This is a genomic window from uncultured Desulfovibrio sp., assembly GCF_910584445.1.
GTDB lineage: Bacteria > Desulfobacterota > Desulfovibrionia > Desulfovibrionales > Desulfovibrionaceae > Desulfovibrio.
Genome location: NZ_CAJUBO010000002.1, coordinates 83296 through 198638, shown reverse-complemented (window position 1 = coordinate 198638; position 115343 = coordinate 83296). Strand labels below are relative to the sequence as shown.

At 63.1% G+C, this 115343-nt stretch carries 97 protein-coding genes, 3 tRNA genes, 1 other RNA gene and 3 pseudogenes; 62 read left to right on the top strand and 42 right to left on the bottom strand.

Translation table 11 applies throughout. The features are described 5' to 3' along the window. The first annotated feature begins 26 nt into the window (after positions 1-26). Positions 27-647, top strand: coding sequence for a hypothetical protein (locus QZ294_RS01910; protein WP_297045897.1), 621 nt, complete (start codon positions 27-29; stop codon positions 645-647). Positions 648-676: 29 nt separating this feature from the next. Here the strand turns inward: QZ294_RS01910 and QZ294_RS01905 are convergent, their stop codons facing one another. Beyond that, complete coding sequence (locus QZ294_RS01905) at positions 677-1414, bottom strand: pseudouridine synthase (protein ID WP_297045894.1); 738 nt, start codon at positions 1412-1414, stop codon at positions 677-679. A 461-nt stretch (positions 1415-1875) separates the two neighbouring features. Here QZ294_RS01905 and rdgC point away from each other — a divergent pair, with 461 nt between their 5' ends. The 9 genes from rdgC (at position 1876) to QZ294_RS01860 (ending at position 10910) form a co-directional block, all read left to right on the top strand. Then, positions 1876-2502, top strand: a complete 627-nt coding sequence (gene rdgC / locus QZ294_RS01900; RefSeq protein ID WP_297045891.1) for a recombination-associated protein RdgC — start codon at positions 1876-1878, stop codon at positions 2500-2502. A 9-nt stretch (positions 2503-2511) separates the two neighbouring features. After that, positions 2512-3036 (top strand): hypothetical protein, encoded by a 525-nt coding sequence (locus QZ294_RS01895; protein WP_297045888.1) that lies wholly within the window; start codon positions 2512-2514, stop codon positions 3034-3036. A 9-nt stretch (positions 3037-3045) separates the two neighbouring features. Further along, positions 3046-4092, top strand: a complete 1047-nt coding sequence (locus QZ294_RS01890; protein WP_297045884.1) for an ABC transporter permease — start codon at positions 3046-3048, stop codon at positions 4090-4092. Then, positions 4089-4925, top strand: a complete 837-nt coding sequence (locus QZ294_RS01885; RefSeq protein WP_297045882.1) for an ABC transporter permease — start codon at positions 4089-4091, stop codon at positions 4923-4925. Before QZ294_RS01890 ends, QZ294_RS01885 begins: the two co-directional genes overlap by 4 nt. 67 nt (positions 4926-4992) lie before the next feature. Next, on the top strand, positions 4993-6591 hold the full coding sequence (locus QZ294_RS01880; protein WP_297045879.1) for an AAA family ATPase: 1599 nt from the start codon (positions 4993-4995) through the stop codon (positions 6589-6591). A 357-nt stretch (positions 6592-6948) separates the two neighbouring features. Continuing rightward, positions 6949-7485, top strand: a complete 537-nt coding sequence (locus QZ294_RS01875) for a hypothetical protein (RefSeq protein ID WP_297045877.1) — start codon at positions 6949-6951, stop codon at positions 7483-7485. A 40-nt stretch (positions 7486-7525) separates the two neighbouring features. Next, positions 7526-7904: a transfer-messenger RNA gene (gene ssrA / locus QZ294_RS01870) on the top strand. Between the two features lie 445 nt (positions 7905-8349). Beyond that, positions 8350-9993 (top strand): CTP synthase, encoded by a 1644-nt coding sequence (locus tag QZ294_RS01865; RefSeq protein ID WP_297045874.1) that lies wholly within the window; start codon positions 8350-8352, stop codon positions 9991-9993. Positions 9994-10010: 17 nt separating this feature from the next. Next, positions 10011-10910, top strand: coding sequence for a LysR family transcriptional regulator (locus QZ294_RS01860; protein WP_297045871.1), 900 nt, complete (start codon positions 10011-10013; stop codon positions 10908-10910). A gap of 159 nt (positions 10911-11069) precedes the next feature. Here the strand turns inward: QZ294_RS01860 and QZ294_RS01855 are convergent, their stop codons facing one another. Further along, positions 11070-12146 carry an alpha/beta hydrolase gene (locus QZ294_RS01855; RefSeq protein WP_297045867.1) on the bottom strand — a complete coding sequence of 359 codons (1077 nt, stop codon included), beginning with the start codon at positions 12144-12146 and terminating at the stop codon, positions 11070-11072. A gap of 274 nt (positions 12147-12420) precedes the next feature. Continuing rightward, complete coding sequence (locus QZ294_RS01850; protein WP_297045962.1) at positions 12421-13947, bottom strand: peptide-binding protein; 1527 nt, start codon at positions 13945-13947, stop codon at positions 12421-12423. 287 nt (positions 13948-14234) lie between these two features. Here QZ294_RS01850 and QZ294_RS01845 point away from each other — a divergent pair, with 287 nt between their 5' ends. Next, positions 14235-17474: a DEAD/DEAH box helicase gene (locus tag QZ294_RS01845; RefSeq protein ID WP_297045864.1), complete on the top strand. Its 3240-nt coding sequence runs from the start codon at positions 14235-14237 to the stop codon at positions 17472-17474. A gap of 84 nt (positions 17475-17558) precedes the next feature. Here the strand turns inward: QZ294_RS01845 and tpx are convergent, their stop codons facing one another. Then, the gene (tpx, locus tag QZ294_RS01840) at positions 17559-18062 is read right to left on the bottom strand and encodes a thiol peroxidase (protein ID WP_297045861.1); all 504 of its coding nucleotides are present in this window, start codon (positions 18060-18062) and stop codon (positions 17559-17561) included. Positions 18063-18184: 122 nt separating this feature from the next. Next, positions 18185-19054 carry a 50S ribosomal protein L11 methyltransferase gene (locus tag QZ294_RS01835; protein WP_297045858.1) on the bottom strand — a complete coding sequence of 290 codons (870 nt, stop codon included), beginning with the start codon at positions 19052-19054 and terminating at the stop codon, positions 18185-18187. 142 nt (positions 19055-19196) lie between these two features. Here QZ294_RS01835 and QZ294_RS01830 point away from each other — a divergent pair, with 142 nt between their 5' ends. Genes QZ294_RS01830 through QZ294_RS01815 form a run of 4 tightly spaced genes read left to right on the top strand, consistent with a single transcriptional unit; the run spans position 19197 to position 24412 of the window. After that, positions 19197-19958, top strand: coding sequence for a methyltransferase domain-containing protein (locus QZ294_RS01830; RefSeq protein ID WP_297045854.1), 762 nt, complete (start codon positions 19197-19199; stop codon positions 19956-19958). Further along, on the top strand, positions 19955-21718 hold the full coding sequence (locus QZ294_RS01825; RefSeq protein ID WP_297045850.1) for a YcaO-like family protein: 1764 nt from the start codon (positions 19955-19957) through the stop codon (positions 21716-21718). Before QZ294_RS01830 ends, QZ294_RS01825 begins: the two co-directional genes overlap by 4 nt. Continuing rightward, on the top strand, positions 21705-23021 hold the full coding sequence (locus tag QZ294_RS01820) for a cyanophycin synthetase (protein WP_297045848.1): 1317 nt from the start codon (positions 21705-21707) through the stop codon (positions 23019-23021). The genes QZ294_RS01825 and QZ294_RS01820 overlap by 14 nt, the downstream gene beginning before the upstream one ends. After that, positions 23018-24412 carry an aminopeptidase gene (locus QZ294_RS01815; protein WP_297045845.1) on the top strand — a complete coding sequence of 465 codons (1395 nt, stop codon included), beginning with the start codon at positions 23018-23020 and terminating at the stop codon, positions 24410-24412. Before QZ294_RS01820 ends, QZ294_RS01815 begins: the two co-directional genes overlap by 4 nt. A gap of 120 nt (positions 24413-24532) precedes the next feature. Here QZ294_RS01815 and QZ294_RS01810 read toward each other — a convergent pair whose 3' ends face one another. From QZ294_RS01810 to QZ294_RS01790, 5 genes are all read right to left on the bottom strand, one after another. Further along, positions 24533-25093 carry a translation initiation factor IF-2 gene (locus tag QZ294_RS01810; RefSeq protein ID WP_297045841.1) on the bottom strand — a complete coding sequence of 187 codons (561 nt, stop codon included), beginning with the start codon at positions 25091-25093 and terminating at the stop codon, positions 24533-24535. Between the two features lie 376 nt (positions 25094-25469). Further along, entirely contained in the window at positions 25470-27803 is a 2334-nt protein-coding gene (locus QZ294_RS01805) for a hydratase (protein ID WP_297045838.1), read from the bottom strand. Between the two features lie 31 nt (positions 27804-27834). Beyond that, positions 27835-28488, bottom strand: a complete 654-nt coding sequence (locus tag QZ294_RS01800; RefSeq protein WP_297045835.1) for a LysE family transporter — start codon at positions 28486-28488, stop codon at positions 27835-27837. A gap of 31 nt (positions 28489-28519) precedes the next feature. Beyond that, positions 28520-29659 (bottom strand): NADP-dependent isocitrate dehydrogenase, encoded by a 1140-nt coding sequence (icd, locus tag QZ294_RS01795; protein WP_297045830.1) that lies wholly within the window; start codon positions 29657-29659, stop codon positions 28520-28522. Between the two features lie 167 nt (positions 29660-29826). Next, positions 29827-31674 carry a histone-lysine N-methyltransferase gene (locus tag QZ294_RS01790; RefSeq protein WP_297045827.1) on the bottom strand — a complete coding sequence of 616 codons (1848 nt, stop codon included), beginning with the start codon at positions 31672-31674 and terminating at the stop codon, positions 29827-29829. Positions 31675-31940: 266 nt separating this feature from the next. Between QZ294_RS01790 and QZ294_RS01785 the strand changes: the two genes are divergently transcribed. Genes QZ294_RS01785 through QZ294_RS01770 form a run of 4 tightly spaced genes read left to right on the top strand, consistent with a single transcriptional unit; the run spans position 31941 to position 37104 of the window. Next, positions 31941-33206 (top strand): O-acetylhomoserine aminocarboxypropyltransferase/cysteine synthase family protein, encoded by a 1266-nt coding sequence (locus QZ294_RS01785; protein WP_297045824.1) that lies wholly within the window; start codon positions 31941-31943, stop codon positions 33204-33206. Between the two features lie 2 nt (positions 33207-33208). Continuing rightward, a complete protein-coding gene (locus QZ294_RS01780) occupies positions 33209-35077 on the top strand; it encodes a TraB/GumN family protein (RefSeq protein ID WP_297045821.1) in 1869 nt (622 codons plus the stop codon). Beyond that, positions 35071-35946 carry a translation initiation factor IF-2 gene (locus tag QZ294_RS01775; protein WP_297045818.1) on the top strand — a complete coding sequence of 292 codons (876 nt, stop codon included), beginning with the start codon at positions 35071-35073 and terminating at the stop codon, positions 35944-35946. The genes QZ294_RS01780 and QZ294_RS01775 overlap by 7 nt, the downstream gene beginning before the upstream one ends. Positions 35947-35961: 15 nt before the next feature. Continuing rightward, positions 35962-37104, top strand: coding sequence for a radical SAM protein (locus QZ294_RS01770; RefSeq protein WP_297045816.1), 1143 nt, complete (start codon positions 35962-35964; stop codon positions 37102-37104). Between the two features lie 47 nt (positions 37105-37151). On the opposite strand, the gene QZ294_RS01765 is transcribed toward QZ294_RS01770, so the two are convergent. From QZ294_RS01765 to grpE, 5 genes are all read right to left on the bottom strand, one after another. Further along, positions 37152-37901, bottom strand: a complete 750-nt coding sequence (locus tag QZ294_RS01765) for a translation initiation factor 2 (protein ID WP_297045812.1) — start codon at positions 37899-37901, stop codon at positions 37152-37154. Beyond that, positions 37901-39151, bottom strand: a complete 1251-nt coding sequence (locus QZ294_RS01760) for an HD domain-containing protein (RefSeq protein WP_297045808.1) — start codon at positions 39149-39151, stop codon at positions 37901-37903. Before QZ294_RS01760 ends, QZ294_RS01765 begins: the two co-directional genes overlap by 1 nt. 60 nt (positions 39152-39211) lie before the next feature. Continuing rightward, positions 39212-40231, bottom strand: a complete 1020-nt coding sequence (gene argF, locus QZ294_RS01755; RefSeq protein ID WP_297045805.1) for an ornithine carbamoyltransferase — start codon at positions 40229-40231, stop codon at positions 39212-39214. A gap of 68 nt (positions 40232-40299) precedes the next feature. Next, positions 40300-40857, bottom strand: a complete 558-nt coding sequence (locus tag QZ294_RS01750; RefSeq protein ID WP_297045802.1) for an N-acetyltransferase — start codon at positions 40855-40857, stop codon at positions 40300-40302. Between the two features lie 180 nt (positions 40858-41037). Then, positions 41038-41712: a nucleotide exchange factor GrpE gene (gene grpE / locus QZ294_RS01745; protein ID WP_297045801.1), complete on the bottom strand. Its 675-nt coding sequence runs from the start codon at positions 41710-41712 to the stop codon at positions 41038-41040. 180 nt (positions 41713-41892) lie between these two features. Here grpE and hisD point away from each other — a divergent pair, with 180 nt between their 5' ends. The 6 genes from hisD (at position 41893) to QZ294_RS01715 (ending at position 45610) form a co-directional block, all read left to right on the top strand. Next, a complete protein-coding gene (gene hisD, locus QZ294_RS01740) occupies positions 41893-43215 on the top strand; it encodes a histidinol dehydrogenase (RefSeq protein ID WP_297045798.1) in 1323 nt (440 codons plus the stop codon). Between the two features lie 57 nt (positions 43216-43272). Next, positions 43273-44154, top strand: a complete 882-nt coding sequence (locus QZ294_RS01735) for a phosphoribosylaminoimidazolesuccinocarboxamide synthase (protein WP_297045796.1) — start codon at positions 43273-43275, stop codon at positions 44152-44154. A 48-nt stretch (positions 44155-44202) separates the two neighbouring features. Further along, complete coding sequence (locus QZ294_RS01730) at positions 44203-44970, top strand: enoyl-ACP reductase (RefSeq protein WP_297045793.1); 768 nt, start codon at positions 44203-44205, stop codon at positions 44968-44970. 26 nt (positions 44971-44996) lie between these two features. Beyond that, a complete protein-coding gene (locus QZ294_RS01725) occupies positions 44997-45143 on the top strand; it encodes a hypothetical protein (RefSeq protein ID WP_297045791.1) in 147 nt (48 codons plus the stop codon). A 61-nt stretch (positions 45144-45204) separates the two neighbouring features. Continuing rightward, positions 45205-45384: a hypothetical protein gene (locus QZ294_RS01720; protein WP_297045788.1), complete on the top strand. Its 180-nt coding sequence runs from the start codon at positions 45205-45207 to the stop codon at positions 45382-45384. 137 nt (positions 45385-45521) lie between these two features. Next, positions 45522-45610, top strand: a tRNA-Ser gene (locus tag QZ294_RS01715). Between the two features lie 15 nt (positions 45611-45625). On the opposite strand, the gene QZ294_RS01710 is transcribed toward QZ294_RS01715, so the two are convergent. Then, the gene (locus QZ294_RS01710) at positions 45626-45910 is read right to left on the bottom strand and encodes a hypothetical protein (RefSeq protein ID WP_297045785.1); all 285 of its coding nucleotides are present in this window, start codon (positions 45908-45910) and stop codon (positions 45626-45628) included. Positions 45911-46124: 214 nt separating this feature from the next. Continuing rightward, positions 46125-46364: pseudogene (locus QZ294_RS01705) on the bottom strand (site-specific DNA-methyltransferase); the annotation flags it as partial. A 49-nt stretch (positions 46365-46413) separates the two neighbouring features. On the opposite strand from QZ294_RS01705, the gene QZ294_RS01700 reads away from it, so the two are divergent. Next, positions 46414-46611, top strand: coding sequence for a hypothetical protein (locus QZ294_RS01700; RefSeq protein ID WP_297045783.1), 198 nt, complete (start codon positions 46414-46416; stop codon positions 46609-46611). Between the two features lie 303 nt (positions 46612-46914). Here the strand turns inward: QZ294_RS01700 and QZ294_RS01695 are convergent, their stop codons facing one another. After that, positions 46915-47955, bottom strand: a complete 1041-nt coding sequence (locus QZ294_RS01695; RefSeq protein ID WP_297045780.1) for a ParA family protein — start codon at positions 47953-47955, stop codon at positions 46915-46917. Positions 47956-48041: 86 nt separating this feature from the next. After that, positions 48042-48275, bottom strand: a complete 234-nt coding sequence (locus tag QZ294_RS01690; RefSeq protein WP_297045777.1) for a hypothetical protein — start codon at positions 48273-48275, stop codon at positions 48042-48044. On the opposite strand from QZ294_RS01690, the gene QZ294_RS01685 reads away from it, so the two are divergent. The 3 genes from QZ294_RS01685 (at position 48268) to QZ294_RS01675 (ending at position 49099) form a co-directional block, all read left to right on the top strand. Then, positions 48268-48489 carry a hypothetical protein gene (locus QZ294_RS01685; protein WP_297045774.1) on the top strand — a complete coding sequence of 74 codons (222 nt, stop codon included), beginning with the start codon at positions 48268-48270 and terminating at the stop codon, positions 48487-48489. The genes QZ294_RS01690 and QZ294_RS01685 overlap by 8 nt on opposite strands. A gap of 92 nt (positions 48490-48581) precedes the next feature. Beyond that, complete coding sequence (locus QZ294_RS01680) at positions 48582-48878, top strand: type II toxin-antitoxin system HicB family antitoxin (RefSeq protein WP_297045772.1); 297 nt, start codon at positions 48582-48584, stop codon at positions 48876-48878. After that, positions 48866-49099: a hypothetical protein gene (locus tag QZ294_RS01675; RefSeq protein ID WP_297045768.1), complete on the top strand. Its 234-nt coding sequence runs from the start codon at positions 48866-48868 to the stop codon at positions 49097-49099. The genes QZ294_RS01680 and QZ294_RS01675 overlap by 13 nt, the downstream gene beginning before the upstream one ends. Before the next feature lie 40 nt (positions 49100-49139). Here QZ294_RS01675 and QZ294_RS01670 read toward each other — a convergent pair whose 3' ends face one another. Continuing rightward, the gene (locus QZ294_RS01670; RefSeq protein WP_297045765.1) at positions 49140-49352 is read right to left on the bottom strand and encodes a hypothetical protein; all 213 of its coding nucleotides are present in this window, start codon (positions 49350-49352) and stop codon (positions 49140-49142) included. Positions 49353-49679: 327 nt separating this feature from the next. Here QZ294_RS01670 and tnpA point away from each other — a divergent pair. Continuing rightward, a pseudogene (gene tnpA, locus QZ294_RS01665) lies at positions 49680-49884 on the top strand (IS200/IS605 family transposase); the annotation flags it as partial. Positions 49885-49939: 55 nt separating this feature from the next. On the opposite strand, the pseudogene QZ294_RS01660 reads toward tnpA, so the two are convergent. The 3 genes and pseudogenes from QZ294_RS01660 to QZ294_RS01650 form a co-directional block, all read right to left on the bottom strand. Continuing rightward, positions 49940-50050: pseudogene (locus QZ294_RS01660) on the bottom strand (Arm DNA-binding domain-containing protein); the annotation flags it as partial. A 159-nt stretch (positions 50051-50209) separates the two neighbouring features. Next, a tRNA-Met gene (locus QZ294_RS01655) sits at positions 50210-50286 on the bottom strand. A 94-nt stretch (positions 50287-50380) separates the two neighbouring features. Further along, complete coding sequence (locus QZ294_RS01650; protein WP_297045760.1) at positions 50381-51178, bottom strand: undecaprenyl-diphosphate phosphatase; 798 nt, start codon at positions 51176-51178, stop codon at positions 50381-50383. Between the two features lie 89 nt (positions 51179-51267). Between QZ294_RS01650 and QZ294_RS01645 the strand changes: the two genes are divergently transcribed. Beyond that, positions 51268-51489, top strand: coding sequence for a hypothetical protein (locus QZ294_RS01645; RefSeq protein WP_297045756.1), 222 nt, complete (start codon positions 51268-51270; stop codon positions 51487-51489). Positions 51490-51621: 132 nt separating this feature from the next. Here QZ294_RS01645 and metG read toward each other — a convergent pair whose 3' ends face one another. Next, on the bottom strand, positions 51622-53598 hold the full coding sequence (gene metG, locus QZ294_RS01640; protein ID WP_297045753.1) for a methionine--tRNA ligase: 1977 nt from the start codon (positions 53596-53598) through the stop codon (positions 51622-51624). Then, on the bottom strand, positions 53595-54749 hold the full coding sequence (locus QZ294_RS01635) for a regulatory iron-sulfur-containing complex subunit RicT (protein ID WP_297045750.1): 1155 nt from the start codon (positions 54747-54749) through the stop codon (positions 53595-53597). The genes metG and QZ294_RS01635 overlap by 4 nt, the downstream gene beginning before the upstream one ends. Positions 54750-54930: 181 nt before the next feature. Between QZ294_RS01635 and QZ294_RS01630 the strand changes: the two genes are divergently transcribed. The 8 genes from QZ294_RS01630 to QZ294_RS01595 all read left to right on the top strand — a co-directional run bounded on the left by QZ294_RS01630 (position 54931) and on the right by QZ294_RS01595 (position 66341). After that, positions 54931-55485: an HDIG domain-containing metalloprotein gene (locus tag QZ294_RS01630; RefSeq protein WP_297045747.1), complete on the top strand. Its 555-nt coding sequence runs from the start codon at positions 54931-54933 to the stop codon at positions 55483-55485. Positions 55486-55641: 156 nt separating this feature from the next. Continuing rightward, complete coding sequence (locus QZ294_RS01625; protein WP_297045745.1) at positions 55642-56946, top strand: ATP-dependent 6-phosphofructokinase; 1305 nt, start codon at positions 55642-55644, stop codon at positions 56944-56946. Next, entirely contained in the window at positions 56943-60275 is a 3333-nt protein-coding gene (locus QZ294_RS01620; RefSeq protein WP_297045742.1) for an exodeoxyribonuclease V subunit beta, read from the top strand. The genes QZ294_RS01625 and QZ294_RS01620 overlap by 4 nt, the downstream gene beginning before the upstream one ends. Continuing rightward, positions 60272-63214, top strand: coding sequence for a PD-(D/E)XK nuclease family protein (locus QZ294_RS01615; protein ID WP_297045739.1), 2943 nt, complete (start codon positions 60272-60274; stop codon positions 63212-63214). The genes QZ294_RS01620 and QZ294_RS01615 overlap by 4 nt, the downstream gene beginning before the upstream one ends. A gap of 178 nt (positions 63215-63392) precedes the next feature. Further along, the gene (locus tag QZ294_RS01610; protein ID WP_297045735.1) at positions 63393-64499 is read left to right on the top strand and encodes an AI-2E family transporter; all 1107 of its coding nucleotides are present in this window, start codon (positions 63393-63395) and stop codon (positions 64497-64499) included. A 7-nt stretch (positions 64500-64506) separates the two neighbouring features. Then, on the top strand, positions 64507-65445 hold the full coding sequence (locus QZ294_RS01605) for a D-alanyl-D-alanine carboxypeptidase family protein (RefSeq protein ID WP_297045731.1): 939 nt from the start codon (positions 64507-64509) through the stop codon (positions 65443-65445). Positions 65446-65674: 229 nt separating this feature from the next. Continuing rightward, on the top strand, positions 65675-65881 hold the full coding sequence (locus tag QZ294_RS01600; protein WP_297045726.1) for a twin-arginine translocase TatA/TatE family subunit: 207 nt from the start codon (positions 65675-65677) through the stop codon (positions 65879-65881). Positions 65882-65909: 28 nt separating this feature from the next. Continuing rightward, complete coding sequence (locus QZ294_RS01595) at positions 65910-66341, top strand: ACT domain-containing protein (protein ID WP_297045723.1); 432 nt, start codon at positions 65910-65912, stop codon at positions 66339-66341. A 123-nt stretch (positions 66342-66464) separates the two neighbouring features. Here the strand turns inward: QZ294_RS01595 and clpB are convergent, their stop codons facing one another. The 7 genes from clpB to QZ294_RS01560 all read right to left on the bottom strand — a co-directional run bounded on the left by clpB (position 66465) and on the right by QZ294_RS01560 (position 76333). After that, on the bottom strand, positions 66465-69080 hold the full coding sequence (clpB, locus tag QZ294_RS01590; protein WP_297045720.1) for an ATP-dependent chaperone ClpB: 2616 nt from the start codon (positions 69078-69080) through the stop codon (positions 66465-66467). Positions 69081-69178: 98 nt separating this feature from the next. Then, positions 69179-69493 carry a chaperone modulator CbpM gene (locus tag QZ294_RS01585; RefSeq protein ID WP_297045718.1) on the bottom strand — a complete coding sequence of 105 codons (315 nt, stop codon included), beginning with the start codon at positions 69491-69493 and terminating at the stop codon, positions 69179-69181. A 62-nt stretch (positions 69494-69555) separates the two neighbouring features. Then, positions 69556-70491 (bottom strand): J domain-containing protein, encoded by a 936-nt coding sequence (locus QZ294_RS01580; protein WP_297045715.1) that lies wholly within the window; start codon positions 70489-70491, stop codon positions 69556-69558. A 269-nt stretch (positions 70492-70760) separates the two neighbouring features. Continuing rightward, positions 70761-71861, bottom strand: coding sequence for a protein translocase subunit SecF (gene secF, locus QZ294_RS01575; protein WP_297045713.1), 1101 nt, complete (start codon positions 71859-71861; stop codon positions 70761-70763). A gap of 75 nt (positions 71862-71936) precedes the next feature. Beyond that, positions 71937-73526 (bottom strand): protein translocase subunit SecD, encoded by a 1590-nt coding sequence (gene secD / locus QZ294_RS01570; RefSeq protein ID WP_297045710.1) that lies wholly within the window; start codon positions 73524-73526, stop codon positions 71937-71939. Positions 73527-73650: 124 nt separating this feature from the next. Further along, a complete protein-coding gene (gene yajC / locus QZ294_RS01565; RefSeq protein WP_297045959.1) occupies positions 73651-73977 on the bottom strand; it encodes a preprotein translocase subunit YajC in 327 nt (108 codons plus the stop codon). A gap of 193 nt (positions 73978-74170) precedes the next feature. Further along, positions 74171-76333 carry a bifunctional (p)ppGpp synthetase/guanosine-3',5'-bis(diphosphate) 3'-pyrophosphohydrolase gene (locus QZ294_RS01560; RefSeq protein ID WP_297045707.1) on the bottom strand — a complete coding sequence of 721 codons (2163 nt, stop codon included), beginning with the start codon at positions 76331-76333 and terminating at the stop codon, positions 74171-74173. A 261-nt stretch (positions 76334-76594) separates the two neighbouring features. Here QZ294_RS01560 and QZ294_RS01555 point away from each other — a divergent pair, with 261 nt between their 5' ends. Next, on the top strand, positions 76595-78079 hold the full coding sequence (locus QZ294_RS01555) for a DUF2079 domain-containing protein (RefSeq protein ID WP_297045705.1): 1485 nt from the start codon (positions 76595-76597) through the stop codon (positions 78077-78079). Positions 78080-78287: 208 nt separating this feature from the next. Then, positions 78288-78836 carry a hypothetical protein gene (locus QZ294_RS01550; RefSeq protein WP_297045702.1) on the top strand — a complete coding sequence of 183 codons (549 nt, stop codon included), beginning with the start codon at positions 78288-78290 and terminating at the stop codon, positions 78834-78836. Positions 78837-78911: 75 nt separating this feature from the next. Here QZ294_RS01550 and lysS read toward each other — a convergent pair whose 3' ends face one another. Continuing rightward, positions 78912-80426, bottom strand: coding sequence for a lysine--tRNA ligase (gene lysS / locus QZ294_RS01545; protein WP_297045956.1), 1515 nt, complete (start codon positions 80424-80426; stop codon positions 78912-78914). A 373-nt stretch (positions 80427-80799) separates the two neighbouring features. Here lysS and ftsH point away from each other — a divergent pair, with 373 nt between their 5' ends. From ftsH to glmM, 5 genes are all read left to right on the top strand, one after another. After that, positions 80800-82815, top strand: a complete 2016-nt coding sequence (gene ftsH / locus QZ294_RS01540) for an ATP-dependent zinc metalloprotease FtsH (RefSeq protein WP_297045699.1) — start codon at positions 80800-80802, stop codon at positions 82813-82815. Positions 82816-82906: 91 nt separating this feature from the next. Beyond that, positions 82907-83749, top strand: coding sequence for a dihydropteroate synthase (folP, locus tag QZ294_RS01535; protein WP_297045954.1), 843 nt, complete (start codon positions 82907-82909; stop codon positions 83747-83749). A 49-nt stretch (positions 83750-83798) separates the two neighbouring features. After that, the gene (cdaA, locus tag QZ294_RS01530; protein WP_297045697.1) at positions 83799-84536 is read left to right on the top strand and encodes a diadenylate cyclase CdaA; all 738 of its coding nucleotides are present in this window, start codon (positions 83799-83801) and stop codon (positions 84534-84536) included. Further along, a complete protein-coding gene (locus QZ294_RS01525; protein WP_297045695.1) occupies positions 84523-85482 on the top strand; it encodes a CdaR family protein in 960 nt (319 codons plus the stop codon). Before cdaA ends, QZ294_RS01525 begins: the two co-directional genes overlap by 14 nt. Before the next feature lie 23 nt (positions 85483-85505). Beyond that, the gene (gene glmM / locus QZ294_RS01520; protein ID WP_297045692.1) at positions 85506-86858 is read left to right on the top strand and encodes a phosphoglucosamine mutase; all 1353 of its coding nucleotides are present in this window, start codon (positions 85506-85508) and stop codon (positions 86856-86858) included. A gap of 138 nt (positions 86859-86996) precedes the next feature. Here the strand turns inward: glmM and QZ294_RS01515 are convergent, their stop codons facing one another. Further along, a complete protein-coding gene (locus QZ294_RS01515; RefSeq protein WP_297045690.1) occupies positions 86997-87296 on the bottom strand; it encodes a transcriptional regulator in 300 nt (99 codons plus the stop codon). Positions 87297-87661: 365 nt separating this feature from the next. After that, positions 87662-88303: a 2-amino-4-hydroxy-6-hydroxymethyldihydropteridine diphosphokinase gene (gene folK, locus QZ294_RS01510; protein ID WP_297045687.1), complete on the bottom strand. Its 642-nt coding sequence runs from the start codon at positions 88301-88303 to the stop codon at positions 87662-87664. On the opposite strand from folK, the gene xerD reads away from it, so the two are divergent. From xerD to QZ294_RS01475, 7 genes are all read left to right on the top strand, one after another. Continuing rightward, complete coding sequence (gene xerD / locus QZ294_RS01505) at positions 88302-89243, top strand: site-specific tyrosine recombinase XerD (protein WP_297045684.1); 942 nt, start codon at positions 88302-88304, stop codon at positions 89241-89243. The genes folK and xerD overlap by 2 nt on opposite strands. Positions 89244-89261: 18 nt before the next feature. Beyond that, positions 89262-91943 carry a CBS domain-containing protein gene (locus tag QZ294_RS01500; RefSeq protein WP_297045681.1) on the top strand — a complete coding sequence of 894 codons (2682 nt, stop codon included), beginning with the start codon at positions 89262-89264 and terminating at the stop codon, positions 91941-91943. 77 nt (positions 91944-92020) lie between these two features. Beyond that, positions 92021-92551 carry an HIT domain-containing protein gene (locus tag QZ294_RS01495; protein WP_297045950.1) on the top strand — a complete coding sequence of 177 codons (531 nt, stop codon included), beginning with the start codon at positions 92021-92023 and terminating at the stop codon, positions 92549-92551. 90 nt (positions 92552-92641) lie between these two features. After that, entirely contained in the window at positions 92642-93091 is a 450-nt protein-coding gene (locus QZ294_RS01490; protein WP_297045679.1) for a LapA family protein, read from the top strand. A 107-nt stretch (positions 93092-93198) separates the two neighbouring features. Further along, positions 93199-95937 (top strand): DNA mismatch repair protein MutS, encoded by a 2739-nt coding sequence (mutS, locus tag QZ294_RS01485; RefSeq protein WP_297045677.1) that lies wholly within the window; start codon positions 93199-93201, stop codon positions 95935-95937. Further along, positions 95934-96356: a DnaJ family domain-containing protein gene (locus QZ294_RS01480; RefSeq protein ID WP_297045675.1), complete on the top strand. Its 423-nt coding sequence runs from the start codon at positions 95934-95936 to the stop codon at positions 96354-96356. Before mutS ends, QZ294_RS01480 begins: the two co-directional genes overlap by 4 nt. Before the next feature lie 148 nt (positions 96357-96504). Beyond that, positions 96505-96581 (top strand) — tRNA-Arg (locus tag QZ294_RS01475). 312 nt (positions 96582-96893) lie between these two features. On the opposite strand, the gene gdhA is transcribed toward QZ294_RS01475, so the two are convergent. From gdhA to rfbD, 3 genes are all read right to left on the bottom strand, one after another. Continuing rightward, positions 96894-98243 carry an NADP-specific glutamate dehydrogenase gene (gene gdhA / locus QZ294_RS01470; RefSeq protein WP_297045672.1) on the bottom strand — a complete coding sequence of 450 codons (1350 nt, stop codon included), beginning with the start codon at positions 98241-98243 and terminating at the stop codon, positions 96894-96896. A gap of 140 nt (positions 98244-98383) precedes the next feature. Beyond that, positions 98384-99610, bottom strand: a complete 1227-nt coding sequence (locus QZ294_RS01465; protein WP_297045670.1) for a DUF3179 domain-containing protein — start codon at positions 99608-99610, stop codon at positions 98384-98386. Further along, entirely contained in the window at positions 99607-100488 is an 882-nt protein-coding gene (gene rfbD / locus QZ294_RS01460) for a dTDP-4-dehydrorhamnose reductase (RefSeq protein WP_297045668.1), read from the bottom strand. Before rfbD ends, QZ294_RS01465 begins: the two co-directional genes overlap by 4 nt. A gap of 186 nt (positions 100489-100674) precedes the next feature. On the opposite strand from rfbD, the gene QZ294_RS01455 reads away from it, so the two are divergent. Then, the gene (locus tag QZ294_RS01455) at positions 100675-101466 is read left to right on the top strand and encodes a sirohydrochlorin cobaltochelatase (protein ID WP_297045663.1); all 792 of its coding nucleotides are present in this window, start codon (positions 100675-100677) and stop codon (positions 101464-101466) included. A 38-nt stretch (positions 101467-101504) separates the two neighbouring features. Further along, entirely contained in the window at positions 101505-102332 is an 828-nt protein-coding gene (locus tag QZ294_RS01450) for a hypothetical protein (RefSeq protein WP_297045659.1), read from the top strand. Between the two features lie 162 nt (positions 102333-102494). On the opposite strand, the gene QZ294_RS01445 is transcribed toward QZ294_RS01450, so the two are convergent. Genes QZ294_RS01445 through mqnE form a run of 3 tightly spaced genes read right to left on the bottom strand, consistent with a single transcriptional unit; the run spans position 102495 to position 105663 of the window. Continuing rightward, positions 102495-103331 carry a menaquinone biosynthetic enzyme MqnA/MqnD family protein gene (locus QZ294_RS01445; protein ID WP_297045656.1) on the bottom strand — a complete coding sequence of 279 codons (837 nt, stop codon included), beginning with the start codon at positions 103329-103331 and terminating at the stop codon, positions 102495-102497. A 23-nt stretch (positions 103332-103354) separates the two neighbouring features. Beyond that, a complete protein-coding gene (gene mqnC / locus QZ294_RS01440; RefSeq protein ID WP_297045651.1) occupies positions 103355-104491 on the bottom strand; it encodes a cyclic dehypoxanthinyl futalosine synthase in 1137 nt (378 codons plus the stop codon). Next, on the bottom strand, positions 104491-105663 hold the full coding sequence (mqnE, locus tag QZ294_RS01435; RefSeq protein WP_297045648.1) for an aminofutalosine synthase MqnE: 1173 nt from the start codon (positions 105661-105663) through the stop codon (positions 104491-104493). The genes mqnC and mqnE overlap by 1 nt, the downstream gene beginning before the upstream one ends. Before the next feature lie 140 nt (positions 105664-105803). Between mqnE and QZ294_RS01430 the strand changes: the two genes are divergently transcribed. Further along, positions 105804-106682: a 1,4-dihydroxy-6-naphthoate synthase gene (locus QZ294_RS01430; RefSeq protein WP_297045645.1), complete on the top strand. Its 879-nt coding sequence runs from the start codon at positions 105804-105806 to the stop codon at positions 106680-106682. A gap of 40 nt (positions 106683-106722) precedes the next feature. After that, on the top strand, positions 106723-108186 hold the full coding sequence (locus QZ294_RS01425) for an MATE family efflux transporter (protein ID WP_297045642.1): 1464 nt from the start codon (positions 106723-106725) through the stop codon (positions 108184-108186). Between the two features lie 57 nt (positions 108187-108243). On the opposite strand, the gene yihA is transcribed toward QZ294_RS01425, so the two are convergent. Next, complete coding sequence (yihA, locus tag QZ294_RS01420) at positions 108244-108831, bottom strand: ribosome biogenesis GTP-binding protein YihA/YsxC (RefSeq protein WP_297045639.1); 588 nt, start codon at positions 108829-108831, stop codon at positions 108244-108246. 214 nt (positions 108832-109045) lie between these two features. Here yihA and efp point away from each other — a divergent pair, with 214 nt between their 5' ends. The 5 genes from efp (at position 109046) to QZ294_RS01395 (ending at position 115310) form a co-directional block, all read left to right on the top strand. Next, positions 109046-109603, top strand: a complete 558-nt coding sequence (gene efp, locus QZ294_RS01415; protein ID WP_297045637.1) for an elongation factor P — start codon at positions 109046-109048, stop codon at positions 109601-109603. Between the two features lie 102 nt (positions 109604-109705). Next, complete coding sequence (locus QZ294_RS01410) at positions 109706-112042, top strand: DNA translocase FtsK (RefSeq protein WP_297045947.1); 2337 nt, start codon at positions 109706-109708, stop codon at positions 112040-112042. A gap of 11 nt (positions 112043-112053) precedes the next feature. Beyond that, complete coding sequence (lolA, locus tag QZ294_RS01405) at positions 112054-112755, top strand: outer membrane lipoprotein chaperone LolA (RefSeq protein ID WP_297045634.1); 702 nt, start codon at positions 112054-112056, stop codon at positions 112753-112755. Between the two features lie 450 nt (positions 112756-113205). After that, positions 113206-114177, top strand: a complete 972-nt coding sequence (locus QZ294_RS01400; RefSeq protein WP_297045631.1) for a hypothetical protein — start codon at positions 113206-113208, stop codon at positions 114175-114177. Between the two features lie 47 nt (positions 114178-114224). After that, complete coding sequence (locus QZ294_RS01395) at positions 114225-115310, top strand: DctP family TRAP transporter solute-binding subunit (RefSeq protein ID WP_297045628.1); 1086 nt, start codon at positions 114225-114227, stop codon at positions 115308-115310. Positions 115311-115343 lie beyond the last annotated feature (33 nt).

Sequence of the window (115343 nt, the reverse complement as noted above, 5' to 3'; positions counted from 1 at the left end):
TTCTTCCTGCCGTTCCGGAGGATGCCATGCAGATCGAAAACGGATATGCCGCCATAGGCAACATTTTTGAAATTTCCCCGTCCCACGGCGCCTGCAGGCTATCGGCTCACGGTACCCGCACCTCCTGTGATACGGTATCCATTTCCGAAGAGGCCCGGGTCGCCTATACCGAACGCGGCGGTGATGCTGCCTCCCTGACGGAGCGATTCCCTTCGGCCGTTGCCTCCCGGAAAACACAGCCTCAGGCCGGCCATGCCGTGCGGGAAACCCTGCACGCCCTTGAGGAAGAGTCCATTGGATCGGCGACCGGGCAGGAATCCGGAGCCGCTGCCCGGTTCAGGAAACAGTTCGCCGCCTATCGCGGCAATGGCATCTTTGCGGAAAACAGGGACGCCCCGGAAAATGCTTCCCTTGCAGCGCCGGAAGAAGACACTCAGACCACCGAGGCGGAAAAGGTGAGCAAAAAGGCATCCGAACTCGAACGGAAAATCAGGGACCTCTCCGCCCAACTGGAGTCGGTCATGGCCTCCGGCATGCCGGAAACGGAAAAAAACGCCATGAGTACGCGCATTTCCAAGGAAATCGAGGAGCTGCAATCGCAACTGACAGCGTACAAGCAGGCGGAAAAGGCGTTGTCTGAAACATAAGGCGCCCGCGTGGAAAAGGGGGACTGCGGTTACGGCGCTTCAGTCAGCCCCGCGCCGCTTCTGAGGGCCTGCACTTCCTCCGGCGCCAGAAAGCGCGTCTCTCCGGCCCGGAGGGCGCCAAGCCGAAGGCCGCCCTGAGCCACGCGACGCAGGCGCAGGATGGTCAGGCCAAGGTCAGCGCACATGCGCCGGATCTGGCGATTGACGCCCTGCCGCAGGGTGAGGCGCAGGAGGGTGTCGCGCCCCGCTTTTTCTTCGATACGCCGCGCCTCGACCGGGAGGAGGGGAGTGCCGTCGGAAAGGCGCATGCCGCCGCGCATGACTTCCAGCTGATGGTCCGTCACCGGGCCGCGCACCAGCACTTCATACACCTTGTCCACATGATGGCGCGGATGGGTGAGCAGGTTCGCCAGTTCACCGTCATTGGTGAGCAGCAGCACTCCTTCGGAAAAGTAATCGAGCCGTCCCACGGGGAAAAGTCCCATGCCGCGCAGGGACTCCGGCAGGCAGTCCATGACGGTGGGGCGCCCTTGCGGGTCGCTGAGCGTACAGACCGTCCGCACGGGCTTGTGCAGGAGCAGATACGCAAATTTCTGTTTCCGGCACAAGGGTTTGCCGTCAACGCTGATGACCGCTCCGGCACTGACGCGGCGTGCGGGATTGGTTTCGCTTTTGCCATCCACGGCCACGCGTCCGGCAAAGATAAGCTCATCGGCCTTGCGCCGCGCGCAAAAGCCGGAAGCAGCCACCGCCTTGTTCAGGCGCATGTCCTCGGCCTCGGCTCCGTGCGAAGGGGCATCTCCCGCAGCTCCGCCACCAGCCTGTGGCTGCGGGGAGCCAGAGTGCCGCGTCGAAGCACGCGATGAGGTGGCGGATGCGGCCCGGTCAGCGGCATTCGTCGTTTTTTTGCGCTCGTTCATGAAGCGATCTCTCACATGATTCAATGTCCGTTTGTATGCTGCGCGAAGCGCGGCCGCGCGTCAAGGCGAGCCTGCGGTTCAATTTTGCGGGATCATTAGTTTACATAATTATCATTATGGGACAAATGGGACAATCGGGAGTCCAGATTTGAGAGAGAGAGTCCCCCCTCCGCACAACTTCTCTCACTCGAATGGCCGCCAGGCAATGATCGAAACAGGCATCGGCCCGCGCGCCGACGGCGCCCTTGCTGTTCGTGAGGCTCTGACGTACAACAGGTCCACGGTCGCACGCCGCAAAAGGAGCATCCATGGGTTTTGCCAACGCCAGCACCAGTTTCACCCGCTTCCGCATCCTGGACACGGTAACGGATGAAATCATCCGCGAAGTTCCCGAACGGCTGCGCAAGCATGCCTTTGTTGATATTGACGACCTGCCGGAAATGCATGCCCAGGGCTGGGTCTGTTTTGAGGATTTCCTTGATGCCGAATGGGCTGCCGCGCCGCCGCAAAAAGGCGATTATCTTGTTTTTTCCCTCCGGGTCGACAATCGCAAGATCCCCGCTGGCGTGGTCCGAAAGCATGTTGCCCTGGCGCTGCAGCGGGAAAAGGAAGAAATGCGCGCGAAAAACAAGACCTTCATTTCCCGCGAGCGGAAAAAGGAACTCAAGGAGCAGGTCCTGCTTCGTCTGCGGCAGCGTTTTCTTCCTGTTCCCGGTGAGTTCAACGTCATCTGGTCTCTGGAAAAAAACGAGGTCTGGCTCGCGTCCACACAGAGCGGCATGATCGACCTTTTCATGGAGGAATTCCTCAAGACCTTTGACCTGCGCCTCGAACAGCTGACGCCATATACCCTCGCCGTCAGCATGCTGGACGAGGACGCCCTGCTCCGTCTTGACCGGCTTGAAGCCACGCAATTCGCGTCCGCGGACGCGTAGGGGAAACCGATGAGTCTGCCGTCCTCCGATTCCACGGATGCCATTCTCGGACAGGAATTTCTCACCTGGCTCTGGTACCAGAGCGACACCGCGCCCGGCGCCTTTACCGATGCCAAGGGGCAGCCTTTTGCCGTTTCCATGGAACAGCGCATCGTGGTGGCCGGCGGCGAGGGGGAAGCCCGTGAGACGGCCTCCGTCTCCGGTTCCCTGTCCCCGCTGCGGGAAGCGCGTTTTGGCCTTGGCACCGGAAAAAAGGTCACGCGGGCGCTTGTCCGCCTTGAAAAGGACGATATGGCGTTCCAGTTCACGCTTCGGGCTGAAGACTTTTCCATCGGCAGCCTTCGGACGCCCAGGCTGGACAGGAATGACGCCGATGATGAGCCTGATGCCCTGCTCCTCGAGAAGATCTACCTCATGGAAACCTGCCTTGCCCTGCTGGATGCCCTCTATGCCCGATTCCTGGCCTTGCGGCTCTCGCCACGCTGGCAGGCGGAAGTGACCGACATGGGCCTCTGGATGACGCGCACGGAATGATCGCCCCCCATGAGCGTCCCCCTTTCCCCCGCTCTCTCGCCGGCCGCCCTTCCCGGAACGCCGCTTTTCTCCGCCCTGCTTCGCCTGGGGAAAAAGCTGCTCTGGATGCTGCTCGTGCTCTGGGGCATCACGCTCATTTCCTTTTGGGTCATCCACCTGGCGCCCGGTTCGCCCACGGATATGGAGACCACGCTCAATCCCCTGGCGGGCGCGGCCGCGCGGCAGCAGCTGGAAGCGCTCTACGGACTCGACAAGCCGTTGCACGTCCAGTATCTGGAGTGGCTGACACGGCTCCTCCATGGAGATTTCGGCAATTCCATGTCCGCGGACGCGCGCCCCGTGCTGGACAAGATCCTCGAACGGTTGCCGCTGACCGTGTCCATGAATGCCGTTTCCCTTGTCCTGACCCTGCTCATCGCCATTCCGGTGGGGATCCTTTCCGCATGCCGGCGCAATTCACTGCTTGACCGCTCCGTCACGGTGCTCGTTTTTCTTGGTTTCGCCATGCCCTCCTTCTGGCTGGCGCTCCTGCTCATGCTGTTTTTCGGCATCGACCTCCAGTGGCTCCCCATTTCCGGCCTTGTCTCCATGGAGTATGAGCGCCTCGGCCCATGGGGAAAATTCTGCGACCTCGCGCGTCATCTTGTCCTGCCCATCACGGTATATACCGTGGGTTCGCTGGCGGGCATGTCGCGGTACATGCGGGCCTGCATGCTTGAAGTCCTCCGGCAGGACTATATCCTCACCGCCAGAGCCAAGGGGCTTTCCCCGCGCCAGGTCATCCTGCGCCACGCCTTGCGAAATGCCCTGCTGCCGGTGATCACCCTCCTTGGCCTTTCCGTGCCGGGACTCATCGGCGGCAGCGTCATCATCGAATCCATCTTCGCCCTGCCCGGCCTGGGCCAGCTCTTCTACAGTGCCGTCATGGCGCGCGACTACACCATGATCATGGGCAATCTCGTTCTTGGCGCCGTGCTGACGCTGGCGGGCAACCTGCTGGCCGATTTCTGCTATGGCCTTGCCGACCCGCGCATCCGCGGCGGAGTCCGGAAATGATGCGCGCGTCCGTTCGCCGAGTCCTGGGGCGCAACGGCATGCTGGTCCTGGGCCTGGGCATTGTCCTCTTCATGTCGCTGGCCGCCCTCGGCGCGCCGTGGCTGGCCCCCTACCCTCCGGATGCCGAACATCTGGATCATGTGCTGGAGGCGCCGTCGGTCCACTTCTGGCTTGGCACGGACCGTCTGGGCCGCGACATCCTCTCGCGGCTGCTCTATGGGGGCCGTGTTTCGCTCTGGGTCGGTTTTGTCGCCGTGGGCATCTCCGTGAGCATCGGCACGACGCTCGGGCTTGTCAGCGGGTACTTCCGACGCTGGGTGGATGAAACGGTCATGCGGCTGGTGGACATCATGCTCTGCTTTCCTTCATTTTTTCTGATCCTCGCGGTCATTGCCTTTCTGGAACCCAGTCTTACCAATATCATGATCGTCATCGGCCTCACCTCCTGGATGGGCGTGTGCCGCCTTGTGCGTGCCGAGACCCTGAGCCTGCGCGAACGTGAATTTGTCGCCGCGGCGCGTCTTGCGGGCACTTCCACGCCGCAGATCTTGCTGCGCCATATCCTCCCCAATGCGCTCGCGCCGGTGCTGATCACCGCCACACTTGGCATTGCGGGCGCCATTCTTGTGGAGTCGGGCCTGAGTTTTCTCGGGCTTGGCGTGCAGCCGCCCATGCCAAGCTGGGGCAATATGCTCATGGAGGGAAAGGCCGCCATTGAAACGGCGCCCTGGCTTTCCGTGTATCCGGGTCTGGCTATCCTGCTCACGGTGCTTGGATACAATCTTGTGGGTGAAAGTCTGCGTGACCTGCTGGACCCGCGGCTTTCCGCGTAACTACCGGACGCGCCGGGGCCGGACATCCCCTGCACGCGCTGCCTGACAACGCATTTCGGGTGATCCTATGCTGGAATATCTCCGCATCCGCAATCTGGCTCTCATCGAGGACATGGAGCTGGAATTTTCCCGCGGCATCAATGTGCTCACAGGCGAGACCGGCGCTGGCAAAAGCTTCATCCTCAAGGCGCTGGGCTTTCTTCTGGGGGACCGGCTGGGCGCCGACATGGTGCGGCCCGGTGCCGACCGCGCACAGGTGGAGGCGGTTTTTGCCCTGCGCGACGAAGATCTGGTGCTCAGGCGCGAACTTCTTGCGGAAAGCGGCCGCAGCCGTCTCTATATCAACGATGTCCTGAGTTCGCAGGAAAGTCTGCGCGAGCTGCGGCCGCGCCTGGTGAGCCATACCAGCCAGCATGCCCAGCAACGGCTGCTCCAGCCCGCCTTTCAGGCCAGACTGTTCGAGAATGCCTTTCCGGAACCCGCACTGCTTGAGGAACGCGACCGGCTTTTGGAACAGCTGCACGCGCTCGCTGAACAACGGGACGCCCTGCTCGCCCGGCAGGCCGGCCTTGCCGAGCGGCGGGACCTGCTGGAAATGCAGCAGCTGGAAATCGACAAGGTCGCGCCGGAAGAGGGGGAAGAGGAACGCCTTGAAGCACTGCGCTCCCAGGCGCGCGATGCCGAAGCCCGGCGGGAGGAAAGTGAACGCGCCCTTCTGCTCCTGCACGGGGATGAAGGCCCCGGCCTGCTGGACCTGCTGGCGGAATTTGAACGCCTCGCGCAGCGCATGGGACGTGACGGCGACGAACAGGCACGGGCCGTGGCGGAGACAGCGGCGGCCTTGCGGCAGGAACTTTCGCGCATGGCAGGAGACCTGCGGCGCCGGCCGGCGGTGGAAAACGATGCGGATCTCGACCAGGTGGAGGAACGCCTTTTCGCCCTTGCACAACTCAAGCGGCGGCTCAGGCGCACACTTCCGGAGATCCTCGCCCTCCGGGAAGAGATTGTTGAAAATCTTTCCTTTCTTGATGTCTGCTCGCTGGATCTCTCGCGCCTGAACAAGGAAGAGGCCCGGCTTGCGGCGGAGCTTGGCGCCGTGGTGGCGCGCATCGTGCCCCTGCGCCGTGAGGCGGCGACGGCTCTGACGAAGCACCTTGAAGACCAACTGCGCGGACTCGGCTTTTCCGAGGGCGCGCGGGTCCTCCCGGAATTCTCGTCCCATGAGCTTTGGCCGGGCGTCAGCGATGAACGCGGCCGTCTGCTCTGGGCGCCCAATCCCGGGCAGCCGGCGCAGCCGCTGGACCGCATCGCCTCGGGCGGTGAACTTTCCCGCTTTCTCCTCGCCCTGGCCGGCCTGCGCGAGGATGAGGAAGACGCCACCTATATTTTTGATGAAGTGGATGCCGGGGTCGGCGGCATGACCCTCAACAAACTGGCGGACAGGCTGGAGGCCCTGGCAGGAAAACACCAGATGCTCCTCATCACCCACTGGCCCCAGCTTGCTGCCCGCGCGCAACGACACTTCCAGATCACCAAGGTCGTGCGGGAAGCCGCCACCTATACACTGTGCTCCCCTCTGGGAGAGGAAGGCCGCCGGGACGAGATCGCCAGGATGGCCGGGGGCGGCCCGCAGGGAAAGGCATTGGCGCACAATCTTCTCGGGTGACGTCATTCCTTTCCCGCATCTCCCGCCCCTGCATGGCGGGCGCATGTGGAAAATTTTTCCCAAGTCCGCTTCGCCGGCGCTCCCCGCGTCTCCCCTGCTCTGTCAAAAAGGCGCCGGAAACGGCCCGAAGCGCTGCCGCGCACGATTGACCGACGCCGTCGGGACGCGTTTCCGTGCCGTTTTTCACAATTTTTTCTAGAAATTTCGCGCAGCAGCAAAATCATCGCTTTTTTTGGCATCGCTTTTGCTTTCTTTCGGGCATCGCCGCCTCCTGGCAAATTTGGCCGTCCGCCATGTAGTGGATCCCGGTCAGCAACGCGGCCACATATCTGCGAACCTGCCCTTCCGGAGGACTTCGTGAATACCGAAAGTCGGAATCACCTTGCGGAGATGATCCATATGCGCAACGGCGCGACACCGCTTGCCGCGCCGGCGAGGCTCCCGGACATGGAGGCCCTCCCCCCCTCCCTTGATGACGCCACGGAGCATCGCCTGCAAGAGTTCATGGCTGAAAGCGCGGAGCTTGTCCCAGCGCTGGAGGCGCAGCTTGATTCACTCCAGGAAACTTTCGTCTCGCTGATGGAGCGGCACTTTGAAAAGGAACGATTCCGTCCCGGCAACCGGCTGCATCTCTTTCTTTCCGCAGAGGGCAAACTTGTGGTCGAGGGCGATGAGGAAGATACGGAACAGGCGTGCGCCATTTTCTCGCGCTCCCCGCGCCTGTTGCGCCGCTTCAGGGACCTGGCCCGCCTTGCCATGCTCGCCCATGGCATTGATGTGGCAAGGATGGCGCACACAGCCATTTGCACGGGCAGCGATGCCGATGGCGAACCGTTCCCGGGCCGGTACCATATGTGCCTCAAGGGAGCGCTCTCGCACTTTTATGTCCGTTGACCTTGCCATGCGGGCATTAAGTCCCTATTCTCTCGCCGACGGGGGCGCACTGGTTTCGACGTGGATATGGAAACCGGAGTTGCAGGCCGAGGCGCCGCTGGCCTCGTAAAAAGCGGCAAAACAGTAATTGCCAACAACGATTACGACTACGCCTACGCTGCCTAGGCAGTGCGGCAACCTGACCGCATAGCCGGTCACGCCTGGGGGGATCACGCCTGATAGTCCCACCGGGCGACACGCATCAGGCTGGCGGAAACCGATGTTCACCGGGGTTTTCCGCGAGATTGTCACCGGCGGACTCGCCGCGTTGCGCCTGGTCAGGGGCCACCAACGCGGTCAGATTCAATCCTGACCTACGCCTGTAGACGCTTCGCGCGGAGTGTTCGCGGACGGGGGTTCGACTCCCCCCGCCTCCACCATCGGATCACCCGGCAACAGCCATTTGCATCCCGAAAGTCACGCTGTTCAGCGGACTTTCGGGATCTTCTCATGTTCCCCCCTGCTCCGATACCAGAAACGCGTTGCTGAAAAAGAGCGACCGACCGGAAGCCTTTGCCCGCCGTCAGCTTCTGGAAATCGCCGGCACATTCCGCCTCAATATTTTCCTGTTCCGCTCAAAAAAACCAAATGCCCCGCCAATGCAGGACGCCCCAAAATCTCGTTCACAGGGGAGTTCTCCGGCGCGTCCGCGTTCCATATCCAGAGCGTCCCCGGTGGCGGGAAGATGTCCGGCGGCGCGCGTTCGGCGCCAAAGCCCCGCCATTCGCGGCATTGGCGAAATGACTAGCCAAGGCGCGCAACATCGTCTATGCTTCGCCGGTTGAGCGATCAGCCGCCACGAGCGGCAGAGCAAAGGTGGATGCCATGAAAACCAAGTTCATCTTCGTGACGGGCGGCGTGCTTTCCTCACTGGGCAAGGGATTGGCGGCGGCCTCGCTCGGGGCGCTCCTGCAGACGCGCGGGCTTGATGTCACCATCCAGAAGCTGGACCCGTACATCAATGTGGACCCCGGCACCATGAATCCCTTCCAGCATGGCGAGGTCTTCGTCACTGACGACGGCGCGGAGACGGATCTGGACCTCGGCCATTACGAACGGTACCTCAATGTGCCCATGTCGCGGAAGAACAACACCACTTCTGGCGCCATCTACAATCATGTCATCGCCAAGGAGCGGCGTGGCGATTATCTCGGCGCCACGGTGCAGGTCATTCCCCACATCACGGACGAGATCAAGCACACGGTGCTCTCCCTCGCCGAAGGCCCGGATGCGCCGGATGTGGCGATCATCGAAATCGGCGGCACCGTGGGCGACATTGAAGGCCTCCCCTTTCTGGAGGCCATCCGCCAGCTCCGTTCCGACCTCGGCCGGGACAACTGCCTGAACATCCACCTGACCCTTGTCCCCTACCTGCGGTGCGCCGGCGAGCACAAGACCAAGCCCACCCAGCACAGCGTCAAGGAATTGCTCTCCATCGGCATCCAGCCGGATATCATCCTCTGTCGGTGCGAGCAGAGCATCCCGCAGGAGATGCGGAAAAAGATCGCCCTGTTCTGCAATGTGGACGAGGATGCGGTCTTTTCCTCCGTGGATGTGAACAACATCTATGAAGTGCCTCTGAAATTCTATGAGGAAGGCTTTGACCAGAAAGTCGCCATCATGCTCCGGCTGCCGGCGCGCAACGCCCATCTTGAGGCGTGGGAACGGCTCATTCACGACAGCGCCAATCCCCAGGGCAAGGTGACGATTGCCATCGTGGGCAAATATGTGGACCTCAAAGAGGCTTACAAAAGCCTGCATGAAGCCTTGATGCATGGCGGCGTTGCCAACCGCGTGGCCGTGGAACTGCGCTATGTCAACTCCGAAACCGTTACTCCTGACAATGCGGCGACGGTATTTGCGGGGTGCGACGGCATCCTGGTGCCCGGCGGCTTCGGGTATCGCGGGGTGGAAGGCAAGATCGCGGCCATTCAGTATGCGCGTGAGCGGAAGGTGCCGTTTTTCGGCATCTGCCTTGGCATGCAGTGCGCCGTCATTGAGTTCGCGCGCAATGTGGCGGGCCTTGCGGAAGCCAATTCCGAAGAGTTCGATCCCCGCTCCCCCCAAAAGGTCATCTACCTGATGAAGGAGTGGTTCGACTTCCGCACCCACAACCTGGAACGCCGCGATGTGGAAAGCGACAAGGGGGGCACCATGCGGCTCGGCTCCTACCCCTGCAAGCTCCTCCCCGGCAGTCGCGCCCATGCCGCCTATGGCGCGGAAATGGTGGATGAACGCCACCGGCACCGCTACGAGTTCAACAATGACTTTAAGGATGTTCTGGGCGACAAGGGCATGATCTTCAGCGGAACCGCGCCCGATGATTCTCTGGTGGAGATCGTGGAACTGCCCGATCATCCATGGTTCCTCGGCTGCCAGTTCCATCCCGAATTCAAGTCCCGGCCCATGCAGGCGCATCCCCTGTTCCGTGACTTCATCAAGGCCGCCAAGGCGCGGGCCAAGGCATAGCCTGTCCCTGTCGTTGCATGGAAGTGCGGGTACTGCGCTATTTTCTGGCAATTGCCAGAGAAGGCAGCATGACCGGGGCGGCAAACGTCCTGCATGTGACGCAGCCCACACTTTCCCGCCAGATCGGGGAGCTTGAGGAAGAGCTGGGGACCAGGCTCTTTGTCCGACACAGCCACAGCGTGTCCCTGACGCCCGACGGAATGCGCCTGCGCAAGCGCGCGGAAGAAGTCGTGGACATGCTCGACAAGACGGAAGCGGAATTCGCCGCCGGCGAAGAGACCATAGCGGGCGACATCCACATCGGCGCGGGCGAAACGCGGATCATGCGGCATGTGGCCGGTATCCTCCGGGAGATCAGGGAAGAGCATCCCCACATCCATATCCATCTGCACAGTGGCAATCAGGAAGACGTGACGGAACGCCTGGACAAGGGGCTGCTGGATTTCGGTCTCCTGATCCAGCCCGCGGCTCTCGGCAAATATGATCACGTCGATCTTCCGGAGAACGACGTCTGGGGCGTCATCACGCGCAAAACCAGCGCTCTTGCCGCCCGGCGGACGCTTTGCAGGCAGGACCTGCTCGGCGAGCCGCTCCTGCTTTCCCGGCAGGCCATCCGCCGCACATCCGCGAGGAATGGATTTCTTGAGTGGTTCGGAGAGGATTTTGGAAAACTTGACGTGGCGGGGACCTTCAATCTGGTCTATAACGCGGCCATCCTTGCCGAGAGCGGCATCGGGCACGTCATCACCCTCGCAGGGCTGGTCGACATCTCTGAAGACAGCGCGCTCTGTTTCCGCCTGCTGGAGCCACGCCTGGAAACAGGATTGAATATCGTATGGAAAAAGCGGCAGATATTTTCTCCGGCCGCAGAGGTCTTTCTGCGGAAGATCCTGGCGGCTTTCGGCACGGCCGGCTAAGCCCCGGAGCGCGTCGGCACGCGGTCTGGATGCTCATTATCCGCCAGAGTATTTACGCAATTTGATTGCGAAAACGCTCTGACGCGAGATTTTCTTTCATACAAAAAGGCGACGTTCCCGGGAGCGTCGCCTGATTTCCGCCAGTAGCGGCGGATGCCGTCATTTCAGGCTGGATTTGAAAAATGCCTCGATCGTATCAAAGGGGATCACATCCATACGATCATACAGATCCGTGTGATTGGCTCCGGGAATGATCAGCAGTTCCTTGTTCCCGCCACGCAGCTTTTTGAAGGCGTCCTCGCTGAAATAGCGGGAATGGGCCTTTTCGCCGTGGATCATGAGTACGGGAGTGCGGATCTCCCCGGCATATGCCAGCAGCGGCATGTTCATGAACGAAAGCGGCATGGTGGCATTCCAGGCGCCATTGGAGTTGATGGAGCGTGGATGGAAGCCCCGCTTGGTCTTGTAGTAGTCGTAATAGTCTTTGACGAACTGCGGTTCATTGCCCGTCAGCTTTTCCGGCAGTCCGTCCGGTGAGGGGGCGCTGCTGCCGTTCCGGAAATCCGCCGTGCGCCGGGCATTGAGTTCCTGGCGGCGCTTGTGGCGCGCGTCCGCGTCCATGGCATCGAAGTAGCCGTTGGCATTGACCCGGCTCATGTCATACATGGTGGATGTGACGGTGCCCCTGATGCGCGTATCCATGGCCGCGGCGTTGAGGGCCATGCCGCCAAAGCCGCAGATGCCAATGACACCGATGGCCTTTGGATCAGCTTCGGGAAGCGTCGCCAGAAAGTCCACGGCGGCGCTCACGTCCTCGGTATTGATGTCCGGCGAGGCCACATTGCGCGGCTCGCCGCCGCTCTCGCCCGTAAAGGAGGGGTCAAAGGCCAGCGTCAGAAAACCACGTTCGGCCATGGTCTGGGCATACAGGCCCGATGCCTGCTCCTTGACCGCGCCAAACGGTCCGCACACAGCGATGGCCGCCTGTTTTTGCCCGCCTGACTCGGGAATGTAGAGATCTCCCGCGAGTTCGATGCCATAGCGATTTTTAAAGCGCACCTTTCTGTGCGCCACCTTGCCGCTTTTCGGGAAAATCCTGTCCCAATCCTTGTCCGTCCGCATACTCGTTCCTCCATAGGCGGAAATGGCCGCCGCTTCGGCCAGTCCCGTCTGCTGCCCCATGGCGCAGATGGCCGCGAGCGCCATCATGGCGGCGATGTACCGTGCCCTTCGCATGCTTCCTCGCTTTTCGGTTGAGGGAATTGCGTCCTGTGGAAGACCGGAATACCGATGGCGGGAATTTTAAGCAAATACTTATATCATATAGTATGAAATAATTAAAAATCATAACATAAACAGCTTGGGCATATGCCGTTGGCTGATATCTCGTCGCCGTACTGCGGCGGACGCGGACCCCCTGGATGCGCCGAGACCGCAGCCGCGGGGAAATGGCGACAGCGAAACCTGAGGAAAATATCTCTCCCAGAGATATTTTCCTCAGCGGAATGCTCTATGGCGTCAGCGCATGCCGCTGCATGACCCTGGGCACCCACCATTTTTCAAAATTGTACATGATGCCCGCAAGGGCGGGTTCAATGCCCATGAAGCGCCGCTGCACCACGGGCAGCGCATAGGGCACGAAGAGGAAGCAGTACGGCTGCTCGTCCGCGAGGATCTCCTGCACGCGGGCATACAGGGCGGCGCGTTTCTCCCGCTCCGGTGTGGCGCGCGCAGCTTCCAGCAGGGAGTCCACCTCCGGATTCTTGTAATGGATGAAATTCAGGCCGCCGTCGTGGGCCTGCGAGGAGTGCCAGATCTGAAAAATGTCCGGATCCTGCGGGATGGTCCAGCCAAGGATGACAGCGTCAAAGCGGCCCTTGTTGACAAATTCCCGGATAAAGGCGGCCCATTCGACTGTGCGGATGCGCGCGTCCACACCGATGGCGCGGAGCTGGCTCTGAATGAGCGTGGCCGTGAGGATGCGCTGCTCATTGCCCTGATTTGTAAGGATACTGAAGGCAAAGGGCCTGCCGTCGCGCCGGAGCATGCCGTCCGCATCGGGCCTGAAGCCCGCTTCGGCCAGCAGGCGCCGCGCTTCCGCCACATCCTGCGCGACGGGTTTGAGCGTGGGATGGATCGCCCAGGAACCGGGCTTGTACGGCCCGAAGGCGGCCACCCCCTGGCCGAGCAGGACCCCCTTGACGAGGTCATCCCGATTGATCGCCAGGGAAAGGGCACGGCGCACGCGGACATCCTTGAAAAACGGATGCTCAAGATTGAAGCCGAGGAAAATATAGACCGAGGCAAGATAGCGGTACTTGTGAAATTCCTGTTCCCAGACCGGCCCGGAGGTCTGGCGCAGGTACTGGAGCGGGCTGAGGTTCATGACGTCAAGGCGCCCCGCGCGCGTTTCCATGAACATGGTGGCGTCGTCCGGGATGATGCGGTAGATGGCCTCGTCGATATGCGGCCGTCCGCCAAAATAGGTGGGCGATGCCGCGAGCGTGATGCTGCTGCCGGCGTCCCAGGATTTCAGGCGGTATGGGCCGGCCCCTGTGGGCTTGCGCGAGAACGGCGTCCGGCGGATGTTCTGCCCCTCAAGGACATGCTTGGGAAGAATGGGACTCATCCACGAGGCCACGGCCCGCGCGAAAAATTCCTCATATACGGCTTCAAAGGTGTAGCGGTCCAGAACGCGCAGTTCCTTGATGCGGGAAAAGTCCTCGGCATAGGGACTGGCCGTGGCCGGGTCCGTCACCACGCGCACGGTGAAGGCCACATCTTCGGCGGTGAGTTCCGTGCCATCTTCCCACAGGATGCCCTTGCGAAGGGTAAAGCGCATGCGCTTGCCGCCATCCTCCATGCTCCAGCGTTCGGCAGCCCACGGTTCCGGTTCAAGATCCTTGTTGTAGCGCAGGGGCGCCACAAAGAGCAGGTCCGCCACTTCATGCGAGGCGGAATCCGTGGAGAGATAGGAAATGAGATTTGAGGCCTCGCCGATGCTCCCGAAAAAGATCCGGCCGCCATCCACAGGCATTTCATCCCTGTCCCGGGGTTCGGGGACGCCGGACTCCACGGGGAGTTCCGCCACAGGTCCCGCCGCCCCCGAAAAACCTGTGCCGAACAGGCCCAACGCCCCGGCCGCCAGGAGCACAGAAAGAAAAAGAGAATATTTTTTCATATTTCGCAAGGAGATAGTTGCATGTGTCGCGGAACGTGTGCTAAGGGTTCCCAATCCGTGAACATCAGACGCTTGCGCGTTCCTCATGGAACGGAACGGACCCCCGTTCCGCAGGGGGGACCCGCCGCGTCCGCGAGGGGAAAATGAGCCGTTCAGAACAGAATGTCGTCAGGGAAATGTGCCAGACCTTCCTGCATGACAGCGTGCCGGAATATATCCGTGACGCGGCGTACTATATCCTCTCTGAAGGCGGGGTGCAAAAAATTAATATCCAGGAAGGCGAAACCTGGGACGTGCAGGGCGTCATCCAGGGGGAGGACCTCCAGGTCTATACCCCTTCCCTGAGCTTCACCATTACGGACAGGAGCGCGCGCCAGCAGTGCAACTGCTCGGACGCGTTCTCCGGCGTCTGCCGCCATGTGGCGGCCCTGGGGCTGCGCCTGGTGGAAGAATTGTGCAAGGAACAGGGCGAGGCGGAGGACCTGCCGGCCCCCCTGGCCGACTGGAAGCAGAGCTTCCGCAATTTTTTCTCCACCGAGATGGAGCCTGAACCCGGCAGGCATTATCTCATCTTTCGGTTCGAGCCGGAGCCGGGGCGGCTCCTGGTCTCCTTCTTCCGGGGGCGTCAGAACAAGTCGGGGCTTTCCAGCGTCCATGCCGAAGTGACGCTCCAGCAGATCATCCAGAACCCGGACTGGAGCGAGTTTTCCCCGCAGCTTCCGCATGTGGCCCGGCAGATCGGCCAGCATCTCGACTACTACGGGCACCGGGTGGAGATCCCGGACGGGCTGACCTCGTGGTTTTTCTGGGCCGTACGCAAGGAATACTATCTGCTCTGGAAGGATACGGACAAGCCCTGCCGCATCGAGAGCACGCCGTTCGCGCTCAAGCTCAAGCCCCGGCTTGACGATACGGGCTTCCATTTTGAGGTCCTGCTCAAGCGCGAGGGCCGCGCCCCCCTCCCCATCCGGCCGGGCAAGGAAGAGAGCGGCAACGGAGAAGACAGCCCCATCACCTTCCACGGGCAGATGCCGCTGTGGGTCTGCTACCAGCACAATTTTTATCCTGTGCAGACGGGGCTGTATCCGTCCCTTGTGCACAATCTCATCCATGACCGGCCCGTGGTGCCGCATGAAGAGATCTCGGAATTTCTTGACCGCGTGTGGACGCGGCTCCCGGCTTCGGAACTGTATGAACCGCAGGAATTCCTCAAGCTCATGGAGCCGGTCTTTCAGCCGGCCACCTATAATCCCAAGCTGTTTCTTGATGAGGAGGGCAGCCTTCTCACCCTGGAGATCGACAATATTTACGAAACGCGCCATGGCGAGTTCACCCTCCCCGGTCCCAACCCTGATTTTCAGACGGGCAGCTACACCTATGAGGGCCAGACCTATCTTGTCCGCCGCCATCAGGATGAGGAAGCCCAGTTGATGAACGAGCTTGCGGGCATGGACTTTCAGGCGCGCTCCAACAAGCTCTGGTTCCTGGAGCCGGAGGAGGCCATCGCCTTTCTTCTCGACTGCTATCCAAAACTGGTGGAAAATTATCGGGTCTATGGGGAGCGGGCGCTCTCGCGCTACAAGATGCGCACGGCCAAATCCACCATCACCGCGCAGGTCACGAGCAACGAAAAGGAAAAATGGTTCTCGCTGGACATCACTGTGGACTACGAGGGCCAGTCCCTGCCGCTCGAAAAGATCTGGAAGGCCTGGGCGCGCGGCAAGCGCTATGTCCAGCTCAAGGACGGTTCCTATACGAGCCTGCCCGAAGCATGGCTGGAAAAGCTCTCCCACAAGCTCACGGCCCTGGGGCTGGACCCGAACAAGCCGCCGCAGCAGAAGTTCAAGCAGTTCGAGGCCCCGGTGCTGGACAGCCTGCTGGAAGATCTGCCCGGCGCCACTACGGATTCGTTCTGGAACAAGTTGCGCGAAAAGATCCGTTCCTTCCGCGAGGTGCGGCCCATTGCGCCCCCCAAGGGACTCAACGCCTCCCTGCGCGGCTATCAGGTCCAGGGGCTTTCCTATCTCAATTTTCTCTCCGAATATGGCTTCGGCGGCATCCTCGCCGACGAGATGGGCCTGGGCAAGACCGTCCAGACGCTGGCATTCATCCAGTATATGGTGGAAAGCCACCCCAAGGGTCCCAATCTCATCGTGGTGCCCACGTCGGTCCTGCCCAACTGGGAGCGCGAGGCGGAAAAGTTCGTGCCCAAACTGCGGCGGCTCATCATCTATGGCACGCGCCGCGAAGGCATGTTCAAGCATATCGGTGACTCTGACCTCATCATCACCACCTATGCCCTGCTCCGGCGCGATCTTGAGGAGATCGAGAAGCACGAGTTCAATACGGTCATCCTGGACGAAGCCCAGAACATCAAAAACCCCAATACCATCACGGCCCGCGCTGTCCGCAGGATCAACGCGCGCATGCGCCTTTGCCTCTCGGGCACGCCCATCGAGAACAATCTTTTCGAGCTTTGGTCACTCTTTGAATTTCTCATGCCCGGTTTTCTCGGTTCACAGCATGCGTTCCAGCGGGGCATCGTCAAACCCATCAAGGACGGCGACGCCGAAACCCTTGAGTATCTGCGTACGCGCGTGCGTCCCTTCATCCTCCGGCGCACCAAGGCCGAAGTAGCCAAGGATCTGCCCCCCAAGGTGGAGAGCGTCACCTGCTGCGCCCTGGAAGAGGCCCAGGCCGAACTGTATTCCGCCCTGGCGCGCAAGCTGCGCGCCCAGGTGCTGGCCGATGTGGATGAAAAGGGCCTTGCCAAAAGCCAGATGTCCATCCTCGATGCCCTGCTCAAGCTGCGCCAGATCTGCTGCCATCCGCGCCTGCTCAAGATGGATCTGCCCGGCTTCTCCAACAATCTGCCGTCCGGCAAGTTCGACGCCTTCAAGGACATGGTTTCGGAAATCGTGGAAGGGGGACACAAGGTGCTCGTCTTTTCGCAGTTCGTCCAGATGCTGCATATCATCCGGCAGTGGCTGGAATTTTCCCAGATGCCCTTCTGCTATCTTGACGGCGCGAGCAAGGACCGTTTCGAGCAGGTGGACAGGTTCAACAACAGTCCCGACATCCCCATCTTCCTTATCTCGCTCAAGGCGGGCGGCACCGGACTCAACCTCACTTCGGCGGACTATGTCATCCACTATGACCCATGGTGGAACCCGGCTGTGGAGAGCCAGGCGACGGACCGCACCCACCGCATCGGCCAGACACGGCAGGTCTTTTCCTACAAGCTCATCTGCCAGAACACTGTGGAGGAAAAGATCCTCAAACTCCAGGAGGCCAAGCGCGGCGTGGCCGAGGCCATCATTCCCGGCCAGGATACCTGGAAATCCCTTACGCGCGAAGATCTGGAGATGCTCTTTGATGTGTAGCCGCCCGCAGGCATCCCGGAGCAAAAGAAAGGGCGTGCCGGAAAGTTCCGGCACGCCTGAAAACGCGACAGAAAAAGCGCAGGGTCAGGCAAGCGCCTTCACGGCGGCGAGCACGGCGGCGTAGTCCGGCTCGCTGGTCATTTCCGGCACCAGCTGGCTGTAGGCCAGGGTCCCGTCAGGGGCCACCACAAAGACGGCGCGCGCGAGCAGCCGCAGTTCCTCAATGAGCACGCCATAGGCGCGGCCAAAGCCGGCGTCCCTGTAATCCGAAAGCGTCTCCACGGCGTCGGCGTTGGCGGCGCCGCACCAGCGGGCCTGTGCGAAGGGCAGGTCGCGGCTCACGGCGACAATACGCACCCTGTCGGACAGTTTGGCCGCCTCGGCGTTGAAGCGGCGCATTTCCAGATCGCAAACCGGGGTATCCAGAGACGGCACGCAGGCCAGGACCAGGATCTTGCCGGCAAAATCCTTGAGGCCGCGCGCACTCAAATCATTGGCAACGAGAGTGAAATCCGGGGCCGGAGCGCCGATTTTGGGCAGATCGCCAACCAGATGGAGAGGATTGCCCTGAAACGTTACTGTAGGCATATCTGTTCCTCGATTATACTTAAAGTTTTTCTTGAGGTTTGAAAAAACACGCCGCCACCGGCGTTTTTGCAGGCTGCCCAGGTGCCGGGGCATGTCAAGCGCGTCTCCGGCCACTCTGGAGATCACGCCCAGACGAGCGCGCACCATTCGCCATCGACCACACGCCGGGCACTGGGCAGGCCCTGCGCCCGATAGGCGGCTTCCACCGCGTCGGCCTGACGCTCCAGCAGACCGGAGAGCACAAGGCAGCCATCCGCCGCCCGCGCGGCGGCAAGCGGAGCGGCCATCTCCATGAGGGGACGGGCAAGGATGTTCGCCAGCACCAGGTCAAAACGGCGACCGGCCGCTTGCTCCACGCCACCTTCCGCAACTTCGAAGACAGCGGCATCCGTGCGGTTGAGTTCCCGGTTTTCCCGGGCATTGCTCACTGCCAGCGGATCGATATCCAGGCCCAGGCCGCTGAGTCCGCTCCTGGCGCAGGCGATCCCCAGAACACCGGAACCTGTGCCGAGATCGAGAAAATGCCCACCGGGCGCCACGCGCCCGCTGTCCAGCAACTCGCTCAGCACGCGCAGGCACAGGGCCGTGGTGGCGTGATGCCCGGTGCCGAAGGCGCTCTTGGGTTCGATGATGATCGGTGTACGGTCCGCGAAATCGCCGCCCTCCGCCAGCCATGGCGGCAGGACGACAAAACGCGAGCCGCACATGACCGGCGTGAAAAACTGCCGCCACGCAGCCAGCCAGTCCTGCCGTTCCACGCGTTCCAGAGTGGTGTCGGCCCGGGGGGCGGTGGCCCGGAGCCGATCCTGCAGGCGGAGCAGATGCTCTTCCGATTCGCAGTGGACGGTAAACCGGGTTTCCCCGCCGGGAAGACTCTCCTCCTCCCAGCCGAATGCTGCATGCAGGGCGAGGAGACCGCTCACGCGGTCGAAATCGTCATCCTCGGCCACAATGCCCAGCCGGAACAGCGCAGGCGTGTCCGCATCGTCCATTTTCCTTCCTCCCACTTCCGTTTTTTGTTTGCAGGATGCTTCCTGACGCCGCGAATGGCAAGGCATTGATTAACACCCCGAGCCGCTGTAGGCTCCTGCCCGATGTCACCCCTTGCGGGTGCCAAAACGCAAAGGAATCCCCATGCCCTGCGCCCCCGACACCAATGGTCCCGCAGCCGGTCCAGACTGCGGCGCATCGGAGCTTGACCGCCTGCTGGCGGAGATCCGCACCCGCTTCGCTGTGGAGTTTGAGCCGCTTCAGGTGGACGATGGCACGCTGGATGTGCTCAGCGTGCGTGACATGCCCCGCCATCTGGACGCCCTGCTGCGCCATGGCGCCATCCGCGATCCCCTGCGCGACCTGCCGCTCTGGGCCAAGGTCTGGCCCGGGTCCTTCGTTCTTGGCCGTTTTCTCCGCACGCAGGGACCGGAGGGCAAACGCCTGCTGGAGATCGGCGCGGGATGCGCCATTTGCAGCATGGTGGCGGCGCGCTATGGCTTTGCACACATTGTGGCGAGCGACAACATGCCCGAGGCGCTTTCCTTTGCCAGGGCAAATGTGTTGCGCAATCATCTTGAGGATCGCATCGAGGTGCGCCATCTGGATGTCACCACGCCGGGGAAGGATATGCGCTTTCCCGGGGGATTCGACATCATCGCCGCGTCAGAGCTGCTCTACCTCGACGATCTGCACCGGCCACTGCTGAAATTTCTCGACCGCCATCTGGCCCCCGGCGGGAAAGCCCTGTTCTGCACCGACCTTGCGCGCGCCAAGCCGCGTTTCGCCAAACTGGCGGCGAAGTCCTTTGCTGTGCGGGAAGGCAATATCGGCGTCAAAAGCCGCGATGCCGAGGGGGCGGAGCAGCGCCGGATCTACAGCATCTGCATTCTGGAGCGGCCATGACGGCGCCGGGCATCGTTCTCGCTTCCTGCCCCAAGGCCTACACGAAGGACCTGGACAAAGCCGTAAGCCCCGTCGTCACGGTGCAGCGCGTGCGCTCACGCCTTGCCGCGACAGGTCTTGATGTCGTCGCCGGCACGCGCCGCGTGGATGTGGGGAGGCTCGGCATACCGGTCTATCTCGGCCTGTGCGGCAAGGACGCCCGGGCGATCATGCCCGCGCGCAAGCAGATGGGCAAGGGATCCTCCGAAGAGCAGGCCCTGGCCTCGGCGCTCATGGAGGTGATGGAGCGTTTTGCCTTTTTCAGTTTCTGGGAACGGCAGGGAAACGCCTTCACCGGCACCTGGAGCGAGGCGGAAGACCGCTTCGGCGGAGGACTCCTGCCCCTGGAAGACATCCTGCGTTCCGTTGACGACGCCGTGCCTCTTGCCAGTGCCCGGAAACTCATGGATCTTGCACGCTGGCAGTTCCATCCGGCCACCCACCTGCGCAGCGGCCGCACCGTCTGGCTTCCGCTGGACTGGTTCCGTCTGCTGGGTGAATTCAATGGCTCCTCCGCCGGCAACAGCGTGGAGGAATCCCTGCTTCAGGGGCTGAGCGAACTTGTGGAGCGCCATGTCTGCTGCCGCGCCGACAGGGAGCGCCCCACCCTGCCCACCATTGCGGCCGACACCTGCCGGGACGATGTTCTGCGCGGCCTGCTCGACGCCTTTGCCCGCGAGGGCATCCGCCTCGTCCTCAAGGATCTGTCGTTCGGCATGCCGCTTCCCACCGTGGGCGCCCTGGCGTGGGACCCGGCCACCTTCCCCGCCAGTTCGGAGATCGTCTTTACGGCAGGGACGGCCTCTTCACCGGCCAAGGCCGCCATCCGCGCCGTCACCGAAGTCGCCCAGCTCGGCGGAGATTTTTGCACCGGGTCCTGCTATGAAGCTTCGGGCCTGCCCAAGTTCACGGAACCCGCGCAGGCTCGGTGGCTGCTGGACGGTCCGGCCATCCCGCTGCACAGTCTGCCCTCGGTGGAGGCGCACGACATCCGCGACGAACTCCTTGCCGCCATCGACGGGCTGGCGCCACTGGAGACCTACGCGGTGGAAATGACCCATCCGGACCTCGGCATCCCGGCGCATTATACCATTGTGCCCGGTCTTCAGTTCCGGGAGCGGGACAGGAACCAGAGCCTCGGCCTTTTCGTGGGGCGCAGGCTCGCGGAAACCTGTGACGAGGAGACGGCCGAACGGGGACTTGCCGCACTGGCGGAAGTCTGCCCCGGGGCGCACTTCCTGCCCTTCTTCCAGGGCATCCTGGCCTTGCGCCGCGATGCACCCGAGCGGGCGCTCGGACACTTCCTCGCCGCCCTTCCGCTGCAACCCGATGCGGACGCGGCCGGGTTGGCCGCCTTCTACGCGGGCTACGCGGAAACCGTGCGCGGCCGCTGGGCCGAGGCCGTGCCCCTGCTCGGGCAGGCCGTCCGCTCCTGCCCGGAGATGAAGGAATACGGCAACCTGCTCGGCGTTTCCCTGTACAGGACCGGGCGGTACGCCGAAGCTGCCGCCGCCTTTGAGGCGGTGCTCAGGCTGGACAAAGGCTCCGCCATGGATCGGGCCAATCTCGGCGTCTGCCACAAGTTCCTCGGCAATCTGGCGGAGGCGCGCCGGGAATTGCAGGCCGCGCTGGAACTTGATCCGTCCCTGGACTTCGCGCGCGCGCATCTGGCGGAACTGGAAGAAGGCGACGCCACCGGAGCGCAGGATGGCCTTCCGTAACTTTCAGGAAATCCGGAGCCATCTGGACGCGCTGGGCATGTTCCATATGGACCTGGGCCTTGACCGCATGCGGCGGACACTGGCGGCTCTTGGTCTGGAGCGCCCCCCCTTCGTGATCGCCCAGGTGCTCGGCACCAACGGCAAGGGTTCCACCTCCGCCTTTCTGGCCGGACTGTGCACAACGCATGGCTGCCGCGTTGGCCTCTATACTTCGCCGCATTTCGTTTCTCCCGAGGAGCGCATCCGCGTCAATGGACGTCCCGTTCCCGGAGAAACCTGGCCGGAGCCGGCCAACAGCATCATGACCAGGGCGTGCGGCGACAGCCTCACCTATTTTGAATTTCTCACGGTCCTTGCGCTCCTGATGTTCCGGGAGGCACGCGTGGATGTAGCCATCCTGGAGGCGGGGCTTGGCGGCCGCAGCGACGCCACCACGGCCGTGCCCGCGGATCTGCTGTGCTACACGCCCATTGCCATGGATCATGCGGCCGTGCTCGGCCCGACGCTGGCGGACATCGCCCGCGACAAGGCGGCAGCCATCCGCGGCCGGGCGCCTGTCTGCACGGCTCCCCAGTTTCCGGCGGCGCGGGAGGCCCTTGCTGCGGCCGCGCGAACGCGGGGAGCGGTCCTCGCGCCCGCTGCCCCCCTGCCGGAAGAATGGCTCCCGCGTCTCGGTCTTGCCGGTGAACATCAGCTGGGCAATGCGGGCCTTGCGCTGGCCGCATGGCAACGGCTGGCGCCGCTGCTCGGCAGACGCGCCGACGATGCCCGCGCCCAGGCGCTGGGGCTGACAACGGCCTTTTTGCCCGGCCGTCTCCAGCGTGTACCGCGCGCAGCCGGGCATCCCGCCCTTCTGCTTGACGGCGCCCATAATCCGCACGGCATGCAGGCGCTCCTGCGGAGCCTCTTCCCTTCCCGGCAGACAGCATGCCGCCGGTCGCCCATGCCCCGGGCCATCATTTTCTCCTGTCTCGGCGACAAGGACTGGCGCACTTCGGCCACCATGCTCACGCGCCGCTTTCCGCAAACCCCCGCCTTCATCCCGGCCCTGGAAAATCCGCGCGCCGGCGATCCCCATGCGATCGCCGCCTGCTGGAACGTCCACGCGCCCGGCATGGCAAAAGCCCTGACCGGCCCGGATGCGCTGGCCCGGGCGCTGGACGCGGCGGCCGGGTTCTGCGGCGCGGACCACGACATGGCGCTCATGACCGGCTCCCTCTATCTGCTCGCAGAATTTTTTGCCCGCTATCCCCGGCTTCTGGAACCCCCTTTTTCACCTTCCGCAACGGAGGATCAGCCATGAAAAACGAACTTGCCTACCATGCTCCCAACGCCTGGGAGCGCTATGCAACAGCCCGCAAGGACATCCAGGCGCTTGCCGGACGGTATCTCGACTTTCTCAGCCGCTGCAAGACCGAACGGGAGACCATCGCCTACGCGCAGGAACGCCTCGCCGAAGCCGGTTTTGGCGAAGACTTCGCCGCAGGCCGCGTCATGCGACCACTGCGGGGCAAGGCGTTGTTCGCGGCGCGGCGCGGGAGCCAGCCGCTGGAGGAGGGCCTTGCCCTCATCGCCGCCCATGCGGACAGCCCCCGGCTTGACTTCAAGCAGCATCCGCTGGTGGAACAGCCGGGTGTCGTCCAGGCCAAGACGCACTACTACGGCGGTATCCGCAAATACCAGTGGCTTGCGCGTCCGCTGGCGCTCCACGGCGTCATCATCCGTGAAAACGGCGAGCGGGTGGATGTGAGCATCGGCGAAAAACCGGGAGAACCCGTCTTCTGCATCGCCGACCTTCTGCCGCATCTGGCGCAGAAACAGGCCGGCCAGAAACTCAGTGAGGCCTTTGAAGCCGAAAAGCTCAACGTCATCCTCGGCCATGCGCCGGAGGCTTCCGGTCGCGGACGTTCCCGGCGGCCCACGGGGGACGGGGCGAAGGACGGCGACCTCAAGGAGGCGCTGCTCCGGCTGCTGTACAAAAAATACGGCATCAACGAGGAGGACCTCATCACCGCCGAGCTTCAGGCCGTGCCCGCCGGGGCCGCGCGCTTTGTGGGCCTGGACCGGGCGCTCCTCGGCGGGTATGGGCAGGATGACAGGATCTGCGTCTTTGCCGCGCTGGAGGCACTGCTGCGCGCGGACGACGCCGCTTCGCGGCCGCTTGCGGTGATCCTCTGGGACAAGGAGGAGATCGGCTCCGACGGCGCCACAGGCGCGGCCTCCCGTTTCTTCCAGTACTGCGTGGAGGATCTTGCGACTGCCTGGGCTTCGGGGGTTTCGGCCTCGCATGTGCTGCTGAACAGCCGCGCCCTTTCCGCCGATGTGCAGGCGGCCCTGGACCCGGACTTTCAGGATGTGCATGAAAAGCAGAACGCCGCCCTGATCGGGCATGGACCCTGCTTTTCCAAGTTCACTGGTTCCCGGGGAAAATATGGCGCCAGTGAAGCGGACGCGGAGTTCTTTGCCGAGTTGCGCGGTATTTTCAACGCCCGCAACATCCCGTGGCAGGCTGCGGAGCTTGGCAAGGTGGATCTTGGCGGCGGCGGCACAGTGGCGCTTTTTCTCGCGGCCTATGGCATGCGGGTTATCGATCTGGGACCCGCCCTGCTCTCCATGCACAGCCCCTTTGAACTGGCGAGCGCCGCCGACCTGTACGCCACCGTGGAGGCATACCGCGCCTTTTTTGAAGCCTGAGCCTGCGGAGCTGTCCCGGAAAGGCCGAAACGACGAACTCCACCTCCGGAACGCACATTCCCTCGTTGACGCCTGGACGGCCAGCGTGGATCTGTGCGTTCCGCAAATGTCGTCCGCGCTTCACCGCTGCCCGCGCGGGCGCCACTCACAGGCGCGCGCCGCCGGTGTTCCCAGCGCGGCGCCCACGCGACGCGCCAGGTGGGCGGGTTCGGCGGGCAGCTCCGCATCCGCCCGCAAATGGGCATGCAGACTGCCCATGAGCGAACCAACATCATCATGCTGCTCCTGATGGCCGCAGCCGCTCAAAAGCCAGCGGCTGCGGCCATGAAGCACCCGATGCGTGGAGTGGAGGATGCGCTCGCGCATGCTGAGTTCCATGCGCCAGGTCCCCTTGGGGGTGTGCAGCAGGAGCGCGTTGGTGGCTGTCTCGATGCGGTACCCGGGGGGGGAATCCGCAAGGCGCAGCAGATCCTCCACCCCGGCCCGCAGCAGAGCCAGATGTTCAGCCGCCGGAACCTGTTTTTGTTCCTCAGCGAGCCGGCGTTCGCCTGTGCGGATACGCTCAAGGAATTTCCGCCGGTCATCGTCCAGTGTCCGCAGCCCGTGGCGCATGAGCCGGAAGCAAAAAATCAGGGCCGCAAACATGACGGACCCGGCGGCCACCCAGCCGAAGAGGCTCATGTTCCATCTCCTGGCGGCAATACGCGTTCAGACGGCAAACGTTCCGCTTCCATTTCGGCGTGGCGCCTTTCCCGTTTCGGGCACTTCGCTGCCATCATTTCGCGTCCGGAACACGCTCTGGACGCTGCTTCAGCCGTTGTGACGCAGGAAGCTACGGCTGAAGACAGCAATTGGTTAACGCAACAGGCAGTCAACGCAACCGCTGTCGCTCTCCGTAAGCAGGCAAAGCCTGCTAACGGCTACCGCCATCGGCGCGGGCGCCAGCTCCCGCTGTCGCCAAAAAACGTGATTTTTGGCTCATTCACGGCGCTTTTCGCGTCGCGCCAGACTCTCGTCTGGCGTTGGAAGCCATTCCCTACGAAATAGGAAATGACTTCTAAACACCGCGCGTGCGCGCATAGTGGTTGATGAGGCAGCCATCCAGAAGGATCTGGCGCTCCCCCTCGCTCAAATCCCGCAATGACAGGACCACCTGCTCGGCCCAGGGTTGCTTTTCCGCGGCCGTATGCACCAGCGCGGCAAGCAGCGTTGCCTCTCCGCCCGCAACAGCGGCGCGCACATGGGGCAGGAGGAGGAAATCGCCGGGCTTCAGGGCGCGCGCCATGTCCGCATCCACAAGAAACGGCAAAATGCCCCAGTTGATGAGGTTGGAACGGTAGCGCTTGGTCGCGTACTCCACGGCGAGGTTGGCCCAGCCGCCGAGGACCTTCTGGCAGGAAGCCGCCTGCTCGCGCGCGGAACCGTCGCCCGGCCTGAGGGCGAAAACGAGCGAACCGATGCCCACCCGACGCAACGGCTGTGGTCCGGAAAGCATGGCACCCACTTCCGGTTGGCCGGTGCAGACATCCACAAGGGCGCGCACCCTGGCAACGGCCTCCGCGTCATCCGGGTTGGCGAGCCGCGCGCGCTCCAGCGCCCGGGCGGCCTTGGCGCGGCCCACATAGGCCGGGTCCTTCCGGGAAAGCGTGAACTCGGAAAGGCGCTGCGGATTGGAACGCAGAGACGACGTTTCGCCCGAGGGGATCAACTCGTCAGTGGTGGTGACGGGGTCGGTGATGACGCTTGCCACCTCAAGGACCAGATGCTCCGGCAGCGGCGATATTTCCGGCCAATCGGCGATATTGGGTCCAAAAACAAGCTCGGTCTCCGGTTCGGCATGCCCAAAGCCGTTGTACACGCGCCGTTCGTAGATCTCGGGGTTAAAGTGATACTTGAGGTCGACACGAAGGTCCGGCGAATCCCAGTCCAGCGCGGTGGCCGGCGTGAGGCGCCCCCCGTTGGCCGCCGTGGCGGCGATGGAGCGCGCGTCCATGAGCGCCACCGCCGCGATCTGCCCCTCGCCGGGCTTGGAACCTTCGCGATTGGGAAAGTTGCGCGTGGAGTGCCGGAGCGAGAGTGCCCCGTGGGCCGGAGTATCCCCGGCGCCGAAACAGGGACCGCAAAAGGCGGTTTTGACGATGGCCCCCAGGGTCATGAGCCGTTCGGTGGCTCCGTTGTTCACGAGCGCCACGGCCTGCGGCACGCTTGCCGGATAGACGGAAAAACTGAATGCGGGATTGGCCTTCTTCCACGTTCCCAGAATGGCCGAGGCCATGCTGATGTTCTCAAACGTACCGCCCGCGCAGCCGGCAATGATGCCCTGGTCGGCGACCACGCCGCCCTCGCGGACCTTGGAGCGCAGGCGAAGACCTTTGCCCGCCTCGCCGAAGAGCCGCACGGCCTCCTCTTCCACCTCGCCCAGAAGTTCATCGGCATGAGCCGCCACCTCGGCCACGGTGTGGACATTGCTGGGGTGGAACGGCAGCGCGATCATGGGTTCCACGGCCGAAAGGTCGATGCGGACAAGGCCGTCGTAGCAGGCCGCCCCTTCCAGACGCAGCTCCTTGTAGGCCGCCGCGCGGCCATGCAGGGCGAGCCATTCGCGCACCTTGCCATCCGTGCGCCAGATGGACGACAGGCAGGCGGTTTCCGTGGTCATGACATCCACGCCGCAGCGGAAATCCACGGACAGGGCATCCACACCGGGACCCATGAATTCAAGCACCTTATTCTTGACGAACCCATCCTTAAAGACGGCGCCGATGAGCGCCAGCGCCACATCCTGGGGACCGACACCGGGCGCGGGCGCTCCCTCGAGCCACACGGCCACCACTTCGGGCGCGGCCACGTCCCAGGTCTTGCCGAGCAGTTGCTTGACGAGTTCCGGGCCACCCTCGCCCACGCCCATGACGCCCAGCGCGCCATAGCGGGTATGGCTGTCCGAACCGAGGATCATGCCGCCGCACTCGGTCATCATCTCGCGCATGTACTGGTGGATGACCGCCAGATGCGGCGGCACGAAAATGCCGCCATACTTCCGGGCGGCGGCCAGGCCGAAGATATGGTCATCCTCGTTGATGGTGCCGCCTACCGCGCAAAGGCTGTTGTGGCAGTTGGTGAGCACATAGGGCAGCGGAAATTCCCCGAGGCCCGAGGCGCGGGCGGTCTGGATGATGCCCACATAGGTGATGTCGTGCGACGCCAGGGCATCGAACCGCACATGCACCTGCCCGTCATGCGGTGCGCCCGGAAGCTGGTGTGCCGCAAGGATACGCGCGGCCAGCGTGTTGCGCGCGGCGGCGCCAAGATCGATGCCCCTGGCCTGCGCTTCGGCGGCGCTCAGGAGCGTTCCTTCATCGATGACGGTCTTTTCGGCGGAACAGCGGATCATGGAGATCTCCTTTTAACGGATCATGGAACCGTCAGAGCCGGTCTGCCTGGGCTGCGGCAAGCCTGATGCCGAAGGCCAGGAAGACCGTGCCCGTCAGGCGGTGCAACCAGCGTTGAAAACGGGGATTCCCGAACGCCCTGCGCGCGCGGCCCAGAACCTGCGCGAGAAACAAAAACCAGACGAGACAGAGCACGGCATTGATGGTACCCATTTCCAGCAGTTGCAGCGTGGGAGGAATATCCTGCACCATAAACTGCGGCAGCAGGGTAAGGAAAATCAGGACGGCCTTGGGGTTGAGGGCATTGGCAAGAAACCCCTGCCTGAACGCGCGGCGCAAGGGAGCGCGCCGCCGGGACTCTTGTACACCGGCATGTATCTCCACCTTTGCCGTGGATATGGAACTCTGTCGAAATGCCTGGATGCCCAGCCAGCAAAGATAGGCCGCCCCCAGGTATTTGAGCAGCGCGAAGAGCAAGGCCGAGGTGGCGATAATGGCCGAAATCCCGGCAATGGCGAACGCCGTGTGCATGCACATGCCCAAGGCCACGCCGCAGGCGGCGGCTTTCCCCGCGGACGCTCCGTCCAATAAGGCCACCCGGCTCACGAGCGCAAAGTCCGGGCCGGGCAGAATGACGAGCAGAGCCAGGGTGGGAACGATGAGAAGCAGATTTTCCAGCGGCAGCATGCATCCCCCGCGCGGAAATCGGAAAAATGCTCTAGAGATTTTCGCCGATGATCTCTCCGAATTCGCGGCAGCCCACCACCCGGCTGCCCGGAACCTGAGCGGCCAGATCCTCGGTGACGGCCTTGCCCGCAATGGCCTTTTCCACCGCCGCGCGGATGCGCTTCGCAGCGGCGGGAACGCCCAGATGCTCCATGAGCATGGCGCCGCACAGGATGAGACTGCCGGGATTGGCCCTGTCCTTGCCGGCAATGGCCGGAGCGGTACCATGCGTGGCCTCGAAAAACGCCAGGGAATCGGACATGTTCACGCCCGGCGCAAGGCCGAGACCGCCCACCTGGGCCGCGAGCGCATCCGAAATATAGTCGCCGTTGAGATTGGGCGTGGCGAGCACGCTGTATGCCTCGGGCCGGAGCAACGCCTCCTGGAACATGGCGTCCGCGATGCGGTCCTTGACCACAAGGCGGCCGGGAACGGCGTCTTTTTCGGTACAGGTCAGGTCCGCAAATTCTTCCGCCGCCACATCATAGCCCCACTGACGGAACGCGCCCTCGGTGAACTTCATGATATTGCCCTTGTGGACCAGGGTCAGGCTGGGGCGGCCCGTATCCAGGGCGTACCGCAGGGCGCGGCGCACGAGCCGCTTGGAACCGGACTCCGTCATGGGCTTGATGCCGATGGCGGCATCGTCGGCGATGCGCGTCACGCCAAGGCTGTCGCGAAGAAACTCCGCAAGTTTCCGCGCCTCGGGCGTGTTCGCGGCAAATTCCACGCCGGCATAGACATCTTCGGTGTTTTCCCGAAAGATGACCATGTCCACCCGTTCCGGGTGCTTCACCGGCGTTTCCAGCCCCTCGAAATGCCGTACAGGACGGATACAGGCGTACAGATCGAGTCCCTGGCGCAAGGCCACGTTGAGGCTGCGGATGCCCGTGCCGACGGGGGTGCCCAACGGTCCCTTGATGGCGATTTCCGCGCCGCGCAGGGCCGCAAGCGTGCTCTCGGGCAAGGGAGTGCCCTCTGCCGCGCGGGCTTTTTCCCCGGCGAGAAGTTCCCGCCAGTCGAGCCGCAGGTCGGATTCCGCTGCCAGGGCGGCGTCGATCACCGGCCGTGCCGCGCGCCAGATTTCCGGCCCGATGCCGTCGCCTTCGATCCAGTAGAGAGTCTTGCGCATGACGTTTTTCTCCAGAGCCTCACGGCCCGTTGGGGGTCTCAGAGCATTTTCCTCAGGTTTCGCTGCCTCCATTCCGGAGGAAAAGCGTGGTTTTCCGCCTTAGTACGGCGCGGGCGTCTGCTTCCGCATCCGCCAGAGCGTTTCCGCAATTTCCTTGCGAAAACGCTCTAGTCGTTGGCCGTATCTTCGCCGTCCTCGCCTCCGACCACCTCGAGCCGGAGCGCGCGGGCGCGCTTGAGCAGCTGCTCCAGCTGGATATCGCCGCTGAGCACGCCCACGATCCTGTCATTCTCATCCGTAACCGCGCAGGAAACGGTGATGACGAGCTTGGACGTGAAGTGGGACTGGTACACATCCATGATATGGAGGTCACCGGTCTGCATGGGCATCTTGAACCATTCGCGTTCGGAAAAATCGTAACCGGCGTGGAGGGCCGAGTAGCTGGCGGCGTATTCCGAGTCCGCAATGGCGGAACAGCGCATCCGCCCCTCCGCATCCGTGAGGCAGCAGAACTGGATGAAGGGATATTCGCCCACAAAGGCGTTCAGCGCGGCGCAGGCTTCGGCATCCAGCCGGCTCAGGACAGCGCTGCGCGCCAGCCGGAGGATGAGGTGGGCCGCCAGTTCGCCGGCGAGCTTCTTCATGCGGTCGAACTCGGTGGCAAAAAGCTCGGGCATGTGCTGCTGCACGAGGGATTCCATCTCCTCGTGGGAAAGGCTCGTCGTGCGGCCGCTGTCCGCATAGAGGGCCATGATGGCGTCGTAGATCCTGCCCACGGCGGGATGCTTCTTGGAGACCTGGCGCTCCCGGGGAAGATCGAGACTCGTGTTGATCCAGTAGGCCACGCCCGAACGGCCCGTCTTGTCCGTGACGATGATGGGCACCGGGCGCCCGAGCAGGCGCTTCGTGTCGAAGATATTGTAGATCTCCTCGTTCTTCGCCAGGCCGTCGGCATGGACGCCCGCGCTGGTGGCATTGAAATCGCGCCCCACAAAGGGATAGTTGGGCGGGATGCGGTACTCAAGCTCGCGTTCGAAAAAGTCCGCCACTTCGCTGAGTACCGTGGTGTCCGCGGCGGCGTCGTCGCCCGTGAGGGAGATATACTCGATAAGCAGGGCTTCCAGCGGCGTATTGCCCGTGCGTTCGCCAAAGCCGAAAAGCGTGCTGTTCACGGCGCCGCAGCCATAGAGCCAGGCCGTGACGCCATTGGCGAGGGCCATATGGAAATCATTGTGACCGTGCCACTCCAGCCATTCGCCGGGAACGCCGGCCTCGTCGGTAAACGCCCGCACGATGCGCTGCACCGAACGGGGCAACGCCGCGCCGGGCCACGGCACGCCATAGCCCATGGTGTCGCAGAGGCGGATCTTGACGGGCATGCCGCTCTGGCGCGAAAGCTCCATGAGCCGCTGCGCCAGCGGCAGGCAAAAGCCGTAGATGTCCGCGCGGGTGACATCCTCAAAGTGGCAGCGCGGAATGATGCCCCATTCCAGCGCCTGGGAGGCAAGCTCCGTGTACATTTCCATGGCCTGCCGCCGTGTCTTCCCGAGCTTGAGGAAGATGTGGTAGTCCGAAACGCTGGTGAGCATGCCGGTCTCGTCGAATTCCATGTCCCGCGCGAGCTTGAGATCGTCGCGATTTGCCCGTATCCAGGCCGTGACGCGGGGGAAGCGGTAGCCGCGCGCGCGGCACACCTCCACACATTTGCGGTCACGCGGGGAGTACAGAAAAAACTCCGACGCCGCAATAAGCCCGGTCTTTCCGCCCAGCCGGTGGAGAAAGTCGAACATCCGCGCGACCTGGCGCACGGTATAGGGGGGACGCGCCTGCTGGCCGTCGCGGAAGGTCGTGTCCGTAATACGCATCTGCGCTGCCGGACGCGGCGCAAGGAGCACCTCGTCAAAGGAGGTGCGGCAAATGCTCGTGTAGGGGAAGAGGTCGCGGAACAGGCGCGGCTGTTCTGTTTCCTGAAGCGAAAGGGGGCGATCGCCGCCCGCGTGGTGGATGATGCTCATGAAGGTTTCCTGCGCGTTGCCGCCCCGGGTCCTTCCGGGACGGTACTGTTCTGGAATCCCGGACATATATCCTGTTCGCCCCGTGCCGTCCAGCATCACGGCACTCCGTCGCCGGCGGCTCCGCGCGTCTTGTCTTGCGGGCCACCCTGGGATATTTTGCGGGCTGCCACCCCGGTTGCCGCTGCCGTCGCCGGCTTCCAGCGCCCGTTGGGCGGTCGCCGCAGGCGTCCCCGGCCCGCGTTCCGCACAAGAATTCCGGAGCAGTCATGAAAACGGAAACCCAGTGTCTCCACGCCGGTTATACCCCGAAAAACGGGGAACCGCGTGTTCTTCCCGTTGTCCAGAGCACGACCTTCACCTATGATTCCACCGCCGAAGTGGCCCGGCTTTTCGATCTGGAGGAAACGGGCTTTTTTTATTCCCGCATCGGCAATCCCACCGTGGACGCAGTGGAGAAAAAAATCGCCGCGCTCGAGGGCGGCGTGGGCGCGCTCTGCACCTCCTCGGGCCAGGCGGCCGTCCTGCTTGCCGCGCTCAACCTCGCGCGCTGCGGGGATCATATCGTCAGCGCCGCGAGCATTTACGGGGGAACGCACAATCTTTTCGACGTGACGCTTCGCCGTTTCGGCATCGAGACCACGTTTGTGGACCAGGATGCCTCCGATGAAGAACTCGCGCGCGCCTTTCGCCCCACCACGCGCCTTGTCTATGGCGAGACCCTCGCCAATCCGGCCCTGAGCGTGCTGGATATCGAGCGGTTCGCCCGCCTCGCGCATGCGCGCGGCCTGCCGCTTCTGGTGGACAATACCTTCGCCACCCCCGTCCTCTGCCGCCCCATGGCCTTCGGCGCCGACATCGTCATCCACTCCACCACCAAGTACATGGACGGCCACGCCGTCCAGCTCGGCGGCGCCATCGTGGACAGCGGCAATTTCGACTGGCGTTCGGGCGCGTTTCCGGAATTTACCGAGCCGGACCCCTCCTATCACGGCCTTGTCTATGCCGATGCCTTCGGGCGCGCGGCCTATATCGCCAAGGCGCGCGTCCAGCTCATGCGCGATATGGGCTGCTGCCAGACCGCCCAGGGCGCGTTCTACACCAATCTGGGTCTCGAAACGCTGCCCCTGCGCATGCGGCGCCACTGCGAAAACGCCGAAGCCGCCGCCCGCTGGCTCGCGGCGCAAGACAAGGTGGAATGGGTCCGCTATCCGCGTCTTTCCGGTGATCCCTATGCCGCGCTGGCGGAAAAGTATCTGCCTGACGGCGCAAGCGGCGTGGTTTCCTTCTCGTTCAAGGGCGGCCGCGACGCTGGCGCGCGTTTCATCGACGCGCTCAGGCTCATCTCGCTGGAAACGCATGTGGCCGATATCAGGACATCCGTCCTGCACCCCGCCAGCTCCACCCACCGCCAGCTTTCGGACGCGCAACTGGCGGCGGCGGGCATCACGCCGGGCATGGTGCGGCTTTCCGTCGGGCTTGAAGCCTGGGACGACATCCTCGCCGACCTCCAACGCGCCATGGACGCCGCCTAGCCATGCCGGAGCGAGCCACGCCCCGGCGACAGCCCTCCGCGCCCATGGATGCCGAGGGCACGGACATGCGCGCGCGCCTGCGCGCCCTCGCCCGCGTGCCCGAGCACTCCCTGCCGCTCATGACCGCGCTCTCCGGGGGCGCGCCCTTCTGCATCGGACCCTATTTCTTCCTCGCCGCCGAGGACTGGCTCATGGCCGTGGCCTATCCTCTGGAGGGGCGCTACGCCGACACGACCTTTGAAGCATCACTTGAAGAAGCTCTTGACCGCACGGGCGCCACGGCGTGCTGGGCCATCGGCCCGTCACTGCCGTCCCGACTGGCCGCGCATATCGTGGACAGGGACCGCTACCATGTCCTCCCCGCCAGTGCGGACCCGCCGCAACGGCTGCGCGGGCCGGTCGCCAGAGCGGCGGCACAGTTGCGCGTGACGGAGGGCACGGTCTTCACGCCGGAGCACCGCCGGCTCTGGGCCGAATTTCTCGGCCGCGTCCAGCGCGGCGAGGCCGGGAGCATGGCCCCCCATGTGGCCGCGCTCTATGCGCGCACTCCGGAGGCGCTGGCGGAAGCCGGCGGCTCCCTGCGGCTGCTCGACGCGCGGGACGGGGAAGGACGCCTCGCGGCCTGCCTGCTTCTGGACTACGCGCCGGAAAACTTCGTCAGCTATGTGCTTGGCGCGCATTCCCGTTCGCACGCCGTCCCGCATGCCTCGGACCTGCTGTTCGCCGCCATGCTTGAGCGGGCGCGGCAGGCGGGCAAGCGTTTCCTCCATCTCGGCCTGGGCGTCAATGAGGGCATCCTGCGCTTCAAGCGCAAGTGGGGCGCGCGGCCGTCCTTTCCCTATCTCATGGCCCAGTGGACGGAAACATCCCGCCGCGGGTCGTCCGCAGCCCGGGGCGACGGAAGCTCCGCCGCGGATGATGGCAACGTCATCCGGGACCTGGCGCTGGCCTTTCTCCGCGCACCGGCGGAAGCCCCGAAGATCATTGACGACAGGCCGCGCAGCCGCCCCTTTGCCATGCTCTGGCGGGTGGAAAAGGACGGCAGGACCTCATGGGTGGGCGGCACCGCGCACTTTTTCTGCCATTCCTTCGAACCGTCGTTCCGCCGTCTGTTCCGCGAGGTGGATCATGTGCTCTTCGAAGGTCCGCTGGACGAGGGATTCATGGCGGATGTGGACCGCGCGGGCCGCACGCCGCTTCCCGGCGCAACGCCCATCCTGGACATGCTGGAGGAAGCGGAGATCTGCCGTCTGGAACGCGTGGTGCGCGGGCCTGAGGGGATCCTTGCCCGCGCCCTGGGCCTTGAGAGCGCGCGCAAGGTCGATGTGCGCTGGTTCCTTGCCAACGCGCGGCCCTGGTGCGCCTTTTTCAGCCTCTGGACAGCCTTTCTGGAACGGCAGGGCTGGCGCGAGTCCGTGGATATGGAGGCCTGGCGCGTGGCGCACGCCATGGGCAAGAATGTGGTGGGCATGGAAAGCCTTGAGGAGCAACTGGATTCCCTCGGCTCCCTCCCGCCGGAGCGCGTTGTGCGGTTTTTCCGCGCCTGCGGCGGCTGGAAGGCGCTTTCGCGCCAAAACATGCGCGCCTATCTTGCGGGCGACCTTGAAGGCATGATGGGTTCCAGCGCGGAATTCCCCACCCGCACGGAATATGTCATCAGCCGCCGGGATCAGCGCTTCCGGGAACGCATGCGTCCCTACCTTGAAGAAGGCCGCTGCGCGGTCTTCGTGGGGTCCGCGCACATGATCAATCTGCGGCATATGCTCATGGAGGACGGCTTCAGCGTGCGCCAGGCGCCGTTCGGGCTGCTGCCCGCGCTCAGGCTTCGGCTGCGGCGGTTCCGACAGAGCGGGGAGGATGTGGCATGGTAGACGGCACGTTTTCGCCTCTGACGCAGATCACGGCAGCGGCACTGACGCCTGACCAGCTTCTTCCGTATGTGCGCGCCGTTTCCGGGCTGGAGAGCCGCCTCTGCGCGGGGTGCGCGCTCCATCACGGGGGCGGTCACGCGGTGCTCGTGGCCTATCCCGCGGGGAAGCCCACCGACGCCGCTTCCGTTGACGCCGCCGTGGCGGAGGCCCTGACGCTGCCGGGTCTGGAGCGCCTCACGACCATTGCCGCCATCCGGCCGGGCGCGGCCCCGGCGGATGCAGAATGCTCTGAAGACGCCTATTGGTCGCTGCCGTTGCCGCTTGTCCTTCCCGGCGGGCGTCCGGGCGTGAAACTCCGCAACCTGCTGCGCCGCACGGCCCGCGAAACGGTCATTGAGCAGAACGGCGGCGCCGGTTCCTGGACGGGGGAACATGCCGCCCTGGCCGCGGCCTTCATCCGGAAAAAGGGCGAGGCGCTGGATGCGGGAAGCATCCATATCTTCAACAGGCTGGGCGACTATCTCGCCGCCGCGCCCGGGGCGCGCCTCTTTTCGGCGCGCGATGCGGGGGGGCGTCTGCTGGCCTGCGCCATCGGCGACTATTCCTCGTTCACCACGGCCTTTTACATGTTTGCCTTCCGTTCGCCCGCCGCTCCTCCCGGAACGGCGGACGCGCTTCTTGCCGCGCTTGCGGCCGAAGGGGAGGCCCGCGGCCACGGCCTGCTCAATCTGGGCCTTGGCATGGGCGCGGGCGTAAGCTTTTTCAAGAAAAAATGGGGGGCAACGCCCTTTCTTCCCTGCGTGGAAACGAGCTGGACCCCCACGCCGGAAAAACGGCGCGGCTGGTTCTCCAGAATTTTCGGACACTGAACGCAAGGGGGCGCCATGCGCGAAACCGGTACTGAAGCGCCGCACGCCGACGGCGCGGATCTCCGCGACCCGTTGGCTGACCCGGCCTTCCGGGCACCCGGCTTTCTGGAGCGGCTGCGCGAGGCCCTTTTGGGCGCGCAACGGCCGCTGGACTGCCTTCAGGTGGAAGTGACGTCACTCTGTTCCGGCCGCTGCGTCTATTGCCCGCATACCACGGCCGCCGCCACCTGGCGTGGCCGCCATATGCCGGACGCCGTCTTCGCCGCGCTCTGGCCGCTTTTGCGCGGCGCGCAGCGCGCGCACCTCCAGGGCTGGGGCGAGCCGCTCCTCCATCCGCGATTTCTCGACTATGTGGCGCTGGCGCGCCGTGCCGGCTGCGCCGTTTCCAGCACCTCCTGCGGCCTGCGGATGGATGCCGCGCTGGCGCGCAGACTGGCGGAAAGCGGTATGGACCTGCTGGCGTTTTCACTGGTGGGCACGGACGAGACCACCAATGACGCGCGCGCCGGCGTTCCCTTCGCGCGTGTCCGCGAAAGCGTGCGCCTGCTGCGCGCCGCCATACGGGAAACGGGCCAGCCCCCTGACGGAGAGCCGCTGGAGATCCACTTCGCCTACCTGCTGCTTGCCGACAGGATGGATGCCGTGCGCCGCCTGCCGGCGCTCATGGACGAGCTGGATGTGGAAATGACCGTGGTGAGCACGCTGGACTATCTGGCGCTGCCCGATCAGGCGCATCTGGCCTTCGCGCCGCAGGAAACGGAAAAGCTCGTCGCCGCGCGCGACCTTCTGGAAACCGTTGCCGCCGAGGCCGAGACACGGGGACGCATCATCCATTTCGCGCTGCCCGGCGCCGATGCCGTGGCCGATGCCGGCGGCTGCCGCGAGAATGTCGCCCGGAGCTGCTATGTGGATGCGGACGGTAGGCTCTCCCCCTGCGTCTACCTCAATGTGCCGGACAACGCGCCCCCGGCGCCCGCACAGGGGGACGTGGACGCCGTATCACGCGGAGACGGACGGCGCAGGGTCTTTGGCGATGTACGGGCCGAGGCCCCCTGGCGGATCTGGAACAAGCCGGAATTTGCGGACTTTCGCGCGGCCCTGGTCCGGAATGCGCCGGACGCGGCCTGTCTGGGCTGCCCCAAGCGCTTCGAACGCTGAGAGCGCTCTTTCCGCGCCATGCTTCCGGGCATACGGCGGAGAGCGCCTCAGCGGCCGGCATCGTGCAGGATGAGACGCAGGGTCGCGGACTCAACGCCGTCCAGGCCTGCAAGGCGCGCGCGTATCCGTTCCCGCAGCCGCGCATGACGCGGCGCCATGTCGTAGAGCAGGGCCGCTGCCGCCGCGCTGGCGGCAAAGTCCGGATCGCCCTGACGCCCCGCGGCATTGAGCCTGGCATAGCGCAGGGCCGCATCGATGAGCCTGTCCAGCCATGCCGCGTCGCCGGATGCCATGTAGGCGCCCCAGAACATGCGGGGCACTGTCGGCTCATGCGCCATCCAGGCGGAAAGAGGCGCGGGGCTGCGCCCGATGTGCCCCCGCAGGATGGCATCATGCGCCGTGAGCAGCTGGTCGAGCAGGCGCGCTTCATGAGGATGACGCGCGAGATGCGCGGCCCAGGCAAGCGTGCGCCGGGCATCAGCGCCGGCTTCGCCCCCCGCGTCATGGACGCCGGCGGCCAGATCGTCGAGGGAGGCCATGTTCCGCCCTGCCAGTTCGGCCAGGAACGACGCCACCACGAGCCGCTTCTCGCCATGGGCGAGCACGCCCTCGGCCGCCAGCGTCCTGAGCAGCCCGGGCAGGATCTCCGGCCGGGGGGCCTGATAATAAAACTCCATATCCCGCGCATAGTGCGGAAGGCCCTTGGAAAGCCGGACTTCCGCCGCGACACGCGGCACCGCCGCCATGATGGCGAACATCAGCGCAAGGACGGCGGCGGAAAGGGAACGGGCGCGCATCAGTCAAAATCCGCGAGCAATGCCTCAAGATGGAGCATGGATTCCAGCGTTGTCTCGGTGAGTTTGCCCTTGAGGCGCGCCTGCGCCTCCAGCAGATGCGGCGAGGACACGCCATTGCGGATCGAGCTGTGCGCTTCAAGGAAGGCGGCGAGCCAATCGCAGATTTTGAGCATCTGCCCGTCCTTGGGGTCATCCTCATCGCGGTTGTGGCGGTTGTGGAGCGTCTCGAAACCGTCCACGGGCACCACGGAATCGCCCTCCCGGCGGCATTCCTGAAATTCCGAGCCTACCTCCAGGCCGAGATAGTAGGCGATGCGCCCGGCCAGCGGCGTAAACCCCTCGTCACGCAAGGGGGTGAGGATGCGCCGCTCCAGCTCGTGCTCCTCATATTCCTTGATGAGCTGCGGCAGGCTGGAAATGGACTGCTTGACGGGTGAAATGATGTCCCGCGTCAGGAGTTCCGGGAGATCATGGAACAATCCGCAGAAAAAGTTGTTGACGGATCTGGCCGGACAGGCATCCACCGCGAGGCTGAAAAAATAGCCCAGCGACGCCACGATGAACATATGCCCGAGCACGGAAGTGGCGGGGATGCGCGGCGCCTGCGTCCAGCGGATCTGGAAACGGAGCTGGCCGCAGAGGTTGGCGAAGCGCCCCAGGGCCGTGCCGGGGATAAGCAGGGAATCCATGCCGCGCAGGTCCCGGAGCCTGTTCAGACGATCCACGAACGACTGGGCGATGGAATCCATTTCATCGTCAAACGCGTTGCAGGGACGGATGATCTGAAACTCCCACTGCGAGGCATAGAGATGCGCCGCCGTGAGGATGCGGCGGTCAAGGCCGTCCTCCCTTCCCCGGGCGGCTTCAAGATGCCAGGTCCGCATCCGCTCCCAGAAGGGGCCGAGCGGCGCCAGCACAGGCTCGAGCCTGCCGAGCACATATTCCGTGAGCTGGCGGTAATGCTCGCGGTTTTCCTTGATCTTGTAGAAGACCGGCGGCTTGATGTCCGTGATGATGCAGCGGTAGAAATAGTCGAACAGGCCGCCTTCGATGATGTCGCGGGCCAGGGCGATGCGCTCTGTCGCGCAAAGCTCGCGCGAATTTTCGTGCCAGAGCGCGCAGGCCAGCAGCATCTTGTGCGCCTGCTTGTCGATCTCCTGCAACTCCACGGGGCGCAGCTTGTCGTTCCAGCGCAGGAGATAGGCGCCGGAAAACAGCAACTGGAGCAGATTCTTGCGGATGGTCGGCATGCAGCCTCCGGCAACGGTATCCGGCGCGCGTCAGCGGCGCGCGCGACGGACGGGAACGCCTCAGTCGGAAAAGTCCAGCGGACCCCTGGCAAGCGTGGCGACCATGACGGCCTTGATGGTGTGGAGGCGGTTCTCCGCTTCCTCAAAGACCACGCTCCGCGGAGACTCGAAGACCGCATCGTCCACTTCCATGCATTCAATGCCGAAACGGCGGAAGATCTGTTCGCCGATCTCCGTCTCCCGGTTGTGGAAGGCCGGCAGGCAGTGCAGGAAACGGCAGTGGGGATTCCCCGTCATTTCCATGACCCGGGACGTGACCCTGTATGGCGTGAGCAGCTGGATGCGCTCTTTCCAGACCTCATCCGGCTCGCCCATGGACACCCACACGTCGGTATAGAGAAAGTCACTGCCGCGGACGCCTTCCTCCACGCTTTCCGTGCGGGAAATGCGCGCGCCGGTCCGTTCGCCGATATGGCACGCCATCTCAAAAACTTCGTCGGACGTCCAGAGCGCGCGCGGCGCCACGGAGCAGAAATCCACCCCCAGCATGGCCGAACCGACCATCAGCGAATTGCCCATATTGTAGCGGGCATCGCCAAGGTAGGCGAGGCGCTGGGCGGCAAGAGGCTTGGCGCATGTTTCGCGCATGGTGAGCATGTCCGCCAGCAACTGGGTGGGGTGCCATTCATTGGTCAGGCCGTTCCAGACAGGAACGCAAGCGTATTCGGCCAGGGCTTCCACCCGGGCCTGCCCAAAGCCCCGGTATTCAATACCGTCGAAAAAGCGCGAGAGCACGCGGGCGGTGTCGGCCATGGACTCCTTCTTGCCCATCTGTGAGCCGCTGGGTCCAAGATAGGTGACATGCGCCCCCTGATCGTGCGCGCCGACCTCAAAGGAGCAACGCGTGCGCGTGGAGTCCTTCTCAAAAAGGAGCGCGATGCTCCGGCCTTCGAGAAAGCGCGGCTCGCGTCCCGCCTTCTTGGCCGCTTTCAGCCGGGCCGCCAGATCCAGCAGAAAGACAAGTTCGTCGGAGGTGAAGTCGATCTCCTTGAGAAAATCCCTGCCTGCAAGCCTGTTCATGCGTATGCTCCGGCCACCCGCGGCAGCCATGTAGACGGTTTGCGGCGCCAATGCCAGCCGCGTGTCGCTCAGTTCTCCAGAAAGCGGATCATGCCGATTTCGTCACACCGATAAAACTTCGGGCACTTGCTGCACTCCACCCAGACAATGGGGGGCAGGCTTTCCCGATCGAATTCCTCAAAGCCGCAATTCCGGAAGAACGAGGCCACAAGCGTGAACACAAAGACGCGGGGAATGCCCAGCACCCTGCAACGTTCCACCAGGGCAGCCACAAGGCGACGGCCGAGGCCCCTGTCCTGACAGGATTGGTGCACGGCGATGGAGCGTATCTCCGCCAGATCGGACCAGAGCACATGCAGGGCGCCGCAGGCGACCACCGTCTCTTCGCCGCTGTGGGCCGCTGGCGCCGTGACCACCATGTAGTCCTGGATATGCTGGTACAGATACTGCGGTCCGCGCGCCAGCATGACGTTGGAAGAGGCATACTGGTTGATGAGCGCGGACATGCCGTGAACGTCCGAAACGCGCGCCGGCCGGATCTCGAGTTTCGCGTCCGCCTCAAGACGGACCTCGGGAACGGTGGAAGGGACACTGCCGGCTTCAAAACGGGGAATGGCAATGGGCATGATTTCGGAACCTGCACGGAAAAAAGTGAGCAAACACGGCCGAAAAACCGGAACGCACGCCAGGCATGGCCTTCCGCCGCCAACGCCGGACATGCGCGCCGGATGCCGCCGCAAAGAGAGGTTCCTACTGGAACATGGCCGGAATGTCCACCGTTCCGTCCGGCCGAATGGCGGTCGCCGCTACTGGTTGATCATCACCTTGGCGGCGCGGAGCAGGCGGTCATTGAGCTTGTAGCCGCGCTGCATGACACGCGTCACCGACCCGGGGGCAAGTTCCGGGTCAGCCTCAAAGCCGACAGCCTCGTGCACTTCGGGGTTGAACTCGTCACCGACCTCCCCGAGCGCCGTCAACCCGTTCTTTGCCAGCGCATCCAGCAGGAGCTTGCGCGTCATGGCGACTCCCTGGAGCATGTCCTTGCAGGCTTCGTGCCTGCTGCCGTATTGCAGCGCAAGATCCAGATTGTCCAGGCTCGGCAACAGGTCGCCAAGCACCTTTTCCGCCGCGAAACGCATCTGTTCCTGATGCTCGCGCGTCAGGCGCTTCTTGAAGTTTTCCATTTCAGCGGCGGTACGCAGGCGCAGTTCTTCCATCTCCGCCTTGCAGCGCGCGAGGGCCTCGTCATCCGCCACGGGAGCCGCCTCCGGAGCGGGGCCTTCACTTCCGGGAGCGAGGTCCGCGGCGTCGCGCACGGCATCAGCCTGTTCAGCCAGGGCATCGTCGCGGGCGGCGTCGTCCGGGCCGAAGGGCGCTTCCGCAAAGCTCCCGGAACGCGATGGTCCCATTCCGTCCTCATGGGCGCGGGCAGCGCCCGCATGGGTGGCAGTATTATATGGGTGCATCATGTGACGCTTCATGGTTCCTCCTGTCAAAAGGCGCCCTGGCCGGCCGCGTCGGCGTGCGGCCATCGGCGCATAATGATATGAGGTATGTTCGAGAAACGCCACTGTCAAGATGCGCCCCCTCTTTCAGCGTGCGCTGCTCGACATTCGCCCGGCATTCCTGTACACCACTTCCACGATGCGAGGAGACCGTCCATGACATGCCGCATGCTCCACATTCAGACCGAAAAGGACTGGGCCGCCGCCTCCCGCTGGCTGGAGGGACGCACCACACCCGATGAAAACGTCGAGACCGCCGTGCGGGAGATCATCGCCACCGTGCGCGCCAGGGGCGACGAGGCCCTCGTGGACTACACGCGGCATTTCGACGCGCCGGATTTCGCCCTCCCCGTTCGGGTGAGTCCCCAGGAAATCGCGCGGGCGGCCGCTTCCGTCCCGGTGGAAAACAGGGAATACATCTGCGGGGCCGCGGCCAATATCCGCGCTTTCCATGAGGCGCAGCTGGATCGCTCCTGGTTCGTGACGCGCCCGGACGGCAGCATCCTCGGCCAGCGGGTCCTGCCGGTGGACGCTGTGGGCCTCTATGTGCCCGGCGGCCAGGGCGGCAACACTCCCCTTATTTCCAGCCTGCTCATGAACGCCATTCCCGCCCAGGTGGCCGGCGTGCCGCGGCTCGCCATCTGCACGCCGCCCCGGGCCGACGGCAGCGTCGATCCGCACCTTCTGGCAGCCGCGCACCTGCTCGATATTGAAGAAGTTTACCGTGTTGGCGGTGCCTGGAGCATCGCCGCGCTTGCCCTTGGCACGGAAAGCGTGCCCCGCACGGACGTCATCGCCGGGCCGGGGAACATTTATGTCACCACGGCCAAGCGCCTCCTTCAGGGGATGGTCGGCATTGACATGATCGCCGGACCAAGCGAGGTGCTCATCCTTGCCGATGACAGCGCCAATGCGGCCTGGGTGGCGGCGGACATGCTTTCCCAGGCGGAACACGACGCGCTTGCCAGCGCCATTTGCGTGACGGATGCCCCGCGTCTTGCGGAGCGTCTCCAGCAGGAACTGGAACGCCAGTGCGCGGCCCTGCCCCGCGCCGGAATCGCGGAGCGTTCGCTCGCGGACTGGGGCTGCATCGCGCTTGTGCCCGACATGACCACGGCCGTGGCGATCGCCAACCATGTGGCCCCCGAGCATCTTGAGATCTGCACACGCGACCCGTGGGCGGTCATGCCGCATATCCGGCACGCGGGCGCGGCCTTTCTCGGCCAGCATAGCCCGGAACCCGTGGGGGACTACTACGCAGGTCCCAACCATGTGCTGCCCACACTGCGGACGGCGCGATTCTCCTCCGCGCTCTCCGTGCAGACATTTTGCAAAAAGACGAGCATCATCGCGGCTTCGCCGTCATTCCTCGAAAAAAATGCCGAGGCCATCACCGCGCTCGCGCGGCTGGAAGGGCTGGAAGGCCATGCCCGTTCCGTGGAAGCCCGGCGCAAGCGCGGGTCCGCTGCGGGGAAATAACCGTCGGGTCCGTGCCGGAGAATCCATGCCGGCCCGCACGACAAGCAAGGAGCTTCCATGAAAGTTGTCACCAGGACGGACATCACCGCCTATCGCCTGCGTTCGCGCGGCAAGGTGCGTGACATCTATGAGATCGACGACGATACCCTGCTCATTGTGACCACGGACCGCATGTCCGCCTTCGACGTGATCATGGCCGAACCCATTCCCTACAAGGGGGTCATCCTCAACCAGATCACCCTCTTCTGGATGCGGAAATTCCAGAACATCATCCCCAACCATATCGTGGAAAGCGATGTGGCCCGCTTCCCCGCCGCGCTGGACCCCTGGAAGGAAGAACTCGAAGGCCGCGCCGTCCTGGCGCGCAAGGCTGAACCGTTGCCGGTGGAATGTATCGTGCGCGGGTATATCACGGGTTCCGGCCTGAAAAACTATCAGGCCACGGGCATAATCTGCGGGCACAGGCTCCCGGACGGCCTGCGTGAGGCCGACAGGCTGGACCCGGCCATTTTTACCCCTTCCACCAAGGCGGCCCTCGGCCAGCATGACGAGAACATCACCATGGCCGAGGCCGCGGCCCTGCTCGGTGAGGACACTGCCAACGCCGCGCGCCTCACCGCCCTTGCCCTTTATGATGCCGGACGCGCCCATGCCGCGGAGCGCGGCATCATCGTGGCGGATACCAAGTTTGAATTCGGCTTCATCAACGGAAAGCTCCATCTCATCGACGAAGTGCTCACGCCGGATTCTTCCCGTTTCTGGCCGGCCGCCTCGTACACCCCCGGCAAGGTACAGCCCAGCTTCGACAAGCAATATCTGCGCAACTGGCTGAGCGCCCAGCCCTGGAACAAGGAGCCTCCGCCGCCGACCCTGCCGCAGGACGTCATTGAAACCACGGCCAAACGTTATCAGGAAGCCTACGACATTCTGACGAAGTGACCGCGGCGCTCCCACGGAGCCGCCAGCCAAAGCGCCAAAGGAGGAATCATGCTGCTTGAAGGAAAGAGAGCCTTGGTCATGGGCCTTGCGAACAACAGGAGCATTGCCTGGGGCATCGCCTCCAGCCTCAAGGCCCACGGTGCGCGCCTTGCCTTCAACTATGTGGGCGACGCCATCAAGAAGCGCGTGGAGCCGCTGAGTGCCGAACTCGGCGGGGAATTCACCTTTCAGTGCGACGTGACCGACGACGCGCAGATCGCCAATGCCGCGGCTCTCGTCAAGGAGCACTGGGGAGGTCTCGACATCCTCGTGCATTCGCTGGCCTTTGCCAACCGGGAAGATCTCGTCGGGCGCTTTATCGACACTTCGCGGGAGGGTTTCAAGCTGGCTCTGGATATTTCCGCCTATTCCCTCACCGGGCTTTGCCGGGCCTTCGAGCCGCTCTTTTCCGAAAACGCCTCCGTCATTTCCATGACCTATCTCGGTTCCACCCGGATCATTCCCGGCTACAACGTCATGGGCGTAGCCAAGGCCGCCCTGGAAGCTTCGGTGCGCTATCTCGCCTACGATCTCGGCCCCAAGGGCGTGCGCGTCAACGCCATCAGCGCGGGTCCCATCAAAACGCTGGCCGCGTCCGCCGTGTCCAGCCTCAAGGATATTTTCACCCATGTGGAGGCCCACTCGCCCCTGCGCCGCAATGTCAGCACCATGGATGTGGGCGGAACGGCGGTTTATCTGGCCTCCGAACTTTCGCGGGGTGTCACCGGCGCAACCATCTATGTGGACAGCGGCTTCAACCAGATCGGCGCGGCCTAGGCCGGTCACTCAGGGGGAGGGGCGCCATGGACTACATGACGCTCAATGCCATCGGCATTGCCGTTCTTGCCATCTTCGGACTCTGGGCATTTCAACAGGGAGCAAGCGCCCGCAAGGGCAGACGCACCCCCCCGGAACGCCCCATGACCGACAAGAACGACGACAAGGAATAAAGGACCGGGACGAATCCTTCGTGGGAACGTCCCACAGGACCTGACCGTGCGCGGAGCCGCCATGTTCTGGAGCATTCTTGCCATCGTGCTTGTGATCGGCCTGGCATGGCTGATCAGAAAAGGGACCAAGGGTACCCCCTTTGCCCATCGTTGCCCCTGCACGCCCTATGTGGCGCACCTGAAATGGCGGGAAGAAGGCGATACGCCGCCGAAAGGCCGCAAACGCGAACACTTGTGGTAAACAGGAGCGTCCCGGCCCGCCCGGTATCCGGCACAAACGGACCACCCATGCGGTCCGTTTCCGGACGGCACACAATGCTTGCACTCGAAAACAAACTGGTGTAGATTTCTTCGTTCCCAACGCCGGGAACAGATAGTGGAGAGGTGTCCGAGCTGGTCTAAGGAGCACGATTGGAAATCGTGTGTGGGTAACACCACCGGGAGTTCGAATCTCCCCCTCTCCGCCAAAAGATTTCAAGGGGTTACTGTAAAAAGTAATCCCTTTTTTCATTGGTGGAATTTGTACGATTGGTGATTTCATTGGTGGAATTTATACCAGGGCCACTTTCGGGGGTATTTTCGCCGTCCTGAATGACCCGGTTCGGAGCGGCAATTTCTCCATTGGTGATTCGGTTGGTGATGTTCTCAAAAATGGATGCTGCTTCTCTGTCCACGCCAAGATCGTGAAGGTAGATTTCGGTCGTCTTCAGGTTTTGATGGCCCAGAACTTTTTGCGCCTTGTAAGGGTCGTGGAAGCCGGTAGCCATGAAGTGTCGGAGGCTGTGCGCTCCAAAATGCCGAACGCCTGCGCGCAGGCACAAATAATAAATAATAAGGAAGCGAGAAAATTGGCACTGTTTTGCAAATAACTTGGCACGAATTGGCACCACAAAAACCGCCGGGCTTGGTAACGTCAGGCGGTTTTTTGTGGGCTTTCGTCAAGGCGCGATGGCCGCCATCCGCGTCAATATCAACCGACGGGGCAAGCCAGAGGATGCACCACAGTGTCCAGCTGCGCTGATCCTTGGCATCGCCGAGCATGGGCGGGTAGCGCCGCCTGGTGCCCGACTGCTGGTACTTTTGCGTCGGGTCCGCCTGCCGGGCGCCCAGAGTGACGCCGCCGCTGGAATACGGCGGATCGGTCAGCACGGCATCAACGCTTGCTGCTGGAAGAGTCGCGAGGACTGCCGCAAGATCCCGATGATTTGCTCTTCGCTGAATCGACTCCGTTTCATAGCTGTGCTCCTATGCCAAGAACACTACCTTTTCAATGGATCAGTTTTTGGGGGAGGGGTCAGTAGGGAGCATTGACGCCGCAGAGCAGGCGCAGAAATTCGGAGAGCCGATTCTTGGCCGAGCCATGATCGTGCCGGAAGAAGACCTTGGCTTTGAAGTAATGGCAGGTGAGGTTGCAAACAGCTTTTTGGGCGTGAACGAGCCGATGAATATCCTCCTCTCCATGCCGTGAATGACTTTTCACTCATCCAATGGCGCGAATACGCTACGCCGGATACCGAGGAGCCGGAAACGCGAACGGTCTATGTTTTGAGCGCCAAAGCCATTGGCCGTGTGGCCGGGGCAGGGACGGTTTATGTTTGCGCGCCGCTGCCTGCGCTGGGGAAGTACCGTCGATTGCCCCCAAGGAAGAAGAATCCGAAGCAGACAGGCCTGACACCGGCGAAGAATCATCAATAATCCCGAATAATTTTCAGATTGGAGTACTGTGATGTCGCTTCAGGACATTATTTTTCTCCCAAACAAGGAAACAGTATTACCAAATGCTGTCATGAATGTATTTCAACTGGTTTTGAATTTTCTCTACAGATTGGTTTACCTCTGCTCGGACGCGATCTATCGTCATGCTTTCGCCAGGATGAAGCAGAGGAATAGGTGTTGCTTTGGCGGAAGAAATCCTTCCGGTACCCAAAAAATCATCGAGCAGCAAAAGATGATTTGTGGGATCGCTCGTTGTAAATTGTGTAATATTTTGGCGGATTATATCAAGAACTTTTTCAATATAAATTTTTGTCTGTTGATTTGGTCTGTTTCTAGCCCCAGGAACAGTTGACCATCCGCAATGTGTCAAAACAATCATCTGAATTTTTGGAGTATGACCATTAGATGGCATTATCTTTCTAAACTCACTGGCTGGATCAGAAAGTGTTTTAAGAAGTAACGATAAGGCATTTACTGATTGCTGATCGGTTCGCACAGGGATGATAAGCGCATCGCTTGCGTGCCATGACAAGTGTGTCGCACCTGAAAAAAATGGAGAGGTGTCAATTATGCATCTAGTCGTCTGTGTCTCTTGCATCTCGCGTTTGATATTATTTTTTAACGCAAATAAAATATTATCAATAATCTGAATTTGTTGCTGCCCGGAAACAGTCTGGGCCTGTACTATCGATGTAGCAACTTGAGAAGGAAGTATATATAATCTTGCATCTGACGGAAGGTAGTAGGCATTCCTATTATTAAACTTCATATTAGTTGCAGAAACACTTTTTGCTATGTGAGATGGGGAACCTAAACCTGGCACAAAATTAGGCAATAGCATATCGTATACAGTTACGGATGAATTTTGCAAATAATTATTATCAAAAAACCATGTCAAATTACACTGAGGGCAAGTGTCAACTGATAAAACTGAATTTGCAAGGTAGGTAAGATTAAATGCCAGTGACGTCTTTCCAATTCCACCTCGTAAATTACAGATGGAATAGGTATCGTAGCGTGGCAATGGGAGAGGTTTGGCAACCCCCTGAGCAATATTGTATTGGCGGTCGACAAGTCTATCAAGACTGTTTGGCATATTCCCCCCCCTCTTATTAGTTACGCAATTTTTATTCTTTTCTGCGGAACTAGTCAAGAGAATACGAAGCATTTTTTATGGCCGAACTAAACGCAATAAGTGACCTCCAGGCGGTAGATTTCGCCGTGGGCGGCATCATCGTGGGTGCGTATGACGGTCTCCGGGATGATAAGCCGGAGGTATTCCGGCGTTTCCTCGACCGCCCGGCAAAGAAAAAGATTTTCAGGGCCGAAAACGAAGCCCCCCCTTCTCTCATACGGCGAATTGCCCAGCACAGGCTCGGCAATCTGTACGAGCACAGGTAGGGCTGTCATGGACATGCAGCCCGTCATTTCCAAACGGCAGAGGCGCGCCCTGCTGGCGCTCATTGACGTGGAGGCGGCCAGGGCTGGCACGGGCCAGCGCCAACGGCGCACGGCGGAGCATCGCCTGTTCGCCCTGTTCCGCGAACGGTACGGCCTGAAATATATCAGGCTTCCGGCTGCCCTATTCAGGGACGCGGCGCGCTGGCTTCTGGAGGAGCCGCTGGGGTAGAAACAAGGCCGGATGTCGGGAGGTGCCCGGCCTTTGAAAAGAACCTTGCCCCAAGCGCCATTCATTGCTATTTCTGCCCTGAGGTGAGCGCCATGGACACGCAAGGCAACATGATGCCGGTCGAAGTAAATTTTACGCCAGAGGGCAATCTCTGGCTTGCCCAATGTGAAAGCCTTGGTGTCATGACACAAGGCAACAGCTTTGCCGAGGCTCAGAAAAATCTTGCCGAAGCCCTACTGCTTTTTGTGGAGTCGTGCCTGCGCCGGGGGGTTCTTGAACAGGTTTTACACGAGGCGGGCTATGAACCCGTGAAAATCAAGGCTGTACAAGAATATGTCAAGGAATATATCCCCAGGCAGCCTCAACAGGTTTCCCCATGCCACGTATAACACCGTTGCACTGGAAAGTTCTTGAATGCGTTTTCATGGCCTGTGGCTTTGTTTTTGCCCGCCAGGCATCGAGTCACAGAGTTTATGAAAAAGATGGCGTTCTCAGGCCGGTGATCATTCCCGTGTATGAAACCATTTCCGCAACAATCATTTCAGGGTTGATCCGCACTGCCGGTATTACCCGCGAAGAATTTTTTCACCACCTCCAAGGCTGCAAATGAACATCAGGCCGGACGCTGTAAACGCCCGGCTTTTTCATTATTACTCAGGTTCCATGCCTTCCCACCGCGTTATGCCGAGCAGCACCATCCTGTCCCCTCTTTTGCCGCAGACCGGGCAAAGGAGACGCTGATAGCGCATGGCGCCGATTTTGTTCCCCTTGTAGTTTTCGTCCGGCAGCGCCGGAACGGTATCGGTTTTGAGCACAGGCACATGGCTGCCGCAATAAGGGCAGCGTTCCGCGCTCTTGCCCATACGGGATGTTCCTCTCGCCTGCCCCGGAATCCTCCCTGCGCTATTTTCGCGCCGTCCCACCTCCCAAGGTGGACGAACAGGCGGATACTCTGCGGACAGTCCCCTCTGTCCGTGGGGCCGTGGCGACCCTCTTCTAGGGTCGTCGGTGGGGGCGGTGCAACGCCCCCGCCTCTGTTAAGGCTTGAAGCCAGTCGAAGGAGCGAAAGCGACTGAGACAAGGAACCACCCGCTATGCGGGTGCGCGACAGCGGTTATACCCCAAAAAGCACCCTTCCATTACGATAGAGGTGTTCAAGCCTATCGTAATCTCAAGGAAAGGTGCTTAATATGGGAGCCAAAACTCAAAGTTTAGCTCATACGCGATGGTTGTGCAAATATCATATCGTATTTACGCCTAAATATCGAAGGAAAATAATTTTTGCACAACTACGTGAAAGTATTAGAGATATTCTTAAAGTTCTCTGTAAGTATAAGGGGGGTGGAAATTTTAGAAGGGCATCTAATGCCCGATCATGTCCATATGCTGGTGAGTAATGCCCGACAGTGTGGCGTCGATCTTTGCCGTTCTCCCTATATTTTATGCGCCAGACCTTTGAACCCGTAGGGAGGACCTCCAAGTAGAGGCCTCCTCCATCAAAGACCTTGTATCGGGATGCCTTGGGCTTCAAAGTCTTGATTGCCGTGTCTGTGAGGGACATGGGGTAACGGCTCCGTGCTGTCGGTTTCTGTTACCCAACTTGTTACCCCTTTTACTGATGATGCCAATGATACAAATGACAACATAGGCAATGCAGATGGCGAGAAAATGAAGAAGTCCAAGGAGTTTTGAACATCCTTGGACTTCTCTGACAATATATTGGTAGCAAGGGAGGGATTTGAACCCCCGACACTGCGGGTATGAACCGCATGCTCTGACCAACTGAGCTACCTTGCCACACGGCGATGGACGCGCAACGCACCTTCTACGCGACTTGCCCCTGCTTGGCAAGCGATTTTTGCATGTTCCGGAGCGCCATTTTTTCCCCTGTTCAGCGGACCATAAAATAATAGACGAATGGCGCCAGCGCCAGCCGGTACACGGCAAAGGGCACAAGGGTCATCTTGCCCACCAGGGCCACGAAGGCCTTGACCGCCAGCAGCGCGGAAACAAAGGCGCCGATCATGCCCACGGCGAAAAAGGGCACATCCGCCGCCGTGAACAGGGAGAAGTTCTTGAGCAGATCATAGCCGGTGGCCGCCATCATGATGGGGACAGCGGCGATGAAGGAATACTCCGCAGCCAGGGCGCGCCGGGCGCCCAGGAGCATGCCGCCCATGATGGTGGCCGCCGAACGCGAAAAGCCCGGCCACAGGGCCAGACACTGGAAACAGCCGATGCCAAGCGCCAGGGAAGGCGTCAGCTCGTCCAGGCTCACGCAGGTGGGCTTGCGCCGGCGCCGTTCCACAAGGATCATGCAGATGGCGCCGACCACCAGAGCCGCAAGCACGGTGGCAGGCCGGAAAAGATACTGCTTGATGTAGGAATGCAGCAGCAGCCCGGCCACACAGGCGGGAAGCGACGTGAGGAACAGCAGCCACAACCCGCGCGCGCCCGCAAAGCGCACATAGGGTTGCGGCCGGACAAGCCCCCAGAAGCGTTTCCAGTACAGGACAACGACAGCCATGATGGCGCCAAGCTGGATGACCACCTCGAAGGTGGCCGCCTTTTCTCCCGTGAAATGGAGCAGGTCGCCTGCCAGGATGAGGTGGCCGGAGGAGGAAACGGGAAGAAACTCGGTCAGACCTTCCACAATGCTCAGAATGAGCGATGTCAGCAAATCGTCCATATATGACCCGGGCGCCCAGAGGAGCGAAGCTTGCGCGCGGCCTTGCCAGTTGCGTGCCGCGCGCCTATGGTTTGCAAAAAGGTGATGCCATGCCGACCATTATCCATCACAGTGAACTCGTGCGCCGCGCCCTGATCCATCTGGACGGAGAACGCGAACGCTGCCCGGAAAAAGACCTTGAGGCCCTGCTGGACGAGGCGGGCATGCGGTTCAACCTGACGCCGGCGGAAGCTGTCGCGCTGGAGCGACTGTTCCGCGATCCCTCACGGACGGCGAAGGCGACGCCTCCCCTTGAAAACGGCGCGGAATAGCGCCCCGTGCGCCACTATCCCGCGATCCGGGCCAGCGCGAAAGCCCTTCACAGGCTCCTTGCAGGATCGTTCGCGAAAAAACGTGGTTTTTCACGAAGGGTCCCGCTACGCCGTGGCAACGACAGGCAGACGTCAGGCGATGGGACTTCCCGCGGCAACGGTCTCATCCGGCATGAGCAGGCGGCAGCACTCGCCCTCCCCCGCCGTCAGTATCATCCCGCAGGACATGAGTCCGCGGATCTTGCGCGGCGGCAGATTGAGCACCGCGCACACCTGACGCCCGACGAGCGTTTCCGGCGCATAGTGCTCCGCGATGCCTGAAAGGATCTGGCGCGGTTCGCCTTCGCCAAAGTCAATGAGCAGCCGCAGCAAACGGTCCGCCTGAGGATGGCGCTCGGCCACGCGCACCGTTCCCACGCGCAGGTCAAGGCTCTTGAACGTGTCAAAGCTGATTTCCGGCATTTTCTGGCCCGGGGCGTCGGTGACCGTTTTTTGCTCCTTTGGCCGCATTCCCCTGGGCGCCGGTGAAGCCGTGTCTTTCTTGCCCTCCTGCGCCGCAGGCGCGGCGGCAGTGTCTATTCGCGGGAACAGATTGGAGGCCGGGGCCGCGTGCGCGCCCGTCCGCAGGCCGTCCAGGCTGGTCGCCTCGGCCGCCAGATCACACGTGGGCGTGGCGCCCTCGGGCACTTCTTCGCCAAGCTGCCCGAGCATGGCGCGCGAGGCTTTCGGCATGACCGGCCAGAGACAAAGCGCGATCTTGCGCATGCAGGCAAGCAGGATATGGAGTACGGCCGCGAGCCGTTCCTGGCGCCCTTCCTTGTACAGTGTCCACGGCGCCTGGCTGTCCACATATTTGTTCAGGGCGCGCACCAGTTCCCAGAGCGCTTCCAGGGCCTGGGCAAACCGCACGTTGCGGAAAAGTTGCAGGTAATTTTCCATGGACAAGGCGCAGAGTTCCGCGATGCGCCTGTCCTCATCTGTCTGTACCGCGCCTTCGGGGATGCGGCTCCCGCAGTATTTGGCCGTCATGGAAAGGACCCGGCTGAAAAGGTTGCCGAGGTCATTGGCAAGATCCGCGTTAATGCGGCCCACAAGGGCCTCTTCGCTGAAGCTGGCGTCCGCCCCGAAGTGCATCTCGCGCAGAAGGAAATACCGGAAGGCATCCAGCCCGTAGCGTTCGCCCGTGGCGAGGGGGTCCACCACATTGCCGAGTGATTTCGACATCTTGGTGTCCCGCGAGAGCCAGTAGCCATGCACATTGAGGTGCCGGTACAGGGGAAGCCCGGCCGCCTTGAGCATGGTGGGCCAGAAAACGGCATGGGGCTTGAGGATATCTTTGGCGACCAGATGCTCCCCGGGCCAGTAGCGGGCAAAGTCCGGGCCGTCGGGCCAGCCCAGGGCGCTGATATAGTTGATGAGCGCGTCAAACCAGACGTAGCAGACGTAGTTGCTGTCGAAGGGCAGCTCAATGCCCCAGGTGAGGCGCGACTTGGGCCGGGAAATGCACAGGTCTTCCAGGGCGCCGGATTCGAGCATGGCGAGCACTTCGGAACGGTAGCGCTCCGGCCGGATGAAGTCAGGATTGGACCCGATATATTCCCGCAGCCACGGCAGATACCTGGACATGCGGAAAAAGTAGTTTTTTTCGCTGATGAATTCCGGCCTGGTCAGGTGCTGGGGGCAGAGTCCGTTTTCCAGCTCCTTTTCCGTATAAAAGCGTTCACAGCCGTAGCAGTAATGACCGCCGAACTCGCCGAAATAAATATCGCCCGCATCATACACTTTTTGGAGGAATTTCTGGACAGTGCGCTTGTGTGCCTCATCCGTGGTGCGGACAAAGCGGTCATTGGCGATCTCAAGCCGGGGCCAAAGCGCGCGAAAACGACCGCTGATCTCATCCACGAACTGGCGCGGCGTCACGCCCCGCTTTTCCGCCGCCTGGACGATCTTGTCGCCGTGTTCATCCGTGCCGGTAAGAAACAGCGTATCCTCACCCAGGCAACGGTGAAAACGGGACAGCGCGTCCGCGACGATGGTGGTATAGGCATGCCCGAGATGGGGATCGGCATTGACATAATAAATGGGCGTGGTGATATAGAATGTCTTCACTCAAGGCTCCGTCGTTCTTTACCGGCCTGTTCTGTGGAGTGCCCGGCGGTGCGGCCGTCTTTTCCGGCGTGGGGGGCTGCCTCTCCCTGGGAGGCATGCGGACGGGCGCCTTGGCGCGCGCCCTCTGCGGAGTGCGCGCGGTGCTTTCGCCCGCGCCGGTGGGGGACCCGGTCCGCGCCGGAAACGCCCGCGCCCGGCTCCCCTTCACCGTGAAGAGCGTTCACGGCGTCCTCTTCAGGGGCGTCCCCATCGGGGGAAGGAGCTATCTCCGGCGCGTGGTCCGTGGACTCGCGGCGGGTGCGTTCCCCGCCGCGCCGTGATTCGGCCGCGGGCGCCTGCGGCGCATCCGGGCGGTGCGGCTCCAGCCCCTGCCATTCTTCAAGTGACAGTTCAAGTTCTTCATTTCCTTCCGTGAGTACGGAAAGGGAATTGCGGAACATGTTGGCGCGCAATACTTTCATGGCGCCTCTGGACGTCATGTACTTCTTGCCGGGGCGCGGGGAATTGCGGTGGAACCGCTCGTAATTCTCCTGCTCGTAGGAAAGGCAGCAGAGCAGCCGTCCGCAGATGCCGGAAATCTTGGCGGGGTTGAGGAACAGGTTCTGTTCCTTAGCCATGCGGATGGTCACGGGAGCAAATTTCCGCAGATAGCGGCGGCAGCAGCAGACCATGCCGCAGTTGCCCACGGCGCCCAGCATCTGCGTCTCATGGCGCACGCCGATCTGCCGCAGTTCAATGCGCGCACGGTATTCGCGCACCAGATCCTTGACCAGTTCGCGGAAATCGATGCGTACCGGCGCGGTGAAATAGAAAATGAGCTTGCTGCGGTCAAAAAAAACTTCCACATCCACGAGCTTCATGTCCAGTCGTCGCTCGCGGATGCGTTCCCGGCAAAAGCGCATGGCTTCATGGGCAAGAGCGTCATTCCGGCGCCCCGTTTCCCTGTCGTCGGCATCGGCCATGCGGAGGATGCCGGGCACATCGGCCTCGCCGGAGCCGGGCAGCGACCTGACAGGCCCGGAGACGATCTCTCCGAGGGCCGCCCCCTGCTCCACTTCGATCAGCACCAGATCGCCGGGCTTGCAATCGTCCGGAGCCGAATAATACTCTGTCTGCCCGAGCGCGTGGAATCGTACACCGAATATAGGCATATCATGACGTGGCTAGAGAATCGGCACCTTGTCCAGCGTGCCAGAACTGAAGGGATATATTTCGACCATATCGCGCCGCCTGTCAACAGCAGGACAGGCCATGCCCGCTTCAGAAGGGGCGCCGCACTTGTCAAGCCCCCCCTTGCTGCCGTAAACTGTTTTTTTCAGGCGAGGACGACATATGATCACACGAACGGAAGCGCTGGAACTTCTGGCGCGGCAGGGGCTGAGCGCGGCGCTGCTCCAGCATTCTCTGGCCTCGGAAGCGGTCCTGAGCGCCCTGGCGCGCCATTTTGGCGAGGATGAGGAAGCCTGGGGGCTTACCGGCCTGCTGCACGATGTGGACTATCCGTCCACTGCCGACCACCCCGACCGTCACGGCCTTGACGGGGCGGATCTGCTCGCCGGAAAGCTGCCGGAGACCTGTCTTGCCGCCATTCGCGCCCACAATGGCGAGATGACTGGCTGCGTTCCCGCAAGCCGGCTCGACTTTGCCCTGCGCTGCGGTGAAACCGTCACGGGACTCATCGCCGCGGCGGCGCGCATGCGGCCCACGGGCCTTGAAGGCATGGAACCCAAAAGCATCAAGAAAAAAATGAAGGACAAGGCCTTCGCGGCCTCGGTCAACCGTGACAATATCCGGCAATGCGCCGAGGCGGGCCTTGAGCTTGACGCCTTTCTGGCGCTCGCCATCGCGGCCATGACCACGCAGGCGGCGGAAGGCGCCGATGCCTGAAGCGTTTTCGCAATGAACGTGTGCACGCCCTGGCAGGATCGTTCGCGGAAAAACGCGGTTTTCCGCGCACTCAGGGCGGCCAGGCCGCCACAGGACCCTTGCGGGTCCTGCAGTGCCTGCTTTTAATGAGCAGGGCGAACATCCACGAGGAATGACATGGAAAAATGCGCGCTGGATACCTCCATTTCCACTCTGGGGCCTTGCAAGCTGGAGTCAAAACTCCCCTACCGCACCTGGGCCGACAACAAAAAGATCCAGGTGGTGATAGACGAGGAGCTGGGCGACGGCGGCACCGAACCGTGCCGTGTGAGCTTTGAGGCGGCCGGCCCGAGGCGCAAGCTCTATTTTGACACCTCGCGCGCCAAGTGCGCCATCGTCACCTGCGGCGGTCTCTGCCCGGGCATCAACGATGTCATCCGCGCCATCGTCATGGAAGCGCACCACGCCTACCATGTCCCTTCCATCATTGGCATCCGCTACGGCCTTGAAGGCTTCATCCCCAAGTACGCCCATGCCCCGATGGAGCTGACCCCCTCGGTGGTGGCGGACATCCACCGTTTCGGGGGCACCATTCTCGGTTCTTCGCGCGGACCCCAGCCCGCGGATGAGATCGTGGACACCCTTGAGCGCAGCAATGTCAACGCCCTTTTCGTCATCGGCGGCGACGGCACCATGAAGGCCGCCATGGCTATCAGTTCCGAAGTCCGCAAGCGCGGGCTGAAGATCTCGGTCATCGGCATCCCCAAAACCATCGATAACGACATCAACTTCATCCCGCAGTCCTTCGGGTTCGAGACGGCGGTCTTCAAGGCCACGGAAGCCATCGAGTGCGCCCATACCGAAGCCTGCGGCACGCCCAACGGCATTGGCCTGGTCAAGCTCATGGGGCGCGAATCCGGTTTCATCGCGGCCCAGTCCACCCTGGCCCTCAAGGAAGTGAATTTTGTCCTTATCCCGGAAGCCCCGTTCAGCCTCGAAGGCCCGGGCGGCCTGCTCCCGGCCGTGGAGGAACGCCTGCGCGAACGCGGCCACTGCGTCATCGTCACCGCTGAAGGGGCCGGCCAGCACCTTCTCGCGCACCACACCGAGACGGACGCCTCGGGCAACCGGGTGCTCGGCAACGTGGCAGATCTGCTGAAGATGGAGCTTTCGCGCTACCTGCGCGAGCGCAAGGTGGAACATTCCATCAAATACATCGACCCCAGCTATATCATCCGTTCTGTGGCCGCCCAGGCGGGCGACAAGGTCTATTGCGGCTTTCTCGGCCAATATGCGGTGCATGCGGCCATGGCCGGCCGCACGGAGATGGTGGTCGGCAAGATCCAGGAGCGCTATGTGCATCTTCCGCTCCAGCTCGTGACCCGCACGCGGCGCCGCCTGAACATCTATTCCGATCTCTGGCGCGCGGTGCTGGAATCCACCGGCCAGGGCATGCTCAAGGGCATGCTTCCACCGGCGTGAAGTCCGACGGCAACTCCGGGCTTTGCCGGATACAGGCGTCCGCAGGGTCCGGAAAGACCTGGGAGCTGACGCGGCGATTTCTTGAGCGCCTTGCCCAGTGCGGCCACAACGGCGGCCGGGCATCGGCGGCATGCGCGCTTGACCCCGGCGGCCACAGCTGGGGCGATATCATCGCCATCACCTTCACCAACGCCGCGGCAACAGAAATGCGCGAGCGCGTCCTCTGGCGGCTGAAAAACGCGGCGCTCGGCACACCTGATGCAGGTGTGCCGTTTTCCCGCGAGGAGGCCCGCCGCTGGGTGGACGCTGTCCTGCGCGACATGAGTTCGCTCAATATCCGGACCATCGACAGTCTTCTCCACCTCATCGTGCGTTCCGCCGCCCTCGACCTCGGCCTGCCGCCGGATTTCGAGCCAGTCTTTGCCACGGAAGAGGCGCTCGCGCCGTATTATGACCTTGTGCTTGAGCATGCCTGGCGGGAAGACGCGGCCATGCGCGACCTGGTGCGCTCCGCCTGCCGCGCCCTGGCGGCCAGAAACGACAGCAGGGGCTTTCTTGTGGGCGAAAAGCTCCGGCAGCCGCTGCGCCTGGTCATCGACGATGTCCTGCGCGGGCGCTTGGAGGGCCTTGCTTCCGAAACAGAAATTAATGGAAAACTTGAAGATTCTCAGGAAGCCGCGCGCGCAGCGGCCCGGCAGTTCCTTGCCGCGGCCGAAGCGGCCGGCGTCACCTGGAAGAAACCCGCCTTGAGCGTCGTTTCGGCCATCGCCGACGGAAAATTTGACCGCTGTGACGCGCGCGCCGCCGCCACGCCGGATGCCGCAACGTTGTTCCTCAAAAAATGTTCTGTGCCTCCTTCCGTGGTGGCGGCCCACGCGCATTTTGCCGAGGCGGCGCGTCGCTGCCGGGAATGTCGGGAGCATCTGCTCCCCGCGCTTGGTCTGCTTCCCTTTGTGCGCCTGGCGCAGACGCTTGTGGAGGCATTTCTTCTCAACCGGGAACAGGAAGGCTGGATACCGGGGATCCTTATCCCCCGCTGGGCCGCGGATTCGCTTTCCGGCGAGCATGGCGTTTCCGATGCGCTCTGCCGGCTCGGCTCCCGGCTCACGCATTTTCTGGTGGACGAATTTCAGGACACGAGCCGGGAACAATGGCAGACATTGCGCCCCCTGGTGGCGGACGCCCTTGCGCGCGGCGGTTCCCTCACCTGGGTGGGGGATGTCAAGCAATCCATTTACAGTTGGCGGGGCGGCGATCCGGCCTTGTTCAATGCCGTTCTGGAGGATACCGGGCTTACCCGGCTGGCTGATCCCCACACGCAGGATCTGCCCTACAATCGCCGCAGCCGGGAACGGATCGTGGCGCACAATAACCGCGTTTTTTCTCCCCTGGCGCAGGAAGAATGCGCGCGGGAGCTTCTGAAAACGCTTGTGCCGGATATGCCGCCGGAACAGCTGGACGCCGCGGTGCGGCGCCTCACCGGAGCCTTTGCCCGCGCCGAGCAGCAATGCCCGCCGGATACGGAGAACAACGGCGGTTTCGTCCATGCGGAGCGCATTGATGCCGACCGCGCGGACGAACTGCGCGAAGCCGTCCTGTTCCGGCTTTGCGAGCTTTTGCGCGAGGACATCATTCCCCGGCGTCCCCTTTCGGACATCCTCATCCTTGTGCGGAGCAACGAGAACGGGCGTCTTGTGGCCGAGGCGCTCGCGCGCGAAGGCATTCCTGTCATCACGGAAAACAGCCTGCTCCTCTCCGAGCATCCGCTCATCACGCAGGTCGTGGCGTTTCTCGATTTTCTGGACACACCGGAAGATGACATCGCGTTCTGGACCATGCTCACGGGTTCTCTCGTCCGCGGTCATCCCCTGGCGGAGGGGATAACGTGGGAAGAACTCCACGACTGGTGCGCGGAAGCCGACGCAGGGCCGTTATTCCAGCGATTCCGGCGGGCATGGCCCGGAGTGTGGGAACGATTGTTCGCGCCGTTCCATACGCAGTCCGCCCTGCTCACGCCCTACGATGCCACGCGGGAATGGGTGCTGCGTCTGGATGCGGAAGCGCGTTTTCCGGAGGACCGGACCTTTCTGCGCCGTTTCCTGGAAGTCCTGCAAAACGCCGAGGAAAAGGGATTCGCCTCGCTGGGGGCTTTTCTTGAGCACTGGCGCAGTCATGGCGGGGAGGAAAAGGCGCCCATGCCCAACGGCATGGATGCCGTGCGCGTCATGACCATCCACAAGGCCAAGGGACTTGCCGCGCCTTGTGTGATCGTGCCATGGACGAGTTTCACCATCCAGCCGTCCCGACATCCTGAGGTGGTCGAATATGACGGCCTGCGGCTGGCCGTGCCCGGCGGCAGGATCTGCGGCGCCCGCCATTACGAACATCTGACGGCTCAGGCGTGCGAGGCTCTGGACCTGCTCTATGTGGCGTTCACCCGCGCCAGGGACGAACTGCACATTTTCCGTACCGGCACCCCCGCGCTTGAGAAGCTCGCGTCCCTCGGCAAGGCGCTGGATCTCCTGTGGGAGCGCGCGGAACTGGCGCCGCCGTTCTCTCTGGGGACGCCGGAGTCCACGCGCCCCGGGCCTGAAGCGAAAGGGAATGCCCCCGGCAAAGATGGCGAAGCCCCGGAGCGCCTCGCCGCCTCCCTTCGCCCCGATGCCGTCCTCTCCGCCGACGCCGAGTCCGGCACCACGGCCATGCCGGAGGATGGCGGCGAAAACTGGCGCCCCATGCAGTGGCTCCCGCGGTTGAAAATTTTCCGCAATCCGCTCTCCCTGGAGTCCTTTCGTCCGGAAGATCGCGGAACGCTCCTGCACTCGTGTCTTGAGCGGCTCCGTTGCTCCGGAGATGCCCGCCGGGATGCCGAAGCCGCCGTGAACGCGGCCCTTGCGTGCAGCGAAGCGCCCGTTCCCGCGGACAGCGCATTCCGGTCGGGACTCGTTGACGCCCTTGCCTGGTTCGCCGCATTGCCCGAGTCCGCCCGCTGGCTCTCCTGCGGGCGCCCTGAACAGCCGCTGCTGGCGGCGGACGGCAGCCTGCTCCGGGTCGATCTGCTGGTGCGCGAACCCTGGGGGACACTGATTATTGAGTACAAGAGCGGTCAACCGGACCCCGAACATGCGCGGCAGGTGCGCCGGTATCTGGAAAGTCTGGCCGGGGGGCATGACCGCGGGGAGATCCGCGGCCTCCTGATCTATCTTGATCTTGAACGTTTTCAACTGGTAACGCGCGAGTCGCTGTCGGCACTCGTGCCGGACTGCGCCGCACTTCTTCCGCCAGCCGGGGCGCCTGTCTCCCCCGTGCATGACGGAGGGCGGCCATGAGCATGCATCCCTTCCTGATCTTTCCCTGGCAGCGCCCCTTTCTGCCGGACCTCGTGGACACGGTGGAACGGCTGAGCGGCGGCCATCCGGGAAATGCCCTCATCGTGGTCCCCCACCAGCGTCCCTGGCGCTATATCGTGCGGCTGTTCGCCGAGCGCGGGCACCATGGTCTTCTGCCCAGGACCCTCCCCTTCAGCGAGCTGGTCGCGCAGTGGCGCGCCGGGGCGGGCGGCAGGGCGAAGATCCTTGCCAATCCCCTGGATCAGGGGGCGCTTCTGCACGAATGCGTGCGCGGCCTCGCGCGCGGGGACGCCGCCCTTGAGGCGCGTTTCGCGCGCATGGACATGGCCCGCTTCCTCCCGTGGGGACTGCGCCTGGCGGCGCTTCTGGAAGAGATGTTCACCCATGGGCTAGAGCCTGCGGATCTGGCCCATCTGGAAAGCGAGGTGGCGGCGCCGGCCGCCGCCCTGCTGGGAGCGCTGGGCAGGATAAGCCGGGCCTGGCGCGCGGAACTGGAGGGGCGCGGTTGGACCACCCCCGGTCTGGAACAGTTCCTGGCCGCCCGTAGCGCTTCCGAAATTCCGCCGCTCCTGCTTCCCGCTGAGGATCGGCCGGTTTTCATCGCCGGGTTTTCCGTCCTGAGCGGAACGGAGGATACGCTGCTCCGTTCCCTGTGGCGGGCCGGGGCCAGGGTCTGCCTGCATACCGATCCCAACCTGCTGGAAGCCGTCGGCCCGCACTGGTCCTGCGCGGAACAGAGCGCCTGGATGCGCCGCTGGCATGCGCGCGCCGAAGCGGCGTTTCCCCTTTCTGCGGAAGATGCGCGTCACAGGCCGCACCTGGAGTTCTTTGCCGGCTATGACCTCCATTCCCAACTGGAGGCCCTCGCTACCGACCTGGGCCATGGTGACGCCGCCTCCACGGCCGTCGTCCTGACGGACAGCGCACTGCTCATGCCGGTGCTGCACCATCTGCCGGAAAAGGACGTCAATGTTTCCATGGGCTATCCACTCGCGCGCTCGCCGCTTTTCCGTCTTGTGGATGCCCTTTTCCGGCTGGCGGAAGGCCGCGCGGAAGACGGCCGGTATCACTGGCGCGCCCTGCTCCATGTCCTGCGCCATCCCTACCTGAACATGCTCCAGATCCGCGCGGAGGATGGAGAGGCCCTTGCCTTGCGCGACGGCCTGCGCCGCCTGGAGGCGCTCATCCGTCAGGGGAGCCGGTATGTTGACCTCCCCGCCTGCGTTGCCGACTGTCGGCAGCAGTTGCCGCGCCCTCTCGCCGATCTTCTGGAGCAGTGCCTGGGAACGGCCATCGACGCCCTCCGCGAGGTGGAGACGACTGCGGGCCTCGGGGCATGGCTTGGCGATATCCATGAGTTTCTGATCGCGCATGGCGGCGATATATGGCGGCGTTTTCCCCTGGACGCCGAAGCCCTGTTCCGGCTCATGCGGCATGTGGCGCCGCAGTTGCGGCAAAATGCCCTGGCGTCGGAAGCCTTTCCGCCGTCCTTGCTGTATGGCATCGCCCGTCAGCTGCTGGAGCGCGAACGCATCCCCTTTGAAGCGGACCCTCTTGTGGGCGTTCAGGTGCTGGGCATGCTCGAAACGCGCCTGCTGCATTTCGACCGCGTGTTCATCGTGGACGCGACGGACGATGTCCTGCCCGGAAATCCCGGCCAGGACCCGCTCCTGCCGGATCCTCTCCGGGCCGTGCTCGGCCTGCCGGATGCGCGCCGCCGTGAACGCGTGGCGGCCTATACGCTGCACAGGCTTTGCGCGAGCGCCCGCAAGGCGCATTTTTACTGGCAGGAGGGCGTGAGCCATTCCGCGCTTTTTGACGGCAAGAAACTCCGCAGCCGTTTTGTGGAGGAATTCCTCTGGGATGTGGAGCGCCGCAAGAACCATCTGCTGGCGCCGGGAACTCCCCCCCTGCGCGCGGCGACCTGCGAGGTGCGCCAATCCCCCAGAGAACCCCGGCTCCTTTGCCGCACGCCACGGCTGGATGCGGCCATGGCGGCCTTTTTGCGGCAGCCGCTCTCCGCAAGCAGGCTCGATGTCTATCTGCGCTGCCCCCTGCGCTTTGTCTGGGAGACCCTGTGCCGTCTCAGGCCACGGCAGGAAGTGAATGAGGGCGATGACCCCGCCGCCGTGGGCACCTGCCTCCATGCCGCGTTGCGCGCGCTCTATGCGCCCTGGCTCGGCAAAAAGGTCTGCAGGGGCGACATCACGCAGGCCAGCGCTCTCGCCTGCTTTCATGAAGCCTTCGACGCGGCGGATCTGCGCGACCTGCTCCCGGCGGACGCCCGCCTCATGCTTGAGGCCGCTGTCCCCGTGCGCCTGCGGGAGTTTCTTGAACATCAGCCCGAAGAGACCTTCATCGTCGCCCTGGAGCAACGTATCGATGCCGAACTTTCCCTGGCGGGGCGCTCCTATTCCTTTACCGGCATCCTTGACCGTCTCGACCGTCGCGATGGTCTGTTGCATGTGCTGGATTACAAGACCGGCAGTATCAGGAAACATGATTTTGCCCTCTGGAGTGACGACGCCTTCTTTGCCGAAGCCGCCACTGCCTGTGCGCTGGCCGACAGCACGGGACCTTGCGTATCTCCTGATGAGGGGACCCTGGCGCGTCTGGAAGCGGGTTTTGAGGCCTTGCGCGAGCGGTTGCCGAGCATGCAGCTCCCGGCCTATATAGCCATGCTGGAAAGCCGGGAAGGCGATGCCGTGGGCGATGCCGCCCTGGTGGAGCTTCGGTACAGGGGCGAGGAGCACCCGCTTTTTGACGGCCTTGCGGGCGAGGAATTGAAGGCCGCCCGCTCCGGCTGCGGAGTGGCGCTCGCGCTCCTGCTGCGGCACATGGAATACGCCCCCCGGTTTGCCGGCCGCCCGGATGTCCATTGCCGCTGGTGCCCCTACGCGCCCCTCTGCGCCTCCTGAAGGCATGCCGCTGCGAAGGCGGCCGGCACTTGGCAGACAGGGCCAAGACTGGTAGATTTTTCCCTTCTCGGCGGAAACCGGGGCAAGGCATCTCCCCCCGGCCCCGTGTCGCCATCAGCCGGCGTTTCCGCGCCGGCGCAGGCCCGCCGCACCACATATATCCTTTCAAGGAACGTCTATGACCTTCTCCCTGCCGCGTCTGCTCTACCTGCTGGCTGCGCTGGCTTTGTACATGCTTCTCTGGCCCAACCCCATCACCATCTTCATGGCCGCCTGCTTTTCCTGCCTGACGCTTCCGCTCTACCGCCGCCTCCGGCGGGAGACCGGCATCTGGCGCAAACATCTGGAACATGGTTCCCCGGATTCCCGGCGGCGTCGCCTGCTTCTTGCCTTGTCCAGCTATGTGCCCCTTGGCGGCTATGTGGCGGTCATCATCTCTTCTCTCGTGACCCCTGTGGCCGTTCTGGTGCTTCTTGTCTCGCCCCAGGCGGTTGCCGGTCTCGCCCGCCTGCGGGAGCTTCAGGCCAACAATTTTCAGCTTCCGCCGCACTGGCTCGAGTATCTTCATGCCATACGCCGCAGCCTGGCGGAGTATCCGAATATCGAAAAGGCTCTCAATGAGGCGATCGTCAACCTCGACACCCTGTTCAGCGATGCGGTGAGCATGCTCGTGAGCAGAAGTTTCGGCTTTGTGGGCGGCACCATGACCGTCTTCTGGACGACCTTTCTCTTTCTCACGCTCACTGTGCTGTTCACCATCTATTCCCGCCGCATCCGCAAGGTGACCTGCCGCATTTTCCACATCCCCCACGGCATTCTGGGCCGGTTCATTTCGACCATCCACCGCGCGCTCAAGGCCATCATGCTCGGCATCGTCCTTGTGGCGCTGGCGCAGGGCGCGCTTTGCGGCATCGGTTTTGCCGTGGCCGGCGTCAATCAGCCCGCGTTCTGGGGCATGCTGGCGACGCTGGTGGCGCCCATCCCTGTGGTCGGCACGGCCCTTGTCTGGGGTCCGCTCTGCATTTCCCTCTGGTTCAGCGGCAAAACCATGGCCGCCATCGGGCTTGCGCTCTGGGGCACCCTGGCCGTAGCGGGGGTGGACAATGTGCTGCGGCCGTTCTTTCTTCGCCAGGGCATCAAGGCGCCGTTTCTGGTCCTTATCCTCGCCATCCTCTGCGGCCTGACTTCTTTCGGGCCGGTGGGGCTTATCGCCGGGCCGGTCATCCTGGCCTTTGCCATGCAGGCTGTGGAAGAAGGCAACCGCTACTACCGGCCACAGGCCTGAAGCGTCCATGCGCCGGTATCTTCGCCGCTTTTCCGCCAGATGCTTCGGGTGGCTGCTGTTCCCGGCCCTGTGTCTGGCGCTGCTTCCCGCAACGGCGGCGGCCTCCGGCCTGCCGGCGCGTTCCGCCATCCTCGTCAACCTCGGCACCGGCCGCGTCCTCTATGAAAAAAATGCCGATGCCGCCATTCCGCCGGCATCACTGACAAAGATCATGACCATGTACCTGGCGCTGGATGCGGTGCAGGCGAAACGTCTGCGGCTGGATACGAAGATCCCCGTCCGTTCCGGGGCCGCCGCCGTTGGCGGCTCTTCCATGCACCTGCGCGCCGGGGACAGGGTGCCTCTTGTGCGCCTGCTCGCGGGTATGGCTGTCGTCTCGGGCAACGATGCGGCCATGGCCGTAGCCGCAAAAGTTGGCGGCGACACGCGCGCGTTCGTGCGCCAGATGAACGGCAAGGCGCGGCGTCTGGGACTCACACGCACGTCATTCAAGAACCCCACAGGGCTTCCCGCGCCCGGGCAGAAGACCAGCGCCCGGGACATGATGCGGCTTTGCCAGGCGTATCTCAAGGCGCATCCGCGGGCCATGCGCTTTCACGGCATGCGCTATTTTCTGCATCGCGGCATGACCATGCGGAACACCAATGCCCTGCTGGGGACCATGGCCGGGGTCAACGGGCTGAAAACCGGCTGGACGGTCGCGTCCGGCTATAATCTTGTCGTGACGGCCACCAGGGGCAAAACGAGGCTCCTTGCGGTGGTGCTTGGCGCCTCAAGCCGTGAGCGGCGGGATGCCGCCGCGCGCAGGCTGCTCGAGGCAGGCTTTCGGCAGCCCAATGCCCCCCAAAAGGTGCGGACGTCCGTGAACGCCTTCCGTCATGCCCCGACAGCGCGTCAGGCACGCAAAGGCCACGGACACAGGGCAGCGCTGACGCATGGCGGATGAGTCCTGGCCTCTCGACGAAGTGGTCTTCCGGCGGCAATCTCCGGCCTGCGTGGCTTCCTCTCCGCTTCAGGAAGGAGGGTCCTCCCGCGGGCGGCGATCATGGCCTTTCGGCTCCGCGCCGTACACATGCAACGGAAGAGAGAGGGGAGCCTTGACCTTGGGACGGTGACGCCGTATGTTTGGCAGCAAAGGCACCGCCCTTTCAGCAAACCCCGTCGGAGGCATCCGCATGTTCAGTATCGGCCCCAACCAGATCCTGCTTATCCTGCTCATTGTCCTGCTGATTTTCGGCGCAAAGAAATTGCCGGAGATCGGCGGCGGACTGGGCCGGGCCATCAGGAATTTTCGTCGCGCCTCGTCCGAGCCGGATGAGATAGACATCACGGCACAGGAAAAGAAGGCCCCTGCGGGCCATGACGATACCCACAAGGCCTAACCCCGTGACACCCCAAAAGGATTGCGCCATGAAGGCAGAGCAACTGTCCGTTTTTCTGGAAAACCGCGCCGGGCGCCTTGCCGAGGTGATCCACACCCTGGCTGAGGCGGGCATCAATATCCGCGCGCTTTCGCTGGCGGATACGTCTGATTTCGGTATCCTGCGGATGATCGTCTGTGATCATGAAAAAGCGAAGAACGTGCTCAAGGAGAAAGGCTTCACCCTCGGCCGCACCAGCGTCGTGGCCGTGGAGGTGCCGGACGAGCCAGGTGGCCTGGACAGTGTGCTGCAACTCGTTTCCAGCAACGGCATCAATGTGGAATACATGTATGCCTTCGTGCAGCGGGAACTGGGCCGCGCCGTCATGATTTTCCGTTTTGACAAGGTGGACGAGGCGGTGGACCTGCTCAACCGCCACAATTTCACCATCATTCCGGCACAGCGCCTCTGCCAGTTCTGAGGACGGCGCGGCCGCGCCTGATCCCTCCCGACCGGCGAGGGCTATGTCCGCACCACAAAAAGACCCCGGCAAAACCGGGGTCTTTTCTGTTCATGTCATGCGGCACCGCCGCTCCTGTTCTGTTCAGGCCTTGGCCGGTCTGGCTTCAAACACCAGGTTTTCATCCTTGACCTCGATATGCACTTCCTCGCCGTCGTGGATCTTGCCGCTGACGAGTTCACGCGCCAGCGGGGTTTCCACGGCATGCTGGAGGTAGCGCTTGAGCGGCCGCGCGCCATAGACGGGATCATACCCGGCTTCCGCCACGAAGTCCCGCGCCGCATCGCTCATGTGCAGCCTGATCTTGCGCTCTTCCAGCCGCGCGCGCAGGCGGCGCAGCTGAAATTCCACGATCTTGCCGATCTGGTCGCGCCGCAACGGCAGGAAGACCACAGTTTCATCGACACGGTTGAGGAATTCCGGCCTGAAGTGGTTACGGAGATCTTCCATGACCTTTTCGCGCGCGCCTTCCTTGAGGGTGCCATCAGGGGCAATGCCGTCAAGCAGGTGCACCGAACCGATATTGGAGGTCATGATGACGATGCAGTTGCGGAAGTCCACCGTTCTGCCCTGGCTGTCCGTAAGGCGCCCATCGTCCAGAAGCTGGAGCAGCGTGTTGAAGACATCCGGGTGCGCCTTTTCGATCTCGTCAAACAGGATGACGGAATACGGCTTGCGGCGCACGGCCTCGGTAAGCTGGCCGCCCTCGTCATAGCCCACATATCCCGGAGGGGCGCCGATGAGACGCGAGACGGAATGCTTTTCCATATACTCGCTCATGTCGAGGCGCACCATGTTGTCTTCGGTGTCGAACAGCGCTTCGGCCAGGGCCTTGGAAAGCTCCGTCTTGCCGACGCCTGTGGGACCAAGAAAGATGAACGAGCCAGTGGGCCGCCCGGGGTCGGCAAGTCCCGCGCGCGCGCGAAGCACGGCATCCGCCACGGCGGTGACGGCCTCATCCTGGCCCACCACGCGTTCGTGCAACTGCTCACCGAGGCGCAGGAGCTTTTCCCGCTCGGATTCGAGCAGCCTGGTCACGGGGATGCCCGTCCACTTGGCAACGATCTCGGCCACATCGTCCGGGCGCACTTCCTCACGCAGCAGGCGCGGACCATCGCCAGCCTGCTTTTCGCCGGAGACTTCCGCCAGTTTCTTTTCCAGTTCAAGCAGTCTGGAATACTTGAGTTCCGCGGCGCGGTTGAGGTCATAGGCGCGTTCCGCCTGTTCGATGGCGAGCTTGGTCTGCTCGATCTGTTCCTTGATCTCGCGCACGTTGTCGATGGAACCTTTTTCGTTCTCCCACTGCTTGCGCATGGCCGCCTGTTCGTTACGCAGTTCGGCAAGCTCGTTTTCCAGCTTTTCCAGGCGCTCGCGCGAAGCGCTGTCGGTTTCACGGCGCAGGGCTTCCCGTTCGATCTCCAGCTGCATGACCTTGCGGTTCACTTCGTCAAGGTCCGCCGGGAGGGAATCGATCTCGGTGCGGATCATAGCCGCCGCTTCGTCAATGAGGTCGATGGCCTTGTCCGGGAGCTGACGGTCGGGAATGTAGCGATTGGAGAGCACCACGGCCTCCACGATGGCGGAGTCGCTGATACGCACGCCGTGATGGACCTCAAAACGCTCCTTGAGACCGCGCAGGATGGAGATGGCGTCCTCCACCGTCGGCTCTTCCACAAGGACGGGCTGGAAACGGCGTTCCAGAGCGGGATCCTTTTCAATGTACTTGCGGTACTCGTCCACCGTTGTGGCGCCGATGCAGTGGAGTTCGCCGCGCGCCAGCATGGGCTTGAGGAGATTGCCCGCATCCATGGAGCCTTCCGTCTTGCCGGCGCCCACGATGGTATGGAGTTCATCGATGAAAAGGATGATCTGCCCCTCGCTCTTCTCCACCTCATTGAGCACGGCCTTGAGGCGCTCTTCAAATTCACCGCGATATTTGGCGCCGGCGATGAGCGCGCCCATGTCCAGGGCGTAGATCTTGCGGCCGCGCAATCCCTCGGGCACATCGCCCTTGACGATGCGGAAGGCCAGTCCCTCAACGATGGCCGTCTTGCCGACGCCCGCCTCGCCGATGAGCACGGGGTTGTTCTTGGTGCGACGCGAAAGGATGCGGATGACGCGGCGGATCTCCGCATCGCGCCCGATGACGGGGTCCATCTTTCCCTGCCGCGCGGCTTCCACAAGATCGCGGGCGTACTTGCTCAGCGCCTCGAAGGTATCCTCCGGGGTGGCGCTGGTCACGCGCGCGCCGCCGCGCATCTCTTCCATGGCTTTGGAAAAGGTGGCGCGGGTGATCTTGTATTCCTTGAAGACCTCGCCGAGCGGCGAGGACGGCTCCACATCCGTCAGGGCAAGAAAGAGCGTGTCCACGCTGACGAATTCATCCTGGAGGTGCTGGGCGTCTTTTTGCGCGTCACCAAGGATCTTCGCCAGGCGCTGGGTGATCATGATCTTGTTGGGGTCCATCCCGCCGCCGGAAACAGATGGCCGCTTGCGTAGCGAAGTCTCCAGCGCAACGGCCAGCGCGCGCGGCTGGATGCCCATATGCTCCAGATCGGCGCTCACGATGCCTTTTTCCTGCTGCACCAGCGCAAGCGCGAGATGTTCGCAATCCGTTTCCTGATGGCCCAGCCCGGCGGCGATGGTCTGCGCTTCGCCAATGGCTTCACGGGCTTTTTCCGTAAACTTGTTGATGTCCATATCTACTCCCCACCCTGTCCTGACTGTCACGCTCTGGCGGCCAGCCGGACCGGTTGCTTCTGGTAAATCCCGTCCCGGGGGACGGGCGCCCGCAGGACTCAGTCCTCCAGGCCGTGCAGGTCGCGCACCATCCGCTCCAGGCGGTCGATGCGTTCCAGCAGGTCAACGATGATGGTTCCACCCACCACCGGCAGTTCAAAATCTCCGCAAATGCGTTCCAGCTTGCGTACCCGATAAATGTCCGCATCGTGGAACATCTGGGCCTGGGAGGCGCTGATGCGCGTTTCTATCCAGCCCAGAGACACCAGTTCCTGCAAATGCTCCGGCGTTATGCCGGTCACTTCAATAAATTCCTCCCAGGCGAGCACCCTGGACGGCGTCGGCAGGGAAGAAGATTTTTTCGTCATGCTCATGATTCCATCCTCGGAATATGCAGCCCGCAGCCTGCGCGTGGCTGTTCACACCGGGCGCCCTCTCAGGCGCGTGCCTTGAAGGTCGAGGTCGCCGCAAGCCGCTCCCAAAGCTCCCGCTCTTCGGCGGTCAGCTCGGCAGGGACCCGAATCATCACCCTGACGAGCAGGTCGCCGCGTTTTGCGGCAGTGCCCAGGCCCTTGCCGCGCAAGCGGAATTTGCGCCCGGAACTGGAACCGGCGGGAATGTTCAGTTCCACCTCGCCCTCCAGTGTGGGCACGGGGACCTTGGCGCCGAGCGTCGCCTCCCAGGGGGCCAGGGCGACATCACAGTGGATATTTTCGCCATCCACCTTGAACCGGGCATGCGGTTGATACCGGATGCGAAGGAAAAGATCGCCGGGGGTCCCGCCGGGCGCGGGGTCTCCCTGGCCGGAAAGGCGGAGCTTGGCCCCCTCCCGGATGCCCGCGGGCACATTGACTTCCAGTGTCTTGGGTCCCTGCGGCATCTGAAGGGTCACGTTTCGCTTGCCGCCACGCATGACTTCCTCAAGCGTGAGGGGAAGTTCCGCTTCCACATCCCTGCCCCGCCGGGGACGGGAGGAAAAGCCGCCGAAGGGGTCCGGTCCGAACTGGGCGCCGCGCGCGCTCCGGCCACCGCCCCCGAAAATGCTCTCAAAAAAATCCGAGAAGTCGGAACCGTTGACATCCTGCCCATTGAAGTTGAAGTGCATGTTCTCGAAGCCCTGACCGTTCTGGAACTGTTGCCCATGCTGCCAGTCCGGGCCAAGCTGGTCGTAGAGCTTGCGCTTCTCAGGGTCTTTGAGGACCTCATAGGCCTCATTGATCTCCTTGAATTTTTCTTCGGCTTCCTTGTTGCCGGGATTGAGGTCAGGGTGGTATTTGCGGGCAAGCTTCTTGTAGGCCTTGGAAATGTCCTCGGCCTTGGCGCCACGCTCCACACCAAGCAGTTTGTAATAATCCTTATATGAGACAGCCATGTTTCGTTTTCTCCCTTGCGAACCCCGACGCCGGGCCGGAGTTCCTGTGGATGCATCCACTGGAAAGGGTGCCTGCTCCGCGAAGAACGGCGCACCACTCCATGTCTAGTACCTTAAGACCGATTGAGTCCGCGTCAATATCCCCTGCGCGGCAAAACAAACTTTTCGCCTGAGAAAACGAGACCGCCCCTGCGGAGAGTCCCCAGGAGCGGTCGGAAGGGCCGGAGATTCGAGATCCTTCGCCCGGCGGACGAAGGGAAATGTCCGTTCTAGACGATGCCGTGTTCCCCCGGGCGTTCGTAGTTTTCCTTTTCCTGCGCGCGGACATAAAAATCCGTATCGCCCAGAGCCAAGAGGATGGCGGAAGAAACATAGATGGACGAGGCCGTGCCCACGAAGACGCCGATGAGCATGGTCAGGGCAAAATCATGGATCACCCCGCCGCCGAGCAGGAAGAGGGAAAGCGTAGCCACGAAGGTGGTGCCGCTGGTGAGGATGGTGCGCGAAAGCGTCTGGTTGACGCTGCGATTGATCAGCGAGGCAAGGTCCATCTGGGGGGCCGCGCGAAGATTTTCCCGCAAGCGGTCATAGACGATGATGGTGTCGTTGAGGGAATAGCCCACCAGGGTCAGGAGCGCGGCCATGACATTGAGGTCGATCTCCACATCCAGGATGGAGAGCAGGCCGACAGTGATGAACACGTCATGCAACAGGCCCACCACGGCGCCCAGGGCGAAATTCAGCTTGAGCACAAAGCAGACCACCAGGGTGATGGCAAGCGCCACCATGACCTGCCAGCCCATGCCGATGGAGGTGAAGCTGAAAAGATACATGCCGCCCCAGAGTGCGGCGGCCATGATGGCCGCGGCCATCCAGCGCTGCTCAAACCGGCCGGAAATATAGACGGCAATGAGCAGCACGGCATAATAGAGGGCGCTGAGCGCCTTGTTGGTGAGGTCATCGCCCACCTTCGGCCCCACCACCTCGAGACGCTGGATCTCCGCGGGATTGTCGGGGAACGCCTGGGCCAGCGCCTTGATCACGTTGGTACGCAATGCCGATGCGTCGCCAGTCTCGGAGCTGGAAAAGCGCAGCAGATAGTCCCGCCCGCCCTCGCCGAAGCGCTGGGTGGAAATGCCGGGGAGTTCTGGGATATTGAGGCTCTTCTTGAGCGCCTCATCCTCCACGGGCCTGGAAAACTGCACCTGAACGATGACGCCGCCCGCAAAGTCGATGCCGAGCTTGAGTCCGTTGCCCCATAACGCCGAGGCAAGCCCCGCCAGCAGGAGGATGAGGGAAATGGCATAGGCCCAGTGCCGTTTGCCGATGAAGTCGATATGGGTGTCATGCCTGATGAATGCAAAGCCCATGGTGGGTTCTCCATGTGCGCCCGGCCGGCGGTCCTGGCGGACCGCGCCCGGATGCTGCCGCTCCTGATGTGGAGCCTAGATGCTGATGCCCTTTGGCCCGCAGTGCCTGGCCCATTCCTCAAAAATGGACCGCGAAACGAAGATGGCCGTAAACATGGACGCAATGATGCCCAGCGAGAGCGTGACCGCGAAACCGCGGATCGGTCCCGTGCCGAACTGGTAGAGCACCACTGTGGCGATAATGGTCGTCAGGTTGGAGTCGGTGATGGAAATGGTCGCCCGGTCAAAGCCGGCCTTCACCGCCGCCAGCGGCGTGAGTCCGTGGTGCAGTTCCTCACGGATGCGTTCGTAAATGAGCACATTGGCGTCCACGGCCATGCCGATGGTCAGGACGATGCCGGCAATGCCCGGCAGCGTCAGCGTCGCGCCAAAGGCCCCCATGCCCGCCATGACGATGAGCATGGTGAAGCAGAGCATGATGTCGGCGATGACGCCGCTCATGCCGTAATAGACGGCCATGAACAGGATGACCAGGGCCGCGCCGACCAGGGCCGCGCGTACGCCGCTGTCGATGGATTCCTGCCCCAGGGAGGGGCCGACGCTGCGCTCTTCCAGCACGGAGACCGGCGCCGGCAGGGAACCCGCGCGCAGGACAATGGCAAGATCCTGCGCTTCGGCGGTGGTGAAGTTGCCCGAAATGCTCGCCCTGCCGCCGCCGATGCGTTCGCGGATAACGGGCGCGGAATAGACCTTGCCGTCAAGGACGATTGCCATCCGGCGCCCCACGTTTTCGCCGGTCACGCGTTCGAAGATACGGCCGCCGCGGCTGTTGAAATTCAGGGTCACATAGGCCTGATTCATCTGGTCGAACGCGGGCCGCGCATCGGCCACATCCTCGCCGGTGAGCATGGCGTCCTTTTCAACGGCGATGCGCCCTTCCTTTTGGGCCTCCTGCTTCTGGCCCGCGCCTGTCTCAAGCAGGGGCAGCACGACCACGCCGGAAGGCAGCACGGCCTTGCCCGGGTCCACATCGTCGCGGACAAGATGAAATTCGAGATGGGCCGTCTGGCCGATGATCTGCACCGCGCGGCGGGGGTCGGAAATGCCGGGCAGCTGCACCTGGATGCGGTTGCCCGCCTGCTTGCGGATATCCGGCTCGGCCACGCCGAACTGGTCGATACGGTTGCGGATGGTACGCAAGGCCTGGTCCAAGGCCATGGTCTCCAGGCGGGAGACCTCCTCCGACGTGAAACGCGCCACATAGCGCAGCTGGCCGGCGTCGCCGCGTTGGGGCGCGTCCACCTCAAGCTGCGGGAAGTGCCGGGCGAGAAGCTCCTGGAGCTTTGTCTCGTTTTCGGCGCGCGGCAGGACAAATTCCAGCGTCGTGCCACCCACGACGCGGGGGCGCAGCACGACGATCTTTTCATCCTGCGCCAGGCGGCGCACATCCTGCCCGGCAAGGGCAAGAGCATTGCTGACGGCTTTGGCGACATCAACGCCCAGGGTGAGATGGATGCCGCCCTTGAGATCAAGGCCGAGGTTGATCCGGCTGGAGGGCAAGATTCGCTCCAGCGCCGTCCCGATGCCCGGAATGCTCGGCAGGGCATAGACCAGGCAGAGCAGAAAAACCAGCACGGAAATGCCGAGTCGCCACCGCAGACCCATTGTTCACCTTCCAGAATACGGCCAATACGGCCGGAAATGACGGGAGACCACGACCGGACGGCGCGCGTCCCCCATGCGGGAACGCGCGACCATGCGGCCGGCACTGTGCGGACGGAGCCGCCCGCTATTTCTTTTCCGCCGGGTCGGCAGCCGTTTTGGCCTGGATCAGACCACCCACGGCCGCCCGCGAAATACGCAGCTTGGAGTCGCCGCTTTCGAGCAGCACCTGCTCGTCGTCGATTTCAAGGATCCTGCCGATGATGCCGCTGGAGGTCACCACATGGTCGCCGCGCTTCAGCTCGGAGAGCATCTGCTTGTGCGCCTTGGCCCGTTTTTGCTGCGGCCGGATGAGGAGGAACCAGAAAATGACGAACATGAGGATGAGCGGCAGGAACTGCATGAGCATATCCGTGCCTTCGGGAGCCGCGCCCCCGGCCTGGGGCGTGCCCATGGCGAAAGCGATGGATTCGAACAAAACGCACCTCCAGAGGTGTAGGATGGCGCCGGTACTGGCCGGCAACTGCGCTCATGGTTTCAGGAGCAGCCTCTGCTCATAGCCTGTACCGCGCGAATTTGCAAGTCATCGTCCGCAGGGGAGCATCCCGCGGCGGCGTTGCGGCGTTCGCATTCCGCGAGCCGGAGGCTCAGGCGTCCTCCGTGTCGCGCACCACCTCAAGGATGTCCGGCAATGCGCGGATGGCTTCAATGAGCTGATAGAGCTGGGTCGCGCTCTTCACCTCCACGGTGAAACGCAGGCGCGCCCTGCCGTCCACCTGGGTATCCATGCTCAGGCCGGTGATATTGATGCTGCTGTCGGCAATGACCTGCGCCACATGGGCCAGAACGCCGGCGACGTTCTGGGCGATGATGAAGATCCCCGCCTCATAGGGCTGTTCGGCCTCCGTCCCTTCCCAATGGACGGAAATGAGCCGTTCCGGCTCCATATTCGCCACATTGGGACAGTCCGCGCGGTGAACGGTGATGCCCATGCCCCGGCTGATATAGCCGATGATGGGATCGCCCGGCACAGGATTGCAGCATTTGGCAAAGCGCATGAGCACGCCGTCAACCCCGGAAATGCCGACCCCTTCGGTCTTGCGGCGAGCCGCCTCCTTGCTTTCCTTGACGCTCGGCGGTTCCGGCGCGCTCTGGGACACCGCCTCCGGGTGCAGGACCGCATACAGCCGGTTGAGGACCTTGCGCGGCGTCACATGGGCGTAGCCCACGGCGGCCACCAGGTCATCCACGCTTTCAAAGTTCAGGTCCTGGGCCACGAGGGCAAGGTGCCCCTCCTTGAGGGCCTTGCCGACATTGAGGCTGACCTTGCGGCCTTCCTTTTCAAGCATGTCGCGGCCAAGGGTCACGGCATGGGTGCGCTCCTCGGTGCGGAGGTAGCGCTGGATGCGGCTGCGCGCCCGGGCGGTCTTGACGAGCTTGAGCCAGTCCCGGTTGGGATTGCGCGCCGGGTCGGTGACGATCTCGACGATGTCGCCGTTCTTGAGTTCGGTGCCCAAGGGCATGAGCCGGCCATTGATCTTGGCGCCGGCGCAGTGCTGGCCCACCTTGGTATGGATGTGGAAGGCGAAGTCAAGCGGCGTGGCGCCCTCGGGCAGTTCCTTGACGTCACCCGCGGGCGTATACACATAGACCTCATCCTTGAACAGGTCCATCTTCAGGGAATGCATGAACTCCCGGGAATCCGCCTCTTCCCCCTGACGTTCAAAAATCTCCCTGAGCCAGGAGAACTGTTCCAGATCCTTGCTGTTGACGCGCCCCTTTTCTTTGTAGAGCCAGTGCGCGGCCACGCCGTGCTCGGCCTGGCGGTGCATCTCTTCGGTGCGGATCTGGATCTCGATGCGTTCGCCTTCGGGACCGATGACCGTGGTATGCAGGCTCTGGTACCCGTTGGCCTTGGGCATGGAAATATAGTCCTTGAAACGCCCGTACACAGGCTTCCACTGGGAGTGGACGAGACCGAGCACGGCATAGCAGTCCTTGATGTCCTTGACGAGCACGCGAAAGGCCATGATGTCGTGCATTTCGTCAAGCGTGAGGGACTGGGACTGCATTTTCTTGTAAATGCTGTATTTGTGCTTGATGCGTCCGTACACCTGGCCTTCGATGGCATTGGAGGTCAGAAGGTCGCGGATGAGGTCCACGACCTTGTCGATGATGTGCTTTTCCACCACCTGATGCGTGTCCAGCCAGTGGTCGATCTGATTGTAGATGTCGGGGCGCAGATACTTGAAGCTCAGATCCTCCAGGCGCCGTTTGAGCACGTTGAGGCCCAGACGATTGGCGAGCGGCGCATAGATATCCATGGTTTCCTGGGCGATGCGCCGCTGCTTGTGGGCCTTCTGGAAGTCCAGGGTCTGCATGTTGTGCAGGCGGTCGGCCAGCTTGACCATCAGCACCCGCATGTCGTGGCTCATGGCGAGGATCATCTTGCGGATGTTCTCGGCCTGCGCTTCCTCCTTGTTCTCAAAGGGGATCATGCTGATTTTGGTCACGCCGTCGACGATATCGGCCACATCCTCGCCGAAATTCTCGTCGATCTCCTCGATGGTCGCCTTGGTGTCCTCCACCGTGTCATGGAGCAGCCCCGCCGCCACAGTGGGTTCGTCGAATCCCATTTCCGCAAGCGTGGAGGCCACCGCCAGCGGATGGGAAAGATAGGGTTCGCCCGAAAGCCGCGTCTGCCCCGCGTGCGCTGTGGCCGCATAGATATACGCGTGCCGGATAAGCTCCAGATTGGCGTTTTTGTTATTGGCGGAAACTTTGTCGAGGATTTCCTGAATGCGGATCATGGGCGCCCCGCGAAGTGTGAGGATGCGCGAACAGAGACCGAAGGGCAGTGGGCACTGACGGCCGCCGCGCGGTTTCAGCGCAAGCTTTTCTCTTTTCCAGACTATGTTCCGACACGGCGCCCCTTGTCAACGGCACCCGGGGCACCCGGCACTTCCGCATCGCGCAAAACATTTTGCTGGCGTATGGCAAAAAAATAGCATACAGATTTACTTTGGTCGTCCGTCTGTGCAAATCGGGTGAAGCAAGGGAACGGCAGCAACATGGCAACGCCTGCATCCGCAAGAATGGAACGCTGCATTCTATGGTATCTGCCTCTGGCTTATGGCGTGTGCTTTTTCCTCGGGAGTCTTCTGCAGCTACACTATTTCGTCCTCAATGACTGGGACTTCAGCTATTTTCTTACCCAGCCATGGCGCATAGCCCAGGGGCTGGACTGGAGCGTCCCTTTCGCCTTCGAGAGCAATGGCCCTTTCTGGGCGCATCATTTTACGCCTCTCTCACTGTTACTGGCGCCTCTGTTCAAGGTATTCCCCTCGGAATACACCCTGAGCTGCCTGCATGCCGCCAGCGTCACGGCCGTGGCCTTTCTTCTGCCGCGCCTGGTCCGGGAGATCTATGGCAGGGATACAGGCGACGGGCGATGGCTCTGGACAGCCGGATGCCTTCTCCTGCTCTTTTTCTTCTACCGGCCGTTTATCACCGCATGGTCACGGCAGACGCATTTCACGACCCTGGTTTCCCCTTTTCTTGCCCTTGCCCTGCTCTGTCTCCACAAGCGCTGGACGGCGGGAGCCGTGCTTTGCGCGCTGATGATCTGCCTTGGACAGGAACGCGCGTCAGTGGCGGTATTCGGCCTTGGCATGTACGCCTGCCTCCTGCTGGGGGAGAAAAAGCTGGGTCTCGCCTTTTGCGCGCTCTCGGCGATCTGGTTTTTCGGCAGCACCCAGCTCCTGCTGCCCCTGCTCCGGCAGTACGCGGGACTCCTCAACACGCCCTATGTGATGATGGCGCGCATCGACCCGTTGGCTGACTGGCCGCAAAAGCTCCAGTTCCTCTTCTGGATCTGCGCTTTTTCCTGCTTTTTGCCCTTTTGTGGCAAAAAAGCCCTGCTGTGCGCGAGTTGCGCCTTGCCGAATCTGGGCATGGCGCTGGTCTCAGGAACGAGCGGCATGTACGATCTCAAGGGGCAGTATGAGGATCTGCCTTCCATCTTCCTGCTGCTGTCAATGGCATATGGAATGTCCTGGCTGCAACGGAAGCTGCCGGCGAAACAATGGCGCCGGATCTTTTTGGCAGGAAGCTGCCTGTACTGGCTCGTGGCATTGCCCTCCAATTCGGGGTGGTACAATCCCCTCCTCACTTCGGTGCGCCTTCTCGCCTCTCCTCAGCGTGCGGAGCTTGACCGTCTGAATGAAGAAATCGCCCCCTTGCGCCGCAACCTGCCGGAGGGAATTGCCCTGTATGCCCAGTCCGGCCTTGGGCCGCGCATGGCACTGCATGCGGGAAGAAGCCTGTTGCATGCCAGGTTGCTGCAAAAACCCCTCAGCGGCACCGTAATTGCGATCTCTCCCTTGTGCGGGGACTACGGTCTGCAGGTCTCCCCCGCTGAAGCCATCAGGCTGGCTGATGCCCACAAGGATCTGGTGAACATTTACGATTCGGCGCGGCTGCGGGTCTATGCCAGCAAGGATGTGCTGGAGGCCGAACCGATGTTCAGGCATCGGTTCCGGACCGCGACGCACTGATACGCCCCGGCGTTGCCGGGCATCATGCCAGCCGGACAATGCGCGCACGGACCACGCTCGGCGCGATTGCACCCATGCGCCGCCAGCGACAGACGGCGAATCTTGTCATCGTCGCCGCCATTGGCTACTCTTGCAGACGACGCGGCAGTGGGCCTCTCGGGCCTGATGTTTGCATGCTGCCTGTCGGAACACTCACCAAGGAGCAAAAATGCTGAAGCACATAACCACGCTGCTTATGGTCCTCTGCCTGGGCGCGCCCGCCCTTGCGGCGGAGAAAACGGCAGACACTGCGGCCGCACCAGCCGCACAGGCCGGGGACAAGGCCGCACAGGCCCCCGAAACGGCAACTCCCGCCGGACCGACCGAACTGAGCAGCAAATACTACACGGTCTCGGTGCCGGAAGACTGGAAGGCCATCATGCCGCCCACGGAAAATCAGGGCATGACCAGCGCCATCTTCGCGCGGACGGCGGGAAGCGCCGTCGTTACCATGGTCGTGGGGCCGCGCGGCGCGGCCGACGCCAAGACCATCGCCGGCATGTTCGCCGAACAGTTCAAGGCGGAAAAGCCCCCGGTGGAAAAGAACGGCCAGTACACCTTCTCGTTCACCCAGCAGGGCATGCCCTGCCAGGCGTGGGTCGCCACCGAGGGGGACGTCTTCATGGTCACGTCGTTCACGGGCAACCGCAAGGAAGCCCAGGCCTTCATCCGGCAGCATGTCAAGAGCGCGGAGTACGCAAAGCTGTTGCCGCAGTAGCCATTTGTCCAGCACGAAGGGGCGCGGTGGTCAGTGCCACCGCGCCCCTTCGTGCTGAAAGCCGGGTCCGCAAGTTCAGGAGGCCTGATATTCCGGACGAAGAAGCGGGAAAAGGATGACCTCGCGTATGGAGGGGGAGTCGGTCAGGAGCATGACGAGACGGTCGATGCCCACGCCCTGCCCCGCCGCGGGCGGCATGCCGTATTCGAGGGCGCGCAGATAGTCTTCATCCATGCTGTGCGCCTCGTCATCGCCCGCCTCCCGTTCCCGCTTCTGCTCTTCAAAGCGCAAACGCTGATCCACGGGATCATTCAGTTCGGAAAAGGCGTTGGAAAGCTCCCGCCCGGTGATGAACAGCTCGAAGCGGTCCGTGATCTCCGGCCTTTTGTCATTCCGCCGCGAGAGCGGTGAGATGGCCGTGGGATAGTGATAGATGAAATGCGGCTGGATGAGCTTGCCCTCCACATCCAGGTCAAAAAGTTTGGCCTGCAGCTTTTCAAGGCACTCATTTTCCAGCGTTTTTTCGCCACGTTCGCGGATGTACGCCTTTACCTTGTTGTAATCATTATAAAATTCCGGCTGGTGGCCGCCGATTTTTGTCAGCGAATCGTAGAAGCTCATGCGGTGCCAGTGCCCGGGGGTGAGGTCTATCTGCTCGCCCTGATAGGGAACCACGGTGCTGCCGCAGACCTGCAGGGCAATATGGGCAAAAAGCTGCTCCGTGAAGTCCATGAGGTCTTCAAAGGTGGCATAGGCCCAGTAGAACTCACACATGGTGAACTCAGGATTATGACGGGTATCGATGCCTTCGTTGCGGAAATTGCGGTTAAGCTCAAAGACTTTTTCAAACCCCCCCACCAGCAGACGTTTGAGATACAGCTCCGGGGCGATGCGGAGAAAAAGCTCCAGATCAAGGGCATTGTGATGCGTCCGGAAGGGCTTGGCCGTGGCGCCGCCGGCAATGGGCTGCATGATGGGGGTCTCCACCTCCATGAAGCCGTGATCTTCCATGAAGCGGCGGAACTCCCGCACGATGAGGCTGCGTTTGACAAAAATCTCACGGCTCCGGGGCGTGACGATGAGGTCCACATAGCGTTGCCGGTAGCGCGTTTCCATGTCCTTGAGTCCATGGTACTTTTCCGGCAGCGGCCGCATGGAGCGCGAAAGCAGGCGCAGGGAACGGCAGGCAATGGTCAGCTCGCCGGTCCTGGTGCGGAAAAGATGGCCGGAAACGCCAACGATATCACCAACATCGAGCTTTTTGACGATCTTGTACGCTTCTTCGTCCAGGTGCTCACGCGAGGCGTAACACTGGATATTGCCGCTCTGGTCCATGAGATGGAAGAAGGCCACCTTGCCGAAGGACCGCAGGGAAACGATGCGCCCGGCGATGGCGAAGACATCCTCCATCGCGTCCAGCGCCTCGCCCTCCATAGGGCCATATTTCTCGAGCACCCAGGCGATGCTGTGTTCTTTGCGAAAGTCGTTGGGGAAGAGCGGCGTGCCCGCGTCAAGCAGATCGCAGGCCTTGGTGACGCGGTTCTTGATGACTTCATTGAGTTCATTGCGTCCGGCGAAACTTTCGAGCATGGGCATGAAATAGGCCGCATGCGGCGACCTGGTGCCCAGCTTGAAAGCCGGTCTTGCGCCCTTTTCCCGTTGATCCCGATTGTCCACGCACAGCCCCCTTCCTTCTCCCCTGCTCTCCGCGTCCGACGGTCCCCATATGCCGTCCCGCAACTTCCGCGCGGAAAGTAGGCAACGGTATGCCATTCGAAACAGTGCGTCAAGACGCCCACGCCGCAGCCATTGCCAAGGACGGGAAGAATATTATATGGAAAGGGGCTTGCGCCGGAAGGGCGCCCGGCGGCCGCGCGCGCATGCGACGCGCGGAGCCGCGGCCGTATTCCGCGTGGACAAGGCGCGCCCGGACCGGCGCGGCCAAATCGCAACGGAGGCAGTATTGAACCAGTTCAGCCGCAACCTGATGCTCTGGGCGGTGATCGTCCTGGCGATGGTGATGCTCTTCAATATGTTCCAGCAGCCCCAGGCGGGGGGGCAGCGGGTCTCGTTCACCGAGTTTCTCAGCAAGGTCGATGAAGGGCAGGTGCTCTCCGTGACCATGCAGGGGCAGACCCTCATCGGCAGGACCTCGGACAACAAGAGCATCCAGACCTATGCTCCGCAGGATGCGGGGCTGGTCAACCGCCTCATTGAGAAAAAGGTGGAGATCAAGGCCGAGCCGCCGGAGGAATCCCCCTGGTACATGACGCTTCTGGTCTCCTGGTTCCCCATGCTGCTCCTCATTGGCGTCTGGGTATTCTTCATGCGCCAGATGCAGAATGGCGGCGGCAAGGCCATGAGCTTCGGACGCTCCCGCGCGCGCCTTCTCAATCAGGAGAACGCGCGTGTGACCTTCGCCGACGTGGCCGGCGTGGACGAAGCCAAGGAAGAGCTTTCCGAGGTGGTGGAATTTCTCTCCAATCCCAAAAAATTCACGCGTCTTGGGGGGCGCATCCCCAAGGGCGTCCTGCTCGTCGGCCCTCCCGGAACGGGCAAGACCCTGCTCGCGCGCGCCGTGGCCGGCGAGGCCGGTGTCCCCTTCTTTTCCATCTCCGGCTCCGACTTTGTGGAAATGTTCGTGGGCGTGGGCGCTTCGCGCGTGCGCGATCTCTTTGTTCAGGGCAAGAAAAACGCGCCCTGCCTGATCTTCATCGATGAGATCGACGCCGTGGGCCGCCAGCGCGGCGCCGGGCTTGGCGGCGGCCACGATGAACGCGAACAGACCCTGAACCAGCTCCTTGTGGAGATGGACGGTTTCGAAAGCAACGAGGGCGTCATCCTCATTGCGGCCACCAACCGTCCGGACGTGCTGGACCCGGCGCTGCTCCGGCCCGGTCGCTTTGACCGCCAGGTGGTGGTGCCCACTCCCGACCTGCGCGGTCGCAAACGCATCCTTGAAGTGCATACCAAACGCACGCCGCTCGATCCGGGGGTCGATCTGGAGGTCCTTGCGCGGGGCACGCCCGGCTTTTCCGGTGCGGATCTGGAGAATCTCGTCAACGAGGCGGCGCTCCAGGCGGCCAAGCTCAACCAGAGCCGGCTGGACATGCGCGACTTCGAGTTCGCCAAGGACAAGGTCCTCATGGGACGCGAACGCCGCAGTCTCATCCTTTCCGACGAAGAAAAGCGCATCACCGCCTATCATGAGGGAGGCCACGCCCTGGCCGCGCGGCTGCTGCCCGGTTCCGACCCGGTCCACAAGGTCACCATCATCCCCCGCGGCCGCGCCCTCGGCGTGACCATGCAACTGCCGGAAGAAGACCGGCACGGCTATTCGCGCACCTATCTGCGCAACAATCTCGTGGTCCTCCTTGGTGGGCGCGTGGCGGAAGAGCTTATCCTCGATGATATCACCACAGGCGCTTCCAACGACATCGAACGCGTCACCCGCATGGCCCGCAAGATGGTCTGCGAATGGGGCATGAGCGAGGCCATCGGCACGCTCTCCATCGGCGAGACAGGAGAAGAGGTCTTCATCGGCCGTGAATGGGTGCAGAACAAGAACTTCAGCGAAGACACGGCGCGTCTTGTGGATGCCGAAGTCAAGCGCATCGTGGAAGAAGCCCATGCGCGGTGCCGCAAGCTGCTTGAAGACAATGAGGAAACCCTGCACCGCATCGCCAGGGCCTTGCTGGAGCGCGAAACCATCACCGGCGACGACCTGGACCTGCTCATGGACGGAAAGCCCCTCCCCCCTTTGGAGGTGAGCGCCGATTCCGAGCCTGCGGACGGCGCGCCCAAAAGCACGGACAGCACGGACAGCACGGACTTTGTCCTCGAGTCGGACGAGGCCTCCCCGGTCGCGGGAGACCAGGAGAAGGACGGCGCGGGAGCGCCGCCGGCATCCGCGGACGCGAAGCCGGACGACGTTTCGGCAAACCACGACGAAAACGGCAAGGGAAGCCCCAGGGAATGATCCGGGCACGAAAACGCGGCACCCGCAACGCATGCCGGAGCCGTTGATGGACATGGTGCTTCCTGCGCCGATCGCCTCCTGCGGCGGTACCATGCCGCCCTGGACCGTGGCGGGCGGCGATGCCGTGCGGCTCGCCGCGCCGTTTGGCGTCATGGGCATCCTCAATCTCACGCCGGACTCCTTTTATGACGGGGGGCGGCACGCCACGGGCGAGGCGGCGCTCGGGCAGGCGCAGGCCCTCCATGATGCCGGAGCGGACATGCTGGACATCGGGGCGGAGTCGAGCCGCCCAGGCGCGCGTCCGCTGGCGCCCGGGGAGGAGCTTGCGCGGCTGGCCCCGGTGTTGCGGGCCGTGCGGGAACGCATGCCGGGCATCCCCGTCTCCGTGGATACCGTGCATGCGGCCACTGCCGCCGCGGCGCTCGACATGGGTGCCGTTGTCATCAATGATGTCTCGGCCTGCGGTGTGGACCCGGAACTGACGGATGTGCTGGCGGACCGCAAGCCCGGCTACGTCCTCATGCACAGCCAGGGACGGCCGCCGGACATGCAGGCGGCGCCACGGTACGCGGATGTCTGCCGCGAGGTCCGCCGTTTTTTCGAGCGCGAACTCAACCGTCTTGTGGCCGCCGGCCTTCCTGAAGACCGCATCGTGCTTGACCCGGGCATTGGGTTTGGCAAAACCATGGCGCACAACCTGGCGTTGCTCGCTCATGCGGACGAATTTCTGGCGTTCGGGCGGCCGTTGCTGGTGGGGCTTTCCATGAAGTCCCTGTTCGGGGATCTTCTGGGGCTGCCCGTCGGCGAACGCGGGGCGGCCACGCAAACGGCATCGGCGCTTCTGTGGGAACGGGGCGTCTGCTGGCACCGCGTCCATGATGTGGCCGCCGTCAGGGGCGCATTGCGCCTTGCCGCCGCCCTTGCCGGCGCCTGAGCAGCTCTGCCCGAAAGCGGCCTGATGCCGAAGCGTAAAGGAAAACCGCATGGTCTTCGAGCACTTCATTTTCGACTGGCGTGACGCGCTGGACATAGCCCTGGTCAGCGTCCTGCTGTACCAGGTCATCCAGTTGTTGCGGGGGTCGCGCGCCCTGGCCGTTCTCACGGGGCTGGGGCTGCTCACGGTGCTCTATTTTGTTGCCCGCGCGCTGGGGCTTTATACGCTTTCGTGGCTCCTGCAATATATTTTCGGCTCGCTCTTCATCCTCATCGTCGTCATCTTCCAGTCCGATATCCGCCAGGCCCTGGGCGAAATGGGCGCGCACCGCATATTCCGCCGGCGTGAACTCCTGCAGAGCGGCGTGGATGAAGTGGTGCAGGCCTGCATGGAGATGGCGCGCCTGCGTGTCGGCGCGCTCATTGTCATTGAGCGCAGCATGCGCCTCGGAGACATGATCAAGCGCGAAGGCGTGCGTCTCGATGCCCTGCTTTCCCGCCAGTTGCTCATGAACATTTTTTATCCCAAGGCGCCGCTCCATGACGGCGCCGTCGTCATCAGCAAAGGCAGGATCATGGCCGCCGGCTGCATTCTCCCCCTGGCCGTCGCCAAGGGGCAGAATTTCGGCACCCGCCACCGCGCGGCTCTCGGCATCACCAACGAAAGCGATGCCGTTGCCATTGCCGTCTCCGAGGAGCGCGGGGAAATTTCCGTGGCTATGAAGGGTGAACTTGTCCGTTCGCTGGACGCCACACGCCTGCGGCAGGTGCTCAATGAAATTCTCTGACCAACGGAACGCCACAGCCCAAAACGGGCGCCTCGGTCGCGCTCCGCATGCGCTCTCCATGTTTCTCGCGGTGCTTCTCGCCTCGGCCATGTGGTATGTGGTGAGCGTGCGCGACCGTCTTGAGGCACAGGTGGAAGTCAATATCGACTACTACGGCATTCCGCCGAACCTGGTGGTCACTGACGGGCTTGTGAGCAAGATCACGGTGCGCCTGCGCGGGCCGGAAACATTGCTGCGTTCCATCCCCCGCCAGCGCCTCAACGAGGCCGTCGACCTCTCGGACATCAAGAAGGGCGTCACCATCGTCCCGCTTGCGGGCGACGAGCTTGGCCCCGCGTTCCGCGCCTTTGAGGTCGTGGATATCCAGCCGCCGCGCATCGTGGTCAAGGCGGATACGCTGCTGGAGCGCAGCGTTCCCGTACGCACCATCGTGGATTCGCCCCTGCGCGGCGGCGCGCTGACGGTGGAGAATGTGAGCGTCTCCCCGGCGACGGTCATCCTGCGGGGTCCGGAATCCGTCGTCAGCGGCATTTCCAATGTGCCGCTGACCATCATGCTTGATCCCAAGGCAGCCGGCACGACGGTGCAGCAAAACACCATCCTGGATACGCCGAGCCTTGTGACCGCGTCACCGCCTTCGGTGCGCGTGCGGTACACCATCACAAGCGGGCGCACCGTTGTTTCGCGGCGTTGTCACATCTCCGTGGAAAGTGATGCGCAGCATCACTATTCGGTGACGCCGCCCGATCTCACGGTCCTTGTGGAAGTGCCCGAGGCGCTTGCCAAGAGCGCCAGTTACCTTCGCCAGCTTGAAGTGAGCGTCCTTCCGTCCGCCATGGAAATGGGCGAGAGCAAAAAGGTCAGGCCCCGTTTCCGTCTGCCCGAGGGAATGACGCTCTTGAATCCCGTCACCGATGAAGTTACGGTGACGCGTACCAGAAAATAGCATCCGGAGCGCGGAGGCGGCAGATGGCTCAACGACTTTTTGGAACGGACGGTCTGCGCGGCACGGTCAATGTCGCGCCCATGACCGTGGATGTGGCCCTGCGCCTGGGCCTTGCAGCCGGTGTGCGCTTTCGGCGCGGGCCGCACCGGCATCGGGTGGTCATCGGCAAGGATACGCGTCTTTCCGGCTATATGTTCGAGTCCGCGCTCACGGCCGGCCTGTGCGCTTCGGGGATGCACGTCATCATGACGGGTCCGCTCCCCACTCCCGCCATTTCCTTCCTCACGCGCAACATGCGCGCCGACCTTGGCGTGGTCATTTCCGCTTCGCACAACCCGTTTTCCGACAACGGCATCAAGTTTTTCGATGCTGACGGCTACAAGCTGCCCGACCTGACGGAAAACGAGATCGCGGCCATGGTGCTTGACCAGGATATGGCCTGGCCCTATCCCGATGCCCGCAGCATCGGGCGCGCCACCAAGATCGAAGATGCGGGCGGCCGCTATATCGTCTATACCAAGAGCTGCTTCCCTCCCCATCTGACACTTGCCGGGCTGCGCATCGTGGTGGACTGCGCCAATGGCGCAAGCTACAAGGTCGCTCCGCTCGCGCTTGAGGAACTGGGGGCGGAGGTCTTCCGCATCGGCACCTCCCCCAACGGCACCAATATCAACGACCACTGCGGTTCCCTGTATCCCGAGGTGGTGGCCGCCAAGGTCCGCGAACTGCGCGCCGATGTGGGGCTGGCCCTCGATGGCGATGCCGACCGGCTCATCGTGGTGGACGAACAGGGCAACATCCTTGACGGTGACCAGCTCATGGCCCTCTGCGCGCAGTCCATGATGGCGCGCGGCGAACTGCCGAACAATCTTCTGGTTGCCACGGTGATGAGCAACCTCGCCCTGGAGATCTTCATGCGCGAGCACGGGGGCACCCTCCTGCGCGCGCCTGTGGGCGACCGCTATGTGGTGGAGGCCATGCGCCGTGAAGGCGCCATGCTTGGCGGCGAACAGTCGGGGCATCTCATCTTCCGCCACTACAGCACCACGGGCGACGGCCTGCTGGCCGCGCTCCAGATCCTGCGCATCATGCGGGAAAAGGAAAAGCCCCTTTCAGAACTTGCCGGGCTGCTCACGCCCTTTCCGCAATGCCTTGTCAATGTGCATGTGGAAAAGCGCCTGCCCTTTGAGGAGCGCCCCGCCATCGGGGAAGCCGTGGCAAAGCTGGAAGCGGAACTGGACGGTCGGGGGCGCGTGCTCCTGCGCTATTCGGGGACAGAATCCCTCTGCCGGGTCATGGTGGAGGGCGAAAACGCCGACAAGGTGCGCCAGTACGCCCATGATCTGGCGGAGGTCGTGCAGCGGGAATTGCGCTGACCGGCGCAGGACCAGCCCCCTCTCACGCGGGCGGCGCGACGCGGTCTTCAGGCATCCCCGGGAAAACGACAGCCCGCCTCCGGCGGCATGCCGGGCACGCCCCTGCCCCGACGGCCATGGAGGCAGCGGGGCGGGGCGTCACTCCTCATTGCGCGGGGGGAGGACCCGGCCGCCGGCTTCCAGACGCTGCAGGAACTTTTCGCGGCATTCATAGCTGCAAAAATAGTGGACCGTTTCCCCGTCGCGCACCGAAATGGCGCTGTCCACGGCGACATATGTCCCGCATTCCGGGTCCCTGACCATCTCGCCGGCAGCCACCTTGCGTTCAAGGTCGGCAGCATCCTCGGCTTCCCCGGCCTTTTTCTTTTTCAGCAGGTCATTGGCAAAAAGCCGGTACAGGGCATATGCGGCCGCGGCCAGTATCAACCATTTCCACATCGTCATGCTCCTTGAGGGATCAGTGATCGCGCCTGCGCCGCGGCATGTGGCGCCGCCGCGGACACACAGAGTTCCTTGAACGGGAAAAGTGCATTTTCCCCCTTCACGACATGCGGACGGCCCTGCTCCGCACGACCGCGGGAAACGCTTTAATCAGCGTTTCCTTAAGGAACCGCTGATTTATTCTGCGAATAAATCAGCTCCATGCCCAAAGAGGCAAAAGCCTCTTTGGGAAAGGCACGCCAAGTCGTTCATTTAACGGAAAAAGTAAATTTTTCCTATTCACGACTTGCGGGCGGTCTTGCGGAGCAAGACCGCAGGAAGCGCTTTAATCAGCGTTTCCTTAACACACGCCGGCCTGCGCGTCATTGGAAAATTTTGTTCCCGCGGAGCCGGTACGGCAGGCGCCGGAGCGCTTCGGCAAGCGCCACCCCATCGACGCGCAGGTCCGGGTCCAGATCGAGCAGCGGCACCAGAACGAAGGCGCGCCGCAGAAGACGCGGGTGCGGCACGCGGCAATCTTCCTCCTCGCAGCGCTCCGAGCCGAAAAGGAGAAGGTCCAGATCAATGACGCGCGGCCCGAACCGGAGCGCCGGGTCCCGGATGCGGCCCATGGCCGCCTCCAGCTCCAGCAGGGCGGCCACCAGCGTACGCGGGTCCCAGCAAGGCGCCACCTCAAGCGCCAGGACCTGGTTGAGGAACCACGGCTGGTCGGCGTACTCCTGGGGTTCCGTGCTATAGACGGGAGAAGCCGCCGTGACCTCCACCCCCGGAAGCTCCGCCAGCCGTTGCGCCGCTTCCTCCAGCATGCGCGCGGCGGCGGCGCAGTTGGAGCCAAGGCTCACATACGCGGCAGTCGTTTGCGTTGTCATGTCGTTCTTTTCCCCGTGGCGGATCCGCTCCGGCCCAGTATAGACGGCGGCCGCCAGTTCGCCAAGGGGGGGCGCGCGACATGCCGCGGGTGGCTCCTCTTGCCCATGGGCGGCATCAGGGCTAGCATGCCCCATGGCTGCCGATCCTTCTTCCGCCGGGCGCTGTTCCCGGCTTGCCGCCCTGCTTCCCCAATGGCTTGACCACCTGCTGGCGCAACGGGGACTCTCCCCGCGCACGGTGGAAGCCTACGGGCGGGATGTGGAGAATTTCTTCCTGTTTGCGGCGGAAGCGGCAGAAGAGACCGGTGACGATGCCGGGGCATGCTTCCCTTCCGGCAGGGACCTCCTTCTCTATCTGGCATGGATGCGGGGGCGTCGCAATACAGGCCGCACCCTGGCGCGCCGTCTTTCCTCGTTGCGCGCCTTTTTTGCCTACGGAATGGAAGAGGGCGTGCTGGCGGCGAACCCCGCCGCCTTGGTGGAGAATCCGCGACTGCCCCCGCATTTGCCCGAAGTGTTGAGCCGGGAGGAGATGGAGCGCCTGCTCGCGTTGCCGGACATGGATACCAGAAATGGCCGGCGCGAACGCTGCATGCTCGAACTTCTGTACGCGGCGGGCCTGCGCGTTTCGGAACTCTGCGACCTCACGGTGGCGGATCTTGACCTTCAGAGCGGCCTGGTCAGGGTTTTCGGCAAGGGGGGCAAGGAACGCCTCGTGCCCCTGCACGATCTCGCCGTGCGTCTGCTGGGTGACTATCTGCGGAACTGGCGTCCCCTCTTCCAGCCCGCGGGGAACCATCTTTTCGTCAACCGTTCCGGGCAGCCCCTGAGCCGGCAGTTCCTCTGGAAACGCATCAAAGCACTTGCGCTGGAGGCGGGCATCCGCCGGTCCATTTCCCCCCACACGTTTCGGCATTCCTTCGCCACCCACCTGCTGGAGGGCGGAGCCGATCTGCGCGCCGTCCAGACCCTGCTTGGTCATGCGGACATCAGCGCAACGGAGATCTACACCCATGTGCAGGCGGAGCGGCTGCGCGGCATCCACCGCCGCTTCCATCCGCGCAGCGCTCCCTAACCCGTTGTGAGCCATTCCATGAACATTCCCGGGCGCACCCTGATTACCTGTCATGCCAATGCCGACTTTGATGCCCTGGCCGCCATGCTTGCCGCCCGGCGCCTCTATGCGCCGTGTTCCCTGCTCTTTCCCGGCAGTCAGGAACGCGGCCTGCAAAAGGTGGTGGCGGCGCTGGACGCTGCCGCCTATGAACTCATCGACAGCGAGTCCATCCACTGGGACGAGTATGATCGCCTTGTCCTGGTGGATACGCGCCAGCGCAGCCGGGTGCCCCATGTGGCGCCGCTTCTGGAGCGCCCGGGCCTGCGGATCGAAGTGTGGGATCATCATCCCGATTCGGCGGATGACATCGCCGCGGACATCGTCCATCTTTCGCGGTGCGGCTCGGTGACCACCAGTCTTGCCCTGGCGCTGCGGGAACGCGGCGAACGCCCGACCCCGGAGGAAGCCACGCTCCTTGGCCTCGGCATCTATGGCGACACAGGCTCCTTCACCTATTCCTCCACCACGGAAGAAGATTTTCATGCCGCCGCCTGGCTCCTCGGCCAGGGGATGGACGTCAACCAGATCAGTGAAATGGCGGCGCATGAGCTTACGAGCCTGCATATCCATGCCCTCAACAGCCTGCTAGAATCCGCGCGCACATATCTGGTCAACAATGTTCCCGTGGTGCTGGCGGAAGTTTCGCTGGAGCATTATCTGGGGGATTTCGCGTATCTCGCCCACCGGCTCATGGAGATGGAAAAGTTCACGGTCCTTTTCGCCATCGGGCTTATGGGCGACAGGATACAGGTGGTGGCGCGCAGCCGCAGCGACGCGGTCAATGTGGGCGACATCTGCAAGGAACTGGGGGGCGGCGGCCATGTGTATGCGGCATCCGCCTCCATCCGCTCCAAGATGATCACCGAAGTGCGCGAGACGATCCTGCGCCGTCTTTACGACCAGGCCAATCCGGGAAAAAACGCGGGCGAGTATATGTCGTCGCCCGCGGTGGGCGTTGAGTCCGATGCCAACCTTCGGGAGGCGGATGAACTCATGCTGCATTTCGGCCTCAAGGCCGTGCCGGTCTTTCAGCAGGGCACGCGCGTCTGCGTGGGCCTGCTGGACGCGCAGACCGCCTCACGGGCGCGCGCCCACGGCCTGGGCGACGAGCCGGTGCGGGAATATATGCAGCGGCGCGTCCATATGCTCCCGCCCGAGGCCGGCATCAAGGAACTGACGGATATCATCGTCGGCGCGCGGCAGCGTCTCGTGCCCATCGTCAATGAGGGGATCGTCATCGGCGTGGTGACGCGCACGGACCTCATCAACGTTTTCGCCAGCGAGGCCGGGCGCCTCCCCTCGCCCCAGGAATCCGGAAAAAAGCGGAACGTGAGCAAGCTTATCCATGACCGCCTGCCCCGGCAGACGCGTGATCTGCTCAATCTTGCGGGGGCCGCGGGCAAGCGCCTCGGCCTTCCTGTATATGCGGTGGGCGGTTTTGTGCGCGATCTTCTGCTCGACGTCCCCAATCAGGACATCGACCTCGTGGTGGAGGGCAACGGCATCGCCCTGGCCCGCGCCCTTGCCGAAAAACTGGATGGACGCGTCCGCGAGCACCAGAAATTCCTCACCTCCGTGGTCATTTTTCAGGATGCCGACGGCAGGGAGAAGCGCATCGATGTCGCCACCGCCCGGCTGGAGTACTACGAATATCCCGCCGCCCTGCCCACGGTGGAGCTTTCGTCCATCAAGATGGACCTGTTCCGGCGAGACTTCAGCATCAACTCGCTTGCCATACGGCTGGATTGCGACCCATTCGGGCAACTGGTGGATTTTTTCGGTGGGCGGCGCGACATCAAGGACCGCCTCATCCGTGTCCTGCACACCCTGAGCTTTGTGGAGGACCCCACGCGCTGCCTGCGCGCCGTGCGCTTTGAACAGCGCTACCAGTTCCGCATCGGGCCTGGCACGGAAAAACTCATCAGGAACATCCTGCCGCTGCACCTGCTGGACAAGCTGTCGTCGACACGGCTCTTCAATGAATTTCGTCATATGTGCGATGAAGAAGAGGCGGATGCCTGCCTCAACCGGCTGGATGAACTCGGCATCCTTCAGGCGCTTTCCCCCCAGCTGGCGCTTTCGCCCGCCAAGCGCGCCCTTTTGCGGCGGATCAAGGAAGTGCTCGCCTGGTATCGGCTGCTGTATTTCGAAGAGGCGGCGCAACCGTGGCTGTTCTATTTTCTTGGCTTGAATTATCACTTGAACTATGCGGAGACCTCCGGCAATTATTCCCGCCTGGGCCTGCCGCAGGCCAGAAAAAACGAGATCATGCGCCAGCGCGAAGCCATGCGCGCGGCGCGCCCCAGGCTGGCCGCCTGGCAGGCGGAAGCCGATGCTGGCACAGCCCGGGTGAGCACGCTCTGCGCCCTTTTGCGGCCGCTTTCCCTGGAATTTCTGCTGTATCTCATGGCATCAGAAGAAAATCCCGGCCTGGAGAAGACCCTTTCCCGCTATATCACCCAGTGGCGCAGGGAAAAGGCGGACATTACCGGCGAGGACCTGTGCAGGCTCGGCCTCACGCCCGGGCCGGACTTCGGGCGTCTGCTGGCGTGCGCCCTGCGCGCCAAGCTGGATGGTGAGGCCCCCAACGCCAAGGCACAGCTTGCGCTGGTGGCGTCCCTGTCGCGTGAGGGGAAGGACCGCGAAACTCCCGAATGAAACCGCGCGGCCGAACGCGCGGCGGAGTCATTTCAAGGCTTGCCCCGCTCCCAAGGAGCGTGTATAGTCTTGATATCATGAAACAGCTTTGGGCACCCTGGCGTATCGACTACATCCTTGGCCCCAAGCCCGATGAATGCGTCTTCTGCCTGCCAAAAGGAACGGAGGAAGATGCCGGGCGTCTGGTGCTGCATCGCGGACAGGCCAGTTTCGTCATCATGAACAAATTCCCGTATAATAACGGGCATCTCATGGTGTGCCCCTACCGGCACGTCATGGCGCTTGAAAACCTGACGGAAGACGAATCCCGCGAGATCATGGAACTTCTGCAACGCTGCGCCACGATCCTCAAGCGTCACTTTAACTGTCAGGGCATCAATGTGGGACTGAACCAGGGCGAGGCCGCTGGCGCCGGCATCCGCGAGCATCTCCATTTTCATCTGGTCCCCCGCTGGAATGGCGATTCTTCCTTCATGGCGGTTCTGGACGAGGTCCGCACCCTGCCGGAGCACCTCTCCCGGACCTATGCCGAACTTTTGCCGTATTTTCGCGCTTCCGGGTCGTGCGCGCCGGGGAATGGCTCCCCGGAGCGGCAGCCCGCCCAATAAAGATGGGGCCGGGAGCCGCGCGGGCGCAGGCCCTTCGCGGAGCCGCGCTCTGGAAAAACCGGAGTCAGTTCCTGCCGCAAGGAGAATCGTATGCGCTACATCAAGGCCCTCGTGCTTGCCATCCTCATCTTTCTGGCGCTGGTGTTCTTTTTCCAGAACCAGACCGCGCTTTCGCAGCATCTTGAGCTGACGCTGAACCTTTTCTTCATCCCCCCCATGACCTCCATCCCGCTGCCGTTCTATTTTCTTGTCATCGCGGCATTTTTTGTGGGGGCGCTTCTTTCGCTGGCGCTGCTCTTCTGGGACAGGTGCAATACCTCGGCGCGGCTGGTAAAGTCCCGCTGGCACATCTCTTCGCTGGAAAAGGAACTTGCCAGGCTCAAGAAGGATATTGCCGGCGGTGACGGAGCAAAGCATTCCTTCTTCCACCGCAAGGAGAGCGCGGCTCCGGCCCCGGCGCCGGTCGCGCAGTCTCCCGCCGCCGTTCCGGCGGCCGTTGCTCCGAAGGATGCCGGCGAGACCGCCGACTCCAGGGCCTGATCTTCTCCGCCGCAGGGAAGGGAGGACCGAGCGCCCTCCCTTCTCTGCGCCGGTCCCCTGTGCACGCCGCCTGACGCCATTTTCCGCAACCAGCCAGCACTTGGGCCATGCCTGAACTTCCGCAAAAACTGACCCCCATGCTCGAGCAGTATCTGGGCATCAAGGCCGAGTACCCGGATGCCCTGCTCATGTACCGCATGGGGGATTTTTACGAACTCTTCTTTGAAGATGCCGCCACCGCGTCGCGTGAACTTCAGATCGCCCTGACCAGCCGGGGCAAGGAGGGAGGCAACGCCATCCCCATGTGCGGCGTCCCCTGGCATGCCGCGCAGAGCTATATGGCGCAGTTGGTGGACCGGGGTTACCGTGTAGCCATCTGCGACCAGGTGGAAGATCCCAGGGACGCCAAGGGTATCGTCAAACGCGCGGTCACCTGTGTGCTCACGCCGGGCACGGTGCTGGATGATGCCAACCTCGGCGCGGGCAGCCATACCTATCTTGGCGCCATCTGCCACGATGCGGGCCTTGGGCGGAGCGCTTTTGCCTGGGCGGACGTTTCCACCGGGCAGTGGTCGGGGGTGGAGTTCAGGAAAGAGCCGGACCTCTGGCAGTGGGCGCAGAAACTCGCGCCACGGGAACTTCTGGTGCCCGAGGGGCTGGAAGTGCCGCCGCGCTGCCTTTTGGAGGGTATCCGGCTTGTCCGCATGCCGTCACAGCATTTCGACCGCAAGCGCGCCGCGGAGCGCGTCCTGGCGGCCCAGGGCGTTCGCGAAGCCGCCGCCCTGGGTCTGGAGGGCAAGGATACCCTCATGCGCGCCTGCGGCGCCCTGCTTGCCTATCTGGATCAGACCCAGAAGCGCAACCCGGATCATCTCATGCCGTTCCGGCCGCTCAACCTTGGGCGCCGCCTTCTGATAGACGAGATCACCGAGCGCAATCTTGAAATTTTCGTCAGGCTCAACGGCCACAGGGGCAAGGGCACGCTGCGGCATGCTCTTGACATGACCATGACGCCCATGGGGGGCCGTTTTCTGGAAGACATGCTCCGTCATCCCTGGCGCGAAGCCGCGCCCATCCGGCGCATCCAGGAGGCGGTGGCCTTTCTGCACGCGCATGATGAACAGCGGACCGCGCTCCGCGCCGCTCTGGACAAGGTCTATGATCTGGAGCGCCTTTCCACGCGGATTTGCCTCAATCGAAGCTCACCCAAGGATTTCATCGCCCTGCGGGAAAGCCTTGGCGCCCTGCCCGCCGTGCGGGCGACCCTGATCTGCCCGGAGGACGGACGCTATCTCACGGAAAGCCAGGCCAGGGGAGAGACCCTGCCCGAACCTCTCTACGACCTTCTCAAGTCATGGGACGATCTTGAAGATTGCGCTGCCCTTCTCCAGACCGCGCTGATCGACAGCCCGCCCGCCGTCATCACGGATGGCGGCCTTTTCCGGGAGGGCTTCAACGCGGAACTGGATGCCCTGCTGGATCTTGTGGAGCATGGCGAGCAAAAACTCCAGCGCCTCCTGGAGGATGAGCAGCGCAAGACCGGCCTTGCGCGTCTCAAGCTGGGATATAACCGGGTCTTCGGGTATTTTTACGAGATCTCGCGGGCGGCATATTCGGGGCCTCCGCCGCCGCATTTCATCCGCCGGCAAACGCTCGTCAACGCCGAGCGATTCACCACCGAAGAGCTGAAAACGCTGGAGGAAGAGCTGCTCTCCGCCGCTGATAAGCGCAAAAGCCTGGAGTATCAACTGTTCCAGGATTTGCGCGCGCATATGGCGGACCAGCGCGAGCGCCTTGTGCATATGGCGGATCTCATCGCCCACCTTGACTACTGGCAATGCCTTGCCGAAGTCGGCCGTCGCAATGCCTGGCACCGCCCCACCCTCACCGAAGGCACGGAACTGGAGATCCGCCAGGGGCGGCATCCGGTGGTCGAGACCATGGTCGGAAGCGCGAATTTTGTGCCCAATGACCTGCGCCTGAATGCCGGTCATCGTCTCTGCCTGCTCACCGGCCCGAACATGGCGGGCAAGTCTACGGTATTGCGGCAAGTGGCGCTTATTTGCCTGCTCGCGCAAATGGGTTCCATGGTGCCTGCCGAGGAGGCCGTCATCGGCCTGGTGGACCGCCTCTTCTCACGGGTAGGGGCATCGGACGACCTGGCCCGCGGGCAGAGCACCTTCATGGTGGAGATGATGGAGACGGCGCGCATCCTGCGCCAGGCGACGAAACGCAGCCTCGTCATCCTTGACGAGATCGGCCGGGGCACCAGCACCTATGACGGCATGGCCCTGGCCTGGGCGGTGGTGGAGGACCTGGCGGCGCGTGGCGGCGGTGAGCTGCGGACGCTCTTTGCCACCCATTATCATGAGCTGACGGCGCTGGAGGGACGCATCCCCGGCGTCTTCACCATGAATATCGCCATCCGTGAGCATAATAACGATATCCTGTTCCTGCACAAGCTGGTGCCTGGTCCCTCTGACCGGAGTTATGGCGTTGAGGTGGCGCGGCTCGCGGGGGTGCCGATGCCTGTGGTCCACCGCGCGAAAGCCATCCTTGCCGCCCTGGAACGCAGTCGGGAAAGCGGACGCAAGAATCTGGTGGCCGCCTCGCTGACGCTGCCGGGCATGGACCTTGATCCGGCGCCCGCTACGGAGACCGCGGCGAACACCGGCCAGACGCCACGACAAAGGCAGGAGGCAATGCCCCCGCATCCCCTGCTCCGGCTTCTGGAACGCCTGGAGCCTGACGAGCTCAGCCCGCTGGCAGCGCTCAAACTCCTGATGGACTGGAAGCGACGCTGGGGGACGGGAAAGACCGCCCCCCCTCCGGCCGGTGACGCATGAGCGGGGAATGGTCGATCCTCGGGGCTATTGCCGAACAGCGCATCCAGGAAGCCCAGCAACGCGGCGAGTTCGAAAATCTCCCCGGAACGGGGCGCCCGTTGCATCTGGAAGACATGAGCAACGTGCCCCAGGAGCTTCGCATGGCGTACACCATCCTGCGTAACGCCAATTGCCTGCCGCCGGAACTTGAGGACAGGAAAGACATCCAGAAACTCGCCGACCTGCTCGAGAACTGCGATGATGAACGTGAACGTGTGCGACAGATGGAGCGGCTGCGCTTCCTGATACTCCGCACACGCATGCGCCATGCGCGTTCCCTGCAACTGGAAGAACACGACCCCTATTACGACCGGATCCTCGCGCGGCTGGAAAAAGGCGGCAAAACGCCCCGTAGCGCAAGCGACGACAATGGCATATAAGTTTTCTGTGCGCCATTGTCCCGGGGACTCCATCCGCGCCGGCATGGCGCCTGCATCCGGGAAACGTGGCCCCTTTGTCGGCGGACCGTGTCCTCAGCAATAGAAAACCCTTGACAGTCGTACATTTACGGCCTACCACTGCTCTCACGCGCTCGTAGCTCAGTCGGATAGAGCGACAGCCTCCTAAGCTGTAGGCCGCAGGTTCGATTCCTGCCGGGCGCACCATATTGAGGTATAATCAAGAATGCCAACGTCCAAAAGACCTTGGCATTCTTTGGTTTTTTGTTCCAGTAAGATTCCCAAAAGTCCGGGGAAGCACGTTTGCATCCAAGTATTTTGTGGGTAGAAATGGAGGTAGAAAGCCAGTCCTTCCGGGAAACGCTGTCGAAGGGAGAGCGCTGTTTCCCTGAAAAACCGATATGATATGAGGAGGGGCATCACCCTCTCAGGTTCGTGGGCAGAGGCGGAAGAGACAAGATGGAATGGGCTGTCCACCCTCTCGCCAGAGAGAGCGAACAGCCCATTGCCCCTGAAGTTCTAGACGCCCTGGGCGATCATGGCGTCCGCCACCTTGCGGAAGCCGGCGATATTGGCGCCCATGACGAGATTGCCGGGCTGGCCGAATTCCTTCGCGGTTTCGGCAGCGTTTTTGTAGATATTGTTCATGATGCCGTGGAGCTTCTGATCCACCGTGGCAAAATCCCAGCTCTGCATGCTCGCATTCTGGGCCATTTCCAGCTGGCTTGTGGCAACGCCGCCGGCGTTGGCCGCCTTGGCCGGGCCATAGGCGATGCCCGCCTTGACGAAGGCATGCACCGCGTCCAGCGTAGACGGCATATTGGCGCCTTCGGCCACGCACTTGCAGCCATTGGCGAGCAGCGCCTCCGCATCGGCGAGGTTAAGCTCGTTCTGCGTCGCGCAGGGGAAGGCGGCAAAGCAGGGCACGTTCCACACGGCGTTGCGTCCCTTGGGATAGTCGGCAACGGGCGTATATTTGGCAGAGGGCACGAGTTCGGCATAGCGCGTCAGGGAGGCGCGCTCCACTTCCTTGACCTGGCGGAGCACATCCACACGGATGCCGTCCGGATCATGGATCATGCCGCGCGAATCCGACACAGTGACCGGCCTGGCCCCGATTTCCCGAAGCTTCTGGCAGCAGTAGATAGCCACATTGCCGGCGCCCGAAACGGCGCAGGGCTTGCCCTCAAGGCTTTCCTTGCGGTCCTGGAGCATGGCCTGGGCGAAATAAACCACGCCGTATCCCGTGGCTTCCGTCCGCGCGAGGGAACCGCCGAACAGCAGGTTCTTGCCCGTGAGCACACCCTCGTAGCTCCTGGTGAGGCGCTTGTACTGCCCGAACAGGAAGCCGATCTCACGGCCGCCCACGCCGATGTCGCCGGCGGGCACGTCGATAGTGGCGCCGATATGACGGAACAGCTCGGTCATGAACGCCTGGCAGAAGCGCATGACTTCCATTTCCGACTTGCCCTTGGGATCGAAGTCCGAGCCACCCTTGCCTCCGCCGATGGCAAGGCCGGTGAGGGAATTCTTGAAAATCTGCTCAAAGCCGAGGAATTTGAGAATGCCGAGATTGACGCTCGGATGAAGGCGCAGGCCGCCCTTGTACGGGCCGATGGCCGAATTGTACTGGACCCGGTAGCCGCGGTTAACCTGGATCTTGCCCTGATCATCCACCCAGTCCACCCGGAAGGCGATGATGCGCTCCGGCTCGGTGATGCGCTCCAGAATGCGATACTCCTCATACTTGCCATTTTTTTCAAGGATGGGCGCGAGGCTCTGCAGTACTTCCTGCACAGCCTGAAGAAAGACCGGCTCGCAGCTGTAGCGTTCTTTCAGACTCTCCATCACGCGCTGCACATATGCCATTCTCTGCTCCTTTTCTCGGGCGCCGAAACGCCCCGGTTCACGGATCCGGAAAAATTTTTAACTGCAAACCGCACCGCTTGCAAGCGGTTCCTCCCGCGCGCATTGCGCGGCGGGCGGTGCCACAGCACGCGAACGGAGGCTTACAGGGCCGGCTCCCAGCGCGGCGCGCCGGGCAATGAATGCTCCGTCTTTCCCGTCCCGGTCTCAGCGGGCGCATCCCCCACTCCCGGCGCCTCGGGCGAAAGCAGGTCCGCCGGGACCTCCCCGGGTCCGGGGATGACCAGGGTCTCGGGATTGAGGCTGTACCAGGCGAACCACATGGAATAAACCCCGAAAAACTCCTTCATGGAAGCGCCGCGCATATTGCCTTCCGTGGCCTTGCCGGTGGCAGTGTCCCAGGTGCTGCGGGTATTGAGGTCCATGAGCCTGCCGCCCTGCATCACAAAAAGGAAGGGATCGGCCCATATCTGGCGGCTGTAGATGCGCACGACATCCAGCCGTTTGTCATGGACGGCCAGCAGCGGCGCGGGGCCGAGAAAAAAATTTACCGCACCCTTTTTTTTGACATAGCCGATATCCACGGCAAGCAGGAAATTCTCGTATTCCAGGCAGAGCATGGGCGTCTTGCGGTGGAAGCGCCTGTCCAGCCAGCGGGGCTGGTAGGCCAGGATGTCATTGTCATAATAGGTGTCTTTCTTGAGATAGCTGCCATAGGGGTCGCGCCCGTACGGACGCTTGCCGCGCGGTTTGGCAAGCACGGGCGCATCGGGAAAAACGCGGCTTGCGGCGCCCCAGGTGGTCCAGAAGACCGGCAGTGTCGGCATCCCGCGCCCCAGAAGCTGGCCGTCGAAGGCCATGCCGGTCTCCTGAAGCCAGAAGCTGCCGGAATTGCGGTCCGTCAGGACGCTGTTGCCATCATAGAGAAACCCGGACGTGCCTTCCGAACTGCTGTGGCTCTCCACATCAAAAATGAGGTTGAGTCCCTGCATGGAGGCATCATATGCCATGAGCGTGCCCGTGATGGGACAATAGGTGATGGCATAGGCATGGTCATTGATGAGTTCATTGACCACCTGATGCCAGACGAGATACCGTTGCGGATAGATGCGCGGCCCTCCAGGGAGCATCACCACAAACGCGACATCGTCATGGGTCATCTTGAGGTCGGCCTCGGAGACGGTATCGTACCTTGGCCGATAGAGAGACGTGATAGGCCCGGGCAAGGGCACATCAACGAGGTAGCGCGTGATGTCGGCAAGCTGGGCCAGATTTTGTGGCCTGGCAAAAGCCGGCCCGTGCGCGAAGACGGCCAGGATGACCAAAGCACCGAGCAGCCCGGCCGCGCCGGACCAGAAGCGCCGCCTCAATGCTCCTTCCCTCCGGCGCCCTGAAGACATGCGCCAAACAGATATTCCCGCAAGGCCCTGGGCCAGGGACGTGGCTTTTCCCCGAGAAATTCGGCCAGCCGGCCATTGTCCAGCGCAGAATTGGCGGGGCGTTGCGCCGCCTGCGGCCAGTCGGCGGCCGGGATCGGCTCCACGCGGCATGGCCCGGAAGTCAGGGCGATGGCCTCGCTGGCAAGCTCGCACCAGCTTGCCACGCCGCTGTTGACAGCGTGCCAGATGCCGGTGGCACGCGCGCGCGCCAGTTTTTCGCACCATTGGGCAAGATCCAGCGTATAGGTGGGCGAACCCACCTGATCATGCACCACCCTTACGACATCGCGCCTGCGGCAGGCATCAAGGATGACATCCACAAAATTCGAGCGGCCGGGACCAAACAGCCACGCCGTCCGCACGATGCAGCTCCTGTCCGGCAATGCATGCAGGACGGCCTCTTCGCCTGCGAGCTTGGTGCGCCCATAGACGCTGAGGGGGGCCGGCCTGTCCGTTTCGCGCCACAGGCCGTCGTGCGGGCCTGAAAAGACAAAATCCGTGCTGAAGTGCACCAGATGCCCATGGCCCATGGCGGCCAGAGTCCGGGCCAGCGCGTCCGGAAGCGTGCGATTGGCGAGCAGGGCTTCTTCAGGATGCTCTTCGGCGGCATCGACGCGCGTCCAGCCAAGGGCATTGAAGACCACATCGGCGCCGCTTTTTTCCAGCAGCCCGCGCAGAAAGTCCAGGTCGAGCAGATTGCCTTCCGTACGGCTGAACGTCAGCGTTTCCCAGCCACCGGCAGCGAGCGTCCGCGCCAGCGCCTGCCCCACAAGGCCGGTGGTTCCGCCAAGAACCAATGCCTTCGCCATGCCTGCCCTCCTGCTGCCCTTGTGGATGTGCGCCTCGCGCCTGTTTCATCTGGCGCGACTCTAGCCCCAAGGAAAACGCTGGTCAACACGGGACGGCACGGCACCCGCCTGTTCCGGCCATTCCGCATCTGCCGCCCCTTCAGTCCGTCTTGCGGCCAACCGGCAAGTGACGTACAAAGAAGCGGCATGAGAAGGGCGATTCTTCTGGTGGCGTTCGGCGCGGGCACTCCCCAGGGCCGTCAGGCGTTGCGCGCCTTTGACGGCATGGTGCGCGCCCGTTTCGCGGGCTGGTCCGTGCGCTGGGCGTTCACCTCGCCTCTGGTGCGCGAGCGTCTGGCGCAGGCGCGCCAGAAAAGCGATTCTGTCCGCAAGGCATTGCGTCGGCTTCGTTTTGAACGCTTCACCCAGGTGGCCCTGCAACCTCTGCAGACCATCGCCGGAGCGGAGCACGAAGAAGTCTGCGCTGCCGCCGCCGAGGCGGATCAGGCGCCGGACATGCGGTGCCGTGTGGGCGCACCCCTCCTGGCCGCCCCCTCTGACGTGGAGGATGCGGCGCGGGCACTGGCGCGGCATTTGCCACCCGACCGGCTGCCCGACGAGGATGTGGTGCTCATGGGCCACGGCGCGCGGCACGCGGCCGCAGCCCGCTATGCGGACCTTGCGCTGGCGCTTCGGGCGCTGGATGCCCATGTCCATGTAGGCACCATGGGCGGTGCCATGGCGCTGGAACATATTTTGCCCCGCCTCACGTCGGCGCGGGTCTGGCTCATGCCGCTGCTTTCAGTGGTGGGGCAGCATGCCCTGCGCGACATGGCCGGGGACGGGGCGCAGTCGTGGCGCTCGCGCATCGAGGCACGGCACCGCCTGTGCCTGCCGGTGCTCAGGGGCATGGCGGAATATCCGGGCGTGGCCGGGATATGGCTGCGCCACCTTGAAACAGCCGTCGCAGAGGCGACAGACGACTGCATCATGTCGTGAACAGTTCAGCAGCGAGGTGGGAAATGCGCGGAAGACTTGTGCCGGCACTCATGATGACGCTTCTGCTTCTGGGGTGCGCCGCCACCGGCCGGGAAGGGACAGGGTCCGCCCCGGAACAGGTGGCGCTTTCAGCCGCCGCTCCCGGCGGTGGCGCCAACGCCTTCAACCCCTATATGCAGACGAAACTGCCCAATACGCGAGAACTCACCGCCGAAGGCCAGCGGATGCTTGGCGCCATGGGGGGCGCCATGCCGACCATCGAGGGCGAGGCGGCCCATCGCAGGAACTGGCGCGACGAGATCTATCCCGTGGTTTTCGGTGAACGCACGGCGCCGCACGAGATCCTCGTCCTGCTGGACTTTTCCTCGCCCAGAAGCGCGGAGGTCTGGAAAGCGGTGGTCAAGGCCAGCCGCTCCCTTTCGCCGCAGCAGTGCAAGATCGCCGTTTTCGGCAACAGCACGGAAAATTACGGGACAGACCTTCTGGGGCTTGCCATCTGGATCGCGCATTCCCGGCCCGGGCAGGCCATGCCCTATCTCACCTACGCCCTCGACCGCTGGAATGAGGTCAAGGCGGCCCAGCGCCGCGCCGGGAACGTCAGGACGTTCAAAAACGAGTATGACGCCACGGCGAGCGCCACGGACTACCCCATCCATTACGGCTACCTTTCCCGCCTGCGCCCCCCGGTGCCCGCCGCGGACGAACTGGATGTCGCCAGATACTGCTATGACGCGGGCAACGTGAACATGTACCAGACCACCCAGCTTTGCCGTTACTACGGCGTGAACGAACTTCCGGCCGTCATCGTGGACGGCAGGCCCCTGGGCAAGGTTTCGGCCGACGCCATCCTCAAGGCCCTGCGCTGAGCCTGATCGCCCCAAAACATGCCCCCGGCATCCCGCACCAAACGGGACGCCGGGGGCATGTCTGTCGCCACGACACCCGGCACGTTTTCCGGGCAACGAAGAAAGGGAGCAAAAAAACGTCAACGATGCCTGCGGCTCGTCATTCCTGGCCCGCAGGATGCGCTACATCTTGAAAAAGCGCAGCTGCGGAACGGCATCTATCAGCCCGGCCTGGGCGAGCTTTCCATAAAACAGGCGCAAGCCGCGCAGTTCCTCCTCTCCCAGGCTGAAAACCAGGCCTTCGCGATAGTAGCGGGCCAGGTCCTCACGGCTGAGCGGGCAACCGTGGCCCGTGAGGTCGAGAATGACATCCATGTGGGCCAGCCCCCAGTCGCGCCCGCGCCGCAAAAGCTCGCCCGGGTCACTGCGGAACAGGCCCCTGTCGGCCGCGTCGCGGCTCACGACCCAGAGGCCGAAAATGAAGGGCAGCCCCGTCCACTCACGCCAGGCCTCGGCCAGGTCCACCCGGTAGGGATAGTCCTGATGCCGCCGCAGGCGCAGAGCCTCATCGCCGATGGCGAGAAACGCCACTGGCGGCGTCGCCGAGCGCAGTGCGGCCGAGACCTGCCCCGTCACATAGCTGACCCGCTGCCGATACCTGTCGCGCATGAGCAGCCGCAGCAGCGCCACGGATGTATGGCTTTCGCCGCTGATGAGGATCTCGCGGCCGCCGAGTTCCTCCACCGGCACGCGCGACAGCAGGAGGACGCTCATGACAGGCCCGCGCGAACCGATGGAAAGGTCATGCACGAGATAATACCGTTCGGGTCTGCGCGCATATTCGAAGCAGGAGCAGGACGACACCTGAAGCTCGCCCCGCGCCATCATGTCGTTGAGCAGGGCCGGCGGCCCGGACACGAGTTCGTAGTCGTGCGGCAGGATGCCGGCTTCCAGCGGGTGATAGATGGGCAGCACATTGAGATAGCTGATGCGCCCCATACGCAGGACAGTGTCGGACATGCGAAATACCTCGCCTGGGGGCATCAGTTTTCGGGGCGCGCCGCGTCCGGCTCCACGGGGCGATAGTCCATGGTCCGCTGCACCGGCGTGAACCCGGCGGCCCGGATGACGGACTCGATCTCCCCGCGCGTCATGCGGTAGGAAACGCCCGCGGCCGCCACCACATTTTCCTCGATCATGAGCGAGCCGAAATCATTGGCGCCGTAGAACAGTGCAAGTTGCGCCACCTGTGGTCCCATGGTCACCCAAGATGCCTGGATGTTCGGCACATTGTCGAGCACCAGCCGCGACACCGCGAGCAGGCGCAGATAGGCGGGCGCGGGCAGGCTCTGGCACCGGATGCGGGTATTGGCGGGCTGGAACGTCCAGGGGATGAAGGCGGTGAAACCGCCCGTGCGGTCCTGTGTGGCGCGCACGGCAAAGAGATGGTCCAGGCGATGCCGGGGTTCCTCCTCATGGCCGAACATCATGGTGGCCGTGGTCTTCATGCCGAGGCGGTGGGCCGCCTCCATGACCGAGAGCCACGCATCGGCCGAACACTTGTTGGGCGAAACCTGGCGGCGCACGTCATTCTGGAGCACCTCCGCACCGCCGCCGGGCAGCGAGTCAAGCCCCGCGGCCCTGAGCCGCCTGAGGATCTCGGGCACGGGAAGGCCGAACTTTTCCGACCAGTACCAGATCTCCGGCGGCGAAAAGGCGTGGATATGCAGCTTGGGCCAAGTCGTCCGGATCCAGCGGAGCAGGTCTTCGTACCATTCGAGCGGAAGGTCGGGGTGGTGGCCGCCTTGGAGCAGGATCTGGGTGCCGCCGAGGCGCAGGGTCTCCCCGATCTTCTGCGCGAGTCCCTCCCGGCTGATGACATAGCCTTCGGGACTCTCCGGCGGCCGGAAAAAGGCGCAAAAACGGCAACCGCACACGCAGACGTTGGAATAATTGATATTCCTGTCGCCAACATAGGTCACCACCGGCTCGGGATGCAGGCGCAGGCGCATGGCGTGCGCCAGCCGCGCGAGGGTGTGCAGGCTCGCGCGAAAATAGAGGGCCTCGGCATCCCGCCGTTCCAGGCGTTCGCCGGCCGCGGCCTTCCCGGCAGCGGCGGCGACATCCGCAAAATCGGGTCCGCAATCATCAAAGGGGCTGTGCGCGGGCGCGAACTCCATCAGCATGTCTCCTTGCGAAGCTCCGTGGCCCCGCACGCGGCATTTCCCGTCCCGGACACCGGCATGGGTTCAAAAACGGCGTTGCGGCGCACCGGGCGGAAGCCGGAAGCGCGGATCATGGTTTCCAGCTCGGGAATGGTCAGCCCCTGGGCGGATTCCGCGCCCGCCATATGGCCGATGCGTTCTTCCACAATGGTGCCGTCCAGATCATCCGCGCCGTACCACAGGGCGGTCTGCGCCAGCTTGGGACCGAGCATCACCCAGTAGGCCTTGATATGCGGGATATTGTCGAGGAGAAGACGGGCGACGGCCACGGTGCGGAGCTGGTCCAGCCCGCGGACCGGGCCGCGGCGCTCTTCCGGAAGTTCAAGACGACTGTTGGCCGTGAGGAAGGGCAAGGGAATGAAGCAGGTGAAACCGCCGCTCGCATCCTGTTGCGCGCGCAGGCGCAGCAGATGGTCCACACGCATGGCGTGGCTTTCAAGATGGCCGAAAAGCATGGTGCAGTTGGTCACGATGCCGAGGCTGTGCGCCTCGCCGGAGATCCGCAGCCATGCGGCGGCATCGGCCTTGTGCGGGCACAGGCGGGAACGCAGCTCCTCGTCGAAGATCTCCGCGCCGCCGCCGGGCATCATCCGCAGGCCGCAGGCCTTGAGACGCCGCAGCACCTCAAGAGTGCTGATCCCTTCAAGCGCGGCGAAATGCGCGATCTCCACAGGGGTGAAGGCCTTGAGCGGCAAATCCGGCCAGCGGTCCGACACCGCGCGCAGCAGATCTTCGAACCACGCAAGCCCAAGCCCCGGGTGGCAGCCCCCCACCATGTGCATCTCGTCAAGGCGCAATGTCCCGGCCTGCGCCGTTTCCAGACGGGCGAGGATATCTTCCCTGCTCAGGACGAAGGCCCCCCGCTCCCCTTCGTGATCGCGCCTGAAGGCGCAGAAAAGGCAGCCGTTGACGCAGACATTGGTATAGTTGATCTGCCGGTTGACCACATAGAAGGCGGCATCGCCATGGCGGCGGAAGCGCGCATGCGCCGCAAGCGCGCCCACGGCCGTGAGGTCGGGGCAGGCAAACAGGGCAAGGCCGTCCTCAAATGTCAGGCGCTCCCCGGAAAGGACCTTGTCAAGGATGGACGAAAGTCCGAGGGCCGCATAATATGCTTTGTCCGGCATGGGAACATCCTTGTTGCCCGCCTGACACGCGCCGCCCCGCCCCGGCGGATTCCGGCGGGCGGCTGTGCCGGCGCGCCCGGCAGTCGGGAGTATCCGCCAGCATATCGCCGCGCCGTCGGCATTGTCAACGTGAGGTGAAAATGTCCGCTCAACAGCTTGTCCTTTCTCTCGGGCTTTCACCCTGCCCCAATGATACCTTCATCTTTCATGCTCTTCTTGAAGGGCATGTGCGTGTGCCCGCACCCGCCCCCTGGACGGGAGACATCCGTTTCGTGCCGCATTTCGCGGATGTGGAGGAGCTGAATGCCCTGGCCGTGGAGGGGCGCCTGGATGTGACGAAGCTCTCGCTGGGCGCGGTTTCGCGCATCATGGACACATATGCCCTTCTTTCATCGGGCGCGGCCCTGGGCTGGGGCTGCGGACCCCTGGTGGTGGCGAGCGCCCCCCTGCCGCCGGAGCGGCTGGCAACGGCGCGCGTGGCGGTGCCGGGCTTCATGACCACGGCCAATCTGCTCCTTGACCTGCACGGAGGTTTTGGGGGGGAACGCCGCGAACTGCTCTTCAGCGACATCATGGATGCCGTGACGCGCGGCGAGGCCGACATCGGGGTCATCATCCACGAAGGCCGTTTCACCTACGAACATCACGGCCTGTGCAAGATCCTCGATCTCGGCCAGTGGTGGGAGGGGGCATTCCATCTGCCCCTGCCGCTCGGTGCCATCGCCGCGCGCCGGGACCTCGCGCCGTCGGCAGCCCTTGCCGTGCAGGCGGGCATTGCCGCCAGCCTTCGCCATGCCTGGGCGCACCCCGAAGCCTCGCGCGCCTTCATCCGCGCGCACGCGCAGGAACTGGACGATGCGGTGACGCGCGCGCATATCGACACCTTTGTCACGCCCTACAGCGAAAATCTTGGGGAGACGGGTCAGGGAGCCATCAGGACGCTTGTGGAACGTTCGGCGGCGCGCCTCGGGCGCAGCCTGCCCGGCGCCGGGCTTTTCTGGCCGGAGGCGGCGGCATGACGCGCACGCCCGGGCATTCCCCCGACGGGGAGGGACAGCCATGAGGGCCTTCTTTTCCTGGACGGAAGCCCGGCGCTTCTATTCCATCGGGCTGCCCATCTTCATCGCCCAGCTGTCGCAAACGGGCATGAACTTCGCGGACACGGCCATGACCGGGCAGTATAACGCCGAGGACATGGCCGCCGTTGCCGTGGCCGGTTCCATATGGGCGCCGGTGGCCCTGCTCGGCATCGGTTGTCTCCTGGCATTGCCGCCGCTGAGCGCGCAGATGGTGGGCGGCGGCAAACGGCGCCGCGCCGCGCATCTGCTCCGTCAGGGCATCTGGCTCACTCTCGGCATCAGCCTGGTGCTGATGGCCTTTTTTTATGCCATTTCGTGGCGGCTGGAGGCCTTTGGCCTTGCGCCCTCCATGGCCGAACTTGCGGGCGGGTACCTGCGCGCTCTGCTCTGGGGGCTGCCGGGTTTCATGTTCTTCGTCAATCAGCGCAGCTTCCTGGAGGGCTTTTCGCGCACGCGCCCGGCCATGATCATCGGCCTGCTGGGGCTTGCGCTCAATGTGCCCTGCAACTACATGCTCATCTACGGAAAATGCGGATTCCCTCCCATGGGCGCCGTGGGCTGCGGCGTGGCCTCCGCCCTGTGCTACTGGTTCATGGGCCTTGCCATGATGTGCTTTTTGCGCCGTGATCCCCAGTACCGCGATCTGCGGCCGCTCTTCGCCCCCTGGCTGCCGTGGTGCAGGTCGAAACGGGCGGCGGCCCGCAACGCCGGGTGCCCCGCCGCCCGCACCACCGGCCGGGAAGATGACGGCCCGGTCTTTGACTTCCCGCTCATGTTCCGCGCCCTGCGTATCGGCTTTCCCGGGGCGCTGGCGCTCTTTTTTGAAGTTTCGCTCTTCGCCCTGAGCGCCATCCTCCTGGCCCCCCTGGGCACGGTCATGGTGGCCGGCAACCAGATCGCCATGAATTTCGGCGCCCTCATCTTCATGGTTCCGCTTGCCATCGGCATGACCGCCACCATCCGCGTGGGCTACTGCCTCGGGGCGCGAAAGGTGGCGCAGGCCAAGCTCTGCGCGCTCACGGCGCTGACCCTGAGCGTGGTGTTCGCCCTGCTCATCTGCGCGGGTACCATCCTTTTCCGCCAGAGTATCGTCCATATCTACAACGATGACCCGCAGGTCACGGTCCTTGCCATGCGCCTCCTGCTCTTCGCGGCGGCCTACCAGATCGTTGACGGACTCCAGATGGCCGGCATCGGCGTCCTGCGCGGATATAACGACACGCGCATCATTTCGGTCATCTGCTTTGTGGCCTACTGGATCATCGGCCTGCCCCTGGGCTACACCCTGGCGCGCACGGACTGGCTCGTGCCCGCCCTGGGCGCGGAAGGCTTCTGGATCGCCTATGTGGCGGCCCTGGGTTTCAGCGCGACGGCCTACTGGCTGCGGGTGCGATACCTGCACTCCCTCGCTCCGGAAAAAGTGCTGGCACGGGTCAGGCGGTAGCGCATTTTCCTGGCGACCTCCATGATTGCAGCCGGGGACCGTACTTCAACCACAACTTTAAGTTTCTTCGTTCCCCAGAGCTGCGGCGTCAAGCGCGCGCCACAGCTTATCCATGCCCTGTCTGCGCGCGGCTGATGTGACGATGGGGGCGGTCCCCAGGCGTTCCAGCCATTCCCTGCGCCGCGCTTCCCGTTCGCGCTGGGTGCATTTGTCGGCCTTGGTGAGGATGGGCACGATGGGCAAGCCACGGGAGGCGGCAAAGGCGGCAAGATCCAGATCCAGCCGCTGCGGGGTCAGGCGGCAATCCAGCAGCAGGGCGAGCGCCCTGATGTGGCGATCCCCCCCGATATAGGCTTCCAGCGTCTGTGCCCATTGGCGCCGTTCCTCATGGCTTGCGCGGGCGTACCCGTAGCCGGGCAGATCCACGAGATAGTACCCCTGCGGCAGGACGCGATAAAAATTGACGGATCGCGTCTTGCCCGGCTGAGCGCTGACCCGGGCGAGGTTCTTGCGGCCCGCGAGCGCATTGATCAACGAGGATTTGCCCACGTTGGAACGCCCCGCCAGGGCTATCTGCGGCCGGTCATAATTGGGGAGCTGGCCGGTCACATAGGCTGTGGCTTCCAGCTCGAGCGTGCTTTCCATTGATTTTCTCCGCAAGGTGCATCCGCCGTGCGGCCCGTTCCCCCGTGCCCCGGAAACGGCCGCCTTGACAGCGGGACATTTTTGCATAGACTGGTGAACCCGAATTCTTGGGACGGCGACCCACCATGCGCCACGGTAGCCCCTGGCGCCCGTCCTTGCAACCGCCATGACAGGAAGTTTCGCGGCGCGGCGAGACCCCGCCGCAGGAGGAGCCATGTATTCTACCACCGACTTTCGCAAGGGCCTCAAGATAGAAGTGGAAGGGACCCCCTATGAGATCGTCGAGTTCCAGCACTTCAAGCCCGGCAAGGGCGGCGCCATGGTGAGGACCAAGTTGCGGAACATCCTTACCGGCCGCATCCAGGACATCACCTTCCGCTCCGGCGACAAGGTGGGCAAGCCGGACCTGGAAACGCGCGACATGCAGTTCCTCTACCGGCAGGACGACGAACTCATTTTCATGGACATGACGAGCTATGAGCAGCTTTCCATGCCGGCATCCTCCACCGGCGGCAAGGAAGGCTTCCTCAAGGACGGGCAGGAATGCCGCGTCCTCCTCTATCAGGGGCGCCCGCTGGATATCGACATCCCCCTCACTCTTGTGCTGGAGATCACGGATACCGAACCGGGCGCCAAGGGCGACACCGTGAGCAACGTCACCAAGCCCGCCACGCTCGAGACCGGGCTGACTGTCCAGGTGCCCATTTTCGTCAATATCGGCGACAGGATCAAGATCGACACGCGCACCAAGGAATACCTGGGCCGGGAGTAGGCAGGGCGCCGCATTTCCGCTGGAGGGCAAGCCACGGATATTCGCAAGTTCTTACGCGAGCTTTTCGGCCTGTTCCTGCTCTTCTGGGCCCTTCTGCTCCTGCTGAGTCTGCTGAGCTTCGATGCCGGCGACCAGAGCTTCAACCATGTGGTGAGTTCCGGCGGCCCGGTGCAGAACAAGGCGGGGCTGTTCGGCGCGTATGCGGCCGGATTCCTCAACGATGTCTTTGGCGTGGCCGCCTTTCTCTGGCCTCTTGTTTTCGGGGCACTGGGGGCGGCCTACGTTTCTTCCGGCTATGCCCTGCACTGGTGGCGCTGGTGCGGCTTTTTCCTGCTCACCGTCTGTCTGCTCGTGGCCGGTTCCTGGTGGGATCTGTCCCTCGGCGATCTTTCGGGCGGCGGCATGGTGGGCAGCGCCCTTTATGACAATGCCCGCCTCTATCTGAGTCCTGTCGGGTCCACCCTGCTCTGGGTTTTCGTGCTTCTGGTGGGGCTTCAGCTGGCCTGCAATTTTTCCTGGTTCACGCTGGCCGACAGATTCAGGATATGGGCGATCGCCAGACTGGCCGAACGAAGCGCACGCGGGAGTGCCGCTGCCCCTGTTGCCGCTGAGGCTTTTCCCTCGCCGGAAGACAATGGCGCAGAACAGGCGCCCGGCCCGACGCCCTGGTGGGAGCGCCTGCGCGCCCGGCTGCACCTGCCGGATACGGCGAAGCTGAAGCAACGCCTGGAGCACTGGCGGGACGTCATCGGCAGCATTCGCCCCACGGCCGACACGATGCCCGAGCTTGATTTTCCGGAAGCCGACGTGCCGGATGTCTCCGCCACTCGCGCAGAAACAGGAAAGGACGCCGCCATCTCCGCCGGGGACGCGGAAAACAGCGAGACGAAGGCTTCCGCTCCCCCTGCCACCGCAAGCGCTGTCGAGCGCGCGGCCCCCCCGGCGGCTCCGCACCCGGCGCAGGCTCCCGCCGCTTCCGCGCATGGAGGAGAAGGCCGGGGCAAACGGGCGAAGATCCCGCTGCCCGGCCTGGATCTGCTGACGCCCCCCACGCCCGGTGTGGCCCGCGGCCGTGAAAACCTTGAAGCCAAGGGCAGCGCGCTCATGGCCTGCCTCAAGGATTTTGACATCCAGGGCGACCTTGTGCGCGTCACCCCCGGCCCGGTGGTCACCATGTACGAGGTGCGGCCGGCGCCCGGCATTCGCGTCAGCCGCATCGCCAACCTCAGCGACGATCTCAGCCGCGCCCTCAAGGCCCCGGCGGTCCGCATCCAGGCGCCCATTCCCGGCTCGGACACCGTGGGCATCGAGATCCCCAATGAGCAGCGCGAGACCGTCAATTTCCGGGAGCTGGCGGCCTCGGACGCCTTTCGCAGAGGGTGTGGTCCCCTGACCATGATCCTCGGCAAGGACATCGCGGGGCACCCCGCCATGGCGGACCTCACGCGCATGCCGCATCTTCTGGTGGCCGGAGCCACGGGCGCGGGCAAAAGCGTCTGCCTCAACGCCATCCTTGTCAGCCTGCTCTACCGCACCCAGCCGCAGGATCTGCGCCTCCTGCTCATTGACCCCAAGCGGATAGAGCTGGCGGTCTATGCGGATGAGCCGCATCTGGTCCATCCCGTGGTGACGGAAATGGCGGATGCCAAGAACGCCCTGGAATGGGCCGTGCAGGAGATGGACAACAGGTACCGTTGCATGGCGCGCCTTGGCGTGCGCAATGTGGCCGCGTACAACCAGAAACTCGCCACCTTCAGGAATGCCCTGCCGCCGGACCTCGCGGACCTGGAGCGCCTGCCATACCTCGTCATCGTCATCGACGAACTGGCCGACCTGATGATGACGGCGGCGCGCGAAGTGGAGACGAGCGTGGTGCGGCTCGCGCAACTGGCGCGCGCGGCCGGCATCCACATGATCCTCGCCACGCAGCGCCCCAGCGTGGATGTGGTGACGGGACTCATCAAGGCCAACTTTCCCTGCCGCATCTCCTTTCAGGTCACGTCCCGGCACGATTCGCGCACCATTCTCGACCAGATGGGCGCGGAACAGCTTCTCGGGCGCGGCGACATGCTGTTCAAACCCAGCGGCGGCCGTCTCCAGCGGCTGCATGGTCCCTTCCTGGCCGATGAAGAGGTGCAGGCGGTGGTGGCCCACTGGAAACGCCAGATGGCGCCGGACTATGGCGTGGATTTTTCCCAGTGGAACGCCGCCGCCGGGTCCGGCGCGGGAAACGGGGCGGACGCCTCGCAGGACCCGCTCTATGAGGAGGCGCGGGAATTCCTGTTGCAGTCGGGGCGTTCGTCCATATCCACGTCCCTGCTCCAGCGCCGCCTGCAGATCGGGTATAACCGCGCCACCAGGCTCATGGACCAGTTCGAGTCCGAGGGGATCGTCGGGCCTGCCAATGGCAGCAAGCCGCGCACCATCATCAGGGGATAAGGAGTGAGCGCATGCGAAACATATTGCTGACGGGGACCGCGGGTGCCCTTCTCTGCGCGCTGCTGGCGCTTTCCGCCCTTCCGGCCGCTGCCGCTGCCGCCGGGGATGCTGCCCGGTATGCGGGACTCATCCAGAAACGCTATGAAACGCTGAAATCCTTCAGCGCGGACTTCGACCAGACGCTCACGCACAAGGAAAGCGGCTCGACGGAACAGCGCAAAGGAAGCCTCCTCTTCCAGAAACCGCTGCTCATCCGTTGGCAGACCGTCAAGCCGCATGAGGAAACCCTGGTGGTGACGGGCAGGGAGATATGGGACTACCTGCCGGACGAGGAGATCGCCTATCGCTATCCCCCGAGCCTGGTGCAGGATTCGCGCAGCATCATCCAGGTGCTCACCGGGCAGTCGGCGCTGACCAGGGATTTTGACGTCAAGGTCTCGGGAACCGAGGGCGGCCTTGTCCGGCTGCTGCTCTTTCCCCATGAGCCAGCCCCGCAGATGGTGGAGGCGACCATCTGGATCGAACCCGAAAGCGGCTATATCCGCAGGGCAAAGATCATCGACTTCTACGGCAACGCCAATGATGTGCGCTTCACGCGTTTCCTGCCGGACACGCGCATCGCCCCCGCGGAGTTCCGCTTCACGCCTCCTGCCGGTGTGGAGGTGGAAGACCGCATCGACCGCACGGTGCAGGAGCGCGAACTGTTCAAGTAGCACAGCGTCTCCCGGGCTTTTGGCATTCCGGCTTTTGCCGCCCGCGTCCCGTGCGCGTGACATCCGGCTTTTCCTGCCGCAGGCGTGAAAAGCAGGGCGGGATTTTGGGAAACGCTGATCGGCGCGTTTCCCGCGGTCCTGCTCCGCTTTGCCGCTTCCTCACGCTCCCCGCATACGCTGGCCGCGTACGGCCTTTTCCAGAAGTGCCCCACGGCTGGCCGTCTCCACGCAGGCGATCGCGCGACGGAAAAAAGGGCGAAGCGCATCCCCCAGCGGCGCCGGAAAATCCCGTTGCCATTCCACGATATTTTGACAAAAGCCCGTTCCAGGGCTATGCATTCCCTTTCCACACCAGGCGCTACGCCAGCAGGTGCGGCTTTTTCCGGCATTCAGGCGGGAATGGAGCCTTGACGGCTGGCGCCGCATTGCCGGCATGTACAGGGCAGGCATATGGAACGGCTCCTCCTCACTCTCGCCATCATCTTCGTCAGTCTGGGCACAGGCTATGCCTGCCGCCGCGCCGCCGAAGCCGGGACGATCCCGTGGGGAAGCTCCGCCATGGAGAGCACCCGCAGAAGACTGCAGATCCTGGCCGTCTATGCGCTGATCCCGCTTTCTGCCATGCTCTCCCTCTGGGGGCTGCCAAGGCCCGACCCGCGCCTTGCCGCCCTGCCGCTTCTGGGCCTCGCCGCGTGGACCCTCGGCGGCGCGCTGGCACTGGCGGCCGCGCGACAGCTTCACCTCGACCGCCCGCAGACAGGGAGCCTCTACTGTTGCGGCACGTTCACCAATATCGGCGCGGTTGGCGGCCTCACCAGTCTGCTCTTCCTCGGCGAAAATTCCATCGCCCTGGTGGCGCTCTACCGGCTTTGCGAAGAACTCTACTACTTCAGCATCTCCTTCCCCATCGCCCGCTGGTACAGCCCCCGGAATACGGCAACGACCCTCTCCCTCAGGGCATTCAGGCTCGATCCCGTCCTGTGCGTCATCCTCTGCGCGCTCGGCGCCGGTTTCCTGCTCAACATGACGGAGACGCCGCGCCCAGGGTTTTGCGGTCCCCTGGCTTCCGGCGCCATGATCGCCGCCACGACGATGTTCCTCTTTGCCATCGGCCTGAGTCTGCGCCTTTCGAGGCTCTCCCGCCATCTTGCGCCGAGCCTTGTCGTGTGCGCCATCAAATTCGCGGCTGTGCCGCTTGTCATCATCAGCCTGGCGGCAGCCATCGGTTTCGGCGACATGGACGGAGGCCTGCCCCTCCGGGTGGTGGCCGTTCTCTCGGCCATGCCCGTTGCCATGACCGCGCTTGTGCCCCCCACCCTGTTCCATCTGGATGTGGACCTTGCCAATGCCTGCTGGATCTTCAGCACGCTGGGGCTGGTGGCCGTGCTGCCGCTCCTGATGCTTCTTCTGCCCAGGTTGTAGGGCACACGCCCGGCTGCGGTCGGGCACAACCATCCGAGGAGGTCTGGATGAAATTCGGAAAACTCTTTCTCGCCCTGGCGGCCTGCGCGTGCCTGACGGTGGCGCCCCTCGCGTCCGCCACGGCGGCACAGTACAAGGGGGAATACAAGCTGAGCGTCGTGCCCGGCGCAACCTCCGGCTGGGGAAAGACCGCCAGTTATTTCGCGGACCTGGTGCGCGAGCGCTCCAATGGCCGCATCAATATCAAGGTCTATCCCTCAAGCCAGCTTCTGTCCGGCAAGCAGACCTCGGAATTTCTCATGCTCCGCAACGGAGCCATCGACTTCGCCCTGGCCTCGACCATCAACTGGTCGCCCCAGATTAAGGAACTCAATCTCACGGCGCTGCCCTTCCTCCTTGCCGTCCAGCCAGACCGCTACAAGGCCATGGACGCCATCATGGACGGCAAGTCCGGCCAGATGATGGTGGACGCCATCGAGGGCAAGGGCGTCAAGATCATCGGCTGGGCGGAAAACGGCTTTCGCGAACTGACCACGAGCAAGGGACCCATCAGCGCTCCTGAAGACCTGAAGGGCCTCAAGATCCGCGTTGTGGGCAGCCCCATCTTCATCGAGACCTTCCGCGAGCTTGGCGCCAATCCGGTGAACATGAACTGGAGCGAGGCCACCACGGGCTTCCAGCAGGGCGTTGTGGACGGGCAGGAAAACCCCACCAACGGCATCAATATCCCGCTGAAGATATGGGATTTCCATAAGCATCACAGCGACTGGCACTATATCATCGACCCCCTGCTTCTGGGCGTGAACCCGCAGGTCTGGAAGGGCTTCAGCCCCGAAGACCAGAAACTTCTGGTGGAATGCGCGGCCGAAGCGGAAAAATACGGCAAGGCCCTCTCCCGCCTCGGCATGGATGACGGCGCCTCGGAAGCCTATCTCAAGAGCATCGGCAAGCTGCCGGACGTGACGGACCCGTACGCCTGCATGCAGGAAAACGGCATGACCGTCACGCGCCTCAGCCCGGAACAGATTGCGGCATTCCACAAGGCCACGCAAAAGGTGCGCGACGACTGGACGGCCAAGATCGGGCCGGAGCTTGTCAAGGCGGCCGAGGCGGACATGGCCGCCGCCAGGTAGTTTTTCTGCGATCATCCTGTCGCGGGGGGGGGG

Coding starts and splice junctions, on each gene's coding strand:
- QZ294_RS01810 (WP_297045841.1), bottom strand. CDS start 25,093: ATGAGCCTCTTCGGCTGGGTGGCCGCCGGGTCCGTCATGTTTGCGGCC.
- QZ294_RS01725 (WP_297045791.1), top strand. CDS start 44,997: ATGGACTACATGACGCTCAATGCCATCGGCATTGCCGTTCTTGCCATC.
- efp (WP_297045637.1), top strand. CDS start 109,046: ATGTATTCTACCACCGACTTTCGCAAGGGCCTCAAGATAGAAGTGGAA.
- QZ294_RS01710 (WP_297045785.1), bottom strand. CDS start 45,910: ATGGCTACCGGCTTCCACGACCCTTACAAGGCGCAAAAAGTTCTGGGC.
- QZ294_RS01595 (WP_297045723.1), top strand. CDS start 65,910: ATGAAGGCAGAGCAACTGTCCGTTTTTCTGGAAAACCGCGCCGGGCGC.
- QZ294_RS01735 (WP_297045796.1), top strand. CDS start 43,273: ATGAAAGTTGTCACCAGGACGGACATCACCGCCTATCGCCTGCGTTCG.
- lolA (WP_297045634.1), top strand. CDS start 112,054: ATGCGAAACATATTGCTGACGGGGACCGCGGGTGCCCTTCTCTGCGCG.
- QZ294_RS01490 (WP_297045679.1), top strand. CDS start 92,642: ATGCGCTACATCAAGGCCCTCGTGCTTGCCATCCTCATCTTTCTGGCG.
- QZ294_RS01700 (WP_297045783.1), top strand. CDS start 46,414: ATGGATCAGTTTTTGGGGGAGGGGTCAGTAGGGAGCATTGACGCCGCA.
- QZ294_RS01600 (WP_297045726.1), top strand. CDS start 65,675: ATGTTCAGTATCGGCCCCAACCAGATCCTGCTTATCCTGCTCATTGTC.
- QZ294_RS01395 (WP_297045628.1), top strand. CDS start 114,225: ATGAAATTCGGAAAACTCTTTCTCGCCCTGGCGGCCTGCGCGTGCCTG.
- QZ294_RS01720 (WP_297045788.1), top strand. CDS start 45,205: ATGTTCTGGAGCATTCTTGCCATCGTGCTTGTGATCGGCCTGGCATGG.
- QZ294_RS01630 (WP_297045747.1), top strand. CDS start 54,931: ATGATCACACGAACGGAAGCGCTGGAACTTCTGGCGCGGCAGGGGCTG.
- QZ294_RS01775 (WP_297045818.1), top strand. CDS start 35,071: ATGGTAGACGGCACGTTTTCGCCTCTGACGCAGATCACGGCAGCGGCA.
- grpE (WP_297045801.1), bottom strand. CDS start 41,712: ATGAAGCGTCACATGATGCACCCATATAATACTGCCACCCATGCGGGC.
- QZ294_RS01800 (WP_297045835.1), bottom strand. CDS start 28,488: ATGCTGCCGCTGGAAAATCTGCTTCTCATCGTTCCCACCCTGGCTCTG.
- QZ294_RS01730 (WP_297045793.1), top strand. CDS start 44,203: ATGCTGCTTGAAGGAAAGAGAGCCTTGGTCATGGGCCTTGCGAACAAC.
- QZ294_RS01635 (WP_297045750.1), bottom strand. CDS start 54,749: ATGCCTATATTCGGTGTACGATTCCACGCGCTCGGGCAGACAGAGTAT.
- clpB (WP_297045720.1), bottom strand. CDS start 69,080: ATGGACATCAACAAGTTTACGGAAAAAGCCCGTGAAGCCATTGGCGAA.
- QZ294_RS01560 (WP_297045707.1), bottom strand. CDS start 76,333: ATGATCCGCATTCAGGAAATCCTCGACAAAGTTTCCGCCAATAACAAA.
- QZ294_RS01555 (WP_297045705.1), top strand. CDS start 76,595: ATGGCAACGCCTGCATCCGCAAGAATGGAACGCTGCATTCTATGGTAT.
- QZ294_RS01615 (WP_297045739.1), top strand. CDS start 60,272: ATGAGCATGCATCCCTTCCTGATCTTTCCCTGGCAGCGCCCCTTTCTG.
- hisD (WP_297045798.1), top strand. CDS start 41,893: ATGACATGCCGCATGCTCCACATTCAGACCGAAAAGGACTGGGCCGCC.
- mqnC (WP_297045651.1), bottom strand. CDS start 104,491: ATGGAGTTCGCGCCCGCGCACAGCCCCTTTGATGATTGCGGACCCGAT.
- QZ294_RS01675 (WP_297045768.1), top strand. CDS start 48,866: ATGCCACGTATAACACCGTTGCACTGGAAAGTTCTTGAATGCGTTTTC.
- QZ294_RS01905 (WP_297045894.1), bottom strand. CDS start 1,414: ATGCGCCTGAACAAGGCGGTGGCTGCTTCCGGCTTTTGCGCGCGGCGC.
- QZ294_RS01750 (WP_297045802.1), bottom strand. CDS start 40,857: ATGCCCATTGCCATTCCCCGTTTTGAAGCCGGCAGTGTCCCTTCCACC.
- QZ294_RS01670 (WP_297045765.1), bottom strand. CDS start 49,352: ATGGGCAAGAGCGCGGAACGCTGCCCTTATTGCGGCAGCCATGTGCCT.
- folP (WP_297045954.1), top strand. CDS start 82,907: ATGCCGCCCTGGACCGTGGCGGGCGGCGATGCCGTGCGGCTCGCCGCG.
- QZ294_RS01695 (WP_297045780.1), bottom strand. CDS start 47,955: ATGCCAAACAGTCTTGATAGACTTGTCGACCGCCAATACAATATTGCT.
- mqnE (WP_297045648.1), bottom strand. CDS start 105,663: ATGCCGGACAAAGCATATTATGCGGCCCTCGGACTTTCGTCCATCCTT.
- folK (WP_297045687.1), bottom strand. CDS start 88,303: ATGGGGCATGCTAGCCCTGATGCCGCCCATGGGCAAGAGGAGCCACCC.
- argF (WP_297045805.1), bottom strand. CDS start 40,231: ATGAACAGGCTTGCAGGCAGGGATTTTCTCAAGGAGATCGACTTCACC.
- QZ294_RS01425 (WP_297045642.1), top strand. CDS start 106,723: ATGAGGGCCTTCTTTTCCTGGACGGAAGCCCGGCGCTTCTATTCCATC.
- QZ294_RS01605 (WP_297045731.1), top strand. CDS start 64,507: ATGCGCCGGTATCTTCGCCGCTTTTCCGCCAGATGCTTCGGGTGGCTG.
- secD (WP_297045710.1), bottom strand. CDS start 73,526: ATGGGTCTGCGGTGGCGACTCGGCATTTCCGTGCTGGTTTTTCTGCTC.
- QZ294_RS01525 (WP_297045695.1), top strand. CDS start 84,523: ATGAAATTCTCTGACCAACGGAACGCCACAGCCCAAAACGGGCGCCTC.
- QZ294_RS01835 (WP_297045858.1), bottom strand. CDS start 19,054: ATGGACGATGCGGACACGCCTGCGCTGTTCCGGCTGGGCATTGTGGCC.
- QZ294_RS01495 (WP_297045950.1), top strand. CDS start 92,021: ATGAAACAGCTTTGGGCACCCTGGCGTATCGACTACATCCTTGGCCCC.
- QZ294_RS01645 (WP_297045756.1), top strand. CDS start 51,268: ATGCCGACCATTATCCATCACAGTGAACTCGTGCGCCGCGCCCTGATC.
- icd (WP_297045830.1), bottom strand. CDS start 29,659: ATGCGCAAGACTCTCTACTGGATCGAAGGCGACGGCATCGGGCCGGAA.
- QZ294_RS01515 (WP_297045690.1), bottom strand. CDS start 87,296: ATGTGGAAATGGTTGATACTGGCCGCGGCCGCATATGCCCTGTACCGG.
- QZ294_RS01825 (WP_297045850.1), top strand. CDS start 19,955: ATGACGGCGCCGGGCATCGTTCTCGCTTCCTGCCCCAAGGCCTACACG.
- QZ294_RS01845 (WP_297045864.1), top strand. CDS start 14,235: ATGAGCCGTTCAGAACAGAATGTCGTCAGGGAAATGTGCCAGACCTTC.
- QZ294_RS01400 (WP_297045631.1), top strand. CDS start 113,206: ATGGAACGGCTCCTCCTCACTCTCGCCATCATCTTCGTCAGTCTGGGC.
- QZ294_RS01585 (WP_297045718.1), bottom strand. CDS start 69,493: ATGAGCATGACGAAAAAATCTTCTTCCCTGCCGACGCCGTCCAGGGTG.
- QZ294_RS01680 (WP_297045772.1), top strand. CDS start 48,582: ATGGACACGCAAGGCAACATGATGCCGGTCGAAGTAAATTTTACGCCA.
- QZ294_RS01610 (WP_297045735.1), top strand. CDS start 63,393: ATGACCTTCTCCCTGCCGCGTCTGCTCTACCTGCTGGCTGCGCTGGCT.
- QZ294_RS01885 (WP_297045882.1), top strand. CDS start 4,089: ATGATGCGCGCGTCCGTTCGCCGAGTCCTGGGGCGCAACGGCATGCTG.
- mutS (WP_297045677.1), top strand. CDS start 93,199: ATGCCTGAACTTCCGCAAAAACTGACCCCCATGCTCGAGCAGTATCTG.
- QZ294_RS01685 (WP_297045774.1), top strand. CDS start 48,268: ATGGACATGCAGCCCGTCATTTCCAAACGGCAGAGGCGCGCCCTGCTG.
- QZ294_RS01625 (WP_297045745.1), top strand. CDS start 55,642: ATGGAAAAATGCGCGCTGGATACCTCCATTTCCACTCTGGGGCCTTGC.
- secF (WP_297045713.1), bottom strand. CDS start 71,861: ATGGGCTTTGCATTCATCAGGCATGACACCCATATCGACTTCATCGGC.
- QZ294_RS01690 (WP_297045777.1), bottom strand. CDS start 48,275: ATGTCCATGACAGCCCTACCTGTGCTCGTACAGATTGCCGAGCCTGTG.
- rfbD (WP_297045668.1), bottom strand. CDS start 100,488: ATGGCGAAGGCATTGGTTCTTGGCGGAACCACCGGCCTTGTGGGGCAG.
- QZ294_RS01865 (WP_297045874.1), top strand. CDS start 8,350: ATGAAAACCAAGTTCATCTTCGTGACGGGCGGCGTGCTTTCCTCACTG.
- QZ294_RS01850 (WP_297045962.1), bottom strand. CDS start 13,947: ATGCCTGTGGATGGCGGCCGGATCTTTTTCGGGAGCATCGGCGAGGCC.
- QZ294_RS01770 (WP_297045816.1), top strand. CDS start 35,962: ATGCGCGAAACCGGTACTGAAGCGCCGCACGCCGACGGCGCGGATCTC.
- QZ294_RS01550 (WP_297045702.1), top strand. CDS start 78,288: ATGCTGAAGCACATAACCACGCTGCTTATGGTCCTCTGCCTGGGCGCG.
- QZ294_RS01895 (WP_297045888.1), top strand. CDS start 2,512: ATGAGTCTGCCGTCCTCCGATTCCACGGATGCCATTCTCGGACAGGAA.
- QZ294_RS01910 (WP_297045897.1), top strand. CDS start 27: ATGCAGATCGAAAACGGATATGCCGCCATAGGCAACATTTTTGAAATT.
- QZ294_RS01860 (WP_297045871.1), top strand. CDS start 10,011: ATGGAAGTGCGGGTACTGCGCTATTTTCTGGCAATTGCCAGAGAAGGC.
- QZ294_RS01855 (WP_297045867.1), bottom strand. CDS start 12,146: ATGCGAAGGGCACGGTACATCGCCGCCATGATGGCGCTCGCGGCCATC.
- QZ294_RS01445 (WP_297045656.1), bottom strand. CDS start 103,331: ATGTCCGACACTGTCCTGCGTATGGGGCGCATCAGCTATCTCAATGTG.
- QZ294_RS01820 (WP_297045848.1), top strand. CDS start 21,705: ATGGCCTTCCGTAACTTTCAGGAAATCCGGAGCCATCTGGACGCGCTG.
- QZ294_RS01760 (WP_297045808.1), bottom strand. CDS start 39,151: ATGCCGACCATCCGCAAGAATCTGCTCCAGTTGCTGTTTTCCGGCGCC.
- QZ294_RS01500 (WP_297045681.1), top strand. CDS start 89,262: ATGAACATTCCCGGGCGCACCCTGATTACCTGTCATGCCAATGCCGAC.
- QZ294_RS01785 (WP_297045824.1), top strand. CDS start 31,941: ATGAAAACGGAAACCCAGTGTCTCCACGCCGGTTATACCCCGAAAAAC.
- QZ294_RS01780 (WP_297045821.1), top strand. CDS start 33,209: ATGCCGGAGCGAGCCACGCCCCGGCGACAGCCCTCCGCGCCCATGGAT.
- yajC (WP_297045959.1), bottom strand. CDS start 73,977: ATGGGCACGCCCCAGGCCGGGGGCGCGGCTCCCGAAGGCACGGATATG.
- rdgC (WP_297045891.1), top strand. CDS start 1,876: ATGGGTTTTGCCAACGCCAGCACCAGTTTCACCCGCTTCCGCATCCTG.
- QZ294_RS01790 (WP_297045827.1), bottom strand. CDS start 31,674: ATGAGCATCATCCACCACGCGGGCGGCGATCGCCCCCTTTCGCTTCAG.
- QZ294_RS01430 (WP_297045645.1), top strand. CDS start 105,804: ATGTCCGCTCAACAGCTTGTCCTTTCTCTCGGGCTTTCACCCTGCCCC.
- tpx (WP_297045861.1), bottom strand. CDS start 18,062: ATGCCTACAGTAACGTTTCAGGGCAATCCTCTCCATCTGGTTGGCGAT.
- lysS (WP_297045956.1), bottom strand. CDS start 80,426: ATGCTCGAAAGTTTCGCCGGACGCAATGAACTCAATGAAGTCATCAAG.
- gdhA (WP_297045672.1), bottom strand. CDS start 98,243: ATGGCATATGTGCAGCGCGTGATGGAGAGTCTGAAAGAACGCTACAGC.
- cdaA (WP_297045697.1), top strand. CDS start 83,799: ATGGTCTTCGAGCACTTCATTTTCGACTGGCGTGACGCGCTGGACATA.
- QZ294_RS01455 (WP_297045663.1), top strand. CDS start 100,675: ATGAGAAGGGCGATTCTTCTGGTGGCGTTCGGCGCGGGCACTCCCCAG.
- QZ294_RS01890 (WP_297045884.1), top strand. CDS start 3,046: ATGAGCGTCCCCCTTTCCCCCGCTCTCTCGCCGGCCGCCCTTCCCGGA.
- QZ294_RS01650 (WP_297045760.1), bottom strand. CDS start 51,178: ATGGACGATTTGCTGACATCGCTCATTCTGAGCATTGTGGAAGGTCTG.
- QZ294_RS01830 (WP_297045854.1), top strand. CDS start 19,197: ATGCCCTGCGCCCCCGACACCAATGGTCCCGCAGCCGGTCCAGACTGC.
- QZ294_RS01480 (WP_297045675.1), top strand. CDS start 95,934: ATGAGCGGGGAATGGTCGATCCTCGGGGCTATTGCCGAACAGCGCATC.
- QZ294_RS01815 (WP_297045845.1), top strand. CDS start 23,018: ATGAAAAACGAACTTGCCTACCATGCTCCCAACGCCTGGGAGCGCTAT.
- QZ294_RS01765 (WP_297045812.1), bottom strand. CDS start 37,901: ATGCGCGCCCGTTCCCTTTCCGCCGCCGTCCTTGCGCTGATGTTCGCC.
- QZ294_RS01580 (WP_297045715.1), bottom strand. CDS start 70,491: ATGGCTGTCTCATATAAGGATTATTACAAACTGCTTGGTGTGGAGCGT.
- glmM (WP_297045692.1), top strand. CDS start 85,506: ATGGCTCAACGACTTTTTGGAACGGACGGTCTGCGCGGCACGGTCAAT.
- QZ294_RS01805 (WP_297045838.1), bottom strand. CDS start 27,803: ATGATCCGCTGTTCCGCCGAAAAGACCGTCATCGATGAAGGAACGCTC.
- yihA (WP_297045639.1), bottom strand. CDS start 108,831: ATGGAAAGCACGCTCGAGCTGGAAGCCACAGCCTATGTGACCGGCCAG.
- QZ294_RS01880 (WP_297045879.1), top strand. CDS start 4,993: ATGCTGGAATATCTCCGCATCCGCAATCTGGCTCTCATCGAGGACATG.
- xerD (WP_297045684.1), top strand. CDS start 88,302: ATGGCTGCCGATCCTTCTTCCGCCGGGCGCTGTTCCCGGCTTGCCGCC.